Raw genomic sequence first — 115,343 nt, forward strand, 5'->3', positions numbered from 1 at the left:
TATTGAAGAATTTAACAATCAAATTAATTACAAAAATGTAGCTTAACTTAATGTGCAGTTTTTATTTGCATATCCACTCTTCTTTATGCATTATCTAGTTTAGCAAGTATTATTTTTTTAATTTTTTTAAAGAGAATAAGGGGTAGTCAGAAAATTGAAAATATGTTGTTAATTTATTACTTTTTAGTAGGAGTTTTGATTTGCTATACTCACCATTTTGGTAGCCTAATTATCTTTTTACTTTCTTTTGTTACAATTATATATTCTTTAGTCTTAAAAAAAAATAGATCAGCAATAACTATATTAGTTGTATCTATTTTTATTGGAATATTAGGAATGATCTGGCTCATTTTTCAGTTTTACTTTGTTGATATGGGGAATCATATTAAACAAATTTCTTGGGATAGGAATAATTTAAAAAATATTATTTTTAATTTCTCTACCATTTTTGCTGTAAATAAGTTTGGTGTAGCCGCTTTATTAATTTTACTAGCTCCAATTTTAAGAAATTTCAATTACTTTTTAATATTGGTAAAGAAGTATAGTATAATCTTACTTCCAGTTTTGTTATTATTTTTAACTTCATATTTAATCAGTATCATGATATTTACAATATCGGAAAGATATTTAATTGTAACAGTACCTTTAATTCTTCTCTTTATTTCTTTTATTTTTAATGAATTATTTGATAATAATAAAATATTTGTATTCTTATACATTATCGGATTACTAATTTTATCTGTGTTTGGGAATTATACTTATAAAAAACAAAACTGGAGAGATGCATCAAAATACATTCAAAACAAGATTTATTTTTCACCGAATTCTAAGGTGCCAATTAAATCATTGTTAGATGGGTCCTTTGATCGATTGATGTTTGTTTCCTATTATTTTATGGAGTCTAAATATGTTTATTCTCCCGATGGTCCCAAAATCCAAGATAATTGTGATTTGATTTATGTAGATGGTCACACCAATGAAGAAGAGATTAAGAGAACTCTTGTTGAGTATAATATAAATATCCCCTATGAAATTTTAAACTTCAACAAGGTTTTTGTGGTAATAAAAAAGCGAAATTAAGATACTAAGTATTAATTAAAAAAATATTTAATAGTTTTTGTATGTAAGAATTATTTTAAAATAATCAAAAATTGTAAGTTTAAAAGCAATGAAAAAACTAGGTATAGTAATCACTGATGGCGTTGGATTCCGGAATTTTGTAATGAGTGACTTTTTAACAGAAGCCAGACTCCAATTTGATGCTATTATCATTTATTCGGGGTTGCCTATCAGTGCTTATCCTGCGGATTTACAGTCTACAAGTACTATAAAAGAATTGGATGTTTTTGTAGAAGGCAAATGGACCTGGTTTTTCAGGAAATGGAAAGAGCTAGCTCATCTACAACACTATAAGTCTTTTTATGGTATGAAAGACAACCTGAAATCTGGGTATCCCAAAACAATCTCTGCCCGGTCTCTTTTAGTCAAAATTATTTATTTTTTTACGCAGAGAGTGCACTCTTCTGCCAGTATTCTGTTTGTAGAAAAATTACAGTTTTTGTCTTTTTCTAAACATAGAATAGCAAAAGGGTATCTTCGATTATTGCAAGAAGACCAACCGACTCATGTTTTTTTTACCCATCAAAGACCCTCGTATTTAGCCCCTTTTTTATATGCAGCTATCCAATCTCAAATACCAGTCAGCAGTTTTATTTTCAGTTGGGATAATTTAGCATCCAAAGGAAGGATGTTAGGGACTTTTGATTATTTTTTGGTTTGGAGTGATTTAATGAAAAAGGAGCTGTTGTATTTTTATCCGAATGTAAAAGAGGAACAGGTAAGAGTGGTGGGAACACCTCAATTTGAGCCTTATGTGATGGACAAATACAAAACAGAAAAACAAGATTTTTATGCTAAATTTAATTTAAAGGAGAGTCAAAAAATAATTTGTTTCAGTTGTGCTGATGCCAGTATCGGAGCGAATGATCCTGTTGTGATTCGGACTATTGCCAATGCCATGCGAGAAAATAAAATAGGAATTCCATGTCAACTTGTTGTACGGACTTCTCCAGCAGAAGAACCAGAGCGTTTTGCTGCGATACAAAAAGAGTTTCCTGAAATTATCTGGAATACGCCCAAATGGATTTTGACTCGAGAGAATCATGCTGAAAGCTGGTCTCAACGCATTCCTAGTGAGGAGGATATCATGGATTTACGTTCTTTGTTGGAATATGTTGATTTGAATATTAACATGTGCTCTACAATGAGTTTAGATTTTATGTTATTTGACAAACCGGTAATTAATACTGTTTTTGGAAATCCTGAAAATGGTTTGTATAATGACCAACGTTTTTTAGGATATGATCATTTCAAAAAAGTAGTCGAGAGCCAATCCGTGACCATCGCTCAAAATCCAACCGAATTAATTGACCAAATCAAGGAGGCTTTAATCAATCCTTTGGCACGAACTAAAGAAAGAAAGGCTATGATTGACTTACAAATAAGCAAAAAATTAAACGGAACCAGTCAGCGTATTGCTACAACTTTATCACAATGGAATGACCGAAAATAAAAAAATAGCAGTGCTTTGTAATTATGAACTATTACCCGAAAGAGTAGGCGGAATGGATTACTTTTTTTGGGCGTTTGACAAGAAATGTGCAGCAAATAATATTCAGGTGGATTGGTTTTTTCCGAATCAGTCCGATCATGGCGAATATGTTACTTTAACGATTTTTGAGAGTGGATATCAATCCGTAGAAAATCATTTTCTTAGTTTTTGTACCACCAATGCAACAGCGTACACGCATATCATTACCCATTTTGTCGAATTATGTACTCCTTTTTTTTATAAAATAAAGCAGTTGAGCGTCGCTAAAATAATTGCCGTGGATCATAATCCAAGACCTCTTTCCGGCTATCCTTTAAAAAAGAGAATCGAGAAAAGAATCAAAGGAGTTTTATTTTCCAGATATATTGCTGTTTTTGTAGGGGTTTCTGATTATACCGTCAAAGAAATTATTCATGATTTTGGTTCTCATTTGAAAAAGAAGACATTGACTATTTATAACGGGGTTGTACTAGAAAATATTTTACAACGAATGAATCGAAACACATTGCATCCCATCTTTTTGACAGCATCTCACCTACGTGAATCTAAAGGGATTCAGGATTTAATTGCTGCTGTCGCAATGCTTCCTACATCGATACAGAAGGAAATTAAAATTGATCTTTACGGAGATGGGCCTTATAAAAGTATTTTGGTTGAAAAGATGAAATACTATGATGTAGCCCATTGTTTTGCTTTTATGGGCAGCATTTCTAACCTGAAAGCGTTATTTTCGGAATATGATTATATGCTGCAACCTACCCACATGGAGTGTTTCAGTTTATCGATATTAGAGAGTTTAGCTGCCAATGTTCCTGTAATCACAACAAATGTTGGTGGTAATGAGGAGGTTATTGTTTCCGGGGAAAATGGGTTTATTTATAAAGCAAAAGATGTTATGGCTCTAAAGAATATTCTTGAAGCCGTTTATTTGGGTCATAAAAGAATTGAAACGAATACCAGAACCCTCATTGAAAACCGTTTTTCACTGGCAAGAATGGTCGAGTACCATTTAGCATTGGTATTAGAGAATAAATCTTAATTTTACACCGTCAAATCCGTTCCCGTACGTATGTTTTTTAATTCCTTATCCTTTGCCGTTTTCCTACCTATTGTATTTGTGTTGTATTGGTTTGTTTGTAATAAAACCAAAAGTGCTCAAAATGCAGTGCTCATTATAGCCAGCTATTATTTTTACTCCTGTTGGGATTGGCGTTTTCTGTTCCTGTTGGTGTTCTCGACGTTTTTAGATTATTATACCGGTATTCGGATAGAAAAGGCCAAGACGGTACGGAGTCGAAAATTTTGGTTTTGGCTGAGTATCAGTGTAAATCTGGGCTTCCTGGGAATTTTTAAATACTATAATTTTTTTGCAGATTCTTTCTCGGAGTTGTTGAATGGGTTTGGGTTACAAACGAGTCCTTTACTACTCAACGTGATCTTGCCGGTGGGTATTTCCTTCTATACGTTTCACGGATTATCATACGTCATTGATATTTATTTAAAAAGAATTAAGGCAGAATATAATTTTGTCGATTACTCGTTGTTTGTCAGTTATTTTCCACTGCTTGTGGCGGGACCCATTGAAAGAGCCACACATTTATTACCACAAGTGAAAGTGAAACGCAGTTTTGACTATCAAAAAGCCAAAGAAGGAATCTTTCAGTTTGCCTGGGGATTGGTCAAAAAAGTGGTAATTGCGGATACCTGCGCTACATACGCCAATGCGATTTTTGATAATTATGAATCCATGAATTCTTTGTCGTTGGTTCTTGGTGCCGTTTATTTTGCTTTCCAGATTTATGGGGATTTTTCGGGTTATTCCGACATGGCGTTGGGAATGTCAAAATTGTTTGGAATCGATTTGCTGCGCAATTTTAACTACCCCTATTTTTCTCGTGATATCGCCGAGTTCTGGCGGCGCTGGCACATTTCTCTTTCGTCGTGGTTTCGGGATTACGTATATATTCCTTTGGGAGGCAGCAGTGGAGGTATGGGAATGAAAATCCGCAATACCTTTATTATTTTTTTAATCAGTGGTTTTTGGCATGGTGCCAATTGGACTTTTATTGCCTGGGGTTTTATTAATGCCCTGTATTTTTTGCCATTGTTGCTCTTGAAGCGGAATCGATCTAATATGGAAACAGTGTCCTTGCATTGGGATTTTGCCTCCGTCACAGTTTTCTTTAGCATTATCAGTACATTCGCATTAACTTGCCTGGCATGGATTTTCTTCCGGGTAAAATCGATAGGAGATGCTTTTGAATATATTGGGCGTATTTTTACCAATGGAAATTTTGCATCACAGTATTTGGATAACGAGCGATACAATTATGAAATCATCATTTTAATACTTGCTTTTATTGTTGTGGAATGGAATAGCCGAACGCAAGTGGAACCTATTTCTGGGCGCTACAGTTATTTAAAGTTGGGATTATGCCTTGCAGCAATTGTGGCATTAGGAACGTATTCCGATTATAAAGAATTTATTTATTTTCAGTTTTGATATAAATAAGGAAATTGATTGTAATTTTTTTCTGCTTAGTATAAACGTTTGAGGTGATAAAAAGAGTAGTTTAATTGTCAAATCGAGTCCTTCGTCTACGCTCAGGACAAGCTATAGTCGAGATTCGTTTAATTTAAAATAAAACAGTATATGAAATTCTACTATGTGTATATTCTTCGTTGTATTGACGATTCACTATACGTAGGTGTGACTTCTGATATTGAGAGAAGAGTTATGGAACATAATATGGGTAAATATTCGGAAGCCTACACGCACAGTAGAAGACCGGTTTTGTTAGTTTTTTATCAAGATTTTACAGATCCTAATCAGGCTATCGAATTTGAAAAAAAAATAAAAAAATGGAGTAGGATAAAAAAACAAGCGCTAATTGATGGGAATTTCGAAAAATTACAAGATTTATCAGAATGTAGAAATGCAACGCATCATAAATACAAATCGGATGTTGAAGATATAGAAGAATAGTTTGACTAAGCGTCTCGACTGTACTTCGACTCCGCTCAGTATAAACTTTCGACGTGACAAAGAGAGTAGTTTAATTGTCAAATCGAGCGCAGTCGAGATTCATTAAGACATAAAAGCGTCTCGACTGCGCTCGACGTGACAAAGAGAGTAGTTTAATTGTCAAATCGAGTATCCGTCTAAGCTCAGTTTTAAACTTATGACATTACAAAATATCGAGCTGTCAAATATTATACATTTGAATACTAGAATAATACTATACAATACAAAACAACCATGAAACGTTTTTTAATTTTTGCAGTCAAAACCCTCGTGCTACTATTTTTACTGTTAGTAGTATTGGATTTTCTATACACAACAGTTTATGTACAGTCGTCGAATAGAGGGAAAATTGATTATGTTTACAATTCAGCAGCGCGCGAGTATGATGTGGTAATTTTAGGATCTTCCAGAGCCAACAATCATTTTGTGGCTCCAATGTTTGAAGAAAAAGGATTGAAAACATTTAATTTCGGGATGAGCGGAGGACATTTGTTTGAAGCCTCCCTACTGTTGAAATTAATGGTGGAACGAAAGTATACTATAAAGAATGTGATACTCGAGGCTGATTTGAATTTATCAAATGAAAAGCGAGATGAGGGTGTTTCTTCTCGTTTTCTTCCCTTTATCCATGATTCTAAAACAATCAGAAATCATTTTTTAAAAGAGGCCGATTTTAAAGAATTGTATTACATTCCTTTTTACAGGTATGTTGCATTTGATTCCAAGATTGGGTTTAGAGAACTCTATAAAACGGTATCGAAAGAGCCTACTACAAATTTGGCTCATTTAGGATATTATCCGTTAGTCAAAAAAAAGGGTAACATGAAAAACAATCTGACTAATTTAAAACCGTTACGGAACAAATATTATGAAGAAATTAAACAGCTTTGCAAGGACAACAACATCAATTTGATAGCTGTCATGACCCCGATGTGCACCAATACTAAAGGATTAAATTATTTTGAAAAAGTGCAACAACGCTATCCTGAAATTTACAATTATGAAAATACGGTAGAAGGAGATCAGTATTTTTCGTCCTGCGGGCATCTGAATGATACTGGAGCACGACGGTTTACCAGTGTAATTATAAAAGATTTTTTTAATAGATAAGATGGGAAACGAATATTCAGCAGTGGCTCCCTTTATTTTGGAGAAGGTTGAGGTGAGGAAAATAGCTTTTTTAAGCCCGGAATATCCACACCCAAAAACAGGAAGCTCCGGCGGGATAGGTACCAGTATCAAAAATCTGGCAATGGGACTTTTGGCAGAAGGCTGTTCGGTACGCGTTTTAGTGTATGCCCAAAAAGAAGAAGCTGTTTTTTATGACAATGGTATTTGTATTCAACAAATCAGGAATGTCAAATTTAAGGGATTGTCGTGGTATTTGACCCGGAAAAAACTGCAGAATATTATTGATACTTTATACGAGGATAAAAAAATTGATGTGGTAGAAGCTCCGGATTGGACGGGAATCACCTCTTTTATCTCTCCTGAAAAATGTCCGGTTGTGATTCGGTTAAATGGCTCGGATACTTATTTTTGTCACTTGGATCAGCGGCCTGTAAAGTGGATTAATAAATTTCATGAAAAAAGAGCGTTGAAAAAAGCAGATGGCTTGCTTTCTGTAAGTCAGTTTACGGCCGATACTACGAATGCGGTCTTTGGTTTAAACAAGCAATTTACGATTATTCCGAATGGTATTGATCTTGATGCGTTTAGTCCGGATGATAAAAACAAAGAAAACAAGAACACGATTCTATATTTTGGGAGTTTAATTCGTAAAAAAGGATTGTTAGAGTTGCCGTTTATTTTTAATGCAGTGGTCGCTAAAAATCCAAATGCTAAATTGATTTTGTTAGGGAAAGATGTTCCCGATATCATATCAGGGAATTCTTCCACTTGGCAGATGATGCAAGGAATATTTTCTCCAGCTGCGCTGCTCAATGTGACTTATTTAGGGGCTGTACCATATCAGGACATCAAAAAGCATATTAGTACGGTAACAATTTGCGTGTTTCCTACTTTTGCCGAGGCTTTGCCCGTGTCTTGGATTGAGGCCATGGCGCTGCAAAAACCTATTGTAGCCTCAAATATTGGCTGGGCACAAGAAGTGATTGATGCCGGTATCAATGGGTTTTTAGTACATCCTAAAAATCATTTGGAATACGCAACAAAAATTATTCAACTGTTAGATGATGCTGTTTTGCAAAAAGCGTTTGGTTTAGCGGCAGAAAAGAAAGTGAAAGAAAAATTTAGTAAGGAGAAAGTGGCGCAACAGAGTGTAGTGTTTTATAAAAAAGTTTGTGTTAGGTTAGAATCAGACAGCTAAGTTAAAAAAGCATGACTTCGACTACAATTCGTCTACGCTCAATATGTACTTCCGACCTGATAGAAAGGATTATTAAAACGTAGGATGCTAACAGAGATTAACGGGTCGAAGTGTGGTTCAATTTTTTTATTTAAGATTAATTGAAATTTTTATTAATTACACCCAACGGGTAGATTTAAGTTTAAACGATAAATGGGAAGAATACAATTAAAAGAATATACAACGACGTCAGGTGAAGTACTATTGTATGCCGGTACTCCTGATTTTTCACAATTGGAGCTATTGTCTACTGGAGCAGGCGATATTTGGCATAGTTCTTTTGAGCAGGGCTATAAAAATGCTTTCCCTGAATTGGTCTATCAGACTGCTGTATTCTTTTGGTATTTGAATGATTTTGATGGATTAGATCAATGTGTCAGTTGGAGGATTAATCCCAATGCTTTTGCAGTTCGTAAATCAGTTTGGGACCTCACAAAAGGTTTTGATACCGATTTTGAAAATATTCAAATGCAGGCTTTAGATTTTGGATTTCGATGCAACCGTTTTTTGGGAGGAGTTCCATTATATGTAAAAAATTTATTTACAAATGCGGCTATAGAAAAGGTGATAGTTTCAAGAAGAGATCGTCATCTTTTTTTTAGAAAAAATTATAAAATAAGCCATGCCATTTTTATGATTTACAGATTAGGTTTCTTGAAAATTTCAGAATGGATTACTTTGTTCAGAGTCAAGAATACCTATAAAAAAAGGGACATAACGGCTAGAATTCCTTCTCGGGTGCTTCTTGCTATTCAAGGTAATCCTACAGTAAGTTATATTATACCTACGATGTTCCGTCAAGAATACACTTTACAACTGTTAGATGATTTGTCTAATCAAAACTATAAACCGACCCAGGTTATTGTTGTAGATGCCACTCCCTTGAGCGACAGAGATGAAACGGCCTACGAACAAAAGCAGTATCCCTTTGAATTAAAAGTGATTTGGCAACAGACAAAGGGTAGTTGTAGGGCCAGAAATGAGGGGATTGCTCTATGCACGGGGGATTATATTGTTTTTGGGGATGATGATATTCGGATCCCTGCGGATTTCATCGAAAACCACATTCGGTTCTTACAAACCTATTCGGTTGGAGCCTGCAACGGACTGGATATCCGTGCGGATCACCACCAACAGAATTTAGAGGATTTGGCTCTTAAGTTGGAACAATTGAGTCGACCCCCATTTATTGCGGGCTGTACTCAAATGTTTAGCAATGCGAATTCTTGTGTCAAACGGGAGTTTGTAAATCAGTTGGTCGGTAATGATGTCAATTTTGATGGCGGTTATGGCGAAGACAGTGATTTTGGAATGTCGTTAAGTAAAATCGGAGTAACTGTTTTAGCTAATCCATTTGCTGCTAATTTACATTTAAAACCACCCAGCGGAGGCTATCGTTTTTGGGGAACTCAAGCTAAGATTGTTGGAAAAAAAAGGAAAGCACAGCCCTGGGAACTGGATGCTCCTGTGAAAAACATAAAACCGGTTCCTAGTCCAACAATTATGTATGGGATAATGAAGCATTACAGTCCTAAACAATTGAGAGAGTATAAGTATAAACATTTTACCTATTATCTATTTACGGGTTCTAAAGTTGCTTTTTTGTATCGTTTATTTCGATTTCCTTACAAGAATATTCAATTTAAGAAGTCGGTTTTTTATGCACAAAAATTGCAGAATTTAGGAATTAGACACCAATAACAATGAAATTTTCATTACTAATTTGTACGTACATGCGTGCCGAAGCTTTATTACAGCTATTAGAGTCTGTGAAAGAGCAAACAAAGTATCCAGATGAAATTATGATCATCGATGGGTCAACTAATCAGGATACATCGGTAATGATAGAGAATAATCGATTTGATCATTTAAAATATTTCGTCGTTCCACCACAACATCGTGGTCTGACTAAGCAACGCAACTACGGAATTGAAAGAGTAGCAGTTGATATAGAAATAATCTGTTTTTTAGACGATGACATTGTTTTGACGGCTACCTATTTTGAAGAACTGTTACAAACGTATAAGGTTTATCCGCAGGCTTTAGGTGTTGGCGGGTACATTATTGATGAAACTAAAACGGAATTTGTTGGTGAAAAGTATCACTCCAAAAGTGATGAATTTTATTTTGATGGATGGAAAAGAAAAGATGGCAGCCGATTCGTGTTAAGAAAAAAATTAGGATTAGACAGTGATTGTCCACCGGGTTATTCTTCCTTATATTCACACGGTCGTAGTGTGGGATTTTTGCCTCCGAGTGGTAAAACGTATGAAGTTGAAATGTTGATGGGAGGTGTTTCCTCTTTCAGAAAAAAGGTGTTTGATACGTTGCATTTTTCTACTTATTTTGAAGGTTATGGATTGTATGAGGATGCTGACTTTTCTTTACGAGTGTCTAAAATAGGGGCATTGTACTTGAACACTGCTGCAAGATTGTATCATTATCACGATACCGCAGGAAGACCCAATCAATATCAATATGGTAAAATGGTCGTGCGAAATGGTTGGTATGTCTGGAGAACGAAAAATCCTAAGCCAACATTAGAACATCAATTAAAATGGCACACAATTACATTACTTTTGACTGGTATTCGGTTTAGCAATACCTTTACCAGCAGTAGTAAAAAAGAAGCTTTTACAGAGGCAGTAGGCAGAACCGTTGGTTGGTGGAGTTTGTGGATAAGAAAACCAAAATAAGATATAAACAGTATTTTAAATATGAAGTTCGTAATCATTACCCATGTGCCGCATTCGAAAGTGAATAATTTATATTATGCGTACGCTCCCTACGTAAGAGAAATGAATGTTTGGGGCAACCATGTAACACAAGTAGTGATTGTGGCTCCCTTTTTTTCAGGGAAAGCAACAGCCATTGACAGTTCTTACCAACATCAAAACATACACTTTATTCCTGTTCCAAGTTTTGATTTATTATCGATACAAGCTATTTTACTTACTTTATTTAAACTTCCCGGCTTGCTTTGGGTTTTATTTAAAGCCATGAAATCTGCTGATCACATTCATTTACGGTGTCCCGGAAATATTGGATTATTGGGTTGTTTTGTTCAAATTTTATTTCCGAATACTCCAAAAACAGCTAAATATGCCGGAAATTGGGATCCTGAATCCAAGCACCCTTGGACCTACGAACTGCAACGATGGATTTTAAGCAACACTTTTTTGACCCGAAACATGCAGGTTTTAGTGTATGGCGAGTGGAAGGGCAGTTCTGGAAATATTAAACCTTTTTTTACGGCTACCTATTCTGAAAAAGATAAATTGGCAGTGGTTCCAAAAGTGTTACAGGGTGTGGTCGATTTTGTTTTTGCAGGTACATTAGTCCATGGGAAGCATCCGCTGTATGCTGTTCAATTGATCGAAAATTTGCATCAAAAAGGGTATTTAGTGCGTTTGCGGCTGTATGGAGAAGGAGTACAACGTAAAGTCTTAGAGGAGTATGTTGTAGCGCATCAGCTCGAGTCCATTGTTTTTTTGAAAGGAAATCAATCCAAAGAAACCCTGCAAAAAGCCTATCAGGACAGTCATTTTATAGTGTTGCCTTCAGAGAGTGAAGGGTGGCCAAAAGTGATTGCCGAGGGTCTGTTTTGGGGTTGTGTTCCTCTGGCAACAGCTGTTTCATGTGTGCCTTTTATGCTAGATTATGGGGACAGAGGGATTTTGCTGGAAATGGATCTTGAAAAAGATATTTTGCAAATCGAATCGGTTTTGAGTAACCAAAGCCTTTTTGATTACAAACAAACCAGAGGAGCAGAATGGTCCAGGGGCTATACGATGGATTTTTTCGAAGCGGAAATCAAAAAATTACTGGCACGTTGATGCTGAGTTTAACTCGTCTCTTTGAGTGGGTTTGCTACTATTGGGCGTAGATTAATATGTAACATAAGTGATAACAACAACATGAGAATCATTCAAATTATAGATTCACTCGAGGCAGGTGGAGCGGAGCGTATGGCGATCAGTTATGCCAATGCGCTAGCGAAAAAAATTGAATTTGCAGGTTTGATCGTCACCCGAAATGAAGGGTTACTGCTCCATCAAATTGATGCGGATGTTTCTTATTTGTATTTAAATAAAAAACACACTTTCGACTTAAGGTCAGTTTTAAAGTTGAAATCATTTGTAAAACAGAATAAAATTACAATCGCACATGCACACGGGACATCATTTTTTACTGCGGTATTACTTAAATTGACGTATCCTAAGATTAAGTTAATTTGGCACGATCATTATGGAGCAAGGGCAAATGAATCAATATGGAATAATTTGATATTATCTTTTTGTTCCTGTTTTTTCTCTTGCACATTTGTAGTAAATCATCAATTAGAAGTTTGGGCTAATAAAAATCTATTAACTAAAAAAAAATATTTTTTACCAAATTTCGCTACGTTTGATGACAACGTTTTAAAAGAAACTATTCTGAAAAGTGAAGAAGGGAAGCGAATAGTATGTATCGCAAATTTAAAACAACCTAAAAATCACATAACAATATTGCGTGCTTTTGCGGAAATGAATTTAATGGAATTGGGTTGGAGTTTGCATTTAATCGGAAAAGATTACAAGGACGACTATTCAGCTATTTTAAAGGAATTTATAAGTAAAAATAATTTAGAAAATTATGTTTTTATTTATGGTTCTAAGACTGACATCAAATACATACTATCTCAAGCAACAATTGGTGTTTTAGCCTCTACAGCAGAGGGGTTTCCTGTAACATTATTAGAATATGGTTTGGCAAAATTATCAGTAATATCAACAAATACCGGGCATTGTCCAATGATTATCCAAGATAATTTTAGCGGTTTGTTGTTTACTCCACTAGATAGTTTTCAGCTTCAAGTTCAATTAGACAAAATGATTTCTAAGGAATCTTTAAGAATTAGTTTTGCACTACATTTGCATCAATTAGTTGTAGATAATTATTCAAAAGAAAAAGTGATCGATATTTTAATTAAGAACTATGAAAAACTATCCGATTCTAAATAGTTACAAATGAAAAACGAAGATCGATCCTATCTCTATTTAATTCTTTTCCATGTGGTGGTGGGTGCATTGGGGTATTTGTTGCCTTTTACAGCAAAAATATACGGCTATTCTATTTTTATTTTTGGAATTTATTATATCGTAAAAAAACAAAACAGAAATAACGAAGCACTGATTGCTGCGGCTTATGTGGTAGGGAGCGAAGTCTTTTTGCGAATGACCGGTGGAAATCCACTCTATGAAATTTCCAAATACGGGGTTGTACTCTTTGTTCTTATCGGGATGTATTACAGCGGTTTTTCTAAAGGAGCCATTCCGTATTGGATCTTTCTATTGTTACTAATCCCCGGTGTTATTATTTCGACTTTTGTATTGAATTTTGACACGAATATTCGCAAAGCGATTGCCTTTAATCTTTCTGGTCCCGTTTGTTTGGGACTGGCTTCTTTGTACACCTTTCGGCGAAAGATTGGATTGGATCAGATGAATACAATCTTGCTGAGCATGGGTCTTCCTATTATTAGTTGTGTGGCATATCTGATTTTTTATACACCAGATTTACAGGAAGTCATAACGGGAACCGAATCTAATTTTCAAACTTCTGGAGGGTATGGCCCCAATCAGGTGGCTACGGTTTTAGGACTGGGGATGTTTATTTTTTTTTCCAGAGTAATATTGGATTCTAAAACAAAATTCCAAATTATAATCAACCTGATCCTTGCGTTAAATATCACTTATCGAGGAATCATTACTTTCTCCCGAGGAGGAATGATTACCGGATTCTTGATGATTGTTTTGTTGCTGGCGTTCTTGTATTTTAAATCTAATTTTGGCGGAAGGGCAAAATTGAATTATATTATCGTATTCTTAGTGTTTGCAATGTTTGTCACTTGGACCTTCACCTCCTTTCAGACAGGCGGCCTTATTGACAAGCGCTATGCCAATCAAGATGCCGCAGGAAGGGCTAAAGAGAGCCAGTTTACCGGCAGGGAGGATGTGGCACTAAATGAGATCAATACGTTTTTGAAGAACCCTATTTTTGGAGTAGGGGTTGGGAAAGGGGTGGAAGTCCGGGAGGATGAAACGGGGATCAAAGTGTTGTCCCACGACGAAATTACCCGGATGCTGGCCGAGCATGGGTCTTTAGGGATAATAGCATTGCTGATTTTGTTTTTTACACCCTTGGTTTTGTACTTGGAAAACAAGTTCAATATGTTTTTATTGTGTTTTGTTGCCTTCTGGTTTTTAACCATTAATCATGCCGCCATGCGTACCGCCGCACCTGCCTTTGTATACTCGTTGTCCTTACTCAATGTGCAGTTGGGATCGCCCAGAAGAACGAGTGTTGTAAAAGAAGAGTAGAGAAGAACCATAAAGAAAGTGGTGCGTATTCGTTTCAATATTTTTCATGGTTTTTTTAGGGAATACGCAGCTCTTAAAAAAATCACTTTGTTAAAAGTGGATGTTCTTAAAAAAAAGAGGTGCTACTATAAGTTTAATTTGGAACAAAAAAATTAAATTTGCACCCGTACCATAAATACCTATCATGTTTTCAGTTGACAAAATGCATTTTGAAATATCAGAACGAAAGATGATTCTTCGACTTTTTGATGTTCTCTTTGTTTTGACGGCTTTATATGCAACTGGAAAGGTATTTGCTTTTGATTATTTTGAAGTTTCAGCTACTAATTATTACTGGACAATCGTTTTGGCAGTTTACCTAAATGTATTTGGAGCTATTTTTGAAATGTATAATCTTCAGGTGGCTAGCAACGAGTTTCAGGTGTTAAAAAGTACTCTTATTACCGTTTCAACAACTGTTTTAGTCTATTTACTGACGCCGTTTTTTTCTCCGGAACTGCCCTCAAACCGCCTTCAAATTCTATTGTTTTTTCTGGTCGTATTCTTATCGTTGTTTTTCTGGAGGATGTTGTATGTAACCTTTTTGGCCTCTAATCGATTTTTTCAGAAAGCAATCTTGATTTGTGATCAGGAGCAGGTACAAGAGTTGATTTTAGGACTTGAAAATATTGATCCGCATTATAAAATAATTGGGTTTGTTAATCTAGATTCCAGTGAACAACAAATGGAAGAATACCATTATGTGCAGCACATCAAAAGAGAGGATTTGTTCTCTTTTGTGAATGAAAACGGAGTTTCTGAAATTGTGATTGCTTCCCAAAAAACGGGAGGTATTACAGCAGATTTGTACCAACAATTGCTTCATTTATTAGAGGCTGGGAATATTATACGGGAATATACACAGGTATATGAAAGTAAAACCCAGCGCATACCAGTGCAGTACATGTCACGGGATTTTTATCGTTTTTTTCCTTTTAGCCGAAGCAATCAGAATAAATTGTATTTGATTGTTATGCGAATATTTGAAATAACCGTTTCCTTGTCTGGACTTGTTGTAGGCGTGTTCTTGTGTCCGCTTATTTTGCTTGGAAATGCAATAGGAAATAAAGGGTCGTTGTTTTATTCACAAGAACGGATAGGCAAAGATGGGGCGGTATTTAAAATTTTAAAGTTCCGGACAATGGTTAAAAATGCCGAATCGAACGGTGCCGTTTTTACCGCTACGAATGACTCCCGAGTGACGCTTTTTGGGAAATTTCTGCGTAAAACCAGAATCGATGAGTTTCCTCAGGTTATCAATATACTAAAAGGAGATATGGCTTTTATAGGTCCGCGTCCCGAGCGTCCTATTTTTGTAAAAGAAATTGCAGAAATAATGCCTTTTTATGAAACCAGACACATCATCAAGCCGGGGCTTACTGGCTGGGCACAGGTCAATTATACGTATGGGGAAACCATTGATGATAGTCTGATCAAGCTGCAGTATGACTTGTATTATATCAAGCACCGCAGCATTTACCTAGATTTGAACATTGCTTTCAAGACCATCACTACGGTGTTGTTTTATAGAGGACAGTAGCTATTATTATTATTATTAGACAGTTGTTTAATGTATCGTTTTGTAGTGCAAAATGCTACGAAAAAGGAGTGTTTCCTGAAAATTTGTTGCTTGCAGGTCCCTTTAAAACTGTCCCGAAAGAGTAAATTGACAGCGAGTAATTTTCTTGTATAACACATACTTCCGTCAGATGTTTTTTTATTTATAGGTTTTTATCATTTATCTTTGCCGAGTTAAAACTGTATACGTAACCGACTAATTAGATCCTGTCAAATGAGAATATTATTTTTATTTTGTTTTTTAGCAGTGCCCATGCTGCTGTTTTCTCAAAAAAATATTACTAATACAGATACTGCCAGTAAATACCAAAGTGCGTCAGATACGGTCAATAAACAAAAAGAACAAAAAGTGGCTACTGTTGATATGTATCGGTTCATCACTCTAGAACGGGATACCACTTACATTGACACGTCTCTCAATATTCAAAAAGAATACAGCCACAACTATTTGCGAAAAGACATTTTTGGACTTTTACCTTTTGCAAATGATGGACAAACATACAATACCTTACAATACGGTTTGACGGATGTAGTTGTATTTCCGGAATTTGGTTTTAAAGCAAAGCATTTTAATTTTTTGGAGGCAAACCAAATCCGTTACAGCTCTGTAGCAACTCCTGTTACCGAATTATATTTTAAAACAACCGTACAAAAGGGGCAGTCAGTAGATGCCTTTATTACCCTGAACACCTCAAAAAATTTAAATTTTTCGATCGCCTACAGAGGACTACGTTCAGAAGGAGAATACATCAATCAGCTCTCAAGTACAGGAAATTTCAGGTTTACCACCAGTTACAACACTAAAAATAAACGGTATTTTGCTAATGCACATTATACCTATCAAGATATTTTAAATGAAGAAAACGGTGGAATTACGACTATTAATGATTTTGAAAGTGGTGATCCAAACTACGATAACAGACAAAGATTTGAAGTGTATCTTAATGACGCCAAATCATTTCTGAAAGGAAAAAGAATTTTTGTGGATCACAATTTTAGAATTAACACAAAAAAAGGAGACAATAACGCGTATCTCGCGCATCAGTTTAATTACGAAAATAAGTTCTTTGAATACAATCAGGCCACAGTAGCATCTGCCGTAGGAGGGGCAATAGTTGACCGGTTTGGGGACTCTTTTGCAAACAGCGGGATCAATGATCAAACGCGTTACAACAAGATGTACAATAGAATTGGTTTGATTTATGAAAATACAACATTGGGTAAATTTCAGTTTTTTGCTGACGATTTCAGATCTAATTATTATTACAATCAGATCCTAATATTTGATGCGAAAACAGTCCCAAGTTTCTTGAGCCAGAACATTAATAGTGCCGGAGGTCAATATGAATACCGAAAAAACAATTGGAACGGTATTTTTTCTTATTCCAGATCCATTACCAACCAGTCGCTTTCAAATTTAGATGCTAAATTGAAGTATGAGCTCACTGATGAAATTCAATTTGCATTTCAGTATCAAAACATAAACAAACTACCCAATAACAATTACAATCTGCACCAGAGCAGTTACGTGCAGTACAACTGGTCTAATGATTTTAAGAATGAAAAAATAAACACAATAAAAGCTAATGCCATTTCTCCTTGGCTAGATGCGGAATTGCAGTTTTCAGTGTTGAATGATCATTTGTATTTTACCGAAGCATCAACTGCGCAGCAAAAAACAGATAACACACAAATTGTTGCGCCGGCACAATACAATAGCACAATAAATTATGTATCGATCAAAATCAGCAGAGAATTAAAATTTGGAAAATTTGCGTTAGATAATACAGTTTTATATCAAAAAACAGAACAACAAGATGCCATCTTGAACGTGCCTGAAATTGTAACGCGAAATACGTTTTACTACTCGAATTTTTTGTTTAAAAAAGCCTTATTTCTGCAAACAGGGATTTCACTCAATTACTTTTCCAGTTATTATGCCAATGAATACAATCCGGTCATAGGAGAATTTTTTGTGCAAAAAGACAAACAAATCGGCAATCATCCTAACCTTGATTTTTTTATCAATGCAAAAATTCAAAGAACAAGGATCTATTTGAAAGCGGAACATTTTAATTCGGCACTCACTGGCAATGATTTTTATGCCTCCCCCAATAATCCATCGCGTGATTTCACGATCCGATTTGGTTTAATTTGGAACTTCTTTAATTAATAGCTCTTTAAAATTTCAATTTTTTAAGTCATTTTTTTTGGGCGTTTTATCGCGCTATCCGCTATATCTTTCCTTGCTTGGCAGCAAACAAGGAAAGGATGTCGCTATTATCACGAACGCAAAATTCCGTAAACAAGATTAATTTATAACAAAATACTATCTTTGTAGCAGTATTTACAACAAATTACAATCTTAAATTTATTATACAATGCGCTACGCAGAAAATATATTAGGTACCATAGGCAACACCCCATTAGTGAAACTCAATAAAGTAACTGCCGAAGTAGAGGCCTTAGTACTTGCTAAGGTGGAAACGTTCAATCCAGGAAATTCCGTAAAAGACAGAATGGCTGTAAAAATGATTGCAGATGCGGAGGCTGATGGCCGTTTACAGCCAGGCGGAACTATTATTGAAGGAACTTCCGGGAATACAGGAATGGGATTGGCATTAGTCGCCATTATAAAAGGATACAAACTAATTTGTGTAATTTCAGACAAACAGTCCAAAGAAAAAATGGATATTCTTCGTGCCGTAGGCGCTAAAGTTGTGGTGTGTCCTACGGATGTAGAACCTACGGATCCAAGGTCGTATTATTCGGTTTCTAAACGATTGGCCAAAGAAACGCCTAATTCCTGGTATGTGAATCAATACGACAACCCTTCAAACGCTATCGCGCATTACGAGCAAACGGGACCGGAAATTTGGGAGCAAACAAGTGGTAAAATTACTCATTTTGTATCGGGGGTAGGCACTGGAGGAACTATTTCCGGAGTTGGGAAATATTTGAAAGAGAAAAATCCAAACATTAAAATTTGGGGAATCGATACCTATGGTTCTGTATTTAAAAAATACCATGAAACAGGAATTTTTGACGAAAATGAAATCTATTCGTATATCACAGAAGGGATTGGTGAGGACATATTACCCATGAATGTAGACTTTTCTTTGATTGACGGATTTACAAAAGTAACGGATAAAGATGCGGCGGTTTATACCCGTAAAATTGCACTTGAAGAAGGAATATTTGTAGGGAATTCTGCTGGTGCGGCGATCAAAGGATTGTTGCAACTCAAAGAACATTTTAAACCGGAAGATGTAGTTGTGGTTCTTTTTCATGATTCAGGAAGCCGTTATGTAGGTAAAATGTTCAATGACGACTGGATGCGGGAACGCGGTTTTCTAGAAGAAGAAATCACAAAGGCGGAGGATGTAATCAAAGATCATATCGACAAACCATTGATTGTGGTGCGTACCGAAGAATTAGTTTCGCACGCCATAGAAAGAATGCGTAAATACAAAATATCTCAAATTCCTGTCATTGATACCACCGGATTTGTAGGTTCTGTTGATGAAAGTGATTTGTTTCAAAGTTACGTAGCCGACAAAAATGTAGCTGATAAACCGATTAAAGATGTAATGGGAAAACCTTTTCCAATAGTGAAACACGGAACTCCTATTGAAGAAGTTTCTCGATTATTCACGAAAGAGAATGAAGCCGTTTTGATTGAATTAGAGAATGGAAATCACCATATTATAACTAAATATGATATTATTGGGTCGATAAAATAAGATTAAAACTGGATTTTATTCCCTAATTATACTCCAACAAGAATCAAAAAACCTGCAAGGTTTTTTGGTTTAATTACTTTGTTGCTGTAAAATTTTTGGAATCTAAAAGTTTGCAAGAACATCTAAAAAAAAGGTAACAAATACATTGAACTTCTATAATTGACAGTATTTTTGTAAATCTGAAATCAAATATCGTTAACCCTAAATCTGAAATCAAATTGACCTTCACCGCTATAGACTTTGAAACAGCAACCGCATACCATCCGTGTTCTGTAGGAATTGTAACCGTAGAAAATGGAATAATTACAGATGAGTTTGTTAGTTTAATCAAACCGCCAAATAATTTATATTCTCCTTTTACCATTCAAGTGCATGGGATTTATCCGCGTGATACCATGAATGCTAAGTCATTTGCTCAGGTATATCCTGAAATTAAAAAACGGTTGCAAAACAGGATGGTTGTAGCTCACAATGAAAGTTTTGACCGGAATGTTTTGGCAAAATCAATGGCGCTTTATAATTTAGAGTATGCGGATTTGAATATTGCCTCTCGTTGGGAATGTACCGTAAAAATATACAAAGCCAAAGGATTAAAACCAACTAAATTGAGCGATTGTTGCCGGGAAATGAATATCGCTTTGAATCATCACGAAGCGTTATCTGATGCTCGGGCTTGTGCCAAATTGTATTTGTTGAAATAAAAACATCCTATTTTACTAAAATAGCATTCGGTATTTTAGGGAAATTTCTGATTTTTTTTATTTTAGATAATTTGCTATTTTTTTTTACTACATTAGTCTTCAATCTAATATTTTCAATATGAAAGAAGATTTCCTCCATTACCTTTGGAAATTCAAGAAATTTGATACTTTGAATTTGAAAACTTTCAATGGAGAGGAAATCACAATTGTTGCTGTGGGCCAATATCTTGAACTGGCCGGTCCTGATTTTTTTAATGCACAAATAACGATTGCAAATCAAAAATGGGCAGGAAATGTCGAAATTCATCTTAAATCGTCAGACTGGTATGTGCATCATCATGAACAGGATTCAGGATATGAAAACGTTATTTTACATGTGGTTTGGGAGCATGATACGGAAGTGTTTAGAAGCAATAACAGCGAAATTCCGGTTTTGGAACTCAAAAAATATGTAGATAAGGCCACCCTTGAAAATTACCAATCTTTAATGGCACCCAAATCATGGATTTTTTGCGAAAAGCAAATTAATAAAATTGATGGATTTGTCTTTAAAAATTGGCAGGAACGTCTGTTTTTTGAACGTCTGGAAAGAAAAGCAAAATCTATATTTGATTTGTTAGAACAAACTAATCACGATTGGGAAGCAGTGTTGTTTTGCCTTTTGGCTAAAAATTTTGGATTAAATACCAATGGAGAACTCTTTTTTAAAATGGCACAAAACATTCCTTTTTCGGTGCTTAGAAAGGAAAGTTTTGAAATTGAGAATCTGGAAGCATTAATTTTTGGAACCGCAGGGTTATTGGATTGTGATAAGGAGGATACTTATTTCAAAGATTTAAAATTTAGGTATTTTTACTTGATACATAAATACCAATTGGAGCAAGGTGGCCAGGCACCAGTCCAGTTTTTTAAGCATCGCCCGGATAATTTTCCTACGATACGTCTTTCTCAATTGGCGAATTTATACCACAGTCAGGTACATTTATTTTCAAAAATAAGTGTTTTGAATTCATTAAAAAGTAGTTACGACCTGTTTCAGGTTTCGACTTCTGAATATTGGTTGAATCATTACCAATTTGATAAAGAAAGTCCAAAGAAAAGGAAATCGCTTTCAAAATCTTTCATTGACTTGATCGTCATAAATACCATAATTCCGCTACAATTTGCTTTTGCTAAAAGTCAGGGAAAAGAAATTTCAGAGGATTTAATTCGTCTGTTAGAAGAAGTTTCTCCGGAGAAAAATGCCATTATAGATAAATTCAAGTCTTTTGGGGTTCTCGCTGCAAGTGCTTTTGATACCCAATCATTACTGCAATTAAAAATGGAGTATTGCAACGCAGGTAAATGCTTAGAATGTGCCGTAGGAATGGAATTGTTGAAAAAAAATTAATTCAATTATTTTTGGATTTGTTTACTGGAGAATGTTGTAAATTTGTTTTTTAAATATGTGATTGACGAATTTAATACACTAACTGAAAAATGTCAGCAGTAATTAAGCTTAAGTTCTTTTTTGAGAAACACGGTTTTCATGTTTCCTCCCGCTTAGCAGATACCTTAGGAATGCGTGCCAGTAGCGTCCGACTATTTTTTATTTACTTGTCATTTGTTACAGCTGGCTTGTGGTTTGCCGTGTATTTAACTTTGGCTTTTTGGATGCGGTTGAAAGATTTAATTCGTGCAAAACGCACTTCGGTTTTTGATTTGTAAAAAGAGTTAAATAAAAAAAGGGATTCTAAAATAGTTAAACTATTCTAGAATCCCTTTTTTGTATGCTGTAAATTTATTTATCCGGATTGTTTAGTTTACTTTTTTTCTTACCGTAGGCAAAATAGATAGCAACTCCAATAATCATCCAAATGGCAAGTCTTTCCCAACTTTCAATAGGTAATCCAGCCATCAAGATTAGACAGATGATAACTCCTAGAATTGGAAATACTGGTACAAATGGCACTCTAAAACCTCTTACTGCATCGGGATTAGTTTTTCTCATTACAACAACTCCAATACATACAAGAGCAAACGCAAATAATGTTCCTATACTTACCATATGACCTAAGTCTGACACAGGAACAAATCCTGCAAACATGCTAACAAAAACCATGAAAAGTAGGTTTGTTTTGTATGGTGTTCTATTTGTTGCGTGTAATGTACTAAAAAATTTAGGTAATAATCCGTCAATACTCATACTGTAGAAAACCCTACTTTGCCCCATCAACATCACTAACATTACAGAGGTATATCCTGCAATAATCGCAATTGTTAATGCTGAGTTTAAGAATGTATAACCTGTCTTAGCAAACGCTGTAGTGACAGGGCTTGCGTCACCTTTAAAGTTAAGGTAGTTTTCTAAACCAGTTAAAACAAAAGCAAATAGAACATATAAAACGGTACAAATTATGAGCGACCCTAATATACCAATTGGCATACCTTTCTGTGGATCTTTTGCCTCTTGTGCAGCTGTAGAAACAGCGTCAAATCCTATAAATGCAAAAAACACAACTCCTGCACCTCTTAGAATACCACTCCAACCGTAATGACCAAAGTAATCGCTACTAAAGAAATTTAAAAATGTCATCTTTCCTGAGCTTAAAAGGGCTTCGCCTTCATTTACAGGGATAAATGGAGTATGATTCGCTCCGTCAATAAAACCCCATCCGATACCTATGAATACAATAACAACAGTTACTTTTAAAATAACCAAAATATTGTTTAATAAAGCTGATTCTTTTGTGCCTCTAATCAATAGTAGAGAAAGGGCACAGATAATTAATATGGCGGGTAAATTAATGAATCCTGGTTTCTGATCCCATGGTCCATGGAGTATCTCCTGGGGAATATGGAGTCCATAATTGGCGAGGAATTTATCTACATATTGAGACCAACTCACTGCTACTGTTGCGGCTCCAAGAGCATATTCAAGCACTAAATCCCATCCAATAATCCAAGCAACAAATTCTCCCATTGTGGCATAAGAATAGGTGTAAGCACTTCCTGCTACTGGGATCATAGAGGCAAATTCAGCGTAGCACAATCCAGCAAAGGCACAGCCTATCCCTGCTAAGACGAAGGATAGCGTTACTGCGGGTCCTGCATTATCTGCGGCTGCGATTCCTGTTAAAGAAAATAATCCTGCTCCGATAATTGCTCCAACTCCTAGCGCTACTAATGAACGTGAAGACAAAGTTCTTTTTAATCCTTTTTCAGATTCTGATGCTTCATTTAGCAATACCGAAAGGGGTTTAGTTTTCCAAATTGACATGGGTTATATGGTTTTGTTTGTTATTAAGCTCCAAATGTATTGTTTTTTATAAAAAATAAAAACAATAATTGAATTTTAAGTTGTAAAAAATGATTTGTCGTCTTTTTTAATATTGATTCCCGGTGAAATTATTTTGTCAAATAGGCTTGTAGCGGGTATTAATTTGTTTTTGAAAAAAAATCTACAGAAAGCGAACGGTCTTGATTTAATTTATAAATTTAGAATTATTTTTAATGCTAGCAAATCGATACGTACCCCCATGAGTTTTAAAACGATTCTAACTTATTTTAAGTTCACTAAGGAGCAACGAACCGGTATTTTCTTTTTGTTTGTAATTAGTGTAGTCCTGCAGCTGGTTTATTTTTTTGTTGATTTTAGAGCGGTATCTAAAGTGTATCCTGAAAAACAAAAATGGCTTTCTCTTCAAACTGCAATGGATTCCCTTACTATGGAAGCTGCAAATAAAAAGCCCAATGTGTATCTTTTTAATCCCAATTTTATCACAGATTATAAAGGATATAGATTAGGAATGTCTCTTCAGGAAATTGATCGTTTGCTCGCTTATAGAAAACAAAACAAATATGTAAATTCTCCTGAGGAGTTTCAGAACGTGACTAAAGTTTCAGACTCATTGTTAAATGTGCTAGCGCCTTATTTTAAATTCCCGGATTGGGTACTTGCTAAAAAACAGAAAACTAAATTTATTACATATAAAAAATATTCAAATCCAGCTTTCGCCAAAAAAGAAAAAATCCTAGTCATTGATATCAATAGGGCAACAAAAGAAGATTTGGTAAAAATTTATGGAATAGGTGAGGCCATTTCTATTCGCATTTTAAAACAAAAAGAAACGTTGGGCGGATTTGTTTCTATGGATCAAATGCAGGATATTTGGGGGTTGTCACCAGAAGTAATTGAGAATTTGAATACTCATTTTGAAGTTTTGGCGCTGCCTCAATTTAAAAAAATCAAGGTCAATACCGCTTCTTTAAAGGAGCTTTCTCAGTTTTATTATTTTAGGTATGTACTGGCCAGAGAAATTATAACTTATAGAAGCATGAAGGGGGATTTTAATAATATTGAGGATTTAATAAAAATTAAGGGATTTCCTGTTGATAAAGCAAAAATAATTGACTTATATTTGGACTTTAATTAGAAGTGTCAGATTTTAAGCCCCGGACAAGAGAATTGTATTGCCTTTTAAAATAGAGGTGTTACTTTTTTATTAGCGGATTATTTTTAATCGTTTAAAAACGAAATTTGAAATAGTACTGCTTTATTATGCTTCAATTAATACTATTTGTTAAGAAAAATATACTATATGAATTCAATTTATTTTACGGAAGAACACCATGCATTTAGAGAAAGTTTAAAAGATTTTCTGCAGAAAGAAGTTGTTCCGCATATCGAAAAGTGGGAAAAAACGGGCACAATAGAACGTTTTATTTGGGAAAAATTTGGCGAGATGGGGTACTTTGGTATTGCCTACCCAGAGGCTTATGGCGGTCTGAATCTCGATTTATTTTATACTGTTATTTTTCTCGAAGAATTGCAAAAAATTAAGTCATCAGGTTTTGCTGCTGCCATGTGGGCTCATGGGTATTTAGCGATGACCCATTTGAATGCTGAGGGTGACGAAAGGATAAAGCAAGATTACTTAGTGCCAAGTATCGCCGGAAAGAAAATAGGAGCTTTATGTATTTCAGAGCCTTTTGGGGGTAGTGATGTTGCGGGGATGCGCACTAATGCCGTAAAAAAAGGAGATAAATATATTATTAATGGTTCCAAAACATTTATTACAAACGGTGTTTATGCAGACTATTATATTGTTGCAGCAAAAACTAATCCTGAACTTGGAAACAAAGGGATTAGCATCTTTTTGATGGATACTGGTTTAAAAGGGATATCGGCTGTCAAACTAGATAAATTAGGTTGGAGAGCATCTGATACTGCTGAAATTGCCTTTGACAACGTAGAGATCCCAGCAGAAAACTTAATGGGTGAAGAGGGGAAAGGATTTCCTTACATCATGCAGCATTTTGCTTTGGAGCGTTTAATCATGGCGATAAATGCACATGCTAGAGCTGAATATGCAATAGATTATACAATAGATTATATGTCGCATAGAGAGGCATTTGGAAAAAAAATAAGTAAGTTTCAAGCACTAAGACATACGCTTGTTGAGCATGCAACAGAGGTAGAACACTGTAAGGTGTTTAACTATGCTGCTGTCGCTCGTTTAGACAAAGGGGAATACGTCGTAAAAGAGTCCACTATGGCTAAGCTGAAATCTACAAAAGTTGCAGATGATACTATTTATAGTTGTTTACAAATGTTAGGTGGTTATGGGTATATGGAGGAGTATCCATTGGCACGTTTGTTTAGGGACAGTCGTTTAGGGCCAATAGGCGGAGGAACTTCAGAAATTCTTAAAGAGATTTTAGGAAAATTAATTATTGATAATCAAAATTATGTGCCAGCGGTAAAGTAGTTTAGACTTTGATTAGGTAGTTTCTGGAGCGAATAAGTTTTGCTTAACGGGATGCTTTAGATTCAATAAAGTAAGTATTTTATAAAAAAAAGAGTCAATACACAAATTGACTCTTTTTTTTATGTCAAGGATAGTACTGCGAATTTTACCCCGATACCTCGCAATGAATAAGATTATAGCGAAAAGCTGGCAGCACATGATAGCCTATTCGTGAAACGGAATTGATATTTTGCAAGCATGCTCAAATAAATTCACAATTAATGACTTCCAATTCAAAATAATGTTTACTTTTGCACACTTAAAGAAAGGGGGTGTCTATATTATGTTAATTATACCAATTAAAGACGGAGAAAATATCGATAGAGCATTAAAACGCTACAAAAGAAAATTTGATAAAACAGGAACTGTTCGTCAACTAAGAGCACGTACTGCTTTTATTAAGCCTTCAGTTACAAATAGAATCAAAATTCAAAAAGCGGCTTATATCCAAAATATGAGAGATAACTTAGAGAGTTAGTCAATATCTATTAAATAAAATACCGTTAGTCATCAAAATTGTATAACTTTGATGCTAACGGTTTTTTTATGACTACTAATAAAGACGCTTTTCGGGATTATCTACAGTTGGAGAAAAAATATTCTCCTCATACCCTAACGGCATATTGTGCGGATATTGCTTCTTTTGAATCATTCAACAAAATTCACTTTGAGGAGCAAGGCATAGAGCAGGCAGGGTATAGTCAAATCAGGAGTTGGATTGTGGTACTTGTGGATGATGGGGTCTCGAATGGTTCTGTTAATAGAAAAATAGCGTCTTTAAAAGCATTTTACAAATTCCTGTTGAAAACAAAGCAAATTCGGGTTAGTCCATTGTCAGGGCATAAAGCATTGAAGGCTTCGAGGGTTTTGCAGGTTCCTTTTTCTGAAAAGGAAGTTTTGAATGTTTTAGATCAAATGCAAAATACAATTGGATTTGAAGAAGTGAGGAATAAACTCATAATCGATTTGTTGTATACTACCGGAATGCGACGCGCAGAGCTGATTCAGCTTCAAATAGCAAATATTGACTTATCCAATAGTACAATTAAAGTATTGGGCAAGCGAAGTAAAGAACGAATCCTTCCTGTTTTACCGGTACTGGCGGCTCAGTTTTGTTTGTACCTAAAGGAAAGAGCTTTGTTGGCAATAGTCGCTGATAATGCTTATTTTTTTCTCACAAAAAAAGGATTAAAATTAAATGATTCTTTTGTGTATCGGCTAATAAATTCTTACTTTAGTGGTGTGTCTGAGAAAGTAAAAAAAAGTCCACATATCCTGCGGCATACTTTTGCAACACATCTATTAAATAATGGTGCGGATTTAAATTCAGTAAAGGAATTGTTAGGGCATTCTAGTTTGGCTTCAACTCAAATTTATACCCATAGCAGTTTGTCAGAAATTAAAAATATTTATAAAGAGGCGCATCCTCGAGGACGTAAATGATTCGTAAAATGTTTAACTAAAAAAAATGATTATGAAGGTAAGTGTTCATGCAGTTAACTTTACTGTTGACAAAAAGCTAGTAGATTTTGTTCAAGAAAGAATGGACAAGTTAGAAAAATATTATGACAAGGTGGTATCCGCCGATGTTTTTTTGAAAGTGGAGAAGACTAGTGATAAAGAAAATAAAATTGCTGAGGTAAAAATGAATGTTCCTGGGGATGATTTTTTAGTTAAAAAGCAATGTAAAACTTTTGAAGAAGCCTTAGAACTTTCTGCTGAATCTTTAGAACGATTATTGGTAAAAAGGAAAGAAAAAATAAGTTCGCATATTTAATATGATTTTTTTTTAAAAAAAGTTTTGATTGAGAGATAAAATCTATACATTTGCAGTCCGTTAGAAATAGCGGACTTTTTTTATTGATTCGCCAGCGTAGCTCAGTTGGCTAGAGCAGCTGATTTGTAATCAGCAGGTCGTGGGTTCGAGTCCCTCCGCCGGCTCAAGACTGTAAAGGTCTGGCAATATAAAAAGTAGGGGAGATACTCAAGCGGCCAACGAGGGCAGACTGTAAATCTGCTGTGTAAACTTCGCAGGTTCGAATCCTGCTCTCCCCACGATGAAAGTTTTAAATTAATTTAAAATGCAACATTTAAAATTAATTCTCTGCCGGTGTAGCTCAGGGGTAGAGTGCTTCCTTGGTAAGGAAGAGGTCTCGGGTTCAATTCCCGACATTGGCTCAAGTAAGTAGGAAATAGAAATTAATATATAACAAGATTTAAAATTAAGTAAAATGGCAAAGGAAAATTTTAACCGTAACAAGCCCCATTTAAACATTGGAACAATTGGGCATGTGGATCACGGAAAAACGACATTAACTGCGGCAATTACAAAAGTATTGTCTGATGCAGGGTATTGTCAAGCAAAATCATTTGATCAAATTGATAATGCTCCAGAAGAAAAAGAAAGAGGTATTACAATTAATACATCTCACGTTGAGTATGAAACTGCTAATCGTCACTACGCTCACGTTGACTGTCCAGGTCACGCGGATTACGTAAAGAACATGGTTACAGGTGCTGCTCAAATGGATGGTGCTATTCTTGTTGTAGCTGCTACTGATGGGCCAATGCCACAAACACGTGAGCATATCCTTTTAGGTCGCCAGGTAGGTATTCCTAGAATGGTTGTATTCATGAATAAAGTGGATATGGTTGATGATGAGGAATTACTTGAATTAGTTGAGATGGAAATCAGAGACTTGTTATCTTTCTATGAATATGATGGAGATAATGGTCCTGTTGTTCAGGGTTCAGCTTTAGGTGGATTGAATAATGATCCAGCTTGGGTACCAAAAATTCTTGAATTGATGGCAGCTGTAGATTCTTGGATCGAAGAGCCGGTAAGAGATGTTGCAAAACCTTTCTTGATGCCTGTTGAAGATGTGTTCTCAATCACTGGTCGTGGAACTGTTGCTACAGGTCGTATCGAAACAGGTGTTGCTAATACAGGAGATCCAGTTGAAATCATTGGTATGGGAGCTGAAAAATTGACTTCTACTATTACAGGAGTTGAGATGTTCCGTAAAATCCTTGATAGAGGTGAAGCTGGAGACAACGTAGGTATTCTTTTAAGAGGTATTCAAAAAGAAGACATCAAAAGAGGAATGGTTATCTGTAAGCCAGGTTCAGTTAAACCACATGCTACTTTTAAAGCTGAGGTTTATATCTTGAAAAAAGAAGAAGGTGGTCGTCACACACCATTTCACAATAACTACCGTCCACAGTTTTATGTACGTACAACGGATGTAACAGGGATCATTACTTTGCCTACAGGTGTAGAAATGGTTATGCCTGGGGATAACTTAACTATTGATGTTGTGTTGCTTAGTGCAATTGCATTAAGTGTTGGTTTACGTTTTGCTATCCGTGAGGGTGGTAGAACTGTAGGTGCAGGTCAGGTAACTGAAATTGTAGCATAATCCAAATAGGATAAAAAAGTATAAAGCCAGTAACTCCGTAAAGTTGTTACTGGCTTTTATTAACGAACGGGCGTAGTTCAAGGGTAGAATAGCGGTCTCCAAAACCGTTGATGGGGGTTCGAATCCCTCCGCCCGTGCAAAAAAATAAATCATAATGACAAAAGTTGTTAATTACATATCAGAGGCATTTGAGGAATTAAAGTCAAATGTAACTTGGCCGGTTTGGGCTGAGGTTCAGCGTCTAACGATTGTTGTGGCTGTTTTTTCAGTATTATTCGCTTTGGCAACTTGGGGAGTAGATGAAATTTTCGCAAAAGCTTTGGCTGGTTTTTTTAACTGGATAAAAGCATAATTTTTTTGTTATGGCAGATAATAATATTAAAAAGTGGTATGTCGTTAGGGCGGTAAGTGGTCAAGAAAATAAAGTGAAAGCTTATATCGAAACCGAAATCGCACGACTTGGGATGGGTGATTATGTGTCACAGGTTTTGGTTCCTACTGAAAAAGTAGTTACTGTAAAAGAGGGAAAAAAGATAATTAAAGATAAGGTTTATTTTCCAGGATACGTCATGATAGAGGCTAATCTGATTGGTGAAATACCTCATATTATTAAATCAATAACAAGTGTTATTGGTTTTTTAGGAGAGATTAAAGGGGGGGAACCTGTTCCTTTGAGAATTTCCGAAGTGAATCGAATGTTAGGTAAAGTAGATGAATTAGCGGTTAATACCGATACACGTTCTATTCCTTTCAATATTGGTGAGACGATTAAGGTTGTTGATGGTCCTTTTAATGGTTTTAACGGAACTGTGGAGAAAATTAATGAAGAAAAGCGTAAACTGGAAGTAATGGTGAAAATTTTCGGAAGAAAAACACCATTAGAATTGAGTTTTATGCAAGTTGAAAAAGTATAATTTTGTTACATCTATAATATCCATTGCAATCGCTTCCAAAGATTGTAGTGTTAAATTTTTAAAAAATGGCTAAAGAAATTAGTAAAGTAGTTAAACTACAAGTTAAGGGAGGTGCTGCGAATCCATCGCCACCGGTTGGACCTGCTTTAGGTGCTGCTGGTGTTAATATCATGGAGTTCTGTAAGCAATTTAATGCAAGAACTCAAGATAAAGCCGGCAAAGTTTGCCCTGTGCAAATTACAGTGTATAAAGACAAATCTTTTGATTTTGTTGTAAAAACACCACCTGCTGCTGTCCAATTATTGGAAGCTGCAAAGCTAAAATCTGGTTCAGGTGAACCTAATCGTAAAAAAGTAGCTAACGTTACTTGGGACGTAATTAGAACAATCGCCGAAGATAAAATGGTGGATTTGAATGCATTTACTATCGAATCTGCTATGAGCATGATCGCAGGAACGGCTAGATCTATGGGTATAACTGTAACTGGAGATTCTCCTCTAAAACAAGGGTAAGACATGGCAAAATTGACAAAAAAGCAAAAAGAGGCTGCTTCAAAAATTGAAAAGAACAAATTATATTCTCTTAAAGATGCTGCGGCATTAATAAAAGTTGTTGCTTCTGCAAAATTTGATGAGTCTATTGATATCGCAGTTCGTTTGGGTGTAGATCCAAGAAAAGCGAATCAAATGGTAAGAGGTGTAGTAACATTGCCTCATGGTACTGGTAAAGATGTTAAAGTATTAGCATTGGTTACTCCGGACAAAGAAGCGGAAGCTTTGGCAGCTGGTGCTGACTATGTAGGTCTTGATGACTATTTACAAAAGATAAAAGACGGTTGGACAGATGTTGATGTAATTATCACAATGCCTTCTGTTATGGGTAAATTAGGTCCATTAGGTCGTATTTTAGGACCTAGAGGTTTAATGCCTAACCCTAAAACAGGTACTGTAACTATGGATGTTGCAAAAGCTGTTCAAGAGGTAAAAGCTGGTAAAATTGACTTTAAAGTTGACAAAACTGGTATAGTGCATGCAGGAATTGGTAAAGTCTCTTTTGGAGCTGAACAAATTGTTGACAATGCTCACGAAATTATTCAAACATTAATCAAACTTAAACCAACTGCGGCTAAAGGAACTTACATCAAAAGTATTTACCTAACTAGCACTATGAGTCCTGCAATTGCATTGGATCCTAAGGCAGTATAATTGGTAGTTAAAAATTTTTAGTATGACTAGAGAAGAAAAATCAATCGCGATTGAAGTTTTAACTGCACAGTTAGCTGGTACAAATATTATTTATGTATCTGATATTTCTGGAATGAATGCAGAAGCAACTACGAACTTAAGAAGAGCTTGTTATAAAGCAGGTATAAAATTAGAAGTAGTTAAAAATACATTGCTTGCAAAAGCAATGGAAGCATCAGCTAATGATTATGGAGATTTACCTTCAGTTTTGACTGGTAATAGTGCTATATTCATTTCTGAGATAGCAAACGCTCCGGGTAAGATAATAAAAGATTTCAGAAAAAAATCAGCTAAACCGGTATTAAAGGGAGCTTATATCAACTCTGAAATTTATATTGGAGACGATCAATTAGATGCATTAGCAACTATTAAATCTAAAGAAGAGCTTATCGGCGAACTTATTGGATTATTGCAGTCACCAGCACAAAGAGTTATTTCTGCTCTTCAAAACCAATTTGCCAAAAGCGAAGAGGCAACAGAGGAAGTGGAGGCATAATGAAAGAAGAGTTTTACTCTAATTTTATTACATAAAACGCGCACAATAAATAAATTATATTTTTTACAAATCATTTTAAAACGATAGAAAAAATGGCAGATTTGAAACAATTCGCAGAACAATTGGTTAACCTAACGGTAAAAGAAGTTAACGAATTAGCAACAATATTAAAAGATGAGTACGGAATCGAACCAGCTGCTGCAGCTGTAGTAGTTTCAGGTGGTGGCGAAGCTGCTGCTGAAGATGTTCAAACAGAATTTACAGTGGTTTTGAAAGCAGCAGGTGCTTCTAAATTAGCAGTTGTAAAATTAGTTAAAGAACTTACTGGTTTAGGTTTGAAAGAAGCTAAAGATGTAGTAGACAGCGCACCAAGCAATGTTAAAGAGGGTGTGACTAAAGATGAAGCAGAAGCGCTTAAAAAATCTTTGGAAGAAGCTGGAGCTGAGGTTGAACTTAAATAGTTCACTCTAGTTTTGAAAATAAGGTTTAGGTCTTGGAGTCATCCAAAGACCTAAACCATTTTTCGTATAACAAAAGGCTACGTTGTATTAGTACATACTAGTCTTTTAAAATAGATTCATTTTATCCATTACGAGGAAAAAAAATTAACAGATAATAAGAAAGTAGTTATCTTAAATTGGTTTTTAAAGATGTAATGGTTTAAAAAAAAAGGTATAAATAAATTACTATTTATACAAAAAAATTACTTTTCTAATCAAAATTTTGTCCATTGATGATAACAAATCAAACTGAAAGATTGAATTTTGCCTCTACAAAAAATATTCCTGATTATCCAGATTTTCTAGATGTTCAGGTTAAATCGTTTAAGGATTTTTTTCAATTAGAAACTAAATCTGACGAAAGAGGCGACGAAGGGCTTTACAATACCTTCATGGAAAACTTCCCAATTACTGATACAAGAAATAACTTTGTATTAGAATTCCTTGATTATTTTGTAGATCCGCCACGTTACACAATTCAAGAATGTATAGAAAGAGGTCTTACGCATAGTGTACCCCTAAAAGCTAGGTTAAAACTATATTGTACAGATCCAGAACATGAAGATTTTGAGACTATTGTTCAGGATGTTTATCTTGGGACAATTCCATATATGACGCCAAGCGGTACTTTTGTTATTAATGGTGCTGAGCGTGTAGTTGTTTCTCAATTACACCGTTCTCCTGGTGTTTTCTTCGGGCAGTCATTTCATGCAAATGGAACAAAATTGTACTCTGCCAGAGTAATTCCTTTTAAGGGTTCTTGGATAGAATTTTCTACAGATATAAACAGCGTAATGTATGCTTATATTGACAGAAAGAAAAAATTACCTGTAACGACTTTATTCCGTGCAATTGGATTCGAAAGAGATAAGGATATCCTGGAGATTTTCGATCTTGCTGAGGAAATTAAAGTTTCTAAAACAGGACTTAAAAAATATATCGGCAGAAAATTAGCTGCTCGTGTATTGAATACATGGCATGAAGATTTTGTAGATGAGGATACTGGTGAAGTAGTTTCTATTGAACGTAACGAAATAATTCTTGATAGAGACACTATTATCGACAAAGATAATGTGGAAGAAATCATTGATTCTAACGTTAAATCTATTTTGCTGCACAAAGAAGATGCTAATCAAGGAGATTATGCGATTATTCATAACACGTTGCAAAAAGATCCAACAAACTCTGAAAAAGAGGCTGTTGAGCATATCTATAGACAATTGCGTAATGCTGAACCGCCTGATGAAGAAACGGCTCGTGGTATTATCGATAAATTATTCTTTTCTGATCAACGGTACAACTTAGGTGAAGTAGGTCGTTATAGAATAAATAAAAAATTAGGGTTGGATACTCCAATGGAAAAGCAAGTCTTGACCAAAGAAGATATCATAACGATTGTTAAATATTTGATTGAATTAATTAACTCTAAAGCAGAGATTGATGATATTGATCACTTATCAAACCGTCGTGTACGAACAGTTGGAGAACAAATGTCACAACAGTTTGGTGTTGGTTTGGCGCGTATGGCCAGAACCATTAGAGAGCGAATGAACGTTAGGGATAACGAGGTGTTTACACCGATAGATTTGATTAATGCTAAAACATTATCCTCTGTTATCAACTCTTTCTTTGGTACAAACCAGTTGTCTCAGTTTATGGATCAAACGAATCCATTAGCCGAGATTACGCACAAAAGAAGATTATCTGCACTTGGACCAGGTGGACTTTCGAGAGAAAGAGCCGGATTTGAGGTACGTGATGTTCACTATACGCATTATGGACGTTTATGTCCAATTGAAACTCCTGAGGGACCAAACATTGGTTTGATATCTTCTCTTGGTGTTTATGCTAAAGTAAACGGAATGGGTTTCATTGAGACTCCATACCGTAAAGTAACTAACGGAGTCGTAGATCTAGTGTCTACTCCTGTTTACTTGAGTGCAGAAGAAGAAGAAGGAATGATGATTGCTCAGGCAAACATAGAAATGGATGCAGTAGGTAAGATTATCGCTGAAAATGTAATTGCCCGTCAGGAAGGTGATTTTCCAGTAATTGAGCCTTCAAAAGTGGATTATACGGATGTTGCTCCAAATCAAATTGCTTCTATTTCAGCCTCTTTGATTCCTTTCTTAGAACATGATGATGCGAATAGAGCCTTGATGGGATCTAACATGATGCGTCAGGCCGTACCATTAATTCGTCCTGAAGCTCCTATTGTTGGAACTGGTTTAGAGCGTCAGGTTGCTTCGGATTCCAGAGTTTTAATTAACGCTGAAGGAGATGGAACTGTTGAATATGTGGATGCTAATATTATCACAATCAAATACGATCGTTCTGAAGAAGAAAGAATGGTGAGTTTTGAGTCAGATGAGAAAACATACAATCTAATTAAATTTAGAAAAACCAATCAAGGTACTAGTATCAACTTGAAACCTATCGTAAGAAGAGGCGACAGAGTTGTTCTTGGTCAAGTATTGTCAGAAGGTTATGCCACTCAAAATGGAGAACTTGCTTTAGGTCGTAACCTAAAAGTAGCGTTTATGCCATGGAAAGGGTACAACTTTGAGGATGCGATTGTAATTTCTGAAAAAGTAGTTCGTGACGATATTTTTACCTCTATTCACGTGGATGATTATTCATTAGAAGTTAGAGATACTAAATTAGGTAACGAAGAATTGACGAACGATATACCGAACGTTTCTGAAGAAGCTACTAAAGATTTAGATGAAAATGGTATGATCAGAATTGGAGCCGAGGTTAAACCTGGTGACATTCTTATCGGAAAAATTACTCCAAAAGGAGAATCAGATCCTACTCCGGAAGAGAAATTGCTTCGTGCAATCTTTGGGGACAAAGCAGGGGATGTAAAAGATGCTTCATTAAAAGCCTCTCCTTCTTTACATGGTGTTGTTTTAGACAAAAAACTGTTTGCAAGAGCAGTAAAAGATAAACGTAAACGTACGCAAGATAAAGATGCTTTAGGAGCACTTGAAATGGAGTTTGAAGTTAAATTTGTTGAATTAAAAGACAAATTAGTGGAAAAACTTTTCTTGATCGTAAACGGAAAAACATCTCAAGGGGTAATGAATGATTTGGGTGAAGAAGTTTTACCAAAAGGTAAAAAATACACTCAAAAAATGCTTTATGCTGTTGAAGATTTTGCTCACTTAAGTAAAGGTCAATGGGTTGCTGATGATGCAACTAATAAAATGGTGAATGATTTAATTCATAACTATAAAATTAAGTTGAACGATTTACAAGGTGCTTTACGTAGAGAGAAATTTACTATTACTGTTGGAGATGAATTGCCAGCAGGAATCTTGAAATTAGCGAAAGTATATATTGCCAAAAAACGTAAGTTGAAAGTTGGGGATAAAATGGCGGGACGTCACGGTAACAAAGGTATTGTTGCTCGTATCGTTCGTCATGAAGATATGCCTTTCCTTGAAGACGGAACGCCTGTTGATATAGTGTTGAACCCACTTGGTGTACCTTCACGTATGAACATTGGTCAAATTTATGAAACAGTTCTTGGTTGGGCGGGACAAAACTTGGGTAGAAAATTTGCTACACCAATTTTTGACGGAGCAACCCTTGATCAAATCAATGAATTGACTGATGAAGCTGGAATACCACGTTTTGGACATACATATTTATATGATGGTGGTACAGGAGAACGTTTCCATCAAGCTGCAACAGTAGGAGTTATCTACATGTTGAAACTTGGACACATGGTTGACGATAAAATGCACGCACGTTCTATAGGTCCGTACTCATTGATTACGCAACAACCACTTGGAGGTAAAGCTCAATTTGGAGGACAGCGTTTTGGAGAGATGGAAGTTTGGGCACTTGAGGCTTATGGAGCATCAAGTACACTTAGAGAAATCTTGACTGTGAAGTCTGATGATGTTATCGGTAGAGCAAAAACGTATGAAGCAATCGTAAAAGGTGAATCTATGCCAGAACCAGGATTACCGGAATCATTCAATGTATTGATGCATGAATTGAAAGGTCTTGGACTTGACATTCGTCTAGAAGAATAGAAGTTTAGTATTCAGTGTTCAGTATTTAGTAATCAGTGATAAACTGAACGCTAAATTCTGAATACTGAACACTTTTTTAAAAGAGTTTTTAGGATTTATACCCGTAACCCGTTCCGATTTTTTATTTAAACCCAATTGGTTTTATAAATAGCACTTCAAAATTTTTATTTGAAGTTTAGAGAAGTAATTCGAGGTAATGTTTAAGTCTAAAGTTTGAAAGTCTAAAGTCTAAAGTCATCCGTGGCTTTAAAAACTTTATGACATTTGACTTTAAGACTGAAATAAAATTAATTTTTTAATTGCAAATAAATCAATAGTAAAAACTATGATGAATAATAGAAATAATAACAATAAAGATAAAAACCCTGTAAAAAGGTTTAATAAAATCTCCATAGGACTTGCTTCTCCTGAATCGATTTTGAAAGAATCAAGAGGTGAAGTATTGAAACCTGAAACTATCAATTATAGAACGCACAAACCGGAGCGTGATGGTCTTTTCTGTGAACGTATTTTTGGACCAGTAAAAGATTTTGAATGTGCTTGTGGTAAGTATAAAAGAATTCGCTACAAAGGAATCATCTGTGACCGTTGTGGTGTAGAAGTAACGGAGAAAAAAGTACGTAGAGACAGAGTAGGTCACATCAATCTTGTTGTGCCTATTGCTCATATCTGGTATTTCCGTTCTCTTCCAAACAAAATTGGTTATATCCTTGGACTTCCATCTAAGAAATTAGATATGATTATTTACTACGAAAGATACGTAGTAATCCAAGCAGGTATCGCTAAAAATGCAGAAGGTGAATCAGTACAAAGATTAGACTTTTTGACAGAAGAAGAATATTTAAATATTTTAGATACGCTTCCTGCTGACAACCAATATCTTGATGATTTTGATCCTAATAAATTTGTTGCCAAAATGGGAGCAGAATGTATTATGGACTTATTGGCAAGAATTGATTTAGATCAATTGTCTTACCAATTAAGACACAATGCTAACAATGAAACGTCTAAACAACGTAAAACGGAAGCATTAAAAAGATTACAAGTTGTGGAATCTTTCCGTGAGTCTAACTTGAACCGTGAGAACCGTCCAGAATGGATGATTATGAAAGTGGTACCCGTTATTCCACCAGAATTACGTCCGCTTGTGCCACTTGATGGAGGTCGTTTTGCAACTTCAGATTTGAATGATTTATACCGTCGTGTAATTATACGTAACAACCGTTTGAAAAGATTAATGGAGATTAAAGCTCCAGAAGTTATTTTAAGAAACGAGAAACGTATGTTGCAGGAATCGGTAGATTCACTTTTTGACAATACGCGTAAAGCATCTGCAGTAAAAACAGAATCAAACCGTCCATTGAAATCACTTTCGGATTCCCTAAAAGGAAAACAAGGTCGTTTCCGTCAAAACTTACTAGGTAAACGTGTGGATTATTCTGCTCGTTCGGTAATTGTTGTTGGACCAGAATTGAAATTGTCTGAATGTGGTATCCCTAAAGATATGGCAGCTGAATTATACAAACCTTTCGTTATCCGTAAATTGATAGAAAGAGGAATTGTAAAAACGGTTAAATCAGCTAAAAAAATAATAGATAAGAAAGAGCCTGTAGTTTGGGATATCCTTGAAAATGTGATCAAAGGGCACCCAATATTACTGAATCGTGCTCCTACTTTGCACCGTTTAGGTATCCAAGCATTCCAACCAAAATTAATTGAAGGAAAAGCAATCCAATTGCACCCTTTAGTATGTACTGCATTTAATGCGGATTTTGATGGGGATCAAATGGCAGTTCACTTGCCATTAGGACCTGAAGCTATTTTGGAAGCGCAACTATTAATGTTGGGTTCTCACAATATCTTGAATCCTGCAAATGGTGCTCCAATTACGGTACCTTCTCAGGATATGGTTTTGGGTCTGTATTATATGACCAAAGAACGTTTATCTACTCCTGAGCTTAAAATTTTAGGTGAAGGGATCACTTTTTATTCTGCGGAAGAAGTAAATATTGCTTTGAATGAAGGCAGATTAGAATTGAATGCTTCAGTGAAAATTAGAGCAAAACATTTTAATGAAGCAGGAGAATTAGTTTTCCAAATTATTAAAACTACTGCAGGCCGTGTATTATTTAATGAAGTAGTACCAGAAGCTGCAGGATATATCAATGATGTATTGACTAAGAAAAACCTTAGAGATATTATCGGACACGTTTTAAGCGCTACCGATGTACCTACAACTGCGGTCTTCTTAGATAATATGAAAGACATGGGATACAAATTTGCCTTCAAAGGTGGTTTGTCATTCTCTCTTGGGGATATTAGAATTCCGGATCAAAAACCTAAATTAATTGCAGATGCCAGAGAACAAGTTCAAGGTATTTCTGCTAATTATAATATGGGTTTGATTACTAATAACGAACGGTACAACCAAGTTATTGATGTATGGACTTCTGCGAATGCTCAACTTACAGAGTTAGCAATGAAAAACATTAGAGAAGACCAACAAGGTTTCAACTCGGTGTATATGATGCTTGATTCTGGAGCAAGGGGTTCCAAAGAACAAATTCGTCAGTTAACTGGTATGCGTGGTTTGATGGCTAAGCCAAAAAAATCTACTGCTGGTGGTGGTGAAATTATTGAAAACCCTATTCTTTCTAACTTTAAAGAAGGTCTTTCTATCCTTGAGTATTTTATTTCTACTCACGGTGCGCGTAAAGGTCTTGCGGATACGGCTTTGAAAACAGCCGATGCAGGATATTTAACAAGAAGATTGCATGATGTATCCCAAGATGTTATTGTAAACATCGAAGACTGTGGTACATTAAGAGGTGTTGAAGTTTCGGCATTGAAGAAAAACGAAGAAATTGTAGAATCACTTGGAGAAAGAATTTTAGGGCGTGTCGCTTTACAAGACTTAATCAACCCTTTGACCAGTGAGATTTTAGTTCATTCTGGGGAGCAAATCACAGAGGTTATCATGAAAGCAATTGATGCTTCTCCTATCGAGAAAGTAGAAGTGCGTTCTCCGTTAACTTGTGAAGCGCTAAAAGGTATTTGTGCCAAATGTTACGGTAGAAATCTTGCTACCGGAAAAATGACACAAAGAGGTGAGGCAGTTGGTGTAATTGCAGCACAATCTATTGGAGAACCTGGAACACAGTTAACATTACGTACTTTCCACGTTGGTGGGGTTGCGGGTGGTATTTCTGAAGAGTCTAGTATCGTTACTAAATTTAACGGTAAACTGGAAATTGAAGATTTAAAAACTGTTAAAGGCGAAGATAATGACGGTAATGCAGTGGATATTGTAGTATCTCGTTCTTCTGAATTGAAATTAATCGATGAAAGAACTGGTATTTTATTAAGTACAAATAATATTCCTTACGGTTCAAGTATTTTCGTTAAAGACGGCCAGTCTGTTGTTAAAGGAGATGTGATCTGTAAATGGGATCCTTATAATGGGGTTATCGTATCTGAGTTTACCGGTAAGATTGCTTATGAAGAATTAGAGCAAGGTCAATCATTCATGGTTGAAATTGATGAGCAAACTGGTTTCCAAGAAAAGGTAATTTCTGAATCCAGAGCTAAAAAATTAATTCCTACTTTATTGGTTTACGGTAAAGACAATGAATTGATTCGTTCGTATAACTTACCTGTTGGAGCCCACTTGATGGTTGAAAATGGTGAAAAAATTAAAGCCGGTAAAGTGTTGGTGAAAATTCCGCGTCGTTCTTCTAAATCAGGAGATATTACAGGAGGTTTGCCTAGAATTACTGAGTTGTTAGAAGCTCGTAATCCTTCAAACCCAGCAGTTGTTTCTGAAATTGATGGTGTTGTTTCTTTTGGAAAAATCAAAAGAGGAAACCGTGAGGTTGTTATTGAATCTAAATTTGGTGACATTAGAAAATACTTGGTTAAATTATCAAGCCAAATTCTAGTTCAGGAAAATGACTTTGTAAGAGCAGGTGTACCGTTGTCAGATGGTGCTATTACTCCGGATGATATTTTAAGAATCCAAGGGCCAGCAGCTGTTCAACAGTATTTGGTTAACGAAATTCAAGAAGTATACCGTTTGCAAGGGGTAAAAATTAACGACAAGCACTTTGAAGTAGTAATACGTCAGATGATGCGTAAGGTAAGAGTGCAAGATCCAGGTGACACGTTGTTCTTAGAAGATCAATTAATTCATACAAAAGACTTTATCTTTCAAAATGATAAATTATATGGTATGAAAGTCGTGGAAGATGCTGGCGATTCTGGCGCTTTGAAAGAAGGACAAATTATTACGCCTCGTGAGTTGCGCGATGAAAATTCTCTTTTGAAACGTACCGATAAAAATCTTGTTGTGGCTCGTGATGTCGTTACTGCAACTGCAACACCAGTCTTACAAGGTATTACAAGAGCCTCTCTTCAAACCAAATCATTTATATCAGCGGCTTCTTTCCAAGAAACGACTAAAGTATTGAACGAAGCTGCTGTTGCAGGTAAAATCGATTACTTAGAAGGATTGAAAGAAAATGTAATTGTTGGACATAGAATCCCTGCCGGAACGGGTATGAGAGAATATGACAATACAATTGTAGGTTCAAAAGAAGATTACAACGATATGATGGCTAATAAAGAAGAATATATTTATTAAGTATGAGTAATTCAAATCAACAACAAGAACAAATCAACATTGAGTTGGATGAGAAAATTGCCGAAGGAATTTATTCCAATTTGGCTATAATCAATCATTCGTCTTCTGAATTTGTTTTAGATTTTGTAAGCATCATGCCCGGCATACCTAAGGCTAAGGTAAAAGCAAGAATTGTCTTGACACCACAGCATGCTAAAAGATTGTTGAAAGCAATCGGAGAAAACATTCATCGTTTTGAAGTCGCTCATGGCGAAATAAAAGATACTGAACAAGCCCCGATTCCGCTTAATTTTGGTCCTGCGGGACAAGCATAATATCTTTAAAGGCTCCAGAAATGGAGCCTTTTTTATTTAAGGCTATTTTCTCAGTCTAGAATTATTGATTTCATTTCTGATTCGTGGTGTTAATTAGCTGTTTTTGTATGTAGGTTTTATGAATAAATTAGTATATCCAACCATCAAATCTGTGTTTTACAGAACCTATTTGTACTTTGAACGGGTATAATGGCACTTCATCGAAAATATTTCCGACTCATTTATAAATGATATACTTTCGTGTTCGAGATAGAAAAAACACATTCTGTCTATTGTAAAATTGTAAGGGATATGAACTATTTATCTTTAAAAACAACTAAAAATGCAGGAAGTAATCGTTTCTTTTTGCTTGTTTTTATTCTAGTAACAAATATTTCTGTTTTTGCACAAACTGAGAAAAATTTAGTTGATGTGAATACAGTAGCAGTTGGTACAACTACAAAACAAGCGAATGTTTCAACAGTTTCTGCTTCAAATTCTAACAGTATGCATTTTATATTGTGGTTTATGGGTTCAAAACAAGATCCTAATAGCACAATTTCTATAGAAGGAATAAACGCTAAAAAACAAATAATCACATCAGGAGCTGCTCCAAATAGGCTGCTAATCAAGGCTTTCTTGAAAAAAGCGGTAAATTTAGAAAACATGATTGCTTGAGTATAATGCGATTTTAAAACATAAAAAAAACGCTAATTTCTAAAATTAGCGTTTTTTTATGCCTTTATTTTTTATGTCTGTGCTATTCAAGACCACCATTTAATTCCATTAGGCAGGTTTACTTTATATTAAGAATTACTCAAATTCAGAAGTAAAGAATAACTTAACATTTGGATATTTATTTTGTGTCATTTGAATTGTGAAATCAGAATCAGCCAGAAATACTAATTGTCCGTATTTATCATGTGCCAAGAATTTTTGTTTGATTCTTCTGAATTCTTTGAACTCTTCGCTTTTTGGATCGTTTGGTTTTACCCAACATGCTTTGTGTACGGGGAAATTTTCATAGGTACATTTTGCTCCATATTCGTGTTCTAAACGGTATTGGATCACCTCGTATTGTAGGGCTCCAACCGTTCCAATGATTTTTCTGTTGTTCATTTCCAAAGTAAATAACTGCGCCACACCTTCATCCATTAACTGATCGATTCCTTTGTCCAGTTGTTTGGCTTTCATAGGATCAGCATTATTAATATATCGGAAATGTTCCGGGGAGAAACTCGGTATTCCTTTGAAACTCATAATTTCTCCTTCGGTCAATGTATCTCCAATTTTGAAATTTCCTGTATCGTGTAAGCCAACAATATCACCTGGATAGGAAATATCTACAATTTCTTTCTTTTCGGCAAAAAAAGCATTTGGACTCGAAAATTTTAAGTTTTTCTTCTGACGCACGTGGTAATACGGTTTGTTTCTTTCGAAAGTTCCGGATACTATTTTTATAAAGGCCAGACGATCTCTGTGTTTTGGATCCATATTGGCATGGATTTTAAACACAAATCCTGTCATTTTTTCCTCTTTGGGATCTACTAATCGGGTTTCCGAATCTTTTGGTCTTGGTGATGGGGCAATTTGAACAAAACAGTCCAATAATTCTCTAACTCCAAAATTATTCAATGCCGAACCAAAAAATACAGGTTGTAGTTTTCCGTCTAAATAATCCTGACGATCAAATTTAGGATAAACTTCATCAATCAACTCTAGTTCTTCCCGCAAGCTGTCAGCTGGTTTTTGACCGATAATTTTCTCTAATTCCGGATTTTTAACATCGGAAAAAGCAATTGTTTCTTCAATATTTTTACGGCTGTCACCGCTAAATAAGTTGATGTTTTGTTCCCAAAGGTTGTAGATTCCTTGAAAATCATAGCCCATTCCTATTGGGAAACTTAATGGCGTAACTGTTAAACCTAGCTTTTGTTCCACTTCATCCATCAAGTCAAAAGCGTCTTTTCCTTCTCGGTCTAATTTATTGATGAATACGATAATTGGAATTTTTCGCATTCTACAAACGGCCACTAATTTCTCTGTTTGTTCTTCAACACCTTTGGCAACATCAATTACAACAATAACGCTGTCAACAGCTGTTAAGGTTCTAAAAGTGTCCTCCGCAAAATCCTTGTGACCTGGCGTATCGAGAATGTTTATCTTTTTGTCTTTATAATTGAAAGCCAAAACCGAAGTAGAAACCGAAATTCCTCTCTGGCGTTCAATTTCCATAAAGTCACTGGTAGCGCCTTTTTTGATTTTATTGTTTTTTACAGCACCTGCCTCTTGAATCGCACCACCAAAAAGGAGGAGTTTTTCTGTAAGTGTTGTTTTTCCGGCATCAGGATGTGAGATAATCCCAAAAGTTCTTCTGCGTTGTATTTCTTCTAAAAAGCCCATATTTATATCAATAGTGTGCAAAAGTACTATTTATAAATGCCAATTAAAAAAATGTATCCTCTTAATTAATGATGTGGGTTTTGAAAATGGATTTCAGTCGATTTTTTTAAATTTTATTAGATAGCTTATGACGCTATTAGGTATAAAAAAGGCTGTCAAAATAGACAGCCTTTAAAATAGTTTGGGTTACATGTTTGTCGACCAGATGGAATATCCATTTGGGGGACACTGTATTTTGACCCATTTGTCTGCTTGAGTAGTCGGCTGCCAAGTTGAATTACCTGTAAAATCTTTGATTTGAGCATTAGTCCAGTTGGTCTGAATCCATCGTTCTTGCCAAGTGGATGAATTATTGATGTAAACCACTAATCCGGGATTGCCGTTATATCCGTTTCTACGGGCGATGTATTCATCAGTATCAGTATATAAAATAGAGGTGTTGCCAGTAGCTTTATTGTTATGAATCCAAATTAAGTTATTCATTTTCGTTTTATTAAGCCATTCTTCGTAATCTCGGTAAAAAATAGTTGGGTATCCTTCATGCGTTAAGATGTAGGCATACGCTAGCTCTTTTTTCCAAATTTCATCAGTGTCATGGTTGGTGACAAAAGTAACCGCTTTGTGCGGGTTTCTTTTCCACATCATGTCGTCATTCAAAATATTTAGGTTGTTTCCGTCGAAAGCATCGTTCATTTTATAATAGCACGCAAAATCAAAAACGGAACTGTTGGCATTATTCGCCCAATCATTCAGTATGTTTACGTTAGAATCCCATAATTCACCAACGGAGAAACCACCAACGTTTGCATTCCAATCTTTTATGACCCACGGAGCAAAACCTTTTACGTAATCAAATCTCCATCCATCAAATTTCATTGTGTTTTTATAGTATTTCCCTACTCCGTCTGTTCTTTTCCAAAGCCAGTCTTGTACATTTGGTACTACATGGGCTAAATCCGGAAATCCCCCAAAGGAACCTTCGTCATTATTACCATACGCATTTTTATAGAAATCAGCACTGGTTCTTGGAAATTTTCCAGAAGCAACACCGGTAAAGTTTGTGTAGGTTTGTGTTCCTGTAAAAGGGTTGTTTTCTAATTGTCCGCCACTGTTGTGATTTAGTACCATATCCGCATAAACCTGCATGTTTTCAGAATGTACTTTTGTAATCAGGCTTTCTAATTCAGCACGGGAACCAAATCTGGTTTCTACCGTACCATTTTGATTGAAATTCCCAAAATCAAAATAGTCAGTAGGATCGTAGCCCATAGAAAACGGCCCGTTTTGAGCTTTTGATACCGGAGGAAGCCAGATAGAGCTAATGCCGGCATTTGACCAATCTGTTATTTTTGTATTTACAGTATTCCACCAGTTTCCACCGGCAGGTACATCCCAGTAGAAAGCTTGTATCATTACACCACCTCCGGGATTTGCAACATATCTTCCAGTTGGTATATTAGTTGATGCTCCAGTGCTGAATGGCCGTCCGTCGTGATTAGTGACATTAACCACTTTGAATTGTGTTGCCGTTTCAGTTGGATTGTCTGCCAGATCATCATTTGAATTACAAGAGTACAAGCCAGCAAGTAAAGCGGTCAATAAATAAATTTTGAAATTTGGTTTTTTCATAAAACGATAAATTAAGGTAGTTAATAAATTTGGGACATTTTAATTAAAATCGATTAGGATGCGTATTAAGTCTATAAGATTCATTATGAAAGAATAGATTGCGATTTAAATCATAATTTTATTTAAATCAAAACAAAAAGCATTAAATAATAGTGATAATATATTTTTTAAGTTTATTTTTTAAATAAATATCATTTTTAGCTAATTTATAAAAATTATCAAAGGACTCGTAAAGCAGTGCTTTTAATTTGTAGCGATAACGTTGTAGTGTTGAGAACTTTTTAAATAAGGATCCTTATAATGAGGTTTTTAAAGCTGGATTTTTGTTTTTGAAGTAAAAAGGGTAAAGTTTTATCTTTTAGATTGTTTGAACGGAACAGCAGATGCGCGAGTAAAGAGGTTTCATAATTAGTAAGCGCTGGGAAAAAGAAGAAAATAATTGATTGCCGTTTCGATAGCATAAATGAAGGAATAGGGAGTCCTTTATTTAGGTCTTTAAAAGTCTCTTTTTTAGGATTTAGAAGCGGAAACAAACAGGGAATAATTGGGTGTATAAATTTTTGTTAATAGTAGTACGGAAACTTGTATTATATAATTGAATTGTTATTTTTGTCTCTTTTAAATTTAAAAAAAAGGAAGTAATTTGGAATGCAAATGCAATTCATTTCCTGAAGCTTAAAAGTGTATATTTGGCAAAAATTAATATTGCTTTTACAAGCCATACTTTAAAGTCGGGAATATAAATCCTTCATTATAAAAATAAACTAGAAAAATGCCAATAAAACACATACAAATGAAAATTATTAATAAAATTGTTCTTCCTTTTTTTCTTTTGCTATTTTCAAGTGGCCTTTTACAGGCACAAGAAATCATTAAGGATACTGTAATCGTTCCTATTAAAAAAACGCAATCTACTGGGAAGCAAAAAATTGATGGGGTTATTGGTACCGTAGGAGATTATATTATATTAGATTCGGATATTGACAAGTCATATCTTGAAATTTCTAGTCAGGGAGGTTCTGTAAAAGACATTACAAGATGCCAAATGTTAGGGAAGTTATTAGAAGATAAATTGTATGCGCACCAAGCCATTCAGGATAGTATCGTAGTGACTGATGCCGAAGTAAAAGGTATGATGGAAGAACGATTGAGCTATATGACAGAGCAAATCGGGTCGCTGGAAAAAGTGGTGGAGTATTATAAAAAAGATTCGGAAGAAGAATTCAGAACCTATTTCTCAGATATTCTAAAAGAGAATAAGCTCACGTCAGAAATGCAGAAGAAAATTATTGAAGCAGTAGAAATTACACCGGAAGAAGTTCGTAATTTCTTTAAAAAGATACCTGCCGCTGATCTTCCTTTTTTTGGAGCAGAAATGGAAGTGTCACAAATTATAATTACTCCCAAAGTTTCAGCTGCCGATAAACAAAAGGTAATTGATCGATTGAATTTGTTTAAAAAAGAAATATTAGAAGGATCTAGCTTTTCAACTAAAGCCGTATTGTATTCTCAAGATCCCGGTTCAAGAGCAAATGGAGGCTATTATAAAATGAATAGGAAGACCCCTTTTGTAAAAGAGTTTAAAGAAGTAGCTTTCAGTCTGGCTGAGGGAGAGATATCCGCTCCTTTTGAAACTGATTTTGGGTTTCACATTATTTACATAGAAAAGATAAAAGGACAAGAAGTAGAATTGCGTCACATATTATTGAGTCCAACTGTAACAGAGGAAGCTTTGAATGAAGCTAAAGAAAAAATCACTTTGATCAGAAAAAGAATCGAAGATAAAGAAATTACTTTTGAGGAAGCAGCAAGAACTTTATCTGACGAGAAAGAAACAAGAGCCAATGGAGGCGCATTGATTAATCCAAAAACGCAAGATACCCGTTTTGAATTGACGAAAATGGACCCCGCTTTTTACAGTCAAGTGTCAAATTTGAAAGAAGGCGAGATTTCACTTCCCATTTTAGACCAAGGTGAAGAAGGTAAAAAGAAATTCAAATTGATTACCGTGACCAATAGAATAGAAGAGCATACTGCTGATTACGCAAATGATTACATCAAAATTAAAGATTTAGCTTTGAAAGACAAGCAAATTACAGCTATTGGGAAATGGTTTGGAGATAAAATTAAAGAAACGTATATCAAAATCATTGGAGAATACAGAGATTGTGCTTTTACAAACAACTGGATAAAGAAATAATTTACCACAAGAACACATTAAGTAATAACCATGGTATAATGTCGTATTTTAAAATCAGGATAAAATCATGTAAAAATCTGATTTAAAGCTGTTTTACTTAAAGTTAATTCTTTTGACTTTACGACTTTTAAACTTTCGACTTACTTATGTGAGAGGAATCGCAAACATTTTTTTTTCAATAAAATAAATAAAAAGAGTTAGTTTTATGATTTCATAACGCTAACTCTTTTTTAATTTTAAATTTTTATAAATGTCAGACGTAGCAGCAATACACAACCTAGTTCAAAAAAGGAATGAGCTGAAAAAGGAAATCGCAAAAATCATAGTGGGACAGGATGCTGTAGTAGATCAAATTTTGCTTTGTATTTTTTCTGGGGGACATGCTTTGTTAGTAGGAGTGCCTGGATTAGCTAAAACATTAATGGTAAATACGCTGGCACAAGCATTAGGTCTTGATTTTAAAAGAATTCAGTTTACACCGGATTTGATGCCCTCTGATATTTTGGGCAGTGAAATATTAGAGGAGAACCGTCAATTTAAATTTATAAAAGGGCCTATTTTTTCTAATATTGTTCTGGCAGATGAGATAAACCGAACACCACCCAAAACGCAGGCAGCCTTGCTGGAAGCCATGCAGGAGCGCGCTGTTACTATTGCTGGGGAGAATTACAAGTTAGCCTTGCCTTATTTTGTTTTGGCCACGCAAAACCCAATAGAACAAGAAGGAACATATCCTTTGCCTGAAGCTCAATTGGATCGGTTTATGTTTGCTATAAAGCTGGAATATCCTTCTTTTGCAGAGGAAGTTCAAGTAGTAAAACGCACGACATCAGACATCAAAAACACGATCAATCCATTATTTACTGCACAAGAAATTATTGATTTTCAACATTTGATTCGCAGAATTCCCGTGGCTGATAATGTAATTGAATATGCGGTGACATTAGTGAGTAAAACTCGTCCTGAAAATCCATTATCAAATGAGTTTGTAAAAAACTATCTCGATTGGGGAGCGGGGCCCCGAGCATCTCAAAATTTGATTTTGGCAGCCAAAGCCAACGCTGCTTTCAATGGAAAATTTTCGCCGGATATTGAAGATGTGAAAGCGGTAGCCACCGGGATTTTACGCCATCGAATTATTAAAAATTACAAAGCAGATGCCGAAGGAATTACCGAAGAAATGATAATTGCTAAGTTGGTTTGACTTTTTTTTGGTACTCGGTTCTTATTTTCAGACAGGAACTACAACGTTTTCTTAGTTATAATGGTTTTTATGATCTGATACTAGTTAGAATGTAATTAATTCTTTAGGGATTAATCAGTTTATAGTTAAATTTTTTAAAATTATTTAATTATAAAGGGTAAAAATCAGTATTTAGTAATAATATCATTTGAAAAAACCACATCTATTAATTTTTTTTAAATATCATCTTAAAGAGCTAAATTTGCGACGCGAATAAAAACTACGCATCATGGCTTTTAATTTTGAGTACATTAAAATAAATAGCTTTTAACATTGAAAACAATTTACTATGAACATTTATAACGATTATCTGAAAGAAATCGAAGACAGAAAAACTCAGGGACTTAATCCAAAGCCAATTGATAGCGCTGATTTAGTAAGCGAAATCATTATGCAAATTAAAGATTCAAATAACGCAAATCGCAAGGATTCAATTTCGTTTTTTATTTATAATACGGTTCCTGGGACAACACCTGCAGCTGGCGTAAAAGCGTCTTTTTTGAAGGAGATTGTTCTTGGTGAATCAGTAGTGAATGAAATAACACCAGCTTTTGCATTAGAGTTATTATCACAGATGAAAGGTGGTCCTTCAATCAAAGTTTTGCTTGACTTAGCTTTAGGAAATGAAATCACAATTGCAAAAGTGGCGGCAGAAGTTCTAAAGACACAAGTATTTCTTTATGAGGCTGATACCGATCGCTTAGAGGCGGCATTTAAAAACGGTAGTGCGTTTGCAAAGGAAATTTTAGTGAGTTACGCTAAGGCGGAATTCTTTACTAAGCTGCCAGGGGTAGTTGAGGAAATTCAGGTTGTTACCTATGTTGCTGGTGAAGGAGATATTTCGACAGATTTACTTTCTCCGGGTAACCAAGCGCATTCACGCTCTGATCGTGAGCTACACGGAAAATGTTTGATTTCGCCTGAAGCTCAAGATGAAATTAAAGCGCTTCAAGCGCAACACCCAGACAAAAGTGTTATGTTGATTGCCGAAAAAGGAACTATGGGTGTAGGCTCTTCAAGGATGTCAGGAGTGAATAATGTGGCTCTTTGGACAGGTAAAAAAGCAAGTCCTTATGTCCCATTCATAAACATAGCTCCAATTGTTGCTGGAACTAACGGTATTTCCCCAATTTTCCTTACTACTGTTGATGTGACGGGTGGTATTGGTCTGGATCTTCAAAACTGGGTTAAGAAAACAGATGCAAATGGAACGGTAGTCCGCAATGAAAATGGTGAGCCTATTTTGGAAGAAGTTTATTCTATTGCAACAGGAACAGTGCTGACCATAAATACAAAAACTAAGAAGCTCTATAACGGCGATAAAGAATTAATTGATATTTCTAAGGCATTTACGCCTCAGAAAATGGAATTTATTAAAGCGGGTGGATCTTACGCTATTGTATTTGGAAAAAAACTACAAACTTTTGCATCAAAGACTTTAGGAATTGATATCGTATCGGTATTTGCTCCGTCAAAAGAAATTTCTATTGAAGGACAAGGTCTTACCGCTGTAGAAAAAATATTTAATAAAAATGCAGTTGGTTCAACACCAGGTAAAGTTTTACATGCAGGTTCTGATGTGCGCGTTACAGTAAACATAGTAGGTTCGCAAGATACTACAGGCTTAATGACTTCTCAGGAATTAGAGTCTATGGCTGCTACTGTGATTTCTCCAATTGTTGATGGTGCATACCAATCCGGTTGTCATACAGCATCAGTTTGGGATAATAAATCCAAAGCAAACATTCCAAGATTGATGAAGTTCATGAATGACTTTGGTTTGATTACAGCTCGTGACCCTAAAGGAAACTATCACGCAATGACTGATGTGATTCACAAGGTTCTTAATGATATTACTGTTGATGAGTGGGCGATTATTATTGGCGGTGACTCTCATACCAGAATGTCTAAAGGGGTTGCCTTTGGGGCTGATTCGGGGACAGTTGCACTTGCACTAGCTACGGGTGAAGCTTCAATGCCAATTCCGGAATCAGTAAAAGTTACCTTCAAAGGGGATATGAAAGAATATATGGATTTCCGTGATGTTGTTCATGCTACCCAATCTCAAATGCTGAAGCAATTTGGTGGAGAGAATGTATTTCAAGGACGAATTATTGAGGTTCATTTAGGAACACTCACTGCCGATCAGGCCTTTACTTTTACAGATTGGACTGCAGAAATGAAGGCGAAAGCTTCTATTTGTATTTCTGAGGATGATACTTTGATCGAATCATTAGAGATTGCCAAAGGCAGAATCCAGATCATGATTGACAAAGGAATGGATAACGAGAACCAAGTTCTTAAAGGATTAATTGCTATCGCTAATAATAGAATCGCAGCCATCAGATCAGGTGATAAACCAGCTTTGATACCGGATGCTAATGCAAAATATTTTGCGGAAGTTGTAATCGATTTAGATATCGTTGCTGAGCCTATGATTGCAGATCCAGACGTAAATAACGCGGATGTTTCTAAGCGTTATACGCACGATACCATTAGGCCACTTTCTTTTTACGGTGGTGTAAAAAAAGTAGATCTTGGTTTTGTAGGATCTTGTATGGTACACAAAGGCGATTTGAAGATTCTTTCTCAAATGCTAAAAAATATAGATGAGCAACACGGTAAAGTAGAGTTTAAAGCACCGCTTGTTGTTGCGCCTCCTACTTATAATATTGTAGATGAACTTAAAGCTGAAGGAGACTGGGAAGTTTTACAAAAGTATTCTGGTTTTGAATTTGATGATAATGCTCCTAAAGGCGAGGCACGTACAGGATATGAAAATATTCTATACCTAGAGCGTCCAGGCTGTAATTTATGTATGGGTAACCAAGAAAAAGCAGCAAAAGGAGATACTGTAATGGCAACATCTACTCGCCTTTTCCAAGGAAGAGTTGTTGAAGATACGGAAGGTAAAAAAGGAGAATCGTTACTTTCATCAACACCGGTTGTTGTGTTGTCTACAATTTTAGGCAGAACCCCAACTCTTGAGGAATACAAAGCTGCAGTAAAAGGTATAAATCTAACGCAGTTTGCACCATCTCATAAGTTATTGGTTAGGTAATAATTAATTTTTGTTAATACTATTAAAAAGCTTGGGTCTTTCGACAGACTCAGGCTTTTTTTATTTTAATAGGTCTTCATTTTTTTGTACCTTGTGGTTCTAAAATATAATAACAGAAAATAATTAGATATGGCTTTTGATATTGAAATGATTAAAAAAGTGTATGACAACATGACTACTCGTGTTGATAAAGCACGCGAAATAGTTGGCCATCCGCTTACATTAACGGAGAAAATATTGTACAATCACCTTTGGGATGGAATGCCTTCACAAGCTTTTACCCGAGGTGCTGATTATGTTGATTTTGCTCCAGACAGAGTAGCTTGTCAAGATGCAACCGCTCAAATGGCATTATTGCAGTTCATGCATGCCGGTAAAACTAAAGTAGCGGTTCCTACAACAGTGCATTGTGATCACTTGATCCAGGCAAAAGTGGATGCAGTAACTGATTTGGCCAGAGCAAAAACACAAAGTAATGAAGTGTTTGAATTCCTTTCTTCAGTATCTAATAAATACGGAATTGGTTTCTGGAAACCAGGAGCCGGAATTATTCACCAGGTAGTGCTTGAAAATTATGCATTCCCAGGCGGAATGATGATCGGTACTGATTCTCATACTGTTAATGCAGGAGGTTTAGGAATGGTAGCCATTGGTGTTGGAGGTGCTGATGCGGTTGATGTGATGTCAGGAATGGCTTGGGAATTAAAATTTCCTAAATTAATTGGAGTAAAATTAACTGGAAAACTTTCCGGTTGGACAGCGCCAAAAGACGTAATCCTTAAAGTAGCCGGTATTCTTACTGTAAAAGGTGGGACAGGTGCTATCGTGGAGTATTTTGGCGAAGGAGCAACTTCCATGTCTTGTACTGGAAAAGGAACTATCTGTAATATGGGTGCCGAAATTGGTGCTACTACTTCTACATTTGGTTATGACGCTTCCATGGGGCGTTATTTGCGTTCTACTAATAGAGCTGATGTAGCAGATGCAGCGGATAAAATTGCACCGTACTTAACAGGTGATGCTGAAGTTTATGCAAATCCAGAATTGTATTTTGACCAAGTAATCGAAATCAACTTAGACGAATTAGAACCCCATTTAAACGGTCCTTATACCCCTGATTTAGCTACTCCAATTTCTAAAATGAAAGAAGAAGCAATCAAAAATAACTGGCCTTTGAAAATTGAAGTAGGTTTGATAGGTTCTTGTACCAACTCTTCCTACGAAGATATCGCTCGTGCTGCTTCATTGGCAAAACAAGTTACAGATAAAAATTTAAAAATAAAATCTGAATTTACCATTACTCCAGGATCTGAAGTAGTTCGTTATACCATAGAACGTGACGGATTTATCGATATTTTCGATAAAATGGGAGCAACAGTTTTTGCGAACGCTTGCGGTCCGTGTATCGGAATGTGGGATAGAGAAGGAGCTGAAAAAGAAGAGCGCAACACTATCGTTCACTCTTTCAATCGTAACTTCTCCAAACGTGCCGATGGAAATCCAAACACTTTGGCATTTGTAGGCTCTCCTGAATTGGTAACCGCTTTGGCTATTGCCGGAGATCTGGGTTTCAACCCATTGACGGATACCTTAATTAATGAAAATGGGGAAGAAGTAATGCTGGATGCGCCAACAGGAAATGAATTACCTCCAAAAGGATTTGATGCCGAAGATCCAGGTTTTCAAGCGCCAGCTGTTGATGGTTCAGGAGTTCAGGTTTCTGTGAGTGGAACTTCAGAGCGCTTGCAATTGTTAGCTCCGTTTTTGCCTTGGGATGGAAAAAATATTACAGGGGCTAAATTATTGATCAAAGCTTTTGGAAAATGTACTACAGATCACATTTCTATGGCTGGGCCATGGTTGCGTTTCCGTGGGCATTTAGATAACATCTCTAATAATATGTTGATTGGTGCCATCAATGCATTCAACCAAAAAACCAATACCGTTAAAAATCAGTTGACTGGTACTTACGATGCAGTTCCGGCTGTAGCGCGTGCTTACAAAGCGGCAGGTGTTCCTTCGATTGTTGTGGGCGATCACAATTATGGAGAAGGATCTTCTCGTGAACATGCAGCCATGGAGCCGCGTTTCTTAGGTGTGAAAGCTGTATTGGTAAAATCATTTGCTCGTATCCATGAAACAAACCTTAAAAAACAAGGCCTTTTAGGATTGACATTTGCTACTGAAGCGGATTACGATAAAATCCAGGAAGATGACACCATCAACTTCACAGACTTAATTGATTTTGCTCCGGGAAAACCATTAACATTAGAATTTGTTCACGCTGATGGAACTAAAGATATTATCTTGGCAAACCACACGTACAACGCAGGACAAATTGGTTGGTTCATTGCAGGTTCAGCATTAAACTTGATTGCTGCTGCCGGAAAAGCATAAGCATTTAAATAATTTATTTCAAAACTCTCAAGGAAACTTGGGAGTTTTTTTTGGAGCTATTTCCTGCTCTCCGTTTCAAGCTTTTTCGTGAAATTTCTTTTTTTTAACGATAAAAAGGAGCTTCCTTTGGTCGCTCTTTTTATCTAAAAAAAATGTAATTTCACTTCAAAAGGCTTTCCACTTCCATCAGGGCTATGACAAACTAACAGTGTTGTTATTTTGAATAAAGAATAGATTTTACTCAAAAAAACATTAAAAAATTACAAAAAAGGTGTGAAATGTTCTTTTTGGACGTTAAAAGTTAAAAAAAAGAGAAGTCCTTAAGTTATAAGACTTATATTAGCTTTTTTGTGAAATAAAATTCATCGATTTTTTTCGGCTAGTAATACTGATTCGCACTCCATTAAGTGGCTTGTTTTTTAGATCAGTAGTACCATAGTATTGTAAGATTCCTTTTTGAGTTCTTGCGATGAATTAGAATAAGATCATTCAAAATTTTACAAACACAGAATCAGGTTTTTTTTATAAAAAAGGTGTTTTTTCACACTTTTTTATAAATAGAAAAAATATAAGCAAATAAACCAAAGCGAAATTTAATAATTATATCCCGAAATCGCTTTTGAGGAATACATAGGATAAGTAATTTGAAAGAGAAGAGTATGAGTGTAAGAGTAATTGTAGCGTTTTTTTTATTTAATAGTATAGTTCTTTTTTCACAGGAAAAAATTATAAAACATACCATCGTAAAAGGGGAAACAATATCGAGTATTGCTGAGCGCTATGAAGTGAAACAAAGCGCCATTTACAAACTAAATCCTAAAGCCAAAAATCTTTTAAAGCTTAATTCAGTATTGTTAATTCCAATTATAGGTCTAAAAAAAAACACTACAAAAACGAATACTCCCTTAAAATATGCTACTAAAGAGCACGAAGTACTCGCTAAACAAACTCCGTACGGAATTGCAAAGGAATACGGAATATCTCTGGCAGAATTAAACCAATCCAATCCTGAACTAGAAGCTAAAGGACTCCAAATAGGACAAAAAATTACCATTCCGGGAACCGCAGTTGTAACCTCAAAAGTGGTTGTTTCTCCATCTAAAAAAGCAACTTTTACACCAGAAATAGTCCTAGACACTGAAGCAACTAATAAACAAATTTCTGAAATTTTGATACGGGAAGTTTTATCAAAAGAAACCAAATATTCCATTGCAAAACAGTACGGAATCACCATTGGTGAATTAGACAAAGCCAATCCTGCAATAGGCGTTAAACCACTTCGGGTAGGACAAAAAATCAATATTCCCGGGACTCAGTTACCCGTTACTCAAACAGCTGTAGTATTGCAGGAAGAGATTAAGGTACAAACAGCAGTACCTAAAGCCAGTTTATCTGTTGATCCTGTTGGGCCGGAAATCACAACAACCGTAGTTTTGCAGTCAAAAAATGATGTACCCGTACTATCAACGGAGGGCGAAGAAAAGGATGATTTACAAATTATTGTGCGGGAAGTGATGCCTAAAGAAACTAAATATTCTATTGCAAAACAGTATGGGATTACGGTTAAGGAATTAGAGAAACAAAATCCAGATGTAAAAAGAAAACTTCCCATAGGGTACAAGTTAATGATTCAGTCTCCTCGTGTACTATTAGAGAATAATAATGCTGAGGGTAATGGTATTATTGCGCAAACTAAACCGGAATTACACCCGTTTACCAAGCCTGTTTTTAATCATGATTTTCTAGATCAATTGATTGAGCATGCCTCCGAAAATATAGGAACCAGATACCGGATGGGCGGAACCACAAAATCTGGGTTTGACTGTTCTGGCTTGATGTGTACTACTTTTGAGGCATTTGATATTAAGTTGCCAAGAACATCAATAGCTCAATCCAGTTTTGGAACAAAGATTAATACGGAAGAAGCTAAAAAAGGGGATTTGATTTTCTTTAAGACAAATGGAAGGCGCCAAATTAATCATGTAGGGATGGTTGTAGAAGTTTGTGAAGGAGAGATAAAATTCATTCACGCCTCAGTGAGCAGTGGTGTTATCATTTCCTCTACAAAAGAAAAATATTATGAAAAAAACTTTACTCAAATAAATCGAGTGTTGCAGTAAAGCGCTTTTTAAAAAAATTATAAAATACCAAAGCTTTTTCAGGTAACTGAAAAGGCTTTGGTATTTTTAGGGCTTAATTATTTAGGAAGTGCTTCACTATTTATTTCAATCCAATATCCATCAGGATCCTGAATGTAGATTTGTTTGATACCATCAGCTCGAACAGTAATTTTATCAAGTGTGCCCGGCCAATCTGAATAGGTAATGTTTAGGGTTTTTAATGCCGAAATCAATGCGTCAAAGTTCACTGATTTAAAGGCTAAGTGGACTGCTTTATTGATTTTTACAGGTTCTTTAATCGTAGATACGAGATGTAATTCTTTTCCGTCACCTAAAGAAACCCAACGAATGCCTTCTTTTTTTGTAAGGTTTGTGATTTCTGAAAGATGTAAAATATTCTTGTAGAAATCAACCGATCGGTCTAGGTCTTTTACGGAAAGGGCAATATGATCTAATTTCAGGGAAAAGGAATTAGTGTTTTGCGCATAAATACTTGATGTACAGGTAAAAGTGAATAATAGTGTGGCTAAAAATTTGGTTTTCATAGTGTTAAATAGAATTAAGCGGTTTTAATTTTAGGTGACTGTCCACAAAGTAGACTAAGTTTACTGTCTGCAATGGCTTCAAAAAAGGGAATCAGGTAGTTTTATATTCAATTAATGTATCTTGAAGTAATTGTTTTATAATTTTGATTCTGCGGAATAATTAGGTTTAAGCAAGATACTATTTATCACGTTGATTAATTCCTGCGTGCTGCTGGTATTCGTATTTACTGCACTACTGTTAGTACCATAAGGCGCATATATGTTTTGATTTTCTCGTGAAAAAAGTCCAATTGTTGGTGTTAGGGCTGAACTGGCTAAATGCATGATCCCACTATCAGCTCCAATAAAAAGTTTAGTATTTGCAATTACGGAGGCAATTTCTCGAATGTCTTTACTGTAAAATGTAGTTGCTTTAAAACCTATTTGGGAAATATTCTCAACGGGTAAAACCTCAATGATGTTATACTCTTGGTATTCTGTTTTTAACCTTTCATAGCATTCTTCCCACCAGGTTTCTGAATAGCATTTGTCATCTGTTGCATAGGTAAAGATGCAAATCGTCTCTTTGTCATTTTTGACTAGTTCTTGGACTATTTTTTGACCTTCAGCATGCTCAGCAAGACTCAATTTAAGATCTAACGGTGGTACTGTATTTTTATTTTCCGGGAATCCCAGAGTGGTCAAAAAGTTTCTGAATTCATATACCGGGTATTTTGCAATATGCTTGTAATCGGGATGATTTAACGATATGTCTTTATCAAGCGCTCCAAAAAATTTATATTTGGCATCTGCAAATTGAGCGGATAATCGTCCAGAAGAGGAGTTTTTATCCACATTGATGACAATGTCATATTTTTGTTTTTTAATTCGTATCCAAACCTTAAAATATTCAACAAGATTTTTGAATGGTTTTTTGGGAAGTTCAATTACGGTATCGATATTGGTATATTTTTCAAATACAATTGGTGCTAAACCACCTTTTACAAACAAATCAATCTTGCAGTCCGGAAAAGTAGCTATTACATCTTGAACAAGTGGGGTAATGAGCAACAGATTTCCCAATCTGTGGTTGGGTCTGGAAATTAAAACTCTTTTGATCTCTACTTTTTGAGTCCAATCAACTTTTTGATTCTTTTGTGAATTACCAATATTTTTAGTTAGGCCTTGTGTTGCAATTCTTCGGAATGCATTTATTTTTTTTAAGATACTCATGCGTTTAAAATAGAATTTAGAATTGAACTTTACTATTATTTATCAAAGGAATCAAGTGGTGCATAGTACGGTTCCGGAATGTAAACAATCGGAACACCTCAAAAGGTACTCGGTACGCAACAAATGTACAATTTAGATCGAAACAATGCTGTTTCTAGTCTTTATTATAATAGATTGGTTCAGTGAATTTATGAGCTATGAGCCAAGTGTATGTGTGAAGCGGTACTCAAATGAGTTTTGAATTCAAAAGTATTTTTATATATGGGTTCCAGCAGAAATACAGATTGGCCAAAGTCTGCCAGCTAAACTATATTACACACGATTTTTGTCTGGGTTCTGTTGTAATGAAGATTGTTGTAAAAATAGAACAATAAGTATCACCTCGGTATTTTATAAATTGGCACACCACATCAATTCGTACAAAGAGTGGCAAGTGTATTTTAATTTTGTGAAATGGTAGGGATATATGTAGGATATAGAAAGGCCTTATTTCTCTTTTGAATAAAAATAATTGAGCTATTCTTAAAAAAGCGTAATAAGAGCTATTATAATTGCATTTTTCGTAAAAAAACTGAATAAGTATGTAAATAGGTTTGTTTTAGTTAAAAAAATCTAAATTATTGGTGCGTTACCTTGGATACCAAGTTTGATGTCATATATTTAAAAGATCTAAACTATTTAAACTATGATTACTTTTATTATTGCAATTTTTTTATTGATTTTTGGTTACATCATCTACGGTAAATTTGTAGAGAGAAATTTCAAGATCGACGAGAACAAAACGACGCCGGCAAATGCACTTACTGATGGGGTCGATTTTGTTCCCATGAGTAGTAACAAAAACTCATTCATACAAATATTAAATATTGCGGGAGTGGGGCCTATTTTCGGTCCTATTTTAGGAGCTCTATATGGACCATCAGCTTTTATCTGGATCGTTTTAGGATCCATTTTTGCAGGGGGTGTGCATGATTACTTGACGGGAATGATTTCTATGCGGTACGGTGGTGCACATTTACCGGAATTAGCGTCTCGGTTTTTGGGCAAGTATTTTAGTCACGTTGTTAACTTTTTTGCCCTTCTTTTACTGGTTTTAGTTGGTACCGTATTTGTTTCGGCACCTGCCAAAATGATTAATGAATTAGTGGGAAATGATGCAGACATTTATCTAATTATTGTGTTCTTAATCTTCCTGTACTATATTATTGCGACCGTTTTGCCTATTGATAAAGTGATCGGTAAGATATATCCGATTTTAGGTTTTTTGCTATTGATAAGTGCCTTGGGTATTTGTATCGGGATGTTTATGTTTGGGAATCCAATCCCTGAACTAACCTTAGAAAATCTGCATCCAAAAGGAATTCCTTACTATCCGGTAATATTTTTGACTATATCCTGTGGTGCTTTATCCGGATTTCATGCCACGCAGTCCCCTATAATTTCTAGGACGATAAACAACGAAAAAGACGGTAGAAAAATTTTCTACGGAATGATGATTGTTGAGGCGGTTATTGCAATGATTTGGGCTGCAGCAGCAATGAGTTTGTTTCATGGAAACGATCTTAGTTTGTTGCTTGAAAACGGTGGTCCAGCTGCTGTTGTAAATAAAATTTCGGTAACGTTCTTAGGGACTATTGCTGGGACAATCGCAGTTTTAGGGGTGATTGTTTTACCAATTACTTCCGGTGATACATCGTTTAGAGCCGCAAGAATGATTATTGCTGATTATTTCAAAATTGATCAAAAGCTGTTGAAAAACCGTTTTATGGTTGCTACTCCACTTTTTGTAATCTCCTTTATTTTAACCAAAATGGATTTTGAATTGTTGTGGAGGTATTTTTCTTGGGCCAATCAAGTAACTGCAGGGATTGCTCTATGGATTGGTGCGGTGTATTTGTACCAAAGAAAAACTAACTATATGGTAGCTCTAGTGCCTGCTTTTTTCATCAGCTCTGTCATTGGTTCTTACCTTTGTTATGATCCTACTATAGGTTTTGGATTAGATATCAGTATTTCTAACACAGTAGGAATTTTATTCTCAATTGCTTTGACGGTATTGTTTTTTAGTGTGTTGACAAAAAGGAAATCAACATTATAGTTGCCTTAAAGTCTGCTGTATGATGTATGAAAGCAGTGTAAATCCAGGCATGATGCTAATTATAACAGGATAGGTATAATTTAATATTGAATGGGTATGGACAGAGAGCGAGTTATACTAAGCAAATGCTGTTTGTGTAGCAGTAAAACGATTTTTATACCTTTCAGTTAGCACGTATTGGACCTTAGATTTTTATAATATAGAACTAATGTAAATTAGTCTTTTGGTTGAGAAAAGAGAGATAATTTGTACTCCGTTAGCATATATTTTGCAATCTTTGGCCTCAAAAAAAATCAAACTGCATTATGAGCAAGACAAAATTAACAATCAATCGCAATGGTTCTATAAAAATAGAAGGCGATTTTGAAATAACAGACTGCGAAGGAAAAACATACGGATTAGAGGGAAGAACGGCGTTGAGTCTTTGCCGTTGCGGACTATCGGTAAACAAGCCTTTTTGTGATGGTTCTCACCGCAATGGTTTTGAACATGAATCAGCTGCATTCGACTTGCCTCCGGTGAAGATTAAGTAATATCATTTTTACAATTAAATAATAAAAGCTACATCTTATGGGTGTAGCTTTTTTTGGTTTTATTTAAACGAATTATACACAATGATTTATTCGCTGAGTTTACTACTGTTTTAAAATGATTTACTTTCTAAACTACTGATAATTGCCATCACATCTAAATCGCCTAATCCTTCTTGCTCTGCTGCGGCATAACTGTCGTACAAAGGATGAATCAACGGAGAATCGAGTCCGGCTTCTTTGGCAAGTCTTAAATCTTTGACCAGATGTTTCAACGCAAATGCAGCAGGATAGGAATCGTTCAGAATGGAAGGTGTTTTAATATTCGTAATTCCATTGCCGCAAGCACCTTGATTGATGATGTTGAGCATGTCTTCTTTGCTTACGCCGTTTTTCTCGGCAAATAAAACCGTTTCGGCTACTCCTTGAAGATTTAATCCTAATAGGTAATTGATGGCTAATTTAGCAGAACTTGCTACGCCAGGTTCCCCTACGTGAATCGCAATTTTACCCAAAACCTCAAATATGGGTTTGGCTATTTCGAAATCTTCAGCCGAAGCCCCAACAAGAATGACTAACGTTCCGTCTTGTGCTGGTTTCACACTTCCAGAAACGGGAGCATCTATAAAATGTACCTGATGTTGGTTGCAAATGGTGTTTAAATAACGCAAGGTTTCTGGAGCAACCGTACTCATATTGATGATGGTTTTGCCAGGATGTGCTTCAGATAATAAACCTGTTGGTCCTTCAAAAACTTCTTTTACCGCCGCGTCGTTGGACAGCATCGTCAAAACTACGTCGCATGTTTGCAGTAGTTCGTGCAAACTGCTTGCTGATTTTGCTCCTGAGGCCAGTAACGGTGCTTCTTTCTCTTTGGTACGATTGAAAACGGATACTTCAAAACCGGCTTTGAGTAGGTTCATAACCATTGGATTTCCCATGTTGCCAAGGCCTATCCATCCTAATTGTATTTTATTCATGTTTATTAGTGCTAAATGATATCTTTCTTTATAGATGTGACTTTATTGTTGGGTGTATACGCTTAGAAAAGTGACCCTAAAGTACCGTTTATTTTTGGAAAGAAACATAAAATAACAGTTGGAACGGTAATAATTATAAACATTCAAGTGAACGGGTTTTATAAATTCAGGTATTCCAATATAAAAATCAGTAGTTTATAGCGTGTAATTCCGGATGTTGCTCTGGTTAGCGTCCAAAAAAGTTTTTGTTTTTTATTTGTTTTCGGAGCATAAAACATCATTCCTGTAGTTGAGGTCTTAGGGGTCTACTGGATAAACAATAAAAAACCCTAACATATTGATGTTAGGGTTTTGCTTTGGTAGCGAGACCGAGATTTGAACTCGGGACCTCAAGGTTATGAATTTGATGTTTTTATCAATTAAACACCAAGTTATATACTGTTGCAGAGCTAGAAAATTAAGTAATCGTGTACAAATTCGTGCACGATTGATAGTAAAAGTTTAAGTTAAATTAATGAAAATTAATGAATGTTAATTTACTTATTATGGATTTTATTTAATTCGTTGAAAATTTTGGATTCTAGACTTTTACATGAGTGTTTTTAATATGTAAAACAAAATATTTTATTCCCTTCACAGTTATCATAAACCCTTAATAAAGGTCTCGCTGACCCCTATTACAGCGTGAATATCTTCCAAAGTATAGCATTTATTTAGCTGTCCGTAAGTTAGGTCTACAAATTGATCATAAGTCTTTTACTTACTGCACCCTGTATAGCTTTTGTGTTGTTTGGCACAAGATTCAAGCATCCAGCAGGGTCCCAAGTCAATAATTCGTCGAATCACAGGTTTTTTGGTGTATTTGCTGCGTCTGAATAGGACCATTATTTATTTTGCAAAAACAAAAATATGAGATTCTCAGACATTTTTTATTTTAGACTTTCGGATGACAGTATTAAAAAATATGAAAGTCAAAGTTAAGATGTTGGTTCATGTTAAAACTTAACATGTGTTTCAATTGATATTAAAATAGTTTCGCTCAATAAATTAAAAATATGAAAACAAAAAACTTTTTAAACAACAAAAATCACCGACAAAAAATTAAATTTGGTCTTACCTTCTTGGCAATTTGCTTCGGTATGCTTTTCTCTTACGGTCAAGCTACCAATGCCTCTATTAAGGGAACTGTGAAAGATTTAAATGGCGAGCCTTTAATTGGCGCAACGATTATTGTTAAGAATAATGCTACCGGATTTACTACTGGATCTATTAGTAATGAAGAAGGAAGTTACAAAATACAGCAACTTCCCCTTGGTGGACCTTATACGGTCATAGCTCAATATTTTGTCTATCAGGAGAGAACTCAGGAAGGTTTTACCTTAAATTTAAGTGACGTTTTAACGGTAGATTTCATTTTACAAGAGTCGACGACTGCTCTAGATGAAGTTGTGATATCCTCAAACAATTTGTCTAAAAGAATACAACAAATTGGATCTTCAACAAAAATTGGAGCCGGGCAGATTAAAAACCTACCCACAGAAGGTAGAAACTTCACAAGGTTAACTAGTTTATCTCCATTACAAGGAGGAGGAGATATTAATTTGGGCGGGCAAAGACGTACCTCTACAAATGTGACAATCGACGGGGTTAATTTTAGAAATACCTTAACAGCAGGCGAAATTGGTGGCGGCCCGTATACCATTTCTCAAGAAGCAATTAGAGAATTTGAAGTGTCCACAAATGATTATGACGTTGCACAAGGTCGCCAAGGTGGGGGTTCTATTACCTCAGTAACGAAATCGGGAACTAATGAATTTAGTGGTAGTACTTTTTTCTATCATAGGGCAGATGCACTCCAAAGTAAATTTACGATACAAGGACAAGAAAGGAATGCAGACTTCTACAATTCCCAGTACGGCTTTAGTCTGGGTGGACCAATTGTAAAAGATAAATTACACTTTTTCATGGTATATGAACGACAAGATGCCGGTGATCCGCAATTTATAGCAAATATCCAGAATGATGACGATGCCAACCGTTTAGGAATTTCGCAGGCAAATTTAGATCGTTTTTTACAAATAGGAAGAGACAGTTATGGCTTAAGTAATTCTCAGCAAATAGGGCAATTTGATAGAGTTACTGAAGCAAACAACTTATTCTTAAAGTTAGACTGGCAGATTAATGATAAACACAGATTAACGCTTAGAAATCTTTACAACAAATGGGACAATCCTTTTAGCGTTAGTGATGACTCAAATATTGAAGTTGCAGAATCATTTTCTAATTTTAATTCTCAAGAGAATAGCACTTTTCTATCCTTACGCTCTATGTTTTCTCCTAGTGTAACCAACGAGCTTAAAGTTCAGTATCAACGTTCAGAACGTATTTTTGGACCAAGTTCAGAACTACCATCACAAAATATACCAAGAGCAATAGTGCAAGTACAATCCGTTTTACCAAATGGAAACAATAGAAATTTAAGTGTACAATTAGGTGGTCAGCGTTATTCCCCAGAAACAAATCTGGAAAAGCAACTCCAATTTGCAAACACCACCTATGTTAGCGCTGGTAAATATAATTTTACTTTTGGAACAGATAATTTAGTTACCTATCTAGAAACGCAATTATCTAACGAGCAAAATGGTCGGTTTTTCTTCGATTCGTTAGATGATTTTGAAAATTTAAATCCCTCGAGATACGCAAGAGAAGTTCCACTAAAAGGGTCCTCATTAGTAAAACAAACGGTATTAGATCTATCGCTTTTTGCTCAAGTAGAGTTTGATATTAATCCGAATTTGAATTTTAGTGCTGGAGTTCGCTATGATGCAACGGCTTTTCTAGATTCCGCAGAATTCAACCCTTTGGTGTTTGAGGAACTAGGAATACGAACGGATCAAAAACCAGAAGATTTCAATAATATTCAACCAAGGTTTCAGTTGACATGGAATGTAAAGGGTGAAAATAAAGATGTTTTCAGACTTGGCGGAGGTGTTTTTAGTGCACAACCACACTATTATGCGCAAGTAAATAATATTCAAAACAGCGGTACTTTGTTAGGTGCTATAGATGTTACTGGTGCAAACGTGCCTGTGCCAAATTTCCCATCGTATAGAAATGATCCCAGCACAGCACCAGGTGTACCAGCAGGAGTAACGCCATTTTCAACGATAAATGCAGTAAGCCCTGATTTTAATGTGCCAACAATTTATAAAGCAAATATTAATTACACTCACTTTTTTGGAGATCGGTACAGCTTAGGATTAAATGCAATTGTTAGTCATACTACTAATAATTATGTTTACCAAGAAGCAAATTTAGTTCCTGAGCCATTTTTTCTTACGTCTAATGAAGGAAGAGAGGTTTTTGTGCCAGCGAATACTATTCCTTCAAACGGTAGAGCGGACTGGATCAACTCTAGAATTTCGGATCAAGTAGGAAGAACTTTAGTATTAACTTCTGATGGAGTCTTGGACAATCTAGCTTTCGTTTTGGAAGGAACTGCAAGAATTGGAAAAGATGGTTATGTAAATGCTAGCTTCACAGTAAACACCTCTAAAGATAATTCATCCTATAATTGTTGTGTGGGAAATACATCTACTTTTCTTCCAGTCTCTGGAGATCCAAGAGACCTTAATTATGGGTTTTCAGATAATCACTTTGATACTAAATTGGTTGTTAACGGTGCCTCACCTACTTGGAAAGGGTTTACTTTAGGTGCCACTATCATTGGAGATGGAGGTTCACGATATTCTTTTCAATCTGGAGGTAACAGAAGTACGAATGGCGACTTTAATTTAAGCAATGAAATTGCCTATGTTTTTGATCCCAACAACCCTAATACTCCTCAAAACATTATTGATGGCTACAACGAAATATTAAATAACCCAGAAACTCCAGATGGATTTAAAAAGTATTTGAGAGAAAGCTTTGGTTCTTTTGCAGAGCGTAACGGCGGAAAGAACCCTTTTAGAGCCCTAGTAGATTTAAGACTTCTAAAAAGTTTTAAAATTCCAAAGACCAAACAAGCTTTAGAATTATCGGCTGACGTTTTCAACTTTATGAACCTGGTAAATAAAGAATGGGGAAGAAATAATAATTTCGGCAGAACAACAAATTTAATGAATACAACTGGTTTTGACCAGGCAACTAATAGCTACCAGTACAACGTTAACACAGGTGTGGCAGCTGAACCCATCAATGGTACTCCCTGGCGTTTGCAATTAGGAGTACGATACTCTTTTTAATTAAGCGTTTTTTAAAAATAACTTGGGCAAATCAAGCCCAGTTCTTTTTATATCAAGCCATGAATATGATGTTACAATTCGTTAAAATTATCAAATAAATACTTTAAAAATGAAAAAAATTCTTTTATTACTTCTAGTTACACAACTTAATTTCGCCGTTAAAGCACAAGATAAAGCAATGTCGAAATATGTTGTTTTAATTTCTATTGATGGTTTCCGACCAGAATTTTACCTTGAAGAAAAGTGGCCAGCACCCAATCTTAAAAGTATGGTAAAAGAGGGTACTTATGCATTAGGGGTGCGAAGTGTGTTCCCGTCCGTAACCTACCCTTCCCATACGACCATAATTACAGGTGCTTATCCAGCGACTCATGGTATTTATTATAATAGCCCTTTTGAACCAGAAGGACAAACAGGACGTTGGTATTGGGAAAGCAATTTAATTAAAACCGAAACCCTTTGGGATGCCGTACGAAAATCCGGAAAAACAAGTGCAAGTCTTATATGGCCTGTTTCTGTGGGTGCGCCAATAGATTATAACATTCCAGAAGTTTGGACTTTAGATAGTAGTTATGGGAGAATAAAGCCCATGGAAGATAATGAAACACCCAAAGGACTCTTAAAAGAAATGGAGCTTGCTGTTTTAGGAAAAATGGATACCATTACCTTTAATGGTGACTATTTAAACCGTGAAGATCGTACAGGGGAAATGGGTGCCTATTTACTTGAAAAGTACAAACCCAATTTAATGACCATTCATTTAATTGCAACAGATCATTTTCAGCACGAACAAGGCAGGAATGGTGAAAAAGTCTTTACTTCAATTGCAGCAATAGATCGCGCCATTGGTAAGATTAAAGAGGCCGCTGAAAGAGCTAAAATTAGTGAAGAAACTACTTTTATAATCGTTGGTGATCATGGATTTGTTGATATACACTCCGCTATAAGTCCAAATATATGGCTAAAAGAAGACGGTTTATTGCAAGAAAACACGACACTCTGGAAAGCAAAATTTCATACTTCAGGCGCAGCTGCTTTTTTAATGTTAAAAGATAAAAAAGATAAAGTGACCTTAGACAAAATTCGAAAAAAATTGCATTCCTTACCAAACTCCTATAAAAAACTATTTCGCATTGTAGAAAGACCAGAACTAGATGCCATCGGAGCAGATCCTAATGCTATTCTCGCACTTGCTCCGATACCTGGTGTAACTATGTCAGCTTCTACTAAGGGTAAAGTTATCACTGCAAGAAGTGGCGGTACGCATGGTTATTTTCCTGATTTCAAGCAAATAGAAACTGGTTTTGTAGCTTGGGGTGCTGGAATTTCTTCCGGAAAAGAAGTGCCAAAAATGGGACTGGAAGATATAGCTCCATTAGTGAGTGAATTACTAGATTTAAACTTTAAAACAGAAGATGGAGTCCTATTTCCAGGAATTCTCAAAGCTTCAAATTGATTTTTTCTTAAGTATGGTTGAAATAGTTTGTCGGGTGGCCCCAGAAAGGTCACCCACATCTTTTTGAGTCAATAGCTTGAAAAGTAAAAATTGCTCTCCCTTTGCATCATGAACTTCAATATTGAAAAACTTCCTTACAAATGAAATTCTGTCTTCAATTTTATTTCCCGTAATATTTCCCATTTTCATTTCTGAAATACACCAACGCTTTGTAAGATAGGATAAAAACCAATCCGATAGATAAGGGTCGTTGCTTATCGTTTTTTTAAAAAAAGAAATTTCATATTTTCTTATTTTAGTGTCTATCAAGGTTTTTGAAAATTCAAAGAACTGCATGTTCAGATATCTTAGATTTCCAAAAAAATCACCTTTGTGCAAAATATCGTAAACAAACTCCTCTCCTTGTTCAGAATAACTTCCTAATTTTACAGCTCCTGAAACTATCTCGTAAATAAATCCTTCGTCATAAGGTGGTTGGTAAACATAAGTATGTTTTTCTATTACACTTTCAATATTTTCAATACTTCTTTCATTTTGTAGATTGGTTTTTAAATAACAATAAAAATTAAAGGATTTGTAATACTCATTATTGGGACGTTGCATTCTTTACTGATTTTTGATAATAATAGTAAAAGTAAATGACTAAGAGTATTCCTAAGTTATATAAACATTATGTATATAAAATTAAACCTGCAGTATTAGTTAAACAACATTTTTAAAATTATTTTTCTGTTTCTAGAACTCTTCAATTGTCTTCTAATTTAGGGCTGAATGCCTTTTTTTTATTGTCCCAAATTTAAATAGATCTCTACATCTGCTCTAGTGGTATAAGTTTATTGAGGTCGGTATTTAATCACATAGTATTTCTTGATGAGTAATATTCTCTGATTTCACCATCCTTTTGATTTAATTATTAAAGATTGTGTCTTTGTTTTGAGAACGATTAATTCGGTAATAAAATTCATGAAAATAGCTGTTAATATTAGTCTCACCTATCCAAGAATAAGCTGTTGGTATCCAAGATTTCACTTGATGAATTATAAGATGTTATGCTTTAAAATTAGACCGTTCATCAACTAATATTTGTGTTAGGTCATAAGAGAGCGTTTAGGAACTGTAATTTGGGAAATAGAAGTGTAAGCGTTGACTAAATATCAATCAATATTTCCAATCTTATTATCACTATCCAGTAAATCAAAAGTTCTAATAAGGTTGATGATGGCAGGATTAATTTTTACTAGTCTATTAACTTCAATTTCTGTTTTAGTGAGTTGTTTTTAAACTTTTTCAAACCTACATCCAAAAACAATTCTTTCTTTACGGTTTTCCACATTTGGGTGAAATTTTTTTATTTAAAGTTTCGTTACATTTATTTTAAATCAAAATAGAATGCTTTGATTGCGGAAATGTAAATAAAGGAGATTCCCAATGATTTTACAATACCCACTTTTAGTGATATTTGAAATTTATCCTATAAACAAGAAATTTAATAAATCACTTTGATGTCAAGCACCTCCTTGCGTTTACGTTTTTTTCTACCGTTGACAAGGATTAATGGTTTTATTTTGTATTTTTCATACAGAAAAGTAATTTTGATACAGTAAACAAGAATCCCGTTAACGGAAATTAGTTTACGATAAATGCGAATATAACCTCTCGACAATATCATGTACATTCTATTGGAAAAGCACCGGAATTAATAAAGTGTATCGTTTGAAAATTTTTCGGAAAACCTATTTTACTTGAATGGCAAGAGCAATGGGAGGCGAAACTAAAATGGTATCACCGCATTCTTCTAATGAAGTTTTGAAAAAGTACTTAGATCCTAAACTTTCATCTGTGATCGCAAAAGGGACTTTGGAAATTAAGATGTTTGACTAAACAGAAAAGGTACACATGAAAACTACATTGAATGTATGCCGTGTCTGTATCATACTTAAAGAATTGTCAGCTCAATTCATAAAATTCGTCACTTCGGTGCGCACTGGAGTAATCAGAGGGCGATGTTTTTTGAATTATTTCCAATAAAAAACCCTAACATATTGATGTTAGGGTTTTTGCTTTGGTAGCGAGACCGAGATTTGAACTCGGGACCTCAGGGTTATGAATCCTGCGCTCTAACCGACTGAGCTATCTCGCCATAATTAGGGAAAAACCTTCCCTGAATGCGGGTGCAAATATAAAAATAAAAATATTGGATGCAACTATATTTTTAATAAAAAAATATATTTTTAAAAACACTTTTTTTATGTAGTTATATTCTATATATTTCCGAAAAATTAAATGTAGGTCATGGATCAAAAAGTACGTTACGAAATCGAGTTTCCCATAAATTCTTCTCCACAATTATTGTATCAGTATATCTCTACTCCATCAGGTTTGTCTGAATGGTTTGCAGATAATGTAAACTCTCGTGGTGAATTTTTTACTTTTATTTGGAAGGATTCCGAAGAAAAAGCAAGGCTTGCCTCTAAGAAAGCAGGTGAGAAAGTAAAATTCAAGTGGGTCGACGAGAATAGTAAAGACACGGAGTACTTTTTTGAATTGCATATTTTAGTAGATGAACTCACTAAAGACGTTTCTTTAATGGTAGTAGATTTTGCTGAAAAAGACGAGGTAGACGAGGCCACACTACTGTGGGAAAATCAAATATCGGATCTTAAACATCTAATTGGATCTGTATAGTAAAATCATATTTTATGACTTATATTTGCCTTGAATAAAATTTAGGGCTTTTTTATGATTAATTTTAATGGAACTATTGTGTCACAGGACACCAATGTATTGTTTCAAAACCGTGCTTTTCTATATGGTGACGGTGTTTTTGAAACAGTTAAAATAGTAAATAATACAATTCTTTTTCTAGAAGATCATTATTTCAGGTTAATGTCTTCTATGCGGGTGGTGCGTATGGAAATCCCAATGAATTTCACCATGGAATACCTGGAGGAACAAATTCTCTCTTTAGTAAAAAAAACGGGTCTCTCTCTTTCCTCCCGAGCCAGAATTACAGTATATAGAAACGATGGCGGGTATTATTTGCCGCAAAATAATACGGTTTCTTTTTTGATCCATTCAATAGCGCTTGAGAACACTTTGTATTCAATTGAAAAGAAAGAATATGAAGTAGATTTATACAAAGACTTCTATATCACAAAACAATTGCTGTCGTCTATCAAAACGACTAATAAAATTATCAATATAACAGGAAGTATTTTCGCTAATGAAAATGGCTTGGACAATTGCTTAGTACTCAATGATAGCAAGAATGTAGTAGAAGCATTGCAGGGGAATATCTTTATGCTAATGGGTGATAAATTGATTACGCCTCCGGTTTCTGAGGGGTGTTTAAACGGCGTCATGAGAAAACAGATTTTAAGTCTGGCTAAAAAAATAGAAACTTTAGAGGTTGTCGAGGAAGTGATCTCTCCGTTTGACCTGCAAAAAGCGGATGAATTATTTATAACGAACGTAATAAAAGGCATTCAACCCGTAACGCGATACCGCAAAAAAATATTTACAACTCACGTATCGACTCAATTATTAGAAAAACTCAACGAAATAGTCCGAAATGCTTAATTTAGGTATGGATTTTCTGGAGCATTAGACCAGATGAGGTATTCGCCGCCTAATTCCATAATCTGTTCTTTCCAGAAATGAGTGGCTGATGTTCCAATTATTTTGTTTTCATAACTGTTTGCCGTTATAATCCACGAGCGACTTTCCATTTCGCTTTCTAGTTGGTTTTCATGCCAGCCGGTATAACCTAAAAAGAATCGGATATTGTCTTTGCTTATTTCTCCTTTATTGATGAGCTCTTTAGTCGCTTCAAAGTCACCACCCCAATATATTCCATTAGATATTTCAATGCTATTTGGAATTAATTCAGGGATATTATGAATGAAATACAAGTTGTCTTGTTCTACCGGACCACCATTATAAATCTTAAATCGTGCCGCTATCTCCGGAATTAAATCGTGGATAGTGTACTTTAAAGGTTTATTAATTATGAACCCTACGGATCCTTCTTCATTATAATCAGCTAATAAAATTACCGATCTATTGAATGATAAATCCCCAATTATTTTAGGCTCTGCTATAAGCAAATATCCTTTTTTTATCTTATCTGTTATCATCGGATTAGATTTTTCATTAAATTTAGGTTTTTTATTTTAAGGGCGCCATATAAAATCGTTGAAACGTATAAAAAAACCTTCCAGATGGAAGGTTTTATTATATTTAGGAAGGATAAAAATTAGTTTACTGCACCTTCTAATTCTGCTCCAGCTTTAAATTTCACTACATTCTTAGCAGCGATTTGAATAGTTTTTCCTGTTTGAGGATTTCTACCGTCTCTTGCAGCTCTGGCAGATACTGACCATGATCCGAAACCTACTAAAGATACTCTTCCACCTTTTTTCAAAGTTCCGCCTACGTTACCTAAAAATGACTCTAAAGCTAATTTTGCTGCAGCTTTTGTAATTCCTGCATCAGCAGCGATAGCATCGATTAATTCTGATTTGTTCATAATAATTAGTTATTAATTGTTGGTTAAAAAAAATTGTTAATACACAAATTTAGTAGGAAATACGTTCCTTGCAAGCGTTTTGTGTTAATTTAGAGTATTTTGTTGATAACTTATTTTTTTTGTTGATAAAGTAAAGATTGTTTCTTGTTAAAGTGTATGAAGTGCCCTTTTTGTTGGTGTTAATAGACTTTTGCGTCAACAGAAAATACAATCCCGTTCAGAAATTCAGAAGTATTCATTTTCTTTTTGCCTGGAAACTGTAGAGTAAGTATTTGGATAAATCCTTTTTTTACCGCTACCTTCATTTCTTTTTTGGTACAAATTAAACTCCCGACAGCATAATTATGTTCCTCAGTGATTATTTTGGCTTCGTATAGCTTTACATTCCACTCTTCACTATTGTCGCCAAAGTAACTCCAAGCCGCTGGGTACGGACTCAAACCTCGGATTAGATTGTTTATTTCCTGCGCTGATTTTGTCCAGTCTATTTTGCAATTCTCTTTGTTGAGTTTGTAGGCTGTTTTGATATCGTTGGTGTCTTTTTGAATCACTGTCGATACACTTCCTTTTTCGATCAGTGCCAAAGTGTCAATAACGGCCTTGCTTCCTAATTCCATTAATCGGTCATGCAAATGTCCCGCATTTTCGGTTTCATCAATTGGAATTTCCGAACTTAAAATCATTGCGCCTGTATCAATTTTATCATCGATAAAAAAAGTGGTGACACCAGTTTTAGTTTCTCCATTAATGATTGCCCAGTTTATGGGTGCCGCGCCGCGATAATTCGGTAGGAGCGAAGCATGAAGATTAAAAGTGCCTAAAGAGGGCATTTCCCAAACTACTTTTGGCAGCATTCTAAACGCAACTACAGTTTGCAAATTAGCATTCAACGCTTTTAATTCAGCTAAAAAAGTTTCGTCTTTTAAGTTTAAAGGCTGCAATAAAGTTAGATTATTGGCTAGTGCGTATTCCTTTACTGCTGAGTATTTTAATTTTTGTCCGCGACCTGCAGGTTTGTCTGCAGCAGTAATGACACCTACGACTTCGTAGTTGTTTTTAAGTATCGTGTCTAATATTCCCACGGCAAATTCAGGCGTACCCATAAAAACTATTCGTAATTTTTCCATTATGATCGTAAAGTATATTTATTATTTGGTTTAACCAAAATTGTGTTGTTTTCTAGTAAATCCTGAAGTACAAAGATAACTTCGTCTGGACTATTTTTAGTTTTATTTTGAATGTCTCTTGAGTTTAAATCTTCTGCTTGTAATAACGCAATTATTTCTTTGGAAAGCACCGATACCTCTTTTTTCTTTATTTTTTTAGTAATGCAAAAGGAGCAAACACCGCAATCAACGGTTGTTTTTTCGCCAAAATAATTTAGAATCAACTTATTTTTGCATACTTTTTTCTCACTTATATACTGAATTACGGATTGAAGCTGTTCTTTTTTTAATTGATTTTGATTTTCTAAATGCTTCGAAACTCGATTGATGGTTCTGTCATCTTCCCGAACTTCATTGAAAATTAATGTGGCGTCATTATTTTTCGAATGGTACTCTATAATTTTCTTTTCTTTTAATTTATGTAAAACAGCCTGAATTTCAGTTTCCTTATGGTTTGATTTTTTAGCAATCAGTTGCAGGTTGAATGCCGTTTGCATTTCGTAAATTCCCGGATACGTGCGCAAAATGGCTAAAATAATTTCCTCGTCATTTGGATTTAAACTCATATACCGAATCACTTCTTTGGAGGGAATAAGAAACTGCAGGGTGATTTTTTCTGAAAATTCTTGAGACAGGCTAATAATTCCTTGTCGGTCCAGGAATTGCATTGCATGGTACGTTTTTAAGGTTGGGAATTCATATTTTAAACAAAAATGATGCAAATTGAAGGTAAACTGTTCATTGATTCCTTCTCCGTAAGCGATTTGAAAATAGTTGCAAAGCTTGACATACATGAGATTCAAAAACTTTTTATCAGGAAGAATAGTGATAAATTGGCTTTGAGCCTGAATGATGTCAGAGGGACTGGTTAATAAAACCGCAAAAGCTCTTTCTCCGTTTCTACCCGCACGTCCGGCTTCCTGATAATAATTTTCCATATTTTCCGGAAGCTGAATGTGAATGACCGTTTTTACATTGGCTTTGTCAATTCCCATTCCAAAAGCATTGGTTGCCACAATAACCTGTACATCCTCATTCATCCAGGATTCCATGTTTTTATCTTTTTCTTTGGACGAAAGTCCGCCGTGATAATACGTAGCTTTAAATCCTAATGAATTCAATTGAGAGGAAATATCCAGACACGATTTCCTGTTTCGTACATATATTATGGAAGGTTGTGGATTTTTCTTCAGGATTTGTTCGATTCGGAACAGTTTATCCTCGACCTCAAAAATCATATAAGCAATATTTTCTCTGGCAAATGATTTTTCAAAAATCTGTGGTTTATGTAGTCCCAGTTCTGCGATGATATCTTTTTTGACTCTTGGCGTTGCAGTAGCGGTTAAGGCTAAAAATGGGACTGTTGGAAAATGCTTTTTTAGTTCTGAAATTTTTAAATAAGCTGGTCGGAAATCATGTCCCCATTGGGAAACGCAATGCGCTTCATCGATTGTGATTAAATGGATGGGAAGATTTTTTATTCGTTCTAAAATCCAATCGGATTGAAGACGCTCTGGCGATAAATAAAGGAATTTGTAATTTCCGAATTGGCAATTGTCCAATAAATCAATCATTTCTTCGGATCGAATTCCGCCTGTCAGCGCTATGGCTTTGATGTTTCGCTGTTGCAAATTGGCGACTTGATCTTTCATGAGCGCTACCAATGGCGAGATAACCAGGCAAATGCCTTCTTTCATCATTGCCGGAATCTGGAAACAAATTGATTTTCCACCGCCGGTTGGCATCAATGCAAAAGTATCTTGACCACTTAAAACGGAATCGATGATTTCCTTTTGCAGTGACCTGAATTTGTTGTGCTTCCAATATTTTTGAAGAATAGCTTCTGCTTCTTGCATAGAGTATAGATTTCATTTCATTGAAAAACAGTCCAAAGCATAGATCCTAAACCTGCAGACTATCTGGAAATTTCATCTAAGATAAAAAGAATTCGGTTATCCATCGTATCTTTTGGAACTTCTATGAGTTTGTACCCATAATTTTCATAGGTTTCAGTGAGATGATTGTAGATGAGTTTCGCTTGTTCGAAGTTTTCATAACGTTCGTGGTCGCTGATATAAATTTCTTCCCAAGGTGGGAGTATGAATATTTTTGAGTAGGTGTGTTCGCGGCAAGCCGTATCAAAAGTAGCAGGATAACTATCGCCTATGTAATGCATATAGGCCAAAACATCCGGAATTCCTCTGTCTATAAATACAATATCGTGGATTTCTTTAGAAGCATTTTGAAATTGTTTTTTTCTTCCTTCAAGAAGCAATTCGCTGAATAACAGTGGTTTTTCTAGGAATAATTGCTCGATTCCTTGTTTTTTTGCTTCCAATGTTACTTCCCGGGAAATTTCGGGATAACAACAATGTCCCTGAGCTATCAATCCATCGATGATAGTAGTTTTACCGGTTCCTGGACCGCCAATGATAACTATAATTTCTTTCTGCACTTTTAAAAAATAAGGGGCAAATTTACTTAAACTTATTGGGATTTGAAAAAATCATTGCGGTTAAAGTGCGATTAGACAAAAAATCATATTTCAAAATTCATAATTCACGTTTGAAACCGTATATTTGCCTTTATTTTTAAATAAAAAATGGATAAGAAGACGGAAGAATTTTACGATAGATTAAAAGTAGAGTTGGATATGAGCAATACATGGCCAGCAGAATATTTATTTAAATTTATTGTGCCAACAGAAAGTGATAATGTAGAACGCGTTGAGTTGGCTTTTGATTGTATGGGAGCGGTTATCAAAACCACAAAATCCAAAACAGGCAAATTTACCAGTATATCTGTTGATGTGACTGTGAAAGATGCACAAGAAATAGTAGATAAATACCTAGAAGTCTCTACAATAAAAGGCATTGTTTCTCTTTAGATATAAAAAAATTGGGATGGGTGTTCGAATGATTCCACTATTCGAAAAAGAAAACACGTAAATCAAAAAAATATACATTCAAATATGAATTCAAAATATAGTAAAGAAAATGCGAACGATGTAGTGCATCATTTGGAATACAATGCAGAGCGATCGCATTTGATTATTCCGGAGTACGGGCGTCATTTGCAAAAATTAATTGATCAGGCAACTAAAATTGAAGATGATGTAGAACGCAATAAAGCGGCAAAATACATTATTCAGGTCATGGGCAGCTTGAATCCGCATTTGCGTGATGTTCCTGATTTTCAGCACAAATTATGGGATCAAATTTTCATAATGTCTGATTTTAAACTAGTGGCGGATTCGCCCTACCCAACTCCATCTCGCGAAGTCTTGCAGCTGAAACCGGATGTGTTGAGTTATCCTCAGAATTTTCCCAAATACAGGTATTATGGCAACAACATAAAATACATGATTGATGTGGCCAATAAATGGGAAGATGGCGATATGAAAAGTGCCTTGGTGAAAGTAATTGCCAATCACATGAAAAAATCATATTTGAGTTGGAACAAAGACACAGTAAAAGATGATGTCATTTTTGAACATTTATTTGAACTCTCTGATGGCAAGTTGAATTTGATTCAAAGTTCAGAGGAATTATTAAATACCACTGATTTATTACGAACCAATAAGCGGGTTTCGAATAAAATATTGCCGGTAGGACAACCCAAAATTCTTAGCAATAAGAATACAAAAACAGGAAAACCAAATCCGATTCACAAGAACCAAAATAGGAAACCTTTGTAAGTCAGTTATAAATTGGAGTTATAAGTTTTGAATTTTGTTCTATTACTTTTAGCTCGTAACTTTTTAACTCATAACTAATAATTTATAACTCATAACTGTAAAAAATGGGAATTTTCAAAATAGAAGGTGGCATCAGTCTAAAAGGAGAAATCACGCCACAAGGGGCAAAAAATGAAGCGTTGCAAATTTTATGTGCCGTTCTTTTAACACCTGAAAAAGTAATTATCAATAATATTCCTGATATTATTGACATCAATAAACTAATTACGCTTCTAGGAAATTTAGGAGTAAAAATCCAAAAAAATGGATCAGGCTCGTATACTTTTCAAGCTGATGAAGTGAATATAGAGTATCTGGAAACCGAAGCATTCAAGAAAGAAGGCGGTTCTTTAAGAGGTTCTATCATGATTGTTGGACCACTTTTGGCACGATTTGGAAAAGGATATATCCCAAAACCAGGTGGTGATAAAATAGGCCGCCGAAGATTGGATACGCATTTTGAAGGATTCATCAATCTGGGCGCTAAATTTCGTTACAACAGAGAAGATCATTTTTATGGCGTTGAAGCACCAAAAGGATTAAAAGGGGCCGATATGTTATTAGACGAAGCCTCCGTAACCGGAACCGCAAATATTGTTATGGCTGCCGTTTTGGCCAAAGGAAAAACAACAGTGTATAATGCAGCTTGTGAACCTTACTTGCAACAATTGTGTAAGATGTTGAACTCTATGGGAGCTAAAATAACTGGAGTTGGGTCTAACTTATTGACTATTGAAGGAGTTGAAAGTTTAGGTGGTTGCGAGCATAGAATTCTTCCAGATATGATTGAAATTGGGAGCTGGATTGGCCTGGCTGCAATGACAAAATCAGAGATTACAATAAAAAATGTCAGCTGGGACAACCTTGGTGTTATTCCTACGACCTTTAGAAAACTTGGAATTACGCTGGAACGTCGTGGCGATGATATATACATTCCTGCTCACGTAGATGGATATGAAGTAAAAACAGATATTGACGGTTCTATTTTGACAATTGCTGATGCACCTTGGCCTGGATTTACTCCGGATTTATTGAGTATTGTGCTTGTAGTTGCCACTCAGGCAAGAGGTGATGTTTTGATTCATCAAAAAATGTTTGAAAGCAGATTGTTCTTTGTGGATAAACTGATTGATATGGGAGCAAAAATTATGTTGTGCGATCCGCATAGAGCAGTTGTGATGGGACATGATTTCAAATCGCAGCTCAAAGCCACCACAATGTCATCACCGGATATTCGTGCGGGAATTTCATTATTGATTGCTGCGCTTTCCGCAAAAGGAACGAGTACAATTCAAAACATTGAACAAATCGACAGAGGATACGAACGTATTGACGAACGATTGAGAGCTATTGGTGCAAATATTGTACGTGCATAAATAACATAAATCATAAAAATTTTCGTTTAAGTAAGCCAGAAAGAATTTAAATCTAAAATTCAATTCGGTTTACTTAAACGATTTTACTTTTAATTCATCTTTAAACAAAGCGCATGTCAAGCGAACAAACAGCGATCAAGGCGACTTATTTTAGCATTATAGGGAATACTTGCCTGGCTATTATCAAAGGATTAGCCGGTTTTTTCGGAAATTCGTATGCACTAATTGCAGACGCAATTGAATCAACGACTGATATTTTTGCTTCTTTTTTGGTGTTGTTCGGAATTAAATATTCCAACAAGCCAGCGGATAAAAATCATCCGTACGGACATGGTAGAGCAGAACCTTTGATTACTTTTCTGGTGGTAGGTTTTTTGATTACTTCGGCCACAATTATTGCCTATGAAAGTATTGTAAATATTGGAACGCCACATCAATTACCAAAACCATGGACATTACTCGTTCTGGCTGCAATTATTATTTGGAAAGAATATTCGTTTCGACTGGTGATGAAAAGAAGCATTCAAACCAATAGTTCCTCACTACGAGCTGATGCTTGGCACCATCGAAGTGATGCCATAACTTCTGTGGCGGCATTTGTTGGAATTTCGATTGCCTTGATTTTAGGGGATGGTTACGAATCTGCGGATGATTGGGCTGCACTTTTTGCTTCGGGATTCATACTTTATAACAGTTACCTTATTTTTAGACCCGCTTTGGGCGAAATAATGGACGAACATTTATACGACGATTTAATAGCTCAAATCCGAATGGTTTCCATTCAGGTTGACGGAATTATCGATACCGAGAAATGTTTTATTCGAAAAGCCGGCATGCAATATCATGTAGATTTGCATGCTACTGTCGATTCAAATATTACCGTGAAAGAAGGACACGATCTGGCTCATAAACTAAAGGATACTTTGCTAGAGGAAATTCCGGAATTGGGACAGGTGTTGATTCATGTGGAACCAAATGATTAATATTGTGGTGTATGATAAAACTAAAAAAGGCACCAAAACTATTTTCGAGTGCCTTTTTTTAATTCGTTATGTTTTTGTCACATCGAGCGCAGTCGAGATGCCGTTATATTTTCCGACTGTACTGCAACTGACAAATAGATTCTTTTTTTATTCCAATATATTCAAAAATTTGAGCCCAAATACTACTCCGTCTCCTTGAAATCCATTTTGGTACGAACGAACATAATCGATACGGAGCATTTTAAATTTACCAAAACCTAAATTGTCGAACCCAACTGTAATTTCAGTATAAGGTTTGTTGTTTGGCGTAGACAGCGCGTGAGCACCCAGTGTCAAAGTTGATTTTAGTTTGTTCAATAAAGGTATTTTATTCATGATATAGCCTTTGTCGTTGTATTCCGTATGCACTTCAAAATAGCTGTCGTTCGTACTGTTAGAGTAATACGGCAGTAAGTCAAATACATTCAAATAGCGCGCTGACTGCCCAATGTGGGTTTGATTGCCATTAAAATGCTTGTAATCTATAAAAGCAATGTTATCTGCATTCAGAAACTTTCCCGCTTTTAGATTCAACCCTAAAACACCTTTATTTTTCAATGTCAAATCATACGTTAATCGGGTATTGAAATGGTCAAACTCATACTTCTTATCATTAGCCGCAATTGCTTTTTCATAGCCTAAATAAAGAGTTGGATATTTTTCATTTCGGATGTTAAATTTTCCATCGGGACGGGAGGAATATTTGTTTCCAAAATTGATTTTTGCTAGCACATTAATTTTCGTCAAATGGTGTTTTTCAAAACCGGGAGTGGTGAAATCATTTGGTGCCAACGGATTATTCGAAGTGTATAATTCGTCCTTGTTAAAAAAAGAAAAATCCGTATTGTTGAATACTGGTTTGCGTTGCTGGTATTCTATCTTTCCATTGAGATTCACGCCATTTGCAACATCTTGGCTGTAGCCAATTGCCGCTGATTCCAGATTATACAACTTCATAAAATTGTTCTTGAATGCTAGGGAACTGATCGTGTTTATTACTTTACTGATGGGTTCATTCGGATTAAATTGCTTTACAGAACTGCCTCCTGTCATATATAAAGTGGCATAATTCTGATTGTTGAACCGGTGGATAAATTGTCCAGTGACACGCAAACGATCTTCGGCAAAACCGTAATTGAGTTTTGTACTTATGGAAGTGTAGATTCCTTTACTTTCCTGATTTTTCCAGTTGGTGTATTTAAATCCCGAGTCAAAATTATATCCTTGCACCGTATTGAAACTCAATGAACCAAGATTTAATAATCCTTCATAACTAAAACTGTGTTTTTTGCTACTGTTTTTATAGGTGTAGCCGCTCAGTAGCTTCAAGATTTTGAACTTGTTCTCTTTTGTGTCTACTGAATCTAGGTATTTTTCTGAATTTCGGACCTTGTAAATGCTGTCTTTTCTAGCATAATCCATGCTTTCTTCATTTGTTAACGGAATGGGTCTGTTGGTAGTCCAGAATAAGCTGTCTTTTTTATTGGCATTTATTTCGATTCTCGTAATTTCATTTGTAAATGTTTTGGGTGCAAAAGCATTTATGAATTCATAATTGCTATACACGTAATTGTATTTTCCGGTAAATTTTATCCCAAAAGCACCTGCTGTGATTTCGAGACTTTGGGTATTTTTGGCCCAGATTTTATTGCTGTTGTTGTAACTGAAATTTTGTTTTAAGGTCATCACATCCAGAAATTCTTCTTTTATTCGGTAGCCTTTTATATCCAGATCAACGGCGTAAATCGCCCAGGAGTCTTCCACTATATAAATGTACCCTTCAAAAACGGGTTCACTGTCTCGCTTTGCAATCACTTTTATTTTGTTGATCATGTTTGTATTCTCGTCAAAAAAAGTGCTTTCTAAGGTGTAATTATAGTAGTTGAACGCGTTGTTCGCTATTGGAGAAATCATTTGGACACTAAAATCGATGGTGTTGTCATAAAAATCGTAGAATGAAGATGTAGCCGTATTGTAGCTGTATTGTAGCTGTAGCCATTGTCTCTGCCACTTACTTTTGAGGCAGTAACTACTTCTTTTAAGTTATTGGGTTTCTCAAATGCTATTTTTGAAAACGTTTCAGATAAGGAAATAATTCCGGTTCCGGTAGAATCCAGTGCGCCATCAAGATCACCAATTTTTTGGCCTAATATTTTTTTTGGGGCATTTTTCAGTTTAAAAATACCGCGAGAATAAAAATCAGCATTGAATCGATTTGTTTTTTTGGTGTTTTGTTTTCTGCTGGCAATGGCACTTTTTATTATCGCTAAAGCCGGATTGTTTTTTTTGTTGATGATTACTTCGTTCAGCGAGAAACTTTCTTCGATCATTTTGATGTGCAACGAATAAGGGAGTTTGTCTGTTTGTATAACTACTTTCTGGGTTTTAAAACCTAAAAATTGAAAGACAACTGTTTGTTTTTCCTTTTTCTTTAAGTTGAATTCATAGTTTCCTTGCTCGTTTGAAGTGGTTCCATTATAGGTGTCCTCCTGAAAAATAGTCACAAAAGGCAAGGGATTTCCTTTTTCGTCCGAAACGGTTCCTTTAATTTGTGCAGTACTGACAAATGAAACTAATAAAAGCAGTAGAAAGTAGTATTTTTTCATGAAGGTTTTTTCTTTCACAAAAATAGAAGAAGTTACAAAAGAGCGTATTAATTATTTGTTAAAGATTTATCTAATGGCTTATTTTATTTTGATACTACAAAAATGACTGAATCGCCAGCTCATAACTCTTTAAACCAAAACCCAGAATAACACCTTTGGCATTTCCAGAAATATAGGATTGATGTCTAAAACTTTCACGGGAAAACGTATTCGAAATATGAACTTCAACCACTGGAGTGGTAACGGCTTTTACAGCATCGCCAATTCCTATGGAAGTATGTGTATACGCTCCGGCATTTAAGATAATGCCATCAAATGAAAAACCCAATTCCTGAATTTTATCAATTAATTCCCCTTCAATGTTACTTTGGAAATAAGTAAATGCTATTGCTGGGTATTTAATTTGTAAAGTAGTGAAATATTCTTCAAAAGTTTGATTTCCGTAAACTGAAGGCTCGCGTTGACCCAGAAGATTGAGGTTCGGTCCATTGATGATACTAATTTTCATAAGTAGTTGCTATTTGTTTTTTATTTGAATATCGAATTCCCATGTGGCTTATCTGGTTTTCATTACATTTCCGATATGCTCATTTCATAATTCCTGCTTCTGTAAAAATAAAAAAACCGTTCCAATTTATAGAACGGTTTTAATAAATTTAATTTTTTATTTTTTTAGAATGTAAATCCTGCTGAAATTTGAAGAACAGAGTTCTTAACTTCTGCTTGTTTTGAAGCTTCAGTTAATCCCAACACATAACGACCTTGAAGGAAAATGTGTTTAGTTACATTTAGAGTTAAACCACCGGCTACTCCAAATTCAAAAGTTTCTGCATTTTTTACATCAAATTCTCTTCTTTCACTCAATAGGAATGAGGCCTGAGGGCCAAGATCTAAACTGACTGTTTTGTTGAAATGAAATTTAGCCATCACTGGAATAGATAAATATCCTAACTCTTTTTTGAATTCTGTAGCCGCATATTTATATGATGCTCCCTGAGTGGAATACAATAATTCGGGTTGTATCGAAAAACCATCTGTCAATTTCAGTTCAGCTACTAGACCCGCATGATAACTCGTTATAGCTTCTTTATCATAATTACCGCTGTTGATGGTGATATCAGTTCCTGATTGATTGGCGTAATTTAAACCCCCTTTAAACCCAAACTTTATCAATTGTGCTTGCATGTCTACTGACGCGGCAAGAAGAACTACTGTAACAAGAATTATTTTTTTCATATTTTTTTTTTTAAATTAATTTAATGAGTACATTTATTACAAACTGTTTTGTTTGATTATTATTGTTGTCTTCTCTCTAATCAAAAACTAGTCCACATTTTGTTAACAGGAATAATAGTTGTTTTTTTAAATTATTATTCTTAGTTGGTTTGGCTTAAAACATTACAATTGAGTGTGTTGTGTGTTTATAAATTTATAATTGTATTTTTTATATGAAGAAAAATACTGTGAATTTTAAAAGTTATTTTTTTTCATAAAAATCGTACAAAATATTTAGCATTATCTACTTTCGTTCCAATAAAAACAAATCAATATGAAAAAAATTATGCTGTCCGGTATTGCCTTTTTTGCTTTTTTAGTTGCTCAAGCTCAAGAAAATGAATTGCAAATGCAAGGAAATCAAGGTTCTAACGGAAAATGATTGATTGAAGCAAATACAGGTTTTGGGCAAAATGTAGGCAATACTTCTTTGTACTTTAAAACATCTGATGGTGTTACCGCCTATAATATAGGGCTTGAAGGGGGTTATTTTATTAAAGATAACTTAGCAATTAAAGTGGGATTAGGCTATGGCGACGATGGTGTCAGTACTCTCACGGACCCAATTGCGTATAAATTAGGATTGAAGTATTATTTTAAAAGTAAAATTCCGGTCGAGATTTCCTATAATGGTGTAGGCTTTGGCGATACAGATGCAAATCCTGCCTACATTGGTTTTCAAGCAGGATACGCTTTTTTTCTTGGCAAAAATGTAAGTATGGAACCAGGTATTCGCTACAATAATGCGGTTAACAAATCGTTTTATGATTCAAATTTTCAATTTAATATGGGTTTTGCATTGCATTTCTAAAGTTTGCATAGTTACATTCAAAAGCCTCTCAATTTGGAAGGTTTTTTAATGAATAAAAGTGTTACTTTGTGTTTATGAATTGGACTGCTTACATAAAAAGGTATCAATCGTACTTAAAAATTGAGCGCGGTTTGTCTCACAACACAATAGAAAATTATTCGTTTGATGTACAACGATTGTGTCTTTTTTTGACTGAAAATAAAATGGAAGTTTCACCAATTCAAATTGATGAAGAAGTACTTCAACAGTTTATTTACAGTGTTTCAAAAGAAGTGAATCCCCGATCACAAGCCCGAATTATCTCGGGTCTTAAAAGTTTTTTTGGTTATTTAATGTTTGAGGACTATCGAACAGATAATCCATTAGAACTTATAGAAACACCCAAAACGGGCAGGAAACTTCCAGATATTTTATCTGTTGATGAGATCGATACTCTTATTGCAGCCATTGATTTGACCTCTAATGAAGGGGAACGCAATTGCGCTATGATGGAAACCCTTTATGGTTGTGGGCTTCGGGTTTCGGAATTAGTGGCATTAAAAATGTCCGACTTGTTTTTTGAAGAGGGTTTTATAAAAGTTACCGGAAAAGGAAACAAACAGCGCTTTGTACCTGTAGGGGATTATACTCAAAAATTCATCATTATCTACAGGGATACAAAAAGAAATCAACTGAATATAAAAAAAGGTTTTGAGGATACGTTGTTTTTAAATAGAAGGGGAAGCCAACTGACAAGAGCCATGATTTTTACGATAATCAAAAATTTAGCGTCAGTCATAGCGTTGCACAAAACAATTAGTCCACATACCCTGAGGCATTCTTTTGCCACACACCTTTTAGAAAATGGGGCTGATTTGCGTGCAATACAACTGATGCTTGGTCATGAATCAATCACCACAACGGAAATATACGTACACCTTGACAGAACATTTCTTACTCAGGTTCTAAATACTTTTCACCCAAGAAAGTAATATTTTTATTAGTTTAACCTGTTGAGTGTAATTAGTTTTTGATGGAAATTTTCGTCAGTTCGAGTGATCCCACTTTTAGGCGGGATTAATCGAGAACTAGAAAATTAGTATTAATAACGATTCTCGATACACGTCACTTCGAGTGCGAAGCGTATCGAGAAGTTTTGTTCCGTTTTACTCTACAAAAATACTCGAACTGACGTTTTAAACAATTGTACCCAACGGGTTAGTGTAGTTTAGTTGAAATTTTATAAAATTGATACTTTTTTTATGTTTGAATAAAAATAAAATCTAAATTATAATCGCATTTAAATGATATAAAAAAGTAATTATGATTTTGATGTTCCCTAAAACGAAAATTACCAAGAGATAAATAATTTTTAAAAACCGTATTTTCAGTGCAAAAAAAAACTTCTCCGTATGGAGAAGTTTTTTTGTTTCTTATAATTGAATAAATTATTTAGCAATATTCACAGCTCTTGTTTCCCGTATTACGGTTACTTTAACTTGGCCCGGATAGGTCATTTCTGTTTGAATTTTTTGTGAAATATCAAAAGATAAGGTAGCCGCATTTTCATCCGAAACCTTTTCGCTCTCTACGATAACCCGAAGTTCTCTACCAGCTTGAATGGCATAAGCATTTTTCACACCGCTGAAGCCGTACGCTACTTCCTCAAGATCTTTTAGACGTTGTATATAAGAATCCAAGACTTGTCTTCTTGCTCCTGGTCTTGCACCTGAAATAGCATCACAAACCTGAATGATCGGGGATAGTAATGATTTCATCTCTATCTCGTCGTGGTGAGCACCAATGGCGTTACAAACCTCTTCTTTTTCACCGTATTTCTCAGCCCATTGCATTCCTAATAAAGCGTGTGGTAAATCACTTTCAGCATCTGGAACTTTACCAATATCGTGCAATAAACCAGCTCTTTTAGCCAGTTTTACGTTTAAGCCAAGTTCAGCTGCCATGATTCCACATAGTTTAGAAACTTCCCGGGAGTGTTGCAATAAATTTTGTCCGTAAGAAGAACGGTATTTCATGCGTCCTACTACTTTAATCAATTCAGGGTGTAATCCGTGAATTCCTAAGTCTATAACGGTACGTTTACCCACTTCTATAATTTCATCGTCAATTTGTTTGGCAGTTTTTGCTACTACTTCTTCAATACGAGCCGGGTGAATTCTTCCGTCAGTCACTAATTTATGTAATGCTAAACGTGCAATTTCTCTTCGAACCGGATCAAAACAGGAAAGGATAATCGCCTCCGGGGTGTCATCTACAATGATTTCTACTCCTGTAGCTGCTTCCAGTGCACGGATATTTCTACCTTCACGGCCTATGATTCGTCCTTTTACATCATCAGATTCAATGTTGAATACTGAAACGCAATTTTCTACTGCTTCTTCGGTTCCAACTCTTTGAATGGTGTTGATGATTATTTTCTTAGCCTCTTGTTGTGCTGTAAGTTTCGCCTCTTCAATCGTGTCTTGTATGTGAGACATTGCTTTGCTTTTAGCCTCGGCTTTAAGTCCTTCAATCAATTGATTTTTTGCTTCCTCTGCGGATAAGCCGGAGATTACTTCCAATTGTTGCAATTGACTCTTATGAAGTTTGTCCACTTCAGCCTGTCTTTTGTCTAAGATATCTATTTTAGAGTTGTATTCTACCGTTTTTGCTTCAAAATCATCATTTACTTTTTTAGCTTTTGATAATTCATTTGAAATTTGAGATTCTTTGTCCCGAACTCTTTTTTCTATTTCAGCGACTTTTTTATCACGAGAAAGGATCACTTGCTCATGTTCTGATTTTAATTCAATAAATTTTTCTTTCGCTTGAAGAATTTTATCCTTCTTTATATTTTCAGCTTCAAGATTGGCATCTTTAAGAATCGATGCGGCTTCTTTTTTTGAATTCTTAATCAAGTTAGAGATATTGCTTTTTTCTATCATTTTTGCGATGGCAAAACCGCCTGCAATACCTATAATTCCCGTAATAATAATCGTTAATATGTTGTCCATGTTTGTTAAAATTTATAAATAAAAAAGCCTACATTAGTTGTGTTGAATAAACTCGGAAAGACAAGTTTTGAGCTAACTCACTGTTCAAGTTTCCTCGCCGGGGCGTGGCATGCTTTAGTAGTGATGATTTGCTCATTCTAAATTGTTAGTGTTGAGTTTACCAAATGTGAACTAATGTAGGCAGTATCTTAGTTTTTGTAAAGAACGTTTATTTGTCGAGATATTGATCTAAAACCGCATTGATTTTTTTAATTCTTTCAATGGTTTCTTCTCCATCAATTGCATTATCAATTTGTTTTTGTTCCGTTTGTGAGGCAAATTGCAGGGCACACATTGCTAAAACATCCTGCTTATCACGAACGGCATAGTTTTCTTCAAATTGCTTTATCATTTTATCAATTTTTTTTGAAGCACTTCTCAGTCCTTCTTCCTGTGAAAGATCAACCGTTAACGGGTAGACTCTGTCTGCAATTGATATTTTAATTTTAAGCTTTTCGTCCATATCTTTTATTAGTCTGATAGCTGGGCTATACAATAATCAATTTCGCGAATTAATGAATTTATTTTAAACTTGGTATCTCTTTTATTATCGTCACTGCCTAGTAATGCATTCGCTACTTTGAGTGTTTCATACTGCGTTTTTAAGGCCTCAATCTGTTGTGATTGAGTTAGTATTATAGATGCAGTTTTTGTTAATTCGTTTCTTAAATCTTGATTGTTTTGTTCCAAACTTTTCATTTTTATGAAAAGTTTTTCAACTTTATTTTCAAGAGTATCAATAATTTCTGCAATTGCACTCATTATATATTCTAATTCATTACATAATCATACAAAGTTAGTATTCCTTTTTAATTTTGCAATATTTTATTATTTTTTTTGCATTTATTTAGTTAAATAACAGTTAAACAATTGATTAGGAACTGTTTTTTTTTAGAACTGTTTTTGCATACTTTTTTTTACCTTAGCAAAAATGTAAACAATGAAATTTTCTCTTTATTTAGTATTTTTTTGCAACTTTGTTTTTGCGCAAGCGGAGTATCCCAAAGATTATTTTAGGTCTCCATTAGACATTCCGATGCAATTGTCAGGGAATTTTGGAGAATTACGACCCAACCATTTTCATGCAGGATTTGATTTAAGAACCCAGCAAAAGGAGGGTTTCAAGGTGTATGCAGTAGCCGATGGGTATGTGTCCAGAATAAAAATTTCTACTTTTGGTAATGGAAAAACAATTTATATTAATCATCCTAATGGTTTTACATCCGTTTATGGGCATTTAAAAATGGCCAATGGTGCCATTGAAAGCTACATCAAAAACAGCCATTATAAAGAGGAATCATTTGAAATTGAAATGTTTTTTAAACCCGATGAAATGCAGGTTAAAAACGGGGATGTTATCGCTTTTTCTGGTAATACAGGATCTTCTCAAGGTCCTCATCTGCATTTTGAATTTCGAGATTCCAAAACGGAGTTCATAATCAATCCCATGCTTTTTGGCTACGATACATATTTAAAAGACACTAAAAAACCAATTGTTTCAGCCGTTTACGTGTACCCTTTAGATTCAAAAACAACAGTTAACCATTCCAAACGACCAATAGCCCTCAATGTTTCGTTACAAAAAGATGGGACATACCTGTCTGATAAAGTAACCGCAAATGGCGTGATTGGTTTTGGTATTTCCGCTTCTGATAGTGATGATGTCTCGTTTAATGTTAACGGAGTGTACAAGGTGCACTCCTTTTATAATGGGAAACCAAATTTCGGGTATAAATTCAATACCTATTCCTTTGATGAGATGCGTTACATTAATGCTTTGATTGATTATCCCAGATATAAAAAAACGCAACAACGGGTTCAGAAACTTTTTATGAAAACTCCGTATAATTTGAGCATTATTCAAGCCGATGAAAATAAAGGTGTGTTGCAAATAACGCCAAATTTAGCTTCGTTGTATCGCATTGAAGTGTCGGATTTCTTTGGAAACAAAAAAATAATAGCGATTCCTATTCAATATGATTTATTGCCAACGGTTATAAGCCCGGAACCTGCGGTGTCAAATTATTTTGTGAACGCTAACGTAGATAGCAATTTTGCTTTAGAGAACATGTCAGTTTTCTTTCCTGCGGGAACATTTTACGATGATTTTAATATGAATTTTGATGTAAAAAACGACATTTTATGGTTGCATGATGATACCGTTCCTGCCCATAGTAATTTTACTGTTTCTATTGAAGACACAAAAGCTACGGAACTGCAAAGAGAGAAAATGTTTATTGGCAGAATCGACGGAAAAGCTACAAATTACAATCCAACATATAGAAAAGACAACGTATTTAGCACCAAAGTCAAAATTTTGGGCAAATATGCTTTGGTTTCTGATACCGTTGCTCCTAAAATCACCATGAATGCACCTGTAGAAGGAAAATGGATCAGTACACAAAAAACGATTCAGCTTTCTATATCCGATGATTTGTCAGGCATCAAATCATACAATGGGTATTTGAACGGAAAATGGGTATTGTTTGAATATGATAATAAAATCAGAAAAATTACTCATTATTTTAGTGATGGGATTGTTGCTGAAGGCGCCAATGATTTAAAAGTGGTAGTGACGGATAATGTAGGAAATTCAACTACCTTTGAAACGCATTTTTTTAGAAGTCAAAAATAATAAAAGCCAAACCATTTGAGCACGAATCGATTATTACCTGTATTCTTTTTTTTTCTTCTGAGCCTTACTGCAGTAGCCCAAACGGCTAGGATCAAAGGGGTGATTTTGGATGAAAACAACCAGCCTGTGGCAAGCGTAAATGTTTCGTATTCCGGTAGTGGAACAAGCTCCAATCAAAATGGATTTTATGTGCTAAAAGTTCCTGAGAATAAACAAGTTACGCTTGTTTTTACACATGTTTCGCTGAAGAAAATAACGGTGACTTTTGTATTGGAACCAAAAGAGGAAAGAGAATTCAACCCTGTAATGACGAATCGGAAGGAGCAAATGGGAGAAGTTATTATAACAACAAATAACAGAAAACAGATCCAGGGAATTACTACAATTGAACCAGAAATGATCCGAAAAATTCCTGGGGCTAACGCCGGTGTCGAGAATATTTTGAAAACATTGCCGGGAGTAAACTCAAATAACGAATTGAGTACGCAATACGCCGTACGCGGTGGTAATTACGATGAGAATTTAGTTTATGTGAATGAAATTGAGGTCTATCGTCCGTTTCTAATTCGGTCGGGGCAACAAGAAGGGTTGAGTTTTACCAATACGGATTTAGTGCAAAATGTTGATTTTTCAGCGGGTGGTTTTCAAGCGAAGTTTGGAGATAAATTATCCTCGGTTTTAGATATTACGTATCGAAAACCGATTAAATTTGGCGCAAGCCTTGAAGCGAGTCTTCTTGGCGGAAGCCTTTCTGTAGATTTGGTTTCCAAAGATAAAAAATGGTCTGCGGTTACGGGAGTCCGCTACCGCAACAACAGTCTTCTGGTGAATAGCCAGGAAACACAAACAAATTTCACGCCTTCCTTTGCAGATATTCAAACCAATATAAATTATAATGCTTCGGCGAAATGGCAATGGAGTTTTTTAGGTAATATTTCCCAAAACAAATACCAGTATCAACCATTAACCAGACAAACTAATTTTGGAACTATAGATAATCCAATGCGTCTTTCTGTTTTCTATGAAGGACAGGAAAAGGATCAGTACGACACGTATTTTGGCGCGGTGAAAACAACCTTTAACGTTTCGGATAATTTTACGTTGAAATTTATTGGTTCTGTTTTTCATACTTTAGAACAAGAATATTTTGATATTTTTGCCCAATATCGCTTAGGCGAAGTGGATTCCAGTATTGGTTCTGAAACCTATGGCGAAGTCGCTTTTACAAGAGGAATTGGCTCCCAGCTCAATCATGCCAGAAATGACTTAGATGCACTGATTGTTAATACGGAAATAAAAGGATTTCAGGATTGGAAAGAAAGCCAATTTGAATGGGGAATAAAGTATACAAGAGAATCCATCCGGGATCGAATTATAGAGTGGGAGGTAATCGATTCAGCCGGTTTCTCGTTGAATCCACCTGTTATTGATTTGCCTAAAAACGATCAGCCCTACTCGCCTTACACAGGACCGTTAGTGCCCTACCAAGACATTCGTGCGACTAATTTTAATTCGATCAATAGATTTTCAGGCTATGGCCAATGGAGTTTGAAAAGCACTATTGGCAGGAGTGAAGTTTGGTATAATGCCGGAGTCCGGATGCATCAATGGGAAGTATCAGGTGCTACTATAATTGGTAAATCCCAAATAACGATTAGTCCCAGAGCACAATTTGCCATAAAGCCGGATTGGCAGCTCGATATGATCTTTAGACTTTCCGGAGGTTTATACCATCAACCTCCGTTTTACAGGGAACTGAGAAATGCAGATGCACTGGTGCAGCCCAATACCAAGGCGCAACAATCCATTCATTTTGTGATTGGGAATGATTTTAGTTTCACGATGTGGAATCGCCCTTTCAAACTAATATCTGAGTTGTATTACAAATCACTGTCGGATGTAAATACCTATACGATTGACAATGTGCGCATTAGGTATGCCGCTAATAATAATGCTACAGCGTACGCGCAAGGAGTAGACATTCGGTTAAACGGGGAATTTGTTCCCGGAACCGAATCATGGTTTAGTTTTGGGTATTTGAAAACAGAGGAAAATAGCAATAACCAGGGTTTTATCGCAAGACCAACAGACCAGAGATTAAAATTTGGTCTGTTGTTTCAGGATTATATGCCCAATATTCCAAGTATTAAATTGTATTTGAATTTAGTGTATAATACGGGATTGCCGGGAGGTTCGCCGTCCTATGCAGATCCTTATGCATACCAAAACCGATTGAATGATTACCGCCGTGTGGATGTAGGTTTTTCTAAAGTTTTTATAGATAACACAACAGTAAAAAAGAATACGGGTTGGTTTAAAGATTTTAAAGAGTTGGCGGTAGGATTGGAAATTTTTAATCTTTTTGACAATCAAAATGCCATTACGAATACTTGGGTTCGCGATGTATATTCTAAAAATCAGTATGCAATTCCTAATTACATGACTACCAGAGTTTTTAATGTGAAATTGAGTGCTAAATTATAGTAGTATGCGATATGTCGTATTTTAGATAAAAGTCGGGCTCTATTTTAATTAGATAAATCGACAACGGAATACGATTGTCATTTTTTAAAAATGATTATATTTGAATTTTAAAGCACAGCATCATGAAAAAAATACAGATCACTCTTATAGGAATAGCCGTTCTGCTTTTGACCAGTTGTAAAGAAGAGGTTGAAAAACCTAAAGTAACTTACGATGGAACGAGCAAAGCAAAGGTAATTGCCCGAGTGGATTCTACTCAAATACAAATTGCTGACTTACCATTGCAAATGGAAGGGACGGATTATTTGATTCATCCTGTGGCCGATTTAAGTATCCGTGAAAGAGGAACTAAAGCGCGATATGGATCTTCGAGTGTAAATGATTTAAGTTTTACGATTTCTAATTATGGTGAATTTGAAATCACCGGTTTTTTGCAAAATTTAAAATTTCAAAAAGTAGATTCGGATTCCATCAGGAAATTGACAGACAAACCTGTTTTGATTCAAACAGCGACGTATTTGAAGTCCGTTGCTGACAAAACCAATAACCAGATTATGGTCTATACGATGGTCGATGTGGATACTAATAAAGATGGAAAACTAGACACAAGCGATATTAAGGCCTTGTATTTAAGTGAAATTAGCGGCAAGAAGTTCACAAAGATGTCACCCGATTTTCAGGAATTGATCGATTGGAAATTGATCGGTTCCAAAAATCGTTTGTATTTTAGGACCGTTGAAGACACTAATAAAAATGGTGAATTTGATAAAAAAGATGTCGTGAATTATTACTATATCGATTTGTCCAATAAAGAGTGGAAAATAATTGGGTATGAGCCCGTTTAGAGGCAATGATTTTAGATCAAAATATCACTTTCCAAGTCTGATTTTTCAATGGTAAAATTAAATCCCAGTTGTTTCACTAACTGAATGACCAGGTTTTTATACCAGTTTTCGGATTTGGGATGGATGTATATTTTTTCAATTAACTGATTGATGTCTACATTGATTTTTAAACCATCATTAATTTTTATATCGCTTTCTCCAATGTCCGTGATGATGCGCACTTCACCTTCATATTGAAAACTTTTTCGCTTGAACAAAAAAGGAAAAAATAGATCATTAAACGGGATGTGTTCTTTTTTGTAATCAATATAATTTACTTTCCCAATGTATTGATTGAAATTTGTTTCCGGAGCAAGTGCTTGCTGTAAACGCCCAATCGTAGATTGAATGGCTAAACCTTCACTGTTTTGCGTGAAAATTTGCCACATAGCAAATGATTCATACTCGTTGATGTGCCAGCTGCTAATCGCTACTTTTTCCCGATGTGTTTTATAGTAGTTTAAAAAGTCAGGATTGTCAATAGAAAGTTTTTTTATTTCCTCAAAAGTAGGCTCGCTAAAAGTGCCTTCGTATTGATCTTCAAATTTATCGGATCGGGACATAAATAGTTTTTGTGACAACAACAAGTCCAGAAACTTAGATAAATCGAGGTATTTCCAAACAACAGTATTGGGGTCCTCGGGAAGATTTATGTTTGGATTATTAATGTACATTTTTAATTTAAAGATTTAAAAATCTGTCAAAATCATGTTTTTACTGTCGCAAATTCATTTCATCAGCGTATCATAAGACGCAAGAGTTATTCGAATGACTGCATCGTCACTAATTTATGATAGGTTCCATCAAGAGCAATTAATTCGTCATGTGTTCCTTGTTCTACTATTTTTCCTTTTTGCATCACCACAATTTTATCCGCTTTTTGAATGGTTGATAGTCGGTGCGCAATCACAATCGAAGTTCGGTTTTGCATCATGTTCTCTAAAGCGACTTGAACGAATTTTTCGCTTTCGGTGTCCAATGCTGATGTGGCCTCATCCAGAATCATAATTGGTGGATTTTTCAAAACGGCTCTGGCAATCGATAAACGTTGTTTTTGACCTCCGGAAAGTTTGTTTCCACTGTCGCCAATGTTAGTGTGAATCCCTAACGGTAAATCTTTTACAAATTCATAGGCATTGGCAATTTTCAACGCTTCGATAATTTCCTCATCGGTTGCGTCTAATTTTCCCAGGGCAACATTGGCTTTGATCGTATCATTAAACAAGATGCTGTCCTGCGTAACCAAGCCCATCAAGCCCCGAAGCGATTTTAAACTAAAATCTTTTATGTTAACTCCATCAATGGTGATTTCGCCTTCACTGGTGTCATAAAAACGGGTGAGCAAATTGGCAATGGTACTTTTTCCGCTCCCAGATTGCCCAACAAGAGCCACCGTTTGACCCTTTTTTACTTCAAGAGTAAAGTCTTTCAACACATTCTCTTTTTCGTATTTAAAGTTAATGTTTTTGATTGTGATATTGGAATCGAAAGTGTTTTTTTCGATTGCATTTTCTTTTGAAGTGATTTCGTTTTCGACTTCTAAAACTTCAAAAACTCGTTCTGCAGCGGCTAAACCATTTTTCACGGCATACGATGCTTTCGAAATGGCTTTGGCAGGAGTAAGAATGTTGAAGGCCAGCGTAAGAAAAACAATAAAAGCGGCACCTTCAAGGGTTTTGTCAATTAAGACTAAGTTTCCACCATACCATAGCAAGGCAGCAATAGTCGTAATTCCTAAAAATTCGCTCAATGGCGTTGCCAAATTATTTTTGTCGCCTATACTATTGGATAAATTCAATAATCGGGTTACCGAATCGTTGAATCGGTTTTTAAAATTAGGTTCGGCATTATAGCTTTTAATCACTTTTAAACCACCTAGGCTTTCATCAACTATTGAAATCAGAAAACCACTTTCTTTTTGTGCCTGTAAAGATTGTGCTCTCAAGTTTTTAGCGATTTTTGAAATGATAAATCCCGAAATCGGAATAAAGATCAAAACGAAAAACGTTAGTTCAACGCTTATGAAAAACATGGTGACTATTGCAAAAACAATCGTTAATGGTTCTTTTACGATAAGTTCCAGTATTGAGAAAAAAGAGTTTTGAACCTCATTGACATCGCCCAGCATTCGCGCCATAATGTCTCCTTTTCTTTTTTCGGAATAATAGGATATGGGCAATTCAACTATTTTATCATACATTGATTTTCGTAAATCGCGTAATACACCATTTTTAAGGTGCATGATGTGATGCGAAGCGAGGTAATTGAATAAATTTTTGAATAAAAAAGTGACAATGACTAATGAAACGACTAATAAAAGCGCAAACTGAGCACTATTGTCTTTTGTTAATTCGGTTATTTTAAAATACAAAAGATCAGTTCCGTAGTCTTTTATATTCCCTATTCCGGTATATATTGGCTCTTTTTCTACTGTTTTGACTTTGCCAAAAAGCACCTGAAGTACTGGAAGCAGCGTCAACATTGAAATGGTACTAAATAAAGCATACAAAATATTGTACACCACATTCCAGATAATATGTGTTTTGTATGGTTTTGTAAAGGGAATTAATTTGATTAAATTTTTGTCCATTAGTTCAATTGCATTGCAATAATAATATTTTTAATTTTCTCGTTCAATACGGTTTCTACTTCCTGAAAATCTTCTACTGAATATAGTTCAGCATTTACACTGATGTAGAATTTTATTTTTGGTTCCGTACCGCTTGGTCTGGCACAAATTTTAGACCCGTCTTCCGTGTAATAAATCAACACGTTCGATTTTGGAATGGTCATTGTAGACTCGGATCCGTCCAAAAGGTTTTTAGCGATTGATGATTGGTAATCTTCCAGCATAATCACGCGTTGTCCGTTGATCTCTTTCAGTGGGTTCTCCCTCATGTCAATCATCATCTGATTGATTTCCTGTAAACCATCCATTCCTTTTTTAGTCAACGAAACCAAGTGTTCTTTATAAAATCCGTTATCAACATAGAGTGTTAATAATTCTTTGTACACCGTACTTCCTTTGGCTTTAGCCTGAGCTGCAAGTTCGCAAATCAATAAAGTAGCTGCAACAGCATCTTTATCCCGTACCGCATCGCCCACCATGTAGCCAAAACTTTCTTCACCACCACCTATGAATTCCAATTCAGGAAAGTCTTTAATCATTTTGGCAATCCATTTAAAACCAGTCAAACCCACTTTGCATTCTACATCGTAGTTTGTCGCTAATTCCATCATCATAGGTGTGGAAACGATCGTAGAGCCCACAAATTGTTTGCCGTTAATTTTACCTGCTTTTTTCCATTGTTCCAATAAAAATGCAGTCATCAAAATCATGGTTTGATTCCCGTTTAGCAACGTCATTTTACCTTCATTGTCTCTAACGGCAACTCCCAAACGATCACAATCAGGATCCGTCCCAATAACAATATCCGCATTTACTTTATCGGCAAGTGCTAACGCCATGGTCAAGGCTTCCGGTTCCTCCGGATTTGGCGATTTCACAGTAGGGAAATCACCATTGGGTACTCGTTGTTCTTCCACGATATTCACATTTGGATACCCCGCTTGCGCCAAAGTATCAGGAACTAGTTTTATAGAGGTTCCGTGCAAGGAAGTAAATACAATATTCAGCTTTTCTTTGGCTACAGCCGAAGTTCCAAAACTAGCATTTTCGACCGTCGATTGGATAAAAGCCGTATCAATTTCCGTATCTATATAATGAATCAAATCTTCATTGGCAGTAAACTTGATCTGATTGTAATTTAAATTTTCAATGACAGTAATAATTCCTTCATCTTCCGGTGGCACAATTTGTCCACCATCTTGCCAGTACACTTTGTATCCGTTATATTCCGGCGGATTGTGTGATGCCGTAAGCACAATGCCACACTGGCACCCCAAATGTTTCACCGCAAAGGATAATTCTGGTGTAGGTCTCATCTCCGAGAACAAGTACACTTCAATCCCATTGGCACTAAAAACATTCGCAACTAACTTAGCCAACGTATCGCTATTGTGACGGCAATCATAAGCAATAACCGCTTTCAAAGGCTGGTTTGGAAAGACAGTGTGCATATAATCCGAAAGACCTTGCGTGCTTTTCCCAAGCGTATATTTATTGATCCGATTGTTTCCTACGCCCATGACACCGCGCATTCCGCCGGTTCCAAATTCCAGGTTTTTATAAAAACTTTCCTCCAGCTCTTTTGGTGATGTAGTCATCAATTCAGTAATTGCTTCCTGAGTCGCAGCATCAAATGTTGGCGTAAGCCATTCATTTACGGCGTCTAAAATGTGTCGTTTAATTTCCATTTTTATAAATTTTTCGGAGCTTTTTTCTGCTATTCATTTCAATCTTTTTTTCGGTAAAAACCTCAAAAAAGGATTTCCATTGCTATCAGGGCTAGTACTCGTTTTTTCAAAAATTATTTTTTGTACCCAATTCTATTTCGTTCAGAATCCTTTTGAGCCGTATTACCTTTATTTACCAAATAATTTAATACGTTGTAAATATCCAGACTCGAGTCTGAAAGACGAACAGGCGAAAGCAAATTGATTTTCTATTGCTTTTTTTTAGACAATCAAGAGCATTGCGATCCCTTGTTCTGTAAACGCAAAAGGCAAAGCAACACTAATTATTGCTTTTTTAGGATATCACAGCTTGTGATACCCATTAGTTTGTCTCAGTTGCGGTCAGCATAAACATGAAATTTTTGGGGAATCGAGAGCGGTTTCTTCGTACGACTTGCTATAAAATGCGTGTTTCAACATTGTATAACAAGGCTAAACCAAAATCAAGCATCACGTTGAATTCTCTTATCTCCACTATTTTTTTGTGTATAATTTTTAATTCTATAACTTCTAAATGTTTGAGGTCACAATTTGGGACCTTAAAAAAAAATAATTATACAAAAAGATTGATCTCGTTAATTCAGTTCTTTCGAAATTTTATAGCGTTCCTCATTGTTTTTTGTTCGCAAAATAATTTCGCCCAGAAAGCCAGCTAAAAACAATTGTGTTCCCAAAACCATTGTCGTTAGCGCAATATAAAACCAAGGATTATTCGTTACCAGGCTATAGCGCATGTCATTGTACATGTGGTATAATTTGGAAACACCAATATATCCGGCAAGCATAAACCCAATGATAAACATCAATGATCCCATGGCGCCAAATAAATGCATCGGTCTTTTTCCAAAACGAGAAAGAAACCAAATGGTAATTAAATCCAGGAAACCATTGATGAAACGTTCCATTCCAAATTTTGTTTGTCCGTATTTTCTAGCTTGATGCTGCACTACTTTTTCACCAATTTTTCCAAAACCGGCATTTTTTGCCAAAACCGGAATGTAGCGGTGCATTTCACCCGAAACTTCGATATTTTTTACTACAACATTTTTATAAGCTTTCAATCCGCAATTGAAATCATTCAATGCTACACCAGAGGTTTTTCTGGCAGCCCAATTGAATAATTTAGACGGAAGGTTTTTTGCCACTACGGAGTCGTAGCGTTTCTTTTTCCATCCGGAAACCAAATCATATTTGCCATTGGTGATCATATCGTACAAACCTGGAATTTCCTCCGGGCTATCTTGTAAATCGGCGTCCATGGTGATAATTACATCACCCTGCGCTTTTGCAAAACCAGCATGCAACGCTTGTGATTTTCCAAAATTTTTCATGAAACGAACTCCCTTTACATGAGGGTTCTCTTGGGCAAATCCTTCTATAAGTGTCCAGGAATTATCCGTGCTTCCATCATCCAGAAAAAGGATTTCATAAGAATAATTATGAGATTGCATCACTTTGATAATCCAGCGGTAGAGTTCATTAAGGGATTCCTCTTCATTAAGAAGCGGTATGAGTATAGATAAATTCATTACTTTTATTCTTGTGTAGTGTTACTTTTAAAGAATGCTGCCATGATTAATCCTAATATGGCACAAAAAAAGAGTACGAAAACAGATCCTTTTAATTGTTCAACGATCGAATACGGATCCGTTTCTCTTAATTTTGAAACGGTTTCATTCAATGAGGATGCCGGAACCCCAAACTGTTCAGACGTACTAATTAAATATTTTATGGTTAAGTCTAAAAGAGTCTCCTTTACGGAAGGATCAATAAAATTAAATAAAATGATTTTAAAAACAACAGAAATAAGAACGGCAACCACTGCTGATATAAAATAGGTAGTAAAGGCCTCTTTAAAAGAAAGAATGCCATTTAATTCCTTTTTTGTTTTTGACAGCATTATGATAGGAACGATTATAAAAACAGAGAAGCTTAAAAGGGTAGTCCACCATGCGATGAATAATTTGATATCTATAGCGTACATAACAGCAGTTATCAATGATAATAGTACTCCTGCAATTACACCGTAGGTTACACCGTTTTTTTTAATTATTTCGTTGATCATTATGTGTTGTTTTAGAATTAATCTACAAATATAACAATTCCCAATATATTCGGGACTAAAAATCACTTTTTACGATTATATAAAAAAAGTGAGACAAAGATTTGTTTATTGGAAAAAAATTGTAAATTTGCAGACTCAAAATAATAGTGTAAAAACAAAAAGTTATAATACATTTATACCTTTTCTGTCAGAAGAAAAGCTTCAAAATGACTTATAGCCAAACAAATAAAAAAGAATAACAAGATGAAAAAAGGTGTACACCCAGAAAATTACAGATTAGTTGCTTTTAAAGACATGTCAAATGAAGATGTTTTTATCACTAAATCTACTGCAGATACAAGAGAAACGTTAACAGTTGACGGAGTTGAATATCCAGTTGTAAAAATGGAGATCTCCAGAACTTCTCACCCTTTTTACACCGGTAAATCTAAACTTATCGATACTGCAGGACGTATTGATAAATTTAAAACGAAATATGCTAAACACGCTAAATAATAAAAGCTTGTTTTTAATTATAGTAAAGCCTTCCTCCCGATACTTCGAGATGGAAGGCTTTTTTTATTTTTATCTATTTGAAAACTTTGTAACTTTGGCACTGCTTAAAAGTACGGACAAGTCACGACTTGTCCGTACGGATACATTTTAAAAAAAAATATATGAATTACATACTTTTTGACGGTCCCGCTCGAAACGCCTTACTGCCTTTTACGTTTACACGTCCTGTTGCGGATATTCTTATTGGGATTATGACCATTCGTCAAAAATGGGAAATGCATTTAGGCTCTACCACAACTACTTTGACGGAGGACTATTTGTCTGAAAAATTCCCAATGGTGGAACTAGAAGAAAATGTGATGATCAATGCTTCTTTTCTGCCCAATGCTATTTTGGTAGAAATGATTAGTAATCTGGAACCCAATCAGGCCATTTTTAGAGCAGATGAAGTGATTGCTTTTTATACCACTGAAGAACAAGAAGAAGTAGATTTTGATTCCTATGAAATTATAGAATTTCAGGACGATTGTTTGACGGTTCAAAATACATGGGATATTTTTTCGAAAAATGATGCCGCCATTCGGGAAGATTTCGAAATCTTAACCGAAGACCGCAGGTCACAGCCCATTCCAAAAAGTGTCAACGTCATCGCTCCCGAAAATATATTTATCGAGGAAGGCGCAAAGTTAGAGTTTGTTACTTTAAATGCTTCAACAGGTCCCATATATATAGGTAAGGATTCTGAAATTATGGAAGGTTCTGTCATCAGAGGTCCTTTTGCCTTGTGCGAAAATGCAACTGTAAAAATGGCTGCCAAAGTCTACGGAGCAACAACCGTAGGTCCGCATTCCAGAATTGGAGGCGAAGTTAATAATTCGGTATTGTTTGGGTATTCGAATAAAGGACATGATGGTTTTTTAGGGAATTCTGTTCTTGGCGAATGGTGTAATATTGGCGCGGATAGTAACAATTCAAACTTAAAAAATAATTATGAAGAAGTAAAATTATGGAGTTACGAAACCGAAGGATTTGCTAAAACGGGACTTCAGTTTTGTGGATTGATGATGGGAGATCACAGCAAATGCGGAATTAATACGATGTTTAATACCGGAACGGTAGTAGGCGTAAGTGCTAATATTTTTGGCAGCGGCTTTCCACGCAATTTTGTACCGAGTTTTTCTTGGGGTGGGGCTTCCGGTTTTACGACCTATATTACCAAGAAAGCATTTGAAACAGCTCGACTGGTAATGAGTCGCCGAAACGTAGCTTTTGATGAAAGAGAAGCGGCTATTCTTGAACATGTTTTTGAAGAAACTAAAAAGTGGAGGAAGGAATAATTACTTTCGCTAAGCTGTCAGAATTATTTAAAACAAAAAAATGCTCCATTCAATTGAATGGAGCATTTTTTTTAATGGAATAAAAATGGATTCTTTATAAAAACAAGAAAAAGAGAATGGATACATCTTTTTTTGAATACAAATAAGACGCTGTTTCAGCCGTTGGTTTTAAGTGGATTAAGAGTTTGTTTGGGTTTTAGAGGGCTCTTAGTTAGTTTTCTTTGGCTTAATGTTATAGTTTTATACAAATTAATTGGTCGGATTATTAATATAAATGGAATATATGGAAGAGATTGTTGGAATGATAAATGAAATAGTTTGGAGTACGCCTTTAATAATTTTATGTTTAGGAACGGGGCTTTATTTCTCTATTCGGACTCGTTTTCTTCAACTGCGGCACATTAAGGAAATGTTTCGTTTGCTGTTTGATGGCAAAAGTTCAGAATCTGGTGTTTCGTCTTTTCAAGCGTTATCCATGTCTTTGGCCGGCAGGGTTGGTACGGGAAATATTGCCGGAGTGGCTACAGCAATAACCTTTGGTGGTCCGGGTGCTTTATTTTGGATGTGGATGGTTGCTTTTTTGGGTGCGAGTACCGCATTTGTAGAGGCGACTCTTGCGCAAATTTACAAAGAAAAACATTTGGGACAGTTTCGAGGAGGTCCTGCTTTTTATATCGAAAGAGGCTTGGGTGTTAAGTGGTTTGCCATCTTGTTTGCTATAGTTTCTATTATTTCTGCAGGAATCTTGCTGCCCGGTATTCAGTCCAATTCGGTTGCTGAAGGTTTAGAGAATGCCTTCAATCTTGATACTAGAATTACCGCCGTTGTTGTTGCTCTTGTGTTTGGAGCGATTATTTTTGGTGGGGTAAAAAGAATTGCAAAAGTGACTGAGATCGTGGTTCCTATCATGGCCATTGGTTATATTTTGCTTGTAGTTGTGATAATAGGGATGAACTTTAGCGAGCTACCGGGCGTTATTTCTTTGGTTTTTACAAGTGCTTTTAATCAGGAAGCCGGATTTGGAGCCGTTATTGGATTGGCAATTCAGTGGGGTGTAAAGAGAGGACTTTATTCTAATGAAGCGGGACAGGGTACTGCACCGCATATTGCCGCTGCTGCAAATGTGTCGCATCCGGTAAAACAAGGCTTAGTGCAATCTTTTTCAGTTTATATAGATACATTATTGATTTGTAGTGCAACCGGTTTTATGTTGCTGATTACCGGTAAATATAATGTAGAAAACCCGGTCTTAGGTACAAATGGGGCCACTGAATTTTTGTACGAGGGAGCGCAAAATGTTACTGCTGGGACAGGCTATACACAGAGCGCTATGGATAGTGTTTTTCCTGGTTTTGGCTCTTTCTTTGTAGCTATTGCGTTATTTTTCTTTGCTTTCACCACTATTTTGGCATATTACTATATTGCTGAAACTAATATTTCGTACTTGACCAGAAAGATAAATTCGCACATGTTCAATCGCGTGTTAAAAGTGGTGATGATACTAGTGGTTATGTATGGCTGTGTCAATGAAGCTAAATTGATTTGGAATATTGGTGATATTGGTGTGGGGATTATGGCTTGGTGTAATATTATTGCAATCCTGCTGTTGCAAAAACCAGCTCTCGCAGCATTAAAAGATTACGAAAAACAAAGAAAAGAAGGTAAGAATCCAGTGTTTAATCCACAAAATATTGGTGTTATGAATGCGCCATTATGGGACGAGATCAATACAAATAAAGAAGCGTAAGTAAGTCGAAAGTTTAAAAGTCGTAAAGTCAAAAGAATTAACTTTAAGCAAAATAGCTTTAAATCAGATTGTTATATAATTTTATCCTGATTTTAAAATACGACATTATACCATGGTTATTACTTAGTTTGAGTATTTCTTTTTAAAAGCTTGCAGGAACAGAATTTTTATTCTCTTTCTGCAAGCTTTTATTTTATAGTAAACAAAGTACTTAATTAATCTATCTTTGCACTTTTAAAAAATCGTTTAATTGATTTAACCGATTAACCGAATTACCAAATCAACAAATAAATAATGATTACAGTTAACGATATTTCCGTACAATTTGGTGGAACGACACTTTTTAGTGATGTTTCTTTTGCCATAAATGAAAATGATAAAATTGCCCTAATGGGTAAAAATGGAGCAGGAAAATCGACACTGCTTAAAATTATTGCGGGTCAAAGTAAGCCTTCAACTGGGAATATTTCAGCGCCAAAAGACGCCGTAGTAGCGTATTTGCCTCAGCATTTATTGACTACAGATGGCGCAACAGTGATGGAAGAAACTTCGAAAGCCTTTGGTGAAATCTTTGGTATGAAAGCCGAAATCGATGAAATCAATGAACAATTGACGATTCGCACCGATTATGAAAGTGATGCTTATATGAAATTGATCGAAAGAGTTTCTGACTTAAGCGAGAAATTTTATGCTATTGAAGAAGTAAATTATGAAGCCGAAGTGGAGAAAATTCTACTTGGTCTGGGATTTGTTCGCGAAGATTTTAACCGTCAAACTACGGAATTTTCTGGTGGTTGGAGAATGCGAATAGAATTAGCCAAAATCCTTTTGCAAAAACCAGATTTAATTTTGCTGGATGAGCCTACCAATCACATGGATATTGAAAGTATTCAATGGTTAGAGGATTTTTTGATTAATTCCGCCAAAGCGGTTGTGGTTATTTCGCACGATAAAGCTTTTGTCGATAATATTACGAATCGCACCATCGAAGTTACAATGGGACGTATTTATGATTATAAAGCCAAGTATTCACATTATTTAGAACTTAGAAAAGACAGACGTGTGCATCAGCAAAAAGCGTATGACGAGCAACAGCGCATGATTGCGGATAACAGGACTTTTATTGATCGTTTTAAAGGAACTTTTTCTAAAACGGATGCTGTACAGTCCCGTGTAAAAATGTTAGAGAAACTCGTTATCGTTCAGGTAGATGAGGTAGATACTTCTGCTTTGAAACTAAAATTTCCACCAGCTGCTCGCTCCGGTCAATATCCCGTAATTGTAAAAGATTTATCAAAATCGTATGGAGAGCATGTTGTTTTTTCGAATGCAAATATGGTGATCGAAAGAGGCGAAAAAGTGGCTTTTGTAGGGAAAAATGGAGAAGGAAAATCGACGATGATCAAAGCCATTATGAAACAAATCGAAATCAATGGTGGTAGTTTAGAAATTGGCCATAACGCCCAAATTGGTTATTTTGCTCAAAATCAAGCCTCTTTATTAAATGAAAATGCGACTATTTTTGAAACCATCGATGACATTGCCGTGGGGGATGTTCGAACTAAAATAAAAGATATTTTGGGGGCTTTTATGTTTCAGGGCGATGATGTAACCAAAAAAGTGAAAGTGCTTTCCGGAGGAGAGAAAACCCGTTTGGCAATGATTAAATTATTATTGGAACCGGTGAATTTATTGATTCTGGATGAGCCATCGAATCATTTGGACATGAAAACCAAAGACATCATCAAAGAGGCTTTGCGCGATTTTGATGGTACATTGATTATCGTTTCTCACGATAGGGATTTCTTAGACGGATTAGCCACTAAGGTTTTTGAGTTTGGAAACAAAAGAGTAGTGGAACATTTTGAGGATATTGCGGGTTTCCTAGCGCACAAAAAAATGGACAGTATGCGAGAGATAGAGAAGTAATCGCTTGAAAATCTGCATAAAAAAAGAGGCTGTATTCAAGAATATAGCCTCTTTTTTTTAGAGTCTGATTCCCGGAGGAAGCAACTCTTTGTAAATAGGGTTCTTTTTAAAAAAAACAACTATTTTTGGAAGGATAGGAACAACTTTAAATTTTCGTTCTATCGCAATTTCCATAATGTTTTTTAGAAATTTAGAAATGAATTCCTCATCTTCAAAGGATTCCGGTACATTTATTTTTGTCAAAAATATTTTTTTCTCCTGAAACGAATATTCAACAGAAACTAATCCTTCGTCGACCATAGTTTCAAATTGTCTTGCAAAAGTGTTGTCTTTGATTTCCATAGTGATTGCTGCCTCCATAATAATTAACGCTAATTCATTGGTACCTCTACCAAAAGTATTTTTGATTTGGTAATAATCTTGATTTCAAATGTCTCAAAATCGGTTATTCCCATGGCATCTCTTGCCTTCAAAACATGGTTGTTAACTTCTATTTCGCCTTCGATTAAAAATAAGTACACACCGTTATTAGGAATTCGAACCTGATAGGTCGAACGAGTGTTGCTGTCAAAAATTCCTAAATAAAAAAAGGTTTTCTGGTAAACCCAAAGTGCATTGCCATCATTCATATCATTTGGCGAAACGATATTTACAAAGGTATTGATTTGATTCTCAATATCAAATGATTTTTGGTCGTATCTTGGTGTAACTTCTTCTTTGTCAGGAAAGACCCAAAGCTGTAGCGTTTTGGCTTCGTCTATGTGGCTTGCGTTCATTTCAGAATGTTCTACTCCAGTCCCGGCACTCATTACCTGAACTTCTCCAAAACCAATGACACCTATGTTTCCCATGCTGTCACGATGTTTCAAGCCGCCTTCAAGAGGAATGGTGATAATTTCCATGTTGGCATGACCGTGAGTCCCAAAACCCATTCCGCCCTTGATGATATCATCATTTAAAACACGTAACATTCCAAATTGCAAACGTTCCGGATTGAAATAATTTCCAAAAGAAAAAGAAAAATTGGCTTTTAGCCAGCCAAAATCAGCTTTGCCCCTAGTGTTTGATTCAAATAGTTGTGTAGTCATAAATTATTTAATAATATAAGATGATAAGTAATAACCATGGTATAATGTCGTATTTTAAAATCAGGATAAAATTATGTAACAATCTGATTTAAAGCTATTTTGCTTAAAGTTAATTCTTTTGACTTTACGACTTTTAAACTTTCGACTTACTTAGTTACAGCAGGTTCCAATAAAAAAATTAATTTTATACAAAATTCGCTATAAAAAAGGGGAATGTTGTTATAAAATCGTTAAAACAATTATGAGTAAAATTCCAGTTTATTTAATGCCAGGATTAGCGGCAAGTACCGCTATTTTTGAACGAATTGCACTTCCGGAAGATCGTTTTGAGATCCATTTATTAGAGTGGGAGATTCCGTTGGACAATGAAGCGCTGATGGATTATGCCAATAGGATAGCTAAGAAAATCAAGCATAAAAATCCCGTTTTGATAGGTGTTTCATTTGGAGGTATTTTGGTTCAGGAAATCGCCAGATGTATAGCTGTCTCAAAAGTGATTATCATTTCGAGTGTCAAAAGTAATTTAGAATTTCCACGCCGATTAAAAATTGCTAAAACAACGAAGGCTTATAAGCTGATTCCTATGAGTTTGATTTTGAATCTGGAAAACCTGGCTAAATTTTCGTTTGGAGAAAAAGTGAATCAAAGATTAAAATTGTATAAAAAATTCCTTTCGGTTCGGGACATTCGCTATTTGAATTGGGCAGTAGAGCAGGTTGTTCTTTGGGACAGAACAGTTGCAGACCCAGACGTGATTCATATTCATGGAGACGCAGATGATGTTTTCCCGATCAAATATATTAAGAATTGTATCGTTGTAAAAGGAGGAACACATATTATGATTTTGAATAAATACAAATGGTTGAATGAAAATTTGCCTTCCATTATATTGGAAACCAAAAAAGAAACAAACGCACTTTCGCAACTACTCTAAAGGTATAAAAAAAGAAAAGATGAAAGTAATGAATAAAGTGATTCTAGTGCTTACCGTAGTTTTTGCGAGTGGGATATTAGTTTTTGCCACTACAAATCCGGACGTTGAAAAAGTGTTAAAAAGAGAATCGGCATCTTTTTTTCCTGAAAAACTGAATTTTTCAGGGGAAGCAACTCCGTTGAAAATAGCAGATGTCAAGGAACGATTTGACCGGGAATTACAGGTGAATGTCAATTTACATGCTTCTACAATTTTGGCAATAAAAAGAGCCAGTCGTGCTTTTTTAGTAATTGAGCCTATTCTAAAAAAGAACGGTATTCCGGATGATTTCAAATATTTGGCCGTTATTGAAAGTGGATTAGTGAATGTAGTTTCTCCGGCAGGGGCAAGGGGAATCTGGCAATTTATGCCGGAAACGGCCAAAGAACGCGGCATGGAAGTCAATGAAAATGTGGATGAGCGTTATGATCTTGAGAAATCAACCCAGGCAGCGTGCAGTTATTTTTTGAGTGCCAAAGGTAAATTTGGCAGTTGGACTTTGGCAGCAGCCTCGTATAATGGCGGAATGACAGGAGTAAACAAACAAATTGAGATTCAAAAAGTATCGAATTATTATGATTTGTTACTTACCGAAGAAACGTCCCGCTATGTTTTCAGAATTTTAGCCTTGAAAGAAATTATGGAAAATCCAGAAAAATACAATTTTAGGATTGCTCCCGAAGAATTATACGCAACGCTGCCCACTCGGAAAATAGAAATTGACAGTTCGATTGCAGATTTAGCTGATTTTGCAAAAAGCCAAGGGATTAACTATAAGATTTTGAAAATTCATAATCCTTGGCTTAGAGAAACAAAATTAATAAATGATACCGGTAAGAAATACCAAATCGATATTCCGTTAAAAGGATATTAACTGATTTTTTTGAACCATATAAGGCATTTAAGAAAATAGAAATGTCCGCAAAGTGTGCCAAGCATTTTTTTGACACGGATTTCAAAGATTCGCACAGATTTTATTTTGTATTTAAGAAATCAGTTGAATCTTTTTAATCTGTGGCTAATTTTATCAATTTAGTATTAATAACGGATATTGATATAAGAAAACATGAAGCAGTTTTATTCCAAAAATTAGGATATATACCAAAGAAAAAGGGTCAAATGTGTATCATTTGACCTTTTTTTCGATAATTATAAAAACTATATTTTCTTCATTTGTTGTTTCATCATAGTAATCTGCTCTTTCAGCATATTCTGTTTGTCTAATTTTTTGGCTTCGTTCAATAGGGAAGTGGCTTCAAGTTTACGACGACGTGTCATGGCAACTCCGGCCAGATTCAATTTGGCTACAGCCAAGTCCATGTCCATTGATAATCCGAGTTCAATGGCTTTCTTAAAATATTTCTCTGCTTGATTGATATTCGTTTGCGAAAGCATGATCCCGTGCAGGTAATTAAAATAGCCTTGCTGTTTTTGTATCAAAGCCGTTTCCGGATTTTTGATGTACGCCAACCATTTTTTGGCACCTTCAAAATCTTGTTTTCGTAGTTTTAAGAAGGCTAATAAGATGAATTCGTTTTTGAAGTAAAGGAAAATAGGGATTACAGCTAATAATATAAGGAATATTCCATTCCCAATATTACTTTCTTTAAATTGCCAAATGCCAGTAGCTATAATAAGTCCGGCGATAATAAGTTTAATATTTCTGTGAAACATAGTGTGATTATTTTAAGATGACAAATATAGTAAAATGAATTGAAAATATTTTTACAAAACTACTTGTGAGAAAAAAAAGTCTTTGTATATTTGCACTCGGTTTTAGAATAACAGTTATTCAAAAATAGGAAGACATATAAATAAGATTTTAAAGATACAAAGCAATGAGCAAAAGAACGTTTCAACCATCGAAAAGAAAAAGAAGAAATAAGCACGGATTTATGGACAGAATGGCTTCTGCTAATGGAAGAAAAGTTCTTGCGCGTAGAAGAGCTAAAGGAAGACATAAATTGACTGTTTCTTGCGAACCAAGACACAAAAAATAATGTTTGTATAAACATAAATAAGGCGTTACTTTTTTTAGTATCGCCTTTTTTTATACCTAATCGTTAAAAAATGTTTAAGATTTACAGTTAAAAGATTTGAGTTCAGTAATTTTAATCTTTTCAAAACAACAACTACACAACACTATAATTACACACAATGCCAAAAGATACATCCATAAAATCAGTTTTAATAATAGGTTCAGGTCCTATTGTTATTGGTCAAGCATGCGAATTTGATTATGCGGGATCGCAATCTGCACGTTCTATTCGTGAAGAAGGAATCGAAGTTATTTTGATCAACTCGAATCCGGCAACAATCATGACCGATCCTTCAATGGCGGATCACATTTATTTATTGCCTTTAACGACAAAATCGATTATTCAAATTTTAAAAGAACATCCTCAGATTGATGCAGTCCTACCTACAATGGGAGGGCAAACGGCTTTAAATCTCTGTTTAGAAGCCGATGAAAAAGGGATTTGGCAGGATTTTGGCGTGAAATTAATTGGCGTTGATGTTAACGCTATTAATATTACCGAAGATCGAGAACAGTTCAAACAACTGCTTAAAAAAATCGGTGTGCCATCTGCTCCAGCAGAAATATGTACGTCTTATCTGAGAGGAAAAGAAATTGCTCAGGAATTTGGTTTCCCATTAGTAATTCGTCCTTCGTTTACTTTAGGTGGAACAGGAGCGGCTATTGTTTATAAAAAAGAAGATTTTAATGAACTCTTAACTAGAGGTTTAGAAGCATCTCCTATTCATGAAGTCTTGATTGACAAGGCTTTAATGGGTTGGAAAGAATACGAATTGGAGCTTTTGAGAGATAAAAACGATAATGTTGTGATTATCTGTTCTATCGAAAATATGGATCCAATGGGAATCCATACCGGTGATTCCATCACTGTGGCGCCAGCAATGACATTATCTGACACGACTTTTCAAAGAATGCGTGATTATGCAATCTTGATGATGAGAAGTATCGGAAACTTTGCCGGAGGTTGTAACGTGCAGTTTGCCGTTTCTCCTGACGATAAGGAAGACATCGTAGCGATTGAAATCAATCCTCGTGTATCTCGTTCCTCTGCTTTGGCATCAAAAGCAACGGGATATCCTATTGCAAAAATCGCTTCCAAACTAGCTTTGGGGTACAACTTAGATGAACTGCAAAATCAAATTACCAAATCGACTTCGGCATTATTCGAACCAACTTTGGATTATGTGATTGTAAAAATTCCACGTTGGAACTTTGATAAATTCGAAGGAGCTGACAGAACGTTAGGACTTCAAATGAAATCTGTTGGGGAAGTAATGGGAATTGGACGTTCGTTCCAAGAAGCATTGCACAAAGCGACTCAATCATTAGAAATCAAAAGAAATGGTCTGGGTGCTGACGGAAAAGGATATACAAACTACGAACAAATTATCGAGAAACTGACTTTTGCGAGTTGGGATCGTGTTTTTGTGATTTATGATGCTATCGCGATGGGAATTCCATTGAGTCGCATTCATGAAATCACTAAAATCGACATGTGGTTCTTGAAACAATACGAAGAGCTTTATACGTTAGAGAAAGAAGTCTCTACTTATAAAGTGGATTCTTTACCCAGAGAATTGCTATTAGAAGCCAAACAAAAAGGTTTCGCCGACAGACAAATTGCTCACATGGTAGGTTGCTTGGAAAGCCAGGTACATACGCTGCGAACTACAATGAACATCAATCGTGTATTCAAATTGGTGGATACGTGTGCAGCGGAGTTCAAAGCAAAAACGCCTTATTATTACTCGACTTTTGAAGCCGAAATAGAAAAAGCGGACGGAACCCGTTACGTTGACAATGAAAGTATTGTTACCGATAAAAAGAAAATAATCGTTCTTGGGTCAGGCCCAAATAGAATTGGACAAGGAATCGAGTTTGATTATTCTTGTGTTCACGGGGTGCTTGCCGCCAAAGAATGTGGTTATGAAACGATTATGATCAACTGTAATCCGGAAACAGTTTCGACTGATTTTGATACAGCAGATAAATTGTATTTCGAACCGGTTTTCTGGGAGCATATTTATGATATTATCCAACATGAGAAACCAGAAGGGGTAATTGTGCAGTTAGGAGGTCAAACGGCCCTGAAACTAGCCGAAAAACTGTCTAAATACGGTATTAAAATTATAGGAACGAGTTTTGATGCATTGGATTTAGCCGAAGACAGAGGTCGTTTCTCAGAATTGTTGACCGATTTAAAAATTCCTTTTCCACAATTTGGAATCGCTGAAACAGCGGATGAAGCTTCAGCTTTGGCGGATACTTTAGATTTTCCATTATTGATTCGTCCTTCGTATGTGTTGGGTGGTCAAGGAATGAAAATTGTAATCAACAAACAAGAACTGGAAGAGCACGTAATCAATTTATTGAAAACGATTCCAGGAAATAAATTGCTTTTAGACCATTATTTAGATGGTGCAATTGAAGCGGAAGCTGATGCGATTTGCGATGGCGAAAATGTGTACATCATAGGAATTATGGAGCACATCGAACCTTGCGGAGTGCACTCTGGAGATAGTAACGCTACTTTGCCACCGTTTAACTTAGGTGAATTTGTAATGCAACAAATAAAAGACCATACCAAAAATATTGCGTTGGCTTTGAGAACCGTTGGTTTGATCAACATTCAGTTTGCGATAAAAGATGATATCGTTTATATCATTGAAGCAAATCCTAGAGCGTCTCGTACGGTTCCTTTTATTGCGAAAGCGTATGGAGAACCTTATGTGAACTATGCGACTAAAGTAATGTTAGGGCATAATAAAGTAACCGATTTTACTTTTAACCCACAATTAAAAGGATATGCCATCAAGCAACCGGTGTTCTCTTTCAGTAAATTCCATAATGTGAACAAAGCATTAGGACCAGAAATGAAATCAACAGGAGAAAGCATCTTGTTTATTGATGACTTGAAAGACGATCAGTTCTACGAATTGTACTCCAGAAGAAAAATGTATTTGAGTAAATAAAAACTTGAATTTGTTATATGTAAAAAGCCCCGATTGGGGCTTTTTTTGGAATTTGCTGAAAGGTAAAATAGCGCAGATGCTTCTATTGTGCCACGCAACCAAGTCTAGCTTTGGACAGCTTTTTCTTTGAAAGCTTTTTCGTAAATTTTGCGCACTTGTTTCATAGATTAAAATTAAGATTATTTCTTAACTCTCTATGATGGCTAAGTCAGCATGTTCACTTTAAAATTTTCCTTATTTCAATACTATATATTTTCTTAAATCAGAGGTTAGGATGTCATTTAATTCCTTTTGATTACTGGCAGCACTTTCAATAAAGGCAAATCCAAAAACAGGATATTTATTTATATCTAATTCTCTAATTACTATCGGTTTTTCAAAATCTTTAGCAAGACCTGAATAGTTAAATCCTAAAATATCCGAAGGGATTATTCCCGAATTATTATCCAAAATAATGACACTAAATGTTTTATTCTCTTTTCCTTTAAATATAGTATCCCAGTCTGGTTTTTTGTTTTCACAAAAGCATTTGTATTCATTAAATCCTAAAGTTACTCCTAGAAGATCGGCCGTGGTGCAAAATCCACCAAAGCGTAAAGGGTTTACTTCGATGGGGATTATTTTTCCATTTTCATCTATGCGGACTTCTGCATGAGCCGGGAAATTTTTTAAATGTAACTCTTTACCAATTTTACTTAAAAAATATTCAAGATCAATTTTATACTTTTCAATGATTGCTTTGGATGTTGAATAAACCCGATCACTTGTGTCTGTTCCGGATGAAAAGAGGTGGTGTAAAACGTTTAACAAAACAGCATCTCCATTATTGTCGTAATAATAATCGATTGCATATTCTTCTCCACGAATAAATTCTTCAATAATAAAATTACTTGTGTTTAATACATTTTCAGGAAATATACTTTTAAGTTTATCAGGTTGTAACTCACTTTTAGCTTTTACCCAGTCTTTCTCATTTTCTACGATATGAACTCCTATGCTAAAGAAACCAACAGCAGGTTTAATTACAAAAGGGAACCGAATTTCATCATCGGACAATCGTTGGATTTCTTCAATACTTATTTGCTTAAAATAAAAGTCGGGAAACAACTCTTTTATAAGTTCTCTAAACTTTACTTTATTTTTTAAAACTTGTAATTGACTTGATAATTCACTTTCTCCATAGTATTGGTCGATCCAAGCTAATGCGTTCTCTGAATTGCTATAAAGAGAAATTTCTGGATTATTTTTTAGTAAAGTGATTGCTTTCTCTTCGGCTATCCATGCCAAAGAATCATCTTTTACCAATTCTTTTGCTACTTTGGTTGCAATTATTTTATAATTATTATCTTTTATTGTTTTGATAAGAAAATCGGAAACAAATGGCTTGTCTATTAAGAACATAATAAGTAGTTATTTTTTATTTTTTTATTTCAATAGTTAAAGCAGGACGTTTGGCACTTTCAGCAACTCTCCATCCGGTTTCATAGATCCACTTTGCCATCTTAGTAAGTTTTACGTAGTCAATTTTATCTGGGCTATCGAAGGGGGTATGGTAGTCAGGGTGTAACAAGGTGGTAAAAAATATTGCTGGAACATTAGCTTGAGCATAGGGAAGATGATCGCTTCGGAAGTACCAATTCTCTGGGTGATCTGCAGCATCCCAAGAAGTATCTACTTTGAAGTTGGCAATACTTTTATTAGCTGCTAAAGTGATAGCTACAAGGTCAGAAGAATTAAGATGAGGTTCTGTTGCGCCCAATAGTGCAGCAGAATCAGGTGCATTGCGTCCTATCATATCGCCATTTAAAACAGCAACTATGGAGGGCAGTTTAACGGTGGGATGGCTAACAAAATAGCGAGAACCCAATAAACCCCTTTCCTCAGATCCGTGCCACACAAATAAAGCCGATCGCTTAGCGGGTTGTGTACTCCACGCACTCCCTATTGCAAGCATCGCTACCGTTACTGATGCATTATCATCAGCACCGTTCCAGATAGGATCCCCGTTAACTGCAGGTCCTACTCCGTCATGGTCCTGGTGACCGCTGAATAAAACATATTCCTCTTTGAGTTTAGGATCAGTTCCATCAACCTTAGCAACAACATTAATAGAAGGATAGTCAAAATTTTCTACCTTCAAAGTAGTTTTTAAATAAGCGCCTTGTTTAGAAAACATATTCTTTAACTGTTTACTTGCCAATATAATTGGTACCGTAGCTGCAGTAGAGGATTGGGCACCTTCTATTCCATAACTTCCTTCTTGATAATGAAATCCCGTAAATGAGATAAGTGATTCTACAGTATCATCAGCAACAAAAATTATAGCAGTAACACCGCGGCTGAGGAGTTCTTTTCCCTGCTGGTTCATGGCAGAAGCGGTATAACGATATTGCCAGAGGCTCACCCAGTCTTGAATAATGGGGGTTGGAGGCATAATATTCATAGCTACAATTTTGCCTTTCAGATCGACAGTATTATCCGGTATTTTGTCCAACCAAACTACGGAGCCTTCTAGGGTAGTGTCAACCAAATTAGTTGGCCAAATCTCTTTCCAAAGATCAAGTGCTTTACCATTTACACTAACAGTACTACTATTGGCCAAACGGCTGCGTTTCAGATTAAAGAATTGGAAGTAGGTTCCATCTTCGCCTGCAGGTTTAAGGCCAGCTTCACGGGCCTTTTGAGCCACCCAAACAGAAGCTCGCATTTCGCCAAGTTCACCTCCTCTTCGTCCCTTAAAGGCGTCACCGGCCAGTTCATATAAATCATCTTTTAGATCTTGCTGCTTAATTTTATCTAATTGTGGTGCTGTGCTTTGCGCAAAAAGCGAAGTGGAAATAAATAATATCAAAAAAAGAATTTGTTTGGATTTCATAAGATTTATTTTTAAAAATTGAAAAGTT

The 115,343-nt window shown here is 35.5% G+C and carries 92 protein-coding genes, 5 tRNA genes and 1 pseudogene; 67 read left to right on the top strand and 31 right to left on the bottom strand.

Annotation, left to right across the window (positions count from 1 at the left end):
- The first annotated feature begins 162 nt into the window (after positions 1–162).
- From EKL96_RS12930 to EKL96_RS13015, 18 genes are all read left to right on the top strand, one after another.
- Positions 163–1,080: a hypothetical protein gene (locus EKL96_RS12930; protein WP_126463095.1), complete on the top strand. Its 918-nt coding sequence runs from the start codon at positions 163–165 to the stop codon at positions 1,078–1,080.
- Positions 1,081–1,168: 88 nt separating this feature from the next.
- Positions 1,169–2,572 carry a hypothetical protein gene (locus EKL96_RS12935; RefSeq protein WP_126463097.1) on the top strand — a complete coding sequence of 468 codons (1,404 nt, stop codon included), beginning with the start codon at positions 1,169–1,171 and terminating at the stop codon, positions 2,570–2,572.
- Positions 2,559–3,650, top strand: a complete 1,092-nt coding sequence (locus tag EKL96_RS12940) for a glycosyltransferase family 4 protein (protein WP_233579312.1) — start codon at positions 2,559–2,561, stop codon at positions 3,648–3,650. Before EKL96_RS12935 ends, EKL96_RS12940 begins: the two co-directional genes overlap by 14 nt.
- Before the next feature lie 30 nt (positions 3,651–3,680).
- Complete coding sequence (locus tag EKL96_RS12945) at positions 3,681–5,114, top strand: MBOAT family O-acyltransferase (protein WP_126463099.1); 1,434 nt, start codon at positions 3,681–3,683, stop codon at positions 5,112–5,114.
- Positions 5,115–5,264: 150 nt separating this feature from the next.
- On the top strand, positions 5,265–5,597 hold the full coding sequence (locus EKL96_RS12950; RefSeq protein WP_126463101.1) for a GIY-YIG nuclease family protein: 333 nt from the start codon (positions 5,265–5,267) through the stop codon (positions 5,595–5,597).
- A 273-nt stretch (positions 5,598–5,870) separates the two neighbouring features.
- Complete coding sequence (locus EKL96_RS12955) at positions 5,871–6,746, top strand: hypothetical protein (protein WP_126463102.1); 876 nt, start codon at positions 5,871–5,873, stop codon at positions 6,744–6,746.
- A gap of 1 nt (position 6,747) precedes the next feature.
- On the top strand, positions 6,748–7,965 hold the full coding sequence (locus EKL96_RS12960; RefSeq protein WP_126463104.1) for a glycosyltransferase family 4 protein: 1,218 nt from the start codon (positions 6,748–6,750) through the stop codon (positions 7,963–7,965).
- A gap of 192 nt (positions 7,966–8,157) precedes the next feature.
- On the top strand, positions 8,158–9,705 hold the full coding sequence (locus tag EKL96_RS12965) for a glycosyltransferase family 2 protein (RefSeq protein WP_197037220.1): 1,548 nt from the start codon (positions 8,158–8,160) through the stop codon (positions 9,703–9,705).
- A gap of 2 nt (positions 9,706–9,707) precedes the next feature.
- The gene (locus tag EKL96_RS12970) at positions 9,708–10,700 is read left to right on the top strand and encodes a glycosyltransferase family 2 protein (protein ID WP_126463106.1); all 993 of its coding nucleotides are present in this window, start codon (positions 9,708–9,710) and stop codon (positions 10,698–10,700) included.
- A gap of 21 nt (positions 10,701–10,721) precedes the next feature.
- Entirely contained in the window at positions 10,722–11,840 is a 1,119-nt protein-coding gene (locus EKL96_RS12975; RefSeq protein ID WP_126463108.1) for a glycosyltransferase, read from the top strand.
- Between the two features lie 81 nt (positions 11,841–11,921).
- Positions 11,922–13,007 (top strand): glycosyltransferase, encoded by a 1,086-nt coding sequence (locus EKL96_RS12980; protein WP_126463110.1) that lies wholly within the window; start codon positions 11,922–11,924, stop codon positions 13,005–13,007.
- A gap of 6 nt (positions 13,008–13,013) precedes the next feature.
- Positions 13,014–14,366, top strand: a complete 1,353-nt coding sequence (locus EKL96_RS12985; protein WP_126463112.1) for an O-antigen ligase family protein — start codon at positions 13,014–13,016, stop codon at positions 14,364–14,366.
- A 184-nt stretch (positions 14,367–14,550) separates the two neighbouring features.
- Complete coding sequence (locus tag EKL96_RS12990) at positions 14,551–15,945, top strand: exopolysaccharide biosynthesis polyprenyl glycosylphosphotransferase (protein ID WP_126463114.1); 1,395 nt, start codon at positions 14,551–14,553, stop codon at positions 15,943–15,945.
- Between the two features lie 252 nt (positions 15,946–16,197).
- The gene (locus EKL96_RS12995; protein WP_126463116.1) at positions 16,198–18,156 is read left to right on the top strand and encodes a putative porin; all 1,959 of its coding nucleotides are present in this window, start codon (positions 16,198–16,200) and stop codon (positions 18,154–18,156) included.
- A gap of 208 nt (positions 18,157–18,364) precedes the next feature.
- Complete coding sequence (locus EKL96_RS13000; RefSeq protein WP_126463118.1) at positions 18,365–19,726, top strand: pyridoxal-phosphate dependent enzyme; 1,362 nt, start codon at positions 18,365–18,367, stop codon at positions 19,724–19,726.
- Positions 19,727–19,944: 218 nt separating this feature from the next.
- A complete protein-coding gene (locus EKL96_RS13005; protein ID WP_126451891.1) occupies positions 19,945–20,427 on the top strand; it encodes a 3'-5' exonuclease in 483 nt (160 codons plus the stop codon).
- A 118-nt stretch (positions 20,428–20,545) separates the two neighbouring features.
- The gene (locus EKL96_RS13010) at positions 20,546–21,817 is read left to right on the top strand and encodes a DUF2851 family protein (protein ID WP_126463120.1); all 1,272 of its coding nucleotides are present in this window, start codon (positions 20,546–20,548) and stop codon (positions 21,815–21,817) included.
- A gap of 89 nt (positions 21,818–21,906) precedes the next feature.
- Positions 21,907–22,134 (top strand): PspC domain-containing protein, encoded by a 228-nt coding sequence (locus tag EKL96_RS13015; protein ID WP_126451893.1) that lies wholly within the window; start codon positions 21,907–21,909, stop codon positions 22,132–22,134.
- 73 nt (positions 22,135–22,207) lie between these two features.
- Here EKL96_RS13015 and EKL96_RS13020 read toward each other — a convergent pair whose 3' ends face one another.
- Entirely contained in the window at positions 22,208–23,686 is a 1,479-nt protein-coding gene (locus tag EKL96_RS13020) for an amino acid permease (RefSeq protein ID WP_126451894.1), read from the bottom strand.
- Positions 23,687–23,945: 259 nt separating this feature from the next.
- On the opposite strand from EKL96_RS13020, the gene EKL96_RS13025 reads away from it, so the two are divergent.
- The 20 genes from EKL96_RS13025 (at position 23,946) to EKL96_RS13120 (ending at position 42,445) form a co-directional block, all read left to right on the top strand.
- On the top strand, positions 23,946–24,842 hold the full coding sequence (locus EKL96_RS13025) for a ComEA family DNA-binding protein (RefSeq protein WP_126463284.1): 897 nt from the start codon (positions 23,946–23,948) through the stop codon (positions 24,840–24,842).
- A 165-nt stretch (positions 24,843–25,007) separates the two neighbouring features.
- The gene (locus EKL96_RS13030; RefSeq protein WP_126463122.1) at positions 25,008–26,177 is read left to right on the top strand and encodes an acyl-CoA dehydrogenase family protein; all 1,170 of its coding nucleotides are present in this window, start codon (positions 25,008–25,010) and stop codon (positions 26,175–26,177) included.
- A 322-nt stretch (positions 26,178–26,499) separates the two neighbouring features.
- Entirely contained in the window at positions 26,500–26,694 is a 195-nt protein-coding gene (gene rpsU / locus EKL96_RS13035; protein ID WP_035670421.1) for a 30S ribosomal protein S21, read from the top strand.
- A 68-nt stretch (positions 26,695–26,762) separates the two neighbouring features.
- Entirely contained in the window at positions 26,763–27,659 is an 897-nt protein-coding gene (locus EKL96_RS13040; RefSeq protein WP_126463124.1) for a tyrosine-type recombinase/integrase, read from the top strand.
- Between the two features lie 31 nt (positions 27,660–27,690).
- Positions 27,691–27,993, top strand: coding sequence for a ribosome hibernation-promoting factor, HPF/YfiA family (gene hpf / locus EKL96_RS13045; RefSeq protein ID WP_126455885.1), 303 nt, complete (start codon positions 27,691–27,693; stop codon positions 27,991–27,993).
- A gap of 90 nt (positions 27,994–28,083) precedes the next feature.
- Positions 28,084–28,157: transfer RNA gene (locus EKL96_RS13050), tRNA-Thr, on the top strand.
- Positions 28,158–28,190: 33 nt separating this feature from the next.
- Positions 28,191–28,271 (top strand) — tRNA-Tyr (locus EKL96_RS13055).
- Positions 28,272–28,322: 51 nt separating this feature from the next.
- A tRNA-Thr gene (locus EKL96_RS13060) sits at positions 28,323–28,394 on the top strand.
- A 53-nt stretch (positions 28,395–28,447) separates the two neighbouring features.
- Positions 28,448–29,635 carry an elongation factor Tu gene (gene tuf, locus EKL96_RS13065; protein WP_126455883.1) on the top strand — a complete coding sequence of 396 codons (1,188 nt, stop codon included), beginning with the start codon at positions 28,448–28,450 and terminating at the stop codon, positions 29,633–29,635.
- Positions 29,636–29,701: 66 nt separating this feature from the next.
- Positions 29,702–29,772: transfer RNA gene (locus tag EKL96_RS13070), tRNA-Trp, on the top strand.
- Between the two features lie 17 nt (positions 29,773–29,789).
- Positions 29,790–29,987, top strand: a complete 198-nt coding sequence (gene secE / locus EKL96_RS13075; RefSeq protein WP_126455881.1) for a preprotein translocase subunit SecE — start codon at positions 29,790–29,792, stop codon at positions 29,985–29,987.
- 10 nt (positions 29,988–29,997) lie between these two features.
- On the top strand, positions 29,998–30,549 hold the full coding sequence (gene nusG, locus EKL96_RS13080; RefSeq protein ID WP_126455879.1) for a transcription termination/antitermination protein NusG: 552 nt from the start codon (positions 29,998–30,000) through the stop codon (positions 30,547–30,549).
- Positions 30,550–30,614: 65 nt separating this feature from the next.
- Entirely contained in the window at positions 30,615–31,061 is a 447-nt protein-coding gene (gene rplK, locus EKL96_RS13085) for a 50S ribosomal protein L11 (protein WP_126455877.1), read from the top strand.
- 3 nt (positions 31,062–31,064) lie between these two features.
- A complete protein-coding gene (gene rplA, locus EKL96_RS13090) occupies positions 31,065–31,754 on the top strand; it encodes a 50S ribosomal protein L1 (RefSeq protein WP_126455876.1) in 690 nt (229 codons plus the stop codon).
- Positions 31,755–31,776: 22 nt separating this feature from the next.
- Positions 31,777–32,289, top strand: a complete 513-nt coding sequence (rplJ, locus tag EKL96_RS13095; RefSeq protein WP_126455874.1) for a 50S ribosomal protein L10 — start codon at positions 31,777–31,779, stop codon at positions 32,287–32,289.
- A gap of 92 nt (positions 32,290–32,381) precedes the next feature.
- Positions 32,382–32,750: a 50S ribosomal protein L7/L12 gene (rplL, locus tag EKL96_RS13100; RefSeq protein ID WP_126455872.1), complete on the top strand. Its 369-nt coding sequence runs from the start codon at positions 32,382–32,384 to the stop codon at positions 32,748–32,750.
- Between the two features lie 272 nt (positions 32,751–33,022).
- Positions 33,023–36,835, top strand: coding sequence for a DNA-directed RNA polymerase subunit beta (gene rpoB / locus EKL96_RS13105; RefSeq protein WP_126463126.1), 3,813 nt, complete (start codon positions 33,023–33,025; stop codon positions 36,833–36,835).
- Between the two features lie 325 nt (positions 36,836–37,160).
- Complete coding sequence (rpoC, locus tag EKL96_RS13110; RefSeq protein WP_126455868.1) at positions 37,161–41,474, top strand: DNA-directed RNA polymerase subunit beta'; 4,314 nt, start codon at positions 37,161–37,163, stop codon at positions 41,472–41,474.
- A gap of 2 nt (positions 41,475–41,476) precedes the next feature.
- Complete coding sequence (locus EKL96_RS13115) at positions 41,477–41,788, top strand: DUF3467 domain-containing protein (protein ID WP_126455867.1); 312 nt, start codon at positions 41,477–41,479, stop codon at positions 41,786–41,788.
- Positions 41,789–42,079: 291 nt separating this feature from the next.
- Positions 42,080–42,445, top strand: coding sequence for a hypothetical protein (locus tag EKL96_RS13120; RefSeq protein WP_126463128.1), 366 nt, complete (start codon positions 42,080–42,082; stop codon positions 42,443–42,445).
- A gap of 135 nt (positions 42,446–42,580) precedes the next feature.
- Here EKL96_RS13120 and EKL96_RS13125 read toward each other — a convergent pair whose 3' ends face one another.
- Positions 42,581–44,170, bottom strand: a complete 1,590-nt coding sequence (locus EKL96_RS13125) for a peptide chain release factor 3 (protein WP_126463130.1) — start codon at positions 44,168–44,170, stop codon at positions 42,581–42,583.
- Positions 44,171–44,356: 186 nt separating this feature from the next.
- Positions 44,357–45,799: an alpha-amylase gene (locus EKL96_RS13130; protein WP_126463132.1), complete on the bottom strand. Its 1,443-nt coding sequence runs from the start codon at positions 45,797–45,799 to the stop codon at positions 44,357–44,359.
- Positions 45,800–46,571: 772 nt separating this feature from the next.
- Here EKL96_RS13130 and EKL96_RS13135 point away from each other — a divergent pair.
- From EKL96_RS13135 to EKL96_RS13155, 5 genes are all read left to right on the top strand, one after another.
- Positions 46,572–47,999, top strand: coding sequence for a peptidylprolyl isomerase (locus tag EKL96_RS13135; protein ID WP_126463134.1), 1,428 nt, complete (start codon positions 46,572–46,574; stop codon positions 47,997–47,999).
- A 250-nt stretch (positions 48,000–48,249) separates the two neighbouring features.
- Positions 48,250–49,203 carry an AAA family ATPase gene (locus EKL96_RS13140; RefSeq protein ID WP_126463136.1) on the top strand — a complete coding sequence of 318 codons (954 nt, stop codon included), beginning with the start codon at positions 48,250–48,252 and terminating at the stop codon, positions 49,201–49,203.
- Between the two features lie 328 nt (positions 49,204–49,531).
- Positions 49,532–52,303, top strand: coding sequence for a bifunctional aconitate hydratase 2/2-methylisocitrate dehydratase (locus tag EKL96_RS13145; protein ID WP_126463138.1), 2,772 nt, complete (start codon positions 49,532–49,534; stop codon positions 52,301–52,303).
- A 129-nt stretch (positions 52,304–52,432) separates the two neighbouring features.
- Complete coding sequence (locus tag EKL96_RS13150) at positions 52,433–54,700, top strand: aconitate hydratase (protein ID WP_126463140.1); 2,268 nt, start codon at positions 52,433–52,435, stop codon at positions 54,698–54,700.
- A 659-nt stretch (positions 54,701–55,359) separates the two neighbouring features.
- Complete coding sequence (locus tag EKL96_RS13155; RefSeq protein ID WP_126463142.1) at positions 55,360–56,820, top strand: peptidoglycan endopeptidase; 1,461 nt, start codon at positions 55,360–55,362, stop codon at positions 56,818–56,820.
- Between the two features lie 77 nt (positions 56,821–56,897).
- On the opposite strand, the gene EKL96_RS13160 is transcribed toward EKL96_RS13155, so the two are convergent.
- Together EKL96_RS13160 and EKL96_RS13165 are read right to left on the bottom strand one after the other, a co-directional pair.
- Positions 56,898–57,365 (bottom strand): VOC family protein, encoded by a 468-nt coding sequence (locus tag EKL96_RS13160; RefSeq protein ID WP_126463144.1) that lies wholly within the window; start codon positions 57,363–57,365, stop codon positions 56,898–56,900.
- Between the two features lie 135 nt (positions 57,366–57,500).
- A complete protein-coding gene (locus EKL96_RS13165; protein WP_126463146.1) occupies positions 57,501–58,577 on the bottom strand; it encodes a glycosyltransferase family 9 protein in 1,077 nt (358 codons plus the stop codon).
- Between the two features lie 685 nt (positions 58,578–59,262).
- On the opposite strand from EKL96_RS13165, the gene EKL96_RS13170 reads away from it, so the two are divergent.
- Together EKL96_RS13170 and EKL96_RS13175 are read left to right on the top strand one after the other, a co-directional pair.
- On the top strand, positions 59,263–60,675 hold the full coding sequence (locus EKL96_RS13170) for a carbon starvation protein A (protein ID WP_126463148.1): 1,413 nt from the start codon (positions 59,263–59,265) through the stop codon (positions 60,673–60,675).
- Positions 60,676–60,980: 305 nt separating this feature from the next.
- Positions 60,981–61,208 (top strand): CDGSH iron-sulfur domain-containing protein, encoded by a 228-nt coding sequence (locus tag EKL96_RS13175; protein WP_126463150.1) that lies wholly within the window; start codon positions 60,981–60,983, stop codon positions 61,206–61,208.
- 110 nt (positions 61,209–61,318) lie between these two features.
- Here EKL96_RS13175 and EKL96_RS13180 read toward each other — a convergent pair whose 3' ends face one another.
- Positions 61,319–62,185: an NAD(P)-dependent oxidoreductase gene (locus tag EKL96_RS13180; RefSeq protein WP_126463152.1), complete on the bottom strand. Its 867-nt coding sequence runs from the start codon at positions 62,183–62,185 to the stop codon at positions 61,319–61,321.
- Positions 62,186–63,240: 1,055 nt separating this feature from the next.
- Here EKL96_RS13180 and EKL96_RS13185 point away from each other — a divergent pair.
- A complete protein-coding gene (locus EKL96_RS13185; RefSeq protein WP_126463154.1) occupies positions 63,241–66,429 on the top strand; it encodes a TonB-dependent receptor in 3,189 nt (1,062 codons plus the stop codon).
- A gap of 109 nt (positions 66,430–66,538) precedes the next feature.
- Positions 66,539–67,885, top strand: a complete 1,347-nt coding sequence (locus EKL96_RS13190; RefSeq protein WP_126463156.1) for an alkaline phosphatase family protein — start codon at positions 66,539–66,541, stop codon at positions 67,883–67,885.
- Here EKL96_RS13190 and EKL96_RS13195 read toward each other — a convergent pair.
- Positions 67,877–68,488: a Crp/Fnr family transcriptional regulator gene (locus tag EKL96_RS13195; RefSeq protein ID WP_126463158.1), complete on the bottom strand. Its 612-nt coding sequence runs from the start codon at positions 68,486–68,488 to the stop codon at positions 67,877–67,879. The two genes, EKL96_RS13190 and EKL96_RS13195, sit on opposite strands and share 9 nt — an antisense overlap.
- A gap of 303 nt (positions 68,489–68,791) precedes the next feature.
- Positions 68,792–68,983, bottom strand: a pseudogene (locus tag EKL96_RS14340) (IS1595 family transposase); the annotation flags it as partial.
- 648 nt (positions 68,984–69,631) lie between these two features.
- On the opposite strand from EKL96_RS14340, the gene EKL96_RS14605 reads away from it, so the two are divergent.
- On the top strand, positions 69,632–69,766 hold the full coding sequence (locus EKL96_RS14605) for a hypothetical protein (protein WP_255416384.1): 135 nt from the start codon (positions 69,632–69,634) through the stop codon (positions 69,764–69,766).
- Positions 69,767–69,948: 182 nt separating this feature from the next.
- Here EKL96_RS14605 and EKL96_RS13205 read toward each other — a convergent pair.
- A tRNA-Met gene (locus EKL96_RS13205) sits at positions 69,949–70,025 on the bottom strand.
- A gap of 152 nt (positions 70,026–70,177) precedes the next feature.
- On the opposite strand from EKL96_RS13205, the gene EKL96_RS13210 reads away from it, so the two are divergent.
- Both EKL96_RS13210 and EKL96_RS13215 read left to right on the top strand, forming a co-directional pair.
- Positions 70,178–70,570, top strand: a complete 393-nt coding sequence (locus EKL96_RS13210) for an START-like domain-containing protein (protein ID WP_126463160.1) — start codon at positions 70,178–70,180, stop codon at positions 70,568–70,570.
- 54 nt (positions 70,571–70,624) lie between these two features.
- Positions 70,625–71,464 carry an aminotransferase class IV gene (locus tag EKL96_RS13215; protein WP_126463162.1) on the top strand — a complete coding sequence of 280 codons (840 nt, stop codon included), beginning with the start codon at positions 70,625–70,627 and terminating at the stop codon, positions 71,462–71,464.
- On the opposite strand, the gene EKL96_RS13220 is transcribed toward EKL96_RS13215, so the two are convergent.
- From EKL96_RS13220 to EKL96_RS13240, 5 genes are all read right to left on the bottom strand, one after another.
- Positions 71,461–72,021 (bottom strand): YqgE/AlgH family protein, encoded by a 561-nt coding sequence (locus tag EKL96_RS13220; RefSeq protein ID WP_126454436.1) that lies wholly within the window; start codon positions 72,019–72,021, stop codon positions 71,461–71,463. The two genes, EKL96_RS13215 and EKL96_RS13220, sit on opposite strands and share 4 nt — an antisense overlap.
- A gap of 119 nt (positions 72,022–72,140) precedes the next feature.
- A complete protein-coding gene (locus EKL96_RS13225) occupies positions 72,141–72,413 on the bottom strand; it encodes an HU family DNA-binding protein (RefSeq protein ID WP_073017033.1) in 273 nt (90 codons plus the stop codon).
- A 179-nt stretch (positions 72,414–72,592) separates the two neighbouring features.
- Positions 72,593–73,540 carry a methionyl-tRNA formyltransferase gene (fmt, locus tag EKL96_RS13230; protein ID WP_126463164.1) on the bottom strand — a complete coding sequence of 316 codons (948 nt, stop codon included), beginning with the start codon at positions 73,538–73,540 and terminating at the stop codon, positions 72,593–72,595.
- Entirely contained in the window at positions 73,540–75,435 is a 1,896-nt protein-coding gene (locus EKL96_RS13235) for an ATP-dependent DNA helicase RecQ (RefSeq protein ID WP_126463167.1), read from the bottom strand. Before EKL96_RS13235 ends, fmt begins: the two co-directional genes overlap by 1 nt.
- A gap of 59 nt (positions 75,436–75,494) precedes the next feature.
- Positions 75,495–76,034 (bottom strand): AAA family ATPase, encoded by a 540-nt coding sequence (locus EKL96_RS13240; protein ID WP_126463169.1) that lies wholly within the window; start codon positions 76,032–76,034, stop codon positions 75,495–75,497.
- Between the two features lie 147 nt (positions 76,035–76,181).
- On the opposite strand from EKL96_RS13240, the gene EKL96_RS13245 reads away from it, so the two are divergent.
- The 4 genes from EKL96_RS13245 (at position 76,182) to EKL96_RS13260 (ending at position 79,674) form a co-directional block, all read left to right on the top strand.
- Positions 76,182–76,466, top strand: coding sequence for a DUF493 family protein (locus tag EKL96_RS13245; protein ID WP_126463171.1), 285 nt, complete (start codon positions 76,182–76,184; stop codon positions 76,464–76,466).
- A gap of 84 nt (positions 76,467–76,550) precedes the next feature.
- Positions 76,551–77,276 carry a DUF4290 domain-containing protein gene (locus EKL96_RS13250; protein ID WP_126463173.1) on the top strand — a complete coding sequence of 242 codons (726 nt, stop codon included), beginning with the start codon at positions 76,551–76,553 and terminating at the stop codon, positions 77,274–77,276.
- Positions 77,277–77,380: 104 nt separating this feature from the next.
- Positions 77,381–78,691: a UDP-N-acetylglucosamine 1-carboxyvinyltransferase gene (gene murA, locus EKL96_RS13255; RefSeq protein ID WP_126463175.1), complete on the top strand. Its 1,311-nt coding sequence runs from the start codon at positions 77,381–77,383 to the stop codon at positions 78,689–78,691.
- A 113-nt stretch (positions 78,692–78,804) separates the two neighbouring features.
- A complete protein-coding gene (locus EKL96_RS13260) occupies positions 78,805–79,674 on the top strand; it encodes a cation diffusion facilitator family transporter (protein WP_126463177.1) in 870 nt (289 codons plus the stop codon).
- A gap of 147 nt (positions 79,675–79,821) precedes the next feature.
- Here the strand turns inward: EKL96_RS13260 and EKL96_RS13265 are convergent, their stop codons facing one another.
- From EKL96_RS13265 to EKL96_RS13275, 4 genes are all read right to left on the bottom strand, one after another.
- Complete coding sequence (locus tag EKL96_RS13265; RefSeq protein ID WP_410503644.1) at positions 79,822–81,627, bottom strand: DUF5686 family protein; 1,806 nt, start codon at positions 81,625–81,627, stop codon at positions 79,822–79,824.
- Entirely contained in the window at positions 81,624–82,319 is a 696-nt protein-coding gene (locus tag EKL96_RS14520; RefSeq protein WP_233579313.1) for a carboxypeptidase-like regulatory domain-containing protein, read from the bottom strand. Before EKL96_RS14520 ends, EKL96_RS13265 begins: the two co-directional genes overlap by 4 nt.
- A 94-nt stretch (positions 82,320–82,413) precedes the next feature.
- Positions 82,414–82,827, bottom strand: a complete 414-nt coding sequence (gene aroQ / locus EKL96_RS13270; protein ID WP_126463179.1) for a type II 3-dehydroquinate dehydratase — start codon at positions 82,825–82,827, stop codon at positions 82,414–82,416.
- 164 nt (positions 82,828–82,991) lie between these two features.
- Positions 82,992–83,555, bottom strand: coding sequence for a porin family protein (locus tag EKL96_RS13275; protein ID WP_126463181.1), 564 nt, complete (start codon positions 83,553–83,555; stop codon positions 82,992–82,994).
- Between the two features lie 421 nt (positions 83,556–83,976).
- On the opposite strand from EKL96_RS13275, the gene EKL96_RS13280 reads away from it, so the two are divergent.
- Both EKL96_RS13280 and xerD read left to right on the top strand, forming a co-directional pair.
- Complete coding sequence (locus EKL96_RS13280; RefSeq protein ID WP_231507397.1) at positions 83,977–84,405, top strand: porin family protein; 429 nt, start codon at positions 83,977–83,979, stop codon at positions 84,403–84,405.
- 74 nt (positions 84,406–84,479) lie between these two features.
- A complete protein-coding gene (xerD, locus tag EKL96_RS13285; protein WP_126463183.1) occupies positions 84,480–85,376 on the top strand; it encodes a site-specific tyrosine recombinase XerD in 897 nt (298 codons plus the stop codon).
- 456 nt (positions 85,377–85,832) lie between these two features.
- Here the strand turns inward: xerD and rny are convergent, their stop codons facing one another.
- The 3 genes from rny to EKL96_RS13300 all read right to left on the bottom strand — a co-directional run bounded on the left by rny (position 85,833) and on the right by EKL96_RS13300 (position 88,199).
- Positions 85,833–87,398 (bottom strand): ribonuclease Y, encoded by a 1,566-nt coding sequence (rny, locus tag EKL96_RS13290; protein ID WP_126463186.1) that lies wholly within the window; start codon positions 87,396–87,398, stop codon positions 85,833–85,835.
- Between the two features lie 208 nt (positions 87,399–87,606).
- Positions 87,607–87,900, bottom strand: a complete 294-nt coding sequence (locus EKL96_RS13295; RefSeq protein ID WP_126463188.1) for a cell division protein ZapA — start codon at positions 87,898–87,900, stop codon at positions 87,607–87,609.
- A gap of 8 nt (positions 87,901–87,908) precedes the next feature.
- Positions 87,909–88,199 (bottom strand): hypothetical protein, encoded by a 291-nt coding sequence (locus tag EKL96_RS13300; protein WP_126463190.1) that lies wholly within the window; start codon positions 88,197–88,199, stop codon positions 87,909–87,911.
- A 178-nt stretch (positions 88,200–88,377) separates the two neighbouring features.
- Between EKL96_RS13300 and EKL96_RS13305 the strand changes: the two genes are divergently transcribed.
- The 3 genes from EKL96_RS13305 (at position 88,378) to EKL96_RS13315 (ending at position 93,401) form a co-directional block, all read left to right on the top strand.
- Positions 88,378–90,072 carry a M23 family metallopeptidase gene (locus tag EKL96_RS13305; protein WP_126463192.1) on the top strand — a complete coding sequence of 565 codons (1,695 nt, stop codon included), beginning with the start codon at positions 88,378–88,380 and terminating at the stop codon, positions 90,070–90,072.
- 15 nt (positions 90,073–90,087) lie between these two features.
- The gene (locus EKL96_RS13310) at positions 90,088–92,556 is read left to right on the top strand and encodes a carboxypeptidase-like regulatory domain-containing protein (protein ID WP_233579314.1); all 2,469 of its coding nucleotides are present in this window, start codon (positions 90,088–90,090) and stop codon (positions 92,554–92,556) included.
- 122 nt (positions 92,557–92,678) lie between these two features.
- The gene (locus EKL96_RS13315; protein WP_126463194.1) at positions 92,679–93,401 is read left to right on the top strand and encodes a hypothetical protein; all 723 of its coding nucleotides are present in this window, start codon (positions 92,679–92,681) and stop codon (positions 93,399–93,401) included.
- 11 nt (positions 93,402–93,412) lie between these two features.
- On the opposite strand, the gene EKL96_RS13320 is transcribed toward EKL96_RS13315, so the two are convergent.
- The 5 genes from EKL96_RS13320 to EKL96_RS13340 all read right to left on the bottom strand — a co-directional run bounded on the left by EKL96_RS13320 (position 93,413) and on the right by EKL96_RS13340 (position 99,861).
- A complete protein-coding gene (locus tag EKL96_RS13320) occupies positions 93,413–94,114 on the bottom strand; it encodes a hypothetical protein (RefSeq protein WP_126463196.1) in 702 nt (233 codons plus the stop codon).
- Between the two features lie 86 nt (positions 94,115–94,200).
- On the bottom strand, positions 94,201–96,030 hold the full coding sequence (locus EKL96_RS13325) for an ABC transporter ATP-binding protein (RefSeq protein ID WP_126463198.1): 1,830 nt from the start codon (positions 96,028–96,030) through the stop codon (positions 94,201–94,203).
- On the bottom strand, positions 96,030–97,757 hold the full coding sequence (locus EKL96_RS13330; RefSeq protein WP_126463200.1) for a phospho-sugar mutase: 1,728 nt from the start codon (positions 97,755–97,757) through the stop codon (positions 96,030–96,032). Before EKL96_RS13330 ends, EKL96_RS13325 begins: the two co-directional genes overlap by 1 nt.
- 614 nt (positions 97,758–98,371) lie before the next feature.
- Positions 98,372–99,325 carry a glycosyltransferase family 2 protein gene (locus tag EKL96_RS13335; RefSeq protein WP_126463202.1) on the bottom strand — a complete coding sequence of 318 codons (954 nt, stop codon included), beginning with the start codon at positions 99,323–99,325 and terminating at the stop codon, positions 98,372–98,374.
- Between the two features lie 5 nt (positions 99,326–99,330).
- Positions 99,331–99,861 (bottom strand): DUF4199 domain-containing protein, encoded by a 531-nt coding sequence (locus EKL96_RS13340; protein WP_126463204.1) that lies wholly within the window; start codon positions 99,859–99,861, stop codon positions 99,331–99,333.
- A 243-nt stretch (positions 99,862–100,104) separates the two neighbouring features.
- Between EKL96_RS13340 and EKL96_RS13345 the strand changes: the two genes are divergently transcribed.
- The 4 genes from EKL96_RS13345 to EKL96_RS13360 all read left to right on the top strand — a co-directional run bounded on the left by EKL96_RS13345 (position 100,105) and on the right by EKL96_RS13360 (position 105,369).
- A complete protein-coding gene (locus EKL96_RS13345) occupies positions 100,105–100,356 on the top strand; it encodes a type B 50S ribosomal protein L31 (RefSeq protein ID WP_126454388.1) in 252 nt (83 codons plus the stop codon).
- A gap of 161 nt (positions 100,357–100,517) precedes the next feature.
- Positions 100,518–101,693 (top strand): GlmU family protein, encoded by a 1,176-nt coding sequence (locus EKL96_RS13350; RefSeq protein ID WP_126454386.1) that lies wholly within the window; start codon positions 100,518–100,520, stop codon positions 101,691–101,693.
- 283 nt (positions 101,694–101,976) lie between these two features.
- A complete protein-coding gene (locus tag EKL96_RS13355; protein WP_126463206.1) occupies positions 101,977–103,440 on the top strand; it encodes an alanine/glycine:cation symporter family protein in 1,464 nt (487 codons plus the stop codon).
- Between the two features lie 294 nt (positions 103,441–103,734).
- A complete protein-coding gene (locus tag EKL96_RS13360) occupies positions 103,735–105,369 on the top strand; it encodes an ABC-F family ATP-binding cassette domain-containing protein (protein ID WP_126463208.1) in 1,635 nt (544 codons plus the stop codon).
- A gap of 57 nt (positions 105,370–105,426) precedes the next feature.
- Here EKL96_RS13360 and EKL96_RS13365 read toward each other — a convergent pair whose 3' ends face one another.
- Positions 105,427–105,711 carry a GNAT family N-acetyltransferase gene (locus EKL96_RS13365; RefSeq protein WP_126463288.1) on the bottom strand — a complete coding sequence of 95 codons (285 nt, stop codon included), beginning with the start codon at positions 105,709–105,711 and terminating at the stop codon, positions 105,427–105,429.
- A 29-nt stretch (positions 105,712–105,740) separates the two neighbouring features.
- The gene (locus tag EKL96_RS13370; RefSeq protein WP_126463210.1) at positions 105,741–106,457 is read right to left on the bottom strand and encodes a pirin family protein; all 717 of its coding nucleotides are present in this window, start codon (positions 106,455–106,457) and stop codon (positions 105,741–105,743) included.
- A gap of 241 nt (positions 106,458–106,698) precedes the next feature.
- Here EKL96_RS13370 and EKL96_RS13375 point away from each other — a divergent pair, with 241 nt between their 5' ends.
- Positions 106,699–107,391: an alpha/beta hydrolase gene (locus EKL96_RS13375; RefSeq protein WP_126463212.1), complete on the top strand. Its 693-nt coding sequence runs from the start codon at positions 106,699–106,701 to the stop codon at positions 107,389–107,391.
- A gap of 19 nt (positions 107,392–107,410) precedes the next feature.
- A complete protein-coding gene (locus tag EKL96_RS13380) occupies positions 107,411–108,304 on the top strand; it encodes a lytic transglycosylase domain-containing protein (protein ID WP_126463215.1) in 894 nt (297 codons plus the stop codon).
- A gap of 284 nt (positions 108,305–108,588) precedes the next feature.
- Here the strand turns inward: EKL96_RS13380 and EKL96_RS13385 are convergent, their stop codons facing one another.
- The gene (locus EKL96_RS13385) at positions 108,589–109,104 is read right to left on the bottom strand and encodes a DUF2892 domain-containing protein (RefSeq protein ID WP_126463217.1); all 516 of its coding nucleotides are present in this window, start codon (positions 109,102–109,104) and stop codon (positions 108,589–108,591) included.
- 164 nt (positions 109,105–109,268) lie between these two features.
- Here EKL96_RS13385 and rpmH point away from each other — a divergent pair, with 164 nt between their 5' ends.
- Both rpmH and carB read left to right on the top strand, forming a co-directional pair.
- Entirely contained in the window at positions 109,269–109,430 is a 162-nt protein-coding gene (rpmH, locus tag EKL96_RS13390) for a 50S ribosomal protein L34 (protein ID WP_007136275.1), read from the top strand.
- A 157-nt stretch (positions 109,431–109,587) separates the two neighbouring features.
- Positions 109,588–112,440: a carbamoyl-phosphate synthase large subunit gene (gene carB, locus EKL96_RS13395; protein ID WP_126463219.1), complete on the top strand. Its 2,853-nt coding sequence runs from the start codon at positions 109,588–109,590 to the stop codon at positions 112,438–112,440.
- 234 nt (positions 112,441–112,674) lie between these two features.
- Here carB and EKL96_RS13400 read toward each other — a convergent pair whose 3' ends face one another.
- Both EKL96_RS13400 and EKL96_RS13405 read right to left on the bottom strand, forming a co-directional pair.
- Complete coding sequence (locus EKL96_RS13400) at positions 112,675–113,841, bottom strand: ATP-grasp domain-containing protein (RefSeq protein ID WP_126463221.1); 1,167 nt, start codon at positions 113,839–113,841, stop codon at positions 112,675–112,677.
- Positions 113,842–113,857: 16 nt separating this feature from the next.
- Positions 113,858–115,315: a M28 family peptidase gene (locus tag EKL96_RS13405; RefSeq protein WP_126463223.1), complete on the bottom strand. Its 1,458-nt coding sequence runs from the start codon at positions 115,313–115,315 to the stop codon at positions 113,858–113,860.
- Between the last annotated feature and the right edge of the window lie 28 nt (positions 115,316–115,343).

It is taken from the genome of Flavobacterium sp. LS1R10, from assembly GCF_003968825.1.
Lineage (GTDB): Bacteria > Bacteroidota > Bacteroidia > Flavobacteriales > Flavobacteriaceae > Flavobacterium.

What these genes read in the sequence shown, in the direction of transcription:
- EKL96_RS13175 (WP_126463150.1), top strand. Translation starts at nt 60,981, where the DNA reads ATGAGCAAGACAAAATTAACAATCAATCGCAATGGTTCTATAAAAATA.
- EKL96_RS13235 (WP_126463167.1), bottom strand. Translation starts at nt 75,435, where the DNA reads ATGCAAGAAGCAGAAGCTATTCTTCAAAAATATTGGAAGCACAACAAA.
- EKL96_RS13245 (WP_126463171.1), top strand. Translation starts at nt 76,182, where the DNA reads ATGGATAAGAAGACGGAAGAATTTTACGATAGATTAAAAGTAGAGTTG.
- EKL96_RS13180 (WP_126463152.1), bottom strand. Translation starts at nt 62,185, where the DNA reads ATGAATAAAATACAATTAGGATGGATAGGCCTTGGCAACATGGGAAAT.
- EKL96_RS13370 (WP_126463210.1), bottom strand. Translation starts at nt 106,457, where the DNA reads ATGACTACACAACTATTTGAATCAAACACTAGGGGCAAAGCTGATTTT.
- EKL96_RS12935 (WP_126463097.1), top strand. Translation starts at nt 1,169, where the DNA reads ATGAAAAAACTAGGTATAGTAATCACTGATGGCGTTGGATTCCGGAAT.
- EKL96_RS13015 (WP_126451893.1), top strand. Translation starts at nt 21,907, where the DNA reads ATGTCAGCAGTAATTAAGCTTAAGTTCTTTTTTGAGAAACACGGTTTT.
- rplJ (WP_126455874.1), top strand. Translation starts at nt 31,777, where the DNA reads ATGACTAGAGAAGAAAAATCAATCGCGATTGAAGTTTTAACTGCACAG.
- EKL96_RS13140 (WP_126463136.1), top strand. Translation starts at nt 48,250, where the DNA reads ATGTCAGACGTAGCAGCAATACACAACCTAGTTCAAAAAAGGAATGAG.
- rplA (WP_126455876.1), top strand. Translation starts at nt 31,065, where the DNA reads ATGGCAAAATTGACAAAAAAGCAAAAAGAGGCTGCTTCAAAAATTGAA.
- EKL96_RS13340 (WP_126463204.1), bottom strand. Translation starts at nt 99,861, where the DNA reads ATGATCAACGAAATAATTAAAAAAAACGGTGTAACCTACGGTGTAATT.
- EKL96_RS13040 (WP_126463124.1), top strand. Translation starts at nt 26,763, where the DNA reads ATGACTACTAATAAAGACGCTTTTCGGGATTATCTACAGTTGGAGAAA.
- tuf (WP_126455883.1), top strand. Translation starts at nt 28,448, where the DNA reads ATGGCAAAGGAAAATTTTAACCGTAACAAGCCCCATTTAAACATTGGA.
- EKL96_RS13135 (WP_126463134.1), top strand. Translation starts at nt 46,572, where the DNA reads ATGCCAATAAAACACATACAAATGAAAATTATTAATAAAATTGTTCTT.
- EKL96_RS13010 (WP_126463120.1), top strand. Translation starts at nt 20,546, where the DNA reads ATGAAAGAAGATTTCCTCCATTACCTTTGGAAATTCAAGAAATTTGAT.
- EKL96_RS12975 (WP_126463108.1), top strand. Translation starts at nt 10,722, where the DNA reads ATGAAGTTCGTAATCATTACCCATGTGCCGCATTCGAAAGTGAATAAT.
- EKL96_RS13030 (WP_126463122.1), top strand. Translation starts at nt 25,008, where the DNA reads ATGAATTCAATTTATTTTACGGAAGAACACCATGCATTTAGAGAAAGT.
- rny (WP_126463186.1), bottom strand. Translation starts at nt 87,398, where the DNA reads ATGGACAACATATTAACGATTATTATTACGGGAATTATAGGTATTGCA.
- EKL96_RS13145 (WP_126463138.1), top strand. Translation starts at nt 49,532, where the DNA reads ATGAACATTTATAACGATTATCTGAAAGAAATCGAAGACAGAAAAACT.
- EKL96_RS12965 (WP_197037220.1), top strand. Translation starts at nt 8,158, where the DNA reads ATGGGAAGAATACAATTAAAAGAATATACAACGACGTCAGGTGAAGTA.
- xerD (WP_126463183.1), top strand. Translation starts at nt 84,480, where the DNA reads ATGAATTGGACTGCTTACATAAAAAGGTATCAATCGTACTTAAAAATT.
- EKL96_RS13320 (WP_126463196.1), bottom strand. Translation starts at nt 94,114, where the DNA reads ATGTACATTAATAATCCAAACATAAATCTTCCCGAGGACCCCAATACT.
- EKL96_RS13260 (WP_126463177.1), top strand. Translation starts at nt 78,805, where the DNA reads ATGTCAAGCGAACAAACAGCGATCAAGGCGACTTATTTTAGCATTATA.
- EKL96_RS13375 (WP_126463212.1), top strand. Translation starts at nt 106,699, where the DNA reads ATGAGTAAAATTCCAGTTTATTTAATGCCAGGATTAGCGGCAAGTACC.
- EKL96_RS12970 (WP_126463106.1), top strand. Translation starts at nt 9,708, where the DNA reads ATGAAATTTTCATTACTAATTTGTACGTACATGCGTGCCGAAGCTTTA.
- EKL96_RS14520 (WP_233579313.1), bottom strand. Translation starts at nt 82,319, where the DNA reads ATGAAAAAATACTACTTTCTACTGCTTTTATTAGTTTCATTTGTCAGT.
- secE (WP_126455881.1), top strand. Translation starts at nt 29,790, where the DNA reads ATGACAAAAGTTGTTAATTACATATCAGAGGCATTTGAGGAATTAAAG.
- EKL96_RS12955 (WP_126463102.1), top strand. Translation starts at nt 5,871, where the DNA reads ATGAAACGTTTTTTAATTTTTGCAGTCAAAACCCTCGTGCTACTATTT.
- EKL96_RS13355 (WP_126463206.1), top strand. Translation starts at nt 101,977, where the DNA reads ATGGAAGAGATTGTTGGAATGATAAATGAAATAGTTTGGAGTACGCCT.
- EKL96_RS13305 (WP_126463192.1), top strand. Translation starts at nt 88,378, where the DNA reads ATGAAATTTTCTCTTTATTTAGTATTTTTTTGCAACTTTGTTTTTGCG.
- EKL96_RS13170 (WP_126463148.1), top strand. Translation starts at nt 59,263, where the DNA reads ATGATTACTTTTATTATTGCAATTTTTTTATTGATTTTTGGTTACATC.
- EKL96_RS13365 (WP_126463288.1), bottom strand. Translation starts at nt 105,711, where the DNA reads ATGGAAATCAAAGACAACACTTTTGCAAGACAATTTGAAACTATGGTC.
- EKL96_RS13160 (WP_126463144.1), bottom strand. Translation starts at nt 57,365, where the DNA reads ATGAAAACCAAATTTTTAGCCACACTATTATTCACTTTTACCTGTACA.
- EKL96_RS13385 (WP_126463217.1), bottom strand. Translation starts at nt 109,104, where the DNA reads ATGTTTCACAGAAATATTAAACTTATTATCGCCGGACTTATTATAGCT.
- EKL96_RS13350 (WP_126454386.1), top strand. Translation starts at nt 100,518, where the DNA reads ATGAATTACATACTTTTTGACGGTCCCGCTCGAAACGCCTTACTGCCT.
- EKL96_RS12985 (WP_126463112.1), top strand. Translation starts at nt 13,014, where the DNA reads ATGAAAAACGAAGATCGATCCTATCTCTATTTAATTCTTTTCCATGTG.
- murA (WP_126463175.1), top strand. Translation starts at nt 77,381, where the DNA reads ATGGGAATTTTCAAAATAGAAGGTGGCATCAGTCTAAAAGGAGAAATC.
- EKL96_RS13165 (WP_126463146.1), bottom strand. Translation starts at nt 58,577, where the DNA reads ATGAGTATCTTAAAAAAAATAAATGCATTCCGAAGAATTGCAACACAA.
- EKL96_RS12950 (WP_126463101.1), top strand. Translation starts at nt 5,265, where the DNA reads ATGAAATTCTACTATGTGTATATTCTTCGTTGTATTGACGATTCACTA.
- EKL96_RS13150 (WP_126463140.1), top strand. Translation starts at nt 52,433, where the DNA reads ATGGCTTTTGATATTGAAATGATTAAAAAAGTGTATGACAACATGACT.
- EKL96_RS12980 (WP_126463110.1), top strand. Translation starts at nt 11,922, where the DNA reads ATGAGAATCATTCAAATTATAGATTCACTCGAGGCAGGTGGAGCGGAG.
- EKL96_RS13300 (WP_126463190.1), bottom strand. Translation starts at nt 88,199, where the DNA reads ATGAGTGCAATTGCAGAAATTATTGATACTCTTGAAAATAAAGTTGAA.
- EKL96_RS13225 (WP_073017033.1), bottom strand. Translation starts at nt 72,413, where the DNA reads ATGAACAAATCAGAATTAATCGATGCTATCGCTGCTGATGCAGGAATT.
- EKL96_RS13275 (WP_126463181.1), bottom strand. Translation starts at nt 83,555, where the DNA reads ATGAAAAAAATAATTCTTGTTACAGTAGTTCTTCTTGCCGCGTCAGTA.
- EKL96_RS13130 (WP_126463132.1), bottom strand. Translation starts at nt 45,799, where the DNA reads ATGAAAAAACCAAATTTCAAAATTTATTTATTGACCGCTTTACTTGCT.
- EKL96_RS13335 (WP_126463202.1), bottom strand. Translation starts at nt 99,325, where the DNA reads ATGAATTTATCTATACTCATACCGCTTCTTAATGAAGAGGAATCCCTT.
- EKL96_RS13265 (WP_410503644.1), bottom strand. Translation starts at nt 81,627, where the DNA reads ATGATTTCTCCAATAGCGAACAACGCGTTCAACTACTATAATTACACC.
- EKL96_RS13020 (WP_126451894.1), bottom strand. Translation starts at nt 23,686, where the DNA reads ATGTCAATTTGGAAAACTAAACCCCTTTCGGTATTGCTAAATGAAGCA.
- rpmH (WP_007136275.1), top strand. Translation starts at nt 109,269, where the DNA reads ATGAGCAAAAGAACGTTTCAACCATCGAAAAGAAAAAGAAGAAATAAG.
- hpf (WP_126455885.1), top strand. Translation starts at nt 27,691, where the DNA reads ATGAAGGTAAGTGTTCATGCAGTTAACTTTACTGTTGACAAAAAGCTA.
- EKL96_RS14605 (WP_255416384.1), top strand. Translation starts at nt 69,632, where the DNA reads ATGGCAAGAGCAATGGGAGGCGAAACTAAAATGGTATCACCGCATTCT.
- EKL96_RS12945 (WP_126463099.1), top strand. Translation starts at nt 3,681, where the DNA reads ATGTTTTTTAATTCCTTATCCTTTGCCGTTTTCCTACCTATTGTATTT.
- EKL96_RS13315 (WP_126463194.1), top strand. Translation starts at nt 92,679, where the DNA reads ATGAAAAAAATACAGATCACTCTTATAGGAATAGCCGTTCTGCTTTTG.
- EKL96_RS13025 (WP_126463284.1), top strand. Translation starts at nt 23,946, where the DNA reads ATGAGTTTTAAAACGATTCTAACTTATTTTAAGTTCACTAAGGAGCAA.
- EKL96_RS13330 (WP_126463200.1), bottom strand. Translation starts at nt 97,757, where the DNA reads ATGGAAATTAAACGACACATTTTAGACGCCGTAAATGAATGGCTTACG.
- EKL96_RS13295 (WP_126463188.1), bottom strand. Translation starts at nt 87,900, where the DNA reads ATGGACGAAAAGCTTAAAATTAAAATATCAATTGCAGACAGAGTCTAC.
- rplK (WP_126455877.1), top strand. Translation starts at nt 30,615, where the DNA reads ATGGCTAAAGAAATTAGTAAAGTAGTTAAACTACAAGTTAAGGGAGGT.
- rpoC (WP_126455868.1), top strand. Translation starts at nt 37,161, where the DNA reads ATGATGAATAATAGAAATAATAACAATAAAGATAAAAACCCTGTAAAA.
- EKL96_RS13195 (WP_126463158.1), bottom strand. Translation starts at nt 68,488, where the DNA reads ATGCAACGTCCCAATAATGAGTATTACAAATCCTTTAATTTTTATTGT.
- EKL96_RS13220 (WP_126454436.1), bottom strand. Translation starts at nt 72,021, where the DNA reads ATGATAACAGATAAGATAAAAAAAGGATATTTGCTTATAGCAGAGCCT.
- EKL96_RS12930 (WP_126463095.1), top strand. Translation starts at nt 163, where the DNA reads ATGTTGTTAATTTATTACTTTTTAGTAGGAGTTTTGATTTGCTATACT.
- EKL96_RS13215 (WP_126463162.1), top strand. Translation starts at nt 70,625, where the DNA reads ATGATTAATTTTAATGGAACTATTGTGTCACAGGACACCAATGTATTG.
- rpoB (WP_126463126.1), top strand. Translation starts at nt 33,023, where the DNA reads ATGATAACAAATCAAACTGAAAGATTGAATTTTGCCTCTACAAAAAAT.
- carB (WP_126463219.1), top strand. Translation starts at nt 109,588, where the DNA reads ATGCCAAAAGATACATCCATAAAATCAGTTTTAATAATAGGTTCAGGT.
- EKL96_RS12990 (WP_126463114.1), top strand. Translation starts at nt 14,551, where the DNA reads ATGTTTTCAGTTGACAAAATGCATTTTGAAATATCAGAACGAAAGATG.
- fmt (WP_126463164.1), bottom strand. Translation starts at nt 73,540, where the DNA reads ATGGAAAAATTACGAATAGTTTTTATGGGTACGCCTGAATTTGCCGTG.
- EKL96_RS13190 (WP_126463156.1), top strand. Translation starts at nt 66,539, where the DNA reads ATGAAAAAAATTCTTTTATTACTTCTAGTTACACAACTTAATTTCGCC.
- nusG (WP_126455879.1), top strand. Translation starts at nt 29,998, where the DNA reads ATGGCAGATAATAATATTAAAAAGTGGTATGTCGTTAGGGCGGTAAGT.
- EKL96_RS13120 (WP_126463128.1), top strand. Translation starts at nt 42,080, where the DNA reads ATGAACTATTTATCTTTAAAAACAACTAAAAATGCAGGAAGTAATCGT.
- EKL96_RS13405 (WP_126463223.1), bottom strand. Translation starts at nt 115,315, where the DNA reads ATGAAATCCAAACAAATTCTTTTTTTGATATTATTTATTTCCACTTCG.
- EKL96_RS12940 (WP_233579312.1), top strand. Translation starts at nt 2,559, where the DNA reads ATGACCGAAAATAAAAAAATAGCAGTGCTTTGTAATTATGAACTATTA.
- EKL96_RS13000 (WP_126463118.1), top strand. Translation starts at nt 18,365, where the DNA reads ATGCGCTACGCAGAAAATATATTAGGTACCATAGGCAACACCCCATTA.
- EKL96_RS13345 (WP_126454388.1), top strand. Translation starts at nt 100,105, where the DNA reads ATGAAAAAAGGTGTACACCCAGAAAATTACAGATTAGTTGCTTTTAAA.
- EKL96_RS13380 (WP_126463215.1), top strand. Translation starts at nt 107,411, where the DNA reads ATGAAAGTAATGAATAAAGTGATTCTAGTGCTTACCGTAGTTTTTGCG.
- EKL96_RS13125 (WP_126463130.1), bottom strand. Translation starts at nt 44,170, where the DNA reads ATGGGCTTTTTAGAAGAAATACAACGCAGAAGAACTTTTGGGATTATC.
- EKL96_RS12960 (WP_126463104.1), top strand. Translation starts at nt 6,748, where the DNA reads ATGGGAAACGAATATTCAGCAGTGGCTCCCTTTATTTTGGAGAAGGTT.
- aroQ (WP_126463179.1), bottom strand. Translation starts at nt 82,827, where the DNA reads ATGAAAATTAGTATCATCAATGGACCGAACCTCAATCTTCTGGGTCAA.
- EKL96_RS13155 (WP_126463142.1), top strand. Translation starts at nt 55,360, where the DNA reads ATGAGTGTAAGAGTAATTGTAGCGTTTTTTTTATTTAATAGTATAGTT.
- EKL96_RS13400 (WP_126463221.1), bottom strand. Translation starts at nt 113,841, where the DNA reads ATGTTCTTAATAGACAAGCCATTTGTTTCCGATTTTCTTATCAAAACA.
- EKL96_RS12995 (WP_126463116.1), top strand. Translation starts at nt 16,198, where the DNA reads ATGAGAATATTATTTTTATTTTGTTTTTTAGCAGTGCCCATGCTGCTG.
- EKL96_RS13210 (WP_126463160.1), top strand. Translation starts at nt 70,178, where the DNA reads ATGGATCAAAAAGTACGTTACGAAATCGAGTTTCCCATAAATTCTTCT.
- EKL96_RS13185 (WP_126463154.1), top strand. Translation starts at nt 63,241, where the DNA reads ATGAAAACAAAAAACTTTTTAAACAACAAAAATCACCGACAAAAAATT.
- EKL96_RS13115 (WP_126455867.1), top strand. Translation starts at nt 41,477, where the DNA reads ATGAGTAATTCAAATCAACAACAAGAACAAATCAACATTGAGTTGGAT.
- EKL96_RS13250 (WP_126463173.1), top strand. Translation starts at nt 76,551, where the DNA reads ATGAATTCAAAATATAGTAAAGAAAATGCGAACGATGTAGTGCATCAT.
- rplL (WP_126455872.1), top strand. Translation starts at nt 32,382, where the DNA reads ATGGCAGATTTGAAACAATTCGCAGAACAATTGGTTAACCTAACGGTA.
- EKL96_RS13360 (WP_126463208.1), top strand. Translation starts at nt 103,735, where the DNA reads ATGATTACAGTTAACGATATTTCCGTACAATTTGGTGGAACGACACTT.
- EKL96_RS13325 (WP_126463198.1), bottom strand. Translation starts at nt 96,030, where the DNA reads ATGGACAAAAATTTAATCAAATTAATTCCCTTTACAAAACCATACAAA.
- rpsU (WP_035670421.1), top strand. Translation starts at nt 26,500, where the DNA reads ATGTTAATTATACCAATTAAAGACGGAGAAAATATCGATAGAGCATTA.